Source organism: Arsenophonus nasoniae, assembly GCF_004768525.1.
In the GTDB taxonomy this organism is placed as follows: Bacteria; Pseudomonadota; Gammaproteobacteria; order Enterobacterales; family Enterobacteriaceae; genus Arsenophonus; species Arsenophonus nasoniae.
In genome coordinates this window covers 1,323,099-1,438,441 of sequence record NZ_CP038613.1, presented here as the reverse complement: position 1 = coordinate 1,438,441, position 115,343 = coordinate 1,323,099, and the positions used below count along the sequence as shown (strand labels likewise).

Below are 115,343 nucleotides of genomic sequence, written 5' to 3'. Positions count from 1 at the left end.
ATAACTATAAGTTTTGTTATCAGTTGGATTAAACACAGTCGCACCTGTCGCTGCAATGGCTGCCTGACCCGAATCTAAATTAGCCGTCATCCGAATATCATCGGTCGCTCTGGCGTTCATCATATCCGTTTGGATAGTGATTGGAGTTGGCAATGCACCTTTCTGAATGGTCGGCACACCATTTAACATCGCCACCGGATAACCAGTGACCACCATCCCTTGCGGGTTAACTAATTGGCCTTTAGCATCTTTGCCAAACTGACCGTTACGGCTGTAGAAAATATCACCATTGGTATCTTGTAGACGAAAAAAGCCACCACCAGAAATCGCCAAATCCGTTGCCCGATTAGTTTTGGTGATCGAACCATCATTAAAATTTTGTTGGATACCCGCCAGTTTTACCCCTAAGCCAATACCTGAACCAGCGTAGACATCAGCAAAGGAAGCTGAAGCACTTTTAAAACCAAAAGTCGCCGAATTGGCAATATTGTTACCGATGACATCCAGGTGGCTGGATGCCACATTTAATCCACTAATTGCTTGTGAAAAGGCCATATGCCCTCCATATTCATTTTTATCTATTCAATTACAGAACCTGACGGATTTCGTCCAATGAAACACTGTTACCTAAACCAACATCCAGTAATACACCCTCCGCGCCATTAGTAACGCCATTGACCAAAGCGTAATTTAATGATTTGACATGCACCTGGCCTTGAGCAGTAGTTGCCGTGACAGTAAACTGATAACTACCAACCGGTAATGGATTGCCATCATTATCTTTGCCATCCCAACTAGCGTGATAAACATCCGGTTTAAACCCTTGTTCATGCTCCATTGTTTTGACAATTCGACCCGTTTTATCGCTAATGGTGACTATGACTTTGTCTGCTGGACGGATTAATTCAAAACCAAATGGGGTAAAAAAGGTTTCATTGGTGCCAGACGCAGTTGCCTGAGCATTTTTTTTTCATATAGGGTGATTTTATTACCTGCTATCATCACGCCCTGGCCAACTAATTTGGTCGCATTTAACGCCTGGCTGGCATGCAGTTGACCAGTTAAACCACTCACCGTTTCATTCAGTTTTTCCACGCCCTGCACGGTACTGATTTGGGCTAACTGGGTGGTCAGTTCATTGTTTTGCATCGGGTTGGTCGGATCTTGATTTTTCATCTGGGTCAGTAATAGCGTCAGAAAATTATTCTGAATATCGTCACTGCCTTTTTTCTTAATATTTTGCTGTGAAGCCGGAGCACCGACTCTGGAGTTGTCCAGTGATTCATTAATTGAATTTACAACGCCCATTTATCTTCCTTTCTATTGGCCTAAGGTTAATGTTTTTTGCATTAACGATTTAGTTGTATTCATCACTTCGATATTGGCTTGGTAACTGCGCGAAGCAGAAATGGGATTGATCATCTCGGCAGTGACATCGACATTAGGTTTACGAATATAGCCGCGTTGATCTGCTAATGGATGAGCAGGCTGATACTCAAGGCGAAAAGGCGACGGATCGTCGACTACCTGAGCAACACTAACGCCACCAATACCATTAGCTGAAAGCTCAGAAACAGAAAAGACCACTTGTTTAGCACGGTAAGGTTCACCATTAGGACCAGTAACACTATCAGCGTTAGCCATATTGCTGGCGCTGACATTTAAACGTTGAGATTGGGCAGAGAGCGCAGAGCTGCTAATTTCAAAAATTGAAAATAGTGACATCATCTATTCCTTATATTTATTGCATAACCGCCATCATGCTTTTTATCTGTCCATTTAAAATCGACAGATCAGTTTGATATTTAACGCTGTTATCAGCGAAATGACTGCGCTCCATATCCATATCGACGGTATTTCCATCCATAGCCACTTGATGTGGAACACGATAAAGTAGATCGGCGGTCAGTGAATTTGCTGGCTGCACCGCAATGTGGTTGACGGATGTAACCGTCATGGACAACTGTTTATCGGTGACTGAATTTGCCATAAGATTTTTTTCTAATTGGGCACTAAAATCGATATCACGTGCCTGGTAGCCCGGGGTATCAGCATGGGCAATATTGGCCGATAAAATAGCCTGGCGCTGATGCCTTAGTGACAGTGCCTGTTGCTGAAAACTCAGCGTTGCATCAAGTTTATCGAGCATAACTTTCCTCAGTTAACGATCTAGGAACCTATTTTTTGCTCCCATTTTTAGGGCAGTAGCTTATACGCAGAAAAAAAAGTCAAAGGCGGGAAAAAACGATTATTAATGGTTTATTTATGCCATTATGGCCGAAATAATGCTCTACACTGCGGGTGATGAAAATAATGGCCAGCGAAATAATAGTTATGAAATAAAATGAAGAGGAAATTTGTGGTTAATCGAATAATTGTATCATTATTACTCTTTGTACCTGTTATCACTAATGCATCAGCTACATTGCAGACCGCACTTCAGGACTATTTTAACCAACAGTATCTGAAGCAAGATAAAGTGAATATTAAAATTCTTACCCCCTCAGAACATTTATCTGTCTGTAATCAATTACAAATTAAACCTGCCCCTTCCCAACAGCACTGGGGAAAATTAACCCTACCGCTGATTTGTGACGATAAAACCTATTATCTGCGCTTAGCCGTTAGCGTTGAAGGGAATTATTGGGTAGCTAATCAGCCAATAAAACGTCATTCGGTCATTAATCAGCACAATGTCGTGGCTAAACGTGGTCTGCTAGAAAAATTACCACGTGGTATTATTCGTGATATTCATGCCTACATAAATAGTGTTAGTTTACGTGATATTGCTGCCGGACAACCAATTAGCCAAAATATGTTGCGCCGTGCTTGGGTTATTCAGGCCGGTAAGCATGTCACTGTTTATGCCCAAGGTCGCCATTTTCAAGTGAAATATGAGGGCAAAGCGATTAATAATGCCGCCGAAAATGAGTCTGTCCGGCTCAAAATGCCAACAGGACAAATTATCACCGCTATTGCACAAAAAGAGGGTTATGCGAAAATTACGCTAAAAAATTAAAGTTTTTGGTCGCTAAGCCGTTATATCACCTATAGAACAGGATAGTGAACATGAATAATGGCTATCACACTTAACCCGATTAAATAACAGGATGTAACTGATGAGCATTGAAAAAACGACACCGCTCAGTGGTATAACGGCGCTTTCGCACCATGAAGAGCCACAGCCACAACAAAAAAAAGTAAAACAATCAGCCACTAGCGAGCAAAAAGATCCCATCTTTACATTAAGTCTGAGTGGGGCAGCAGAAAAACTATTACAAGCAAACAACAAAGATATTCGTGAGCAAAAAGTTGAGCAGATTCGGCAAAAAATTGAACACGGCGAGTTAACCACTGATGCAGAAAAAATTGCGGATGTGCTGATTAAATTAAATACCAGCCAATGTGATTAAATTGATGACGCAAGAAACACTACAGGAGATCCTCATTGAGCAACTTTCCCAGGTAGAAACGCTCAATGAGTTACTCCACATTGAATATCAACTGCTTAATGCTGGCAAAGTTGATTTACTGCGCTTAAATGAAGTGACAGAAAAAAAACAGTATTGGTTGACTGCATTACGCCATAGTGAACAAAAACGCATCACGAGTAGCGAACAGTGCGGTTCTGCCCCGCCCTATCAACAAGATACAACGCTAGCAACCATCTGGCAGAAAATTGAACCCCAAATTAAGCAGCTTTATCAGCGTAATCGTCAAAATGGGCTGATCCTCAAGCAACATATGCCGCTCAATCAGGAGCAATTGGGCTTCCTTAAAAAACGTCATAGCCCTGCCCTGTATGGTGAGCATGGTCAGACAGAAAATATCGTCGCCAGCGGTTACCAGGTCAAAATATAATCCTCAGGCATTGCATGCCAATGCCTTATTCACTCCCAATAAATAAATTAAGATAAATAGCTCTGCTTGACCGTTGAGGATCACTGCAATAGATCGATTCCTTTTTTGCTAACCAATGCTAACCGCATAGGGAGGCAATAAACCCCGTTACCTTTTGCTTTATTTAGTCGGTTAATATTTTATGCAAGAGAATTTTATCGCTGGCAATGAACGCTTTTGCCACACAAAAGTGACTAAAGCGTTCATCGTTAATGTTAACTGGCCGGTTGGCCAATAAAAGAGGTTAAACGAATTTTTCGCTCATCGCTGATTTCAAGACTGGAAACTACAGCAAGCTGCGGTAAGGCTCGGCGTAAAAAGCGTGACATTAAAGGGCGTAAGCTATGATTGACAATTAACACCTGTGGTGCACCCATTAAACTTTGATTATTGAGCGCTTCAATTGCCTGTTGCTCAATATTACCCGCCAGGCCCGGCTCTAATCCACCACCCGATTGCAGTGCCTGGAGCAAAACCCGTTCAAGGCTAATATCAAGACCAATAGCCTGGATCTCTTCTTTATCACCAAACCAGTGCTGGGTAATCGCTCTGGCTAACGCAATGCGTACCAAACTGGTCAGTTCCGTCACCTCTTTTTGTTCAGCGGCATGCTCAGCTAACGTTTCGATAATGGTGTGCATATCACGGATCGGCACCTGCTCACTTAATAAGTTTTGTAATACTTTATGAAATAGGGTCAAATTGATCACATCAGGCATCAGATCCTGAGTCAGTTTCGGTAACTCTTTACTGATCCGTTCATAAAGCTGCTGAGCTTCCTGCCGACCAAATAACTCATGAGCAAATCGACTTAACAAATGGTTAAAATGGGTCGCAATCACCGTACTGGCTGCCACCACCGTATAACCTTGCACTTGAGCCTGTTCGCGTAATGCTTCATCGATCCAAATCGCTGGTAAACCAAAAGCGGGCTCTTGGGTAACATCACCGGTTAATTCTCCTATCGCACCACCTGGATTGATCGCTAACCAACGCCCTGGATAGCCTCTCCTCGACCAATTTTTCTACCCCTTTCATTAAAATACGATAAGCTTCTGGTTTAAGCGCCATATTATCGCGAATATGTAACACCGGCGGTAAATAACCCATCTCTTTAGCAAATTTTTTGCGGATACCGCCGATCCGATTAAGTAGTTCACCGTTTTGTCCCTGATCAACCATCGGGATCAGACGGTAACCAATCTCCATCCCTAATGGATCTTCCGGTTGAACATCATCCCAACTAACCTCTACCGCTTGATAACGTTGCTCAATATTTTGTTGTTGTTCTGCATCTATTACCGGCTTAGCTGATTATGTAAAATAAATTATATTAATATCAATTATTTATAAAAATATAGCTCATTTAATATACACATTTATACGCGAAAACAAGCGATTTCACTCACTATAAATCAATTACTTACGGCTTATAGTGAGTGTATTTTTTGCGGAAATGTCGCTATCCCAACACCAGGGAAAACCAACCAGCCAAAGAGCTGGTTTTTTTATTATCTAAGATTTACTGTGATTATTTACAGTAAATTATCGCCTTACTTATATGGTAAACTTTATAATAAAATTTAAGCATAGATAAATATTGTGACACATTTCACTAAATACTTTTCAATTGGAATTATCAATACGCTTATCCATTGGATTATATTTGCTATTATTATTTCTATAACAGATATTCCACAGGCTTATGCTAATTTGATGGCTTTCTTAGTATCTGTGACGTTCTCTTTTTTTGCTAACGCAAAATTTACATTTAAGAAAGAAGCAACAAGTGGTAAGTACACTGTTTTCACTAGTTTTATGGGAATGATGAGTTACCTGATAGGATGTTTCTCGGATAAATTAAATATTCATCCTGTTATCACAATACTCACATTTTCAGCCATTAGTCTTATTTTAGGTTTCTTATATTCAAAATTTGTTGTATTTAAAGGTATTGAATAATGAAAATTTCATTAATTGTCCCTGTATTTAATGAAGAAGAGGCTATCCCCATTTTCTACAAAAAAGTTCGGGAATGCGAGGGATTAAAAAAATACGATGTTGAAATAATTTTTATTAATGACGGGAGTAATGATGCAACAGAAGTTATTATCAACGGATTAGCAAATAATGACAACTTGGTTGTACCTTTGAGCTTTACCCGTAATTTTGGAAAAGAACCCGCGCTTTTTGCTGGCTTAGATCATGCTACAGGTAAGGCAATAATTCCTATTGATGTTGACCTTCAAGATCCAATAGAAGTTATCCCTCAATTAATAGAAAAATGGAAAAAAGGTGCTGATGTCGTTTTAGCAAAAAGAACAGACCGTCTTACGGATGGATGGTTGAAGCGTAAAACAGCGGAATGGTTTTACACATTACACAACAAAATCAGCAATCCAAAAATTGAAGAAAATGTGGGGGATTTCCGTTTGATGTCAAGAGAAATCGTCGACAATATTAAACAGCTTCCTGAACGCAATCTATTTATGAAAGGCATACTTTCATGGGTTGGTGGTAATATTGATATAATCGAATATACTCGCTCTGAACGAGTGGCGGGTGAATCAAAATTTAATGGCTGGAAGCTATGGAATCTGGCACTTGAAGGCATTACTAGTTTTTCTACCTTTCCTCTCCGTGTATGGACGTATATTGGCTTTTTTGTCGCTACACTGTCATTTATTTACGGTGGATGGATGATAATAGATAAGCTGATATGGGATAATCCCGTGCCAGGCTATCCGTCACTATTAGTATCAATACTATTTCTTGGTGGTGTTCAGCTTATAGGAATTGGCGTTTTAGGTGAGTATATAGGCCGTATATATACCGAAAGCAAACAAAGACCAAAATACTTACTTAAAGGGAGAAAAGATGATTTATGATAGAAAGTGCTTTCTGGTCAGCTTAGGCATAATCGGACTCACAGTATTCCCACTGCTTATTTCAAATATCTATTATCTGGATGATTTATATCGGGTAGTATGGGAGTTTACTGGTTGGGATGGTGATGGGCGACCGTTTTCTCAGTTTTTTTATCGCATATTAATTTTACGTAGCCATATGCTTCCTGATCTGTTTCCTGCTCCCCTAATACTATCGATTGTATTTTTATGCTTTGTATTCTCTTTACTATCAGAAAAATTCGGGAATAGGAAAAGCATTCTGTTTGCACTCTGTATATGCTCTTTGATACTAAACCCACTCTTCAATGCTAATCTGCATTTCAGATATGATTCATCATTCATGGTGTTATCTATAGCATTTGCATTATTGCCTTTCTGTGTTTTATCAAAGAATAAAATAATTTCATTTTTCCTTTCATGTTTATTTATTACTTTATCCTTGACAAGCTATCAAGTATCAATAAATATTTTTATTACATTTTCACTTATTGAGTTATTGCATGGCGCTACTCGAGGAGATATCAAGGGTTCGGTAGTGATGACAGTCAATAGAATGGGAGGCCTTATTGTTGGGTATATTTTCTATTCGAAGATAATTATTGGTCTCACATCTGTTAATGCATACTTTTCCGAATATAGCAGAATCATTAGCTTTGATAAGGACGGTGGATCAAAATTAGCTGAAAACTTATCATCTTCATTTTCATTATTATATGAAAATCAAAACTTCGGTTTCAAAATATTCATTTTGTCAATCATTCTTGTTTATGTATTATCACTGATCGATATAATTTTCAGAAATCACAAAATTATTAATGTGCCATTTTTACTGCTTTCATGGGTAATCACACTATTGTTGTCTATTTTTTTTATTCCCGGCGTCACGGTATTTAGTGAAAACCCACTGTTTATGGCACGCGGTTATGTTGGATTTGGCGGATTTATCGCAGCTATGTTAATCCCTGTCTGCTGGGTTTCATTTAAATACATACGTTATCTAATATTAATTAGTTATATCTATATGATTGGTTTTTCATACGCCGCAAACAATGCCATGAAATTAGAAAACGCCCACATAGAAAATGTTGCAATTCGTATAATCAATGATATTGAAAACAATAGTAATGGAAATGAAATTAAATATATAAATGTTGATGGTGAGCTTCAGCACAACGAAAGCGCCAAAGTAGCAGTAGTAACATATCCATTGATAAATAGCATGTTACCACGAGCTTTTTACTATAAGTATGACGTTGGTCAGTTTGTGCTTAACAGACTTGGATTGCCAGATATAAGGTACACAAATTCAGATTCACGTGATGGTTTTAAAGAATGCTCATCCAAAAAATCAAGATACTACTACGACATTTGTTTTGGAGGCAATAATACAGCTTACATCACATTCAAATAGCGCCATTACGGCGCTATTCGTCTATCAAAGCTTTCCGATAGACAACCATTTTCCTGGGTTGCCACTCTCAACGCAAATCCAACCAATGTCACCACCAGCTACGGGGCTTAGTGTTATAACTCTATCTCCCGCTCTCCAATCAAGGCCATTATTAGGACGGCCTCCTTTAGGGACTCTGCCGAAAGCCCAATCCCCATTAATGCTCACATCATAGCTTGATGGCTTAATGTTTAAGCGAGGAACAGTGCCGCATATTCTTAGCGTTTCACCAGAAAAATCAACTCCGCCATTCATGTCATTATTTAATAATTTCAATACACCTCTTGGCACATTTTCCACATTATTACCATCAGCAGAGATGCTTCCTATGAAACTGCATTCTGATATTTCTATTGATGAATAACGCTTAATCCAAGGTGCAATCAATACTATATTGTTAAAACTTACTTTATTAATGTCAACGATCACCGAAAACTGATCCACTTTTTATCTAAATCCGATCAATCAAAATTGATCCACTGTTTTACTCAGTTATTGCTCCTGAGCGCCGCTTATCTTTCAATCGGTAGCTTTCACCGCTTAATTGCAGTACATGCGAATGATGAAGTAAACGATCAAGCATAGCGGCAGTTAATGTTGCGTCATCAGCAAAAGCACTTGGCCATTGCCCAAATGATAGGTTACTCGTCAATATGACACTGCCATGCTCATAGCGCTTGGCAATCACATTGAAAAACAGGTTTGCTTCTTCTCGCCCAAACGGCAGGTATCCAATCTCATCGATAATCAACAACTTCGGGGCCATCACCGAACGTGATAGATATTGTTTGAGCTTATTTTGTCGTTTGGCAGTTGAGAGTTGCAACATCAGTTCAGCTGCCGTGGTAAAGCGGGTTTTCTTCTTGGCCTGTACTGCTTTTAATCCTAACCCAATAGCTAAATGCGTTTTGCCTACACCGCTTGGGCCAAGCAACACGACATTTTCATTACGTTCAATAAACGTTAATGCGCTTAATTCCTGTATGTGTTGTTTGGGGATCCCCGTTGCAAACTTAAAATCGAACGTATTAAGTTCTTTATGTGCTGGGAATCCTGCCATCCGACTCAAAAGATTACGAGTTCGTTCATCTCGTTGTTGTTGCTCACATTTTAACAGGGACAGTAAAAACTCTCCGTAGCTTTTGTCTTGGGCAATGCATTTTTCGGCAAGTGATGACCAATGAGTCGGAATAGAATTTAATTTCAATGACTCACACAGGTGTTCAATTTGTTCATGCAATAACATGTTCACCTCCCAGTAATGCTTCGTATACGCTGATTGAGTGTTGCAAACTGACAGATTCAAGGGGCGGTACGATAGGGATATTAAGCGTATTAGTCTGTGGGATAGATTGGCAAACCCTTGCTGGTAAGGGTAGAAGAGACTTCACTTCCTTAGCTAATCTATCTGCTGGCTTCTCTAACGTTGTTCCATGAATTCGCTGATGGGCAACGCGTTGTAACCATGGACCCACTTTTGCATTAGCTATTTCAATATCCAGTTCAAGATTATGAGCACGAAGGTCGGTGTTTAATGGCACGATAAAGCTGTTTTTTAAATAGTGGTTAAAGCGCTCTACTTTCCCTTTCGTTTTTGCCCTGTAGGGCTTGCAAGCCTTCAATTTAAACCCGTAATCTTTCGACATTTGAAGCATTTCGACATGTAATTTATGATCACCTTCTGCATAAGCATCCCGTTCGATGATGAGGGATTTTGCGTTATCACACAATACTTCCTGTGGTACACCACCAAAGTAGTCGAAAGCTTCTCTTAAACCTTGCTGCCACGATTCTGCTCGTTCATTATCAAAGAACTTTACATAACTCGCACGCGAATAGCCTAGCGTTGCAACAAACGCTTTCAGCGATTTTTTACCTCGCCGGATGCTGGTGAAGTCGATTTGCATTTGTTGACCTGGCTGTGTTTCAAAACGGACGACTACTTCGGGAACAATGCTTGGTTTAAATTGACAAACAAATCGGCGTAATTGAGCAATACCACCTTGATAGCCGTTTTCAACTACCTCATCAAATAAGACTGTTGCAGGGATCCAATCAGGTTTAGCCAGTTCAATTCGCTGAAGCAAATAAGGTTTAAAGGGGATAATTTAGTCGGTTGTTGACTTCTTTTAGCATAAGTTGGCATTGTCTGTTGTTGTAAATGATGTTTTACGGTGTTACGGGATATACCCAACTCACTGGCAATTTTTCGAAGGCTTTGTCCTTGTGCAAAGCGAACATGAATATCCACAAATATCTCCTTGGTTAACATAAATTATCCGTACAAAAATGTGCGAATAATACCAAGTGGATCAGTTTTAGATGATCGTTAGTGGATCAGTTTTGCATGATCGGTGACACTACATGAAGCCGACCTCCGTCGAGCCAATCTATGGGGAGCCGACCTAAGTGGAGCTTATTTACCAGATGACACATTTGTAATTATGGGTGAAACCTATCCAATAATGATTACAAATGGAGAATATCTTCGTGCAGGATGTCAACATCATTCGGTAGAAAAGTGGCGACAATTTAGCAAAGAAGAAATCGTGAACATGGATGGCAGAAAAGCGCTTGAGTTCTACCCTCGCTTACTTGATATGCTGGATTTTTACCTGGGAAAAGGTGAGCGCCCTGACTGGTTAAACCAAACGGCACAATAACAAGGAGTATACATAATGAGATTGGACAATCCACGCATTGTAACAGCAAAACATCCCAATATGGGTAATCTGGTTGGCGTAACTAATGGCAGTCGTGATTTGAGCGATTCAATATACTTAAGCAGTATTGATATTCGTGATGATGATGACAGAGAAGTACGCACTTTTAAGACAATCATACAGTGCTTAACGAATGAAAATGATCGTCTTAAGAAAGAGAATCACAGACTGATGAAGATATACCGTGAAATTGGCGGGCTGTGCAGGATTTGAACCTGCAACTGAAGAATTAGAAGAATTTGAGTATTGCCGTTGCAGCACTAATAGTCACAACGATTACACCACCAAGTTTTAAAAGTAGTCCAGTAGCAATATGTTCAACATCCTTACGAATTAAGGCTATCTGAGCGTCAGTTTTTTCAAAACGTGCTTGTATCTGGGCTTCGTTCTTCTCAAAACGAGCAGACATATCTTTGCGGACATCAGCTATTTCAGCAGATAAGTCTTTACGAACATCAGCAATTTGAGCTTCGGTTTTTTCAAAGCGAGCAACCATATCTTTACGTACGTCTTCTAAATCGCGTTTAGTCGCTACATCAGCAACCTCATGCGATCTACGTACAACAAGTGAAATAGCCTTAGCTTGCTGACTAGTAAGTCCAGCCGTTTGAAGCTCTTCCGATGCTTGTAGTGTATCAAATGCAACCTGACCCATAGGAAATCCTCCTTTTTGGTAAGTATAACGGGTTTAGGGGTCAATCTGCAAAATCTTTCATCAATTAACTTTGAGGAATATCCTTATGTCAATTTTAATCAACATCGAAACAAAAAACATCAATGACGCATTAATCCAAACGGTTAATGCCCGTGATTTACATGCGTTTTTGGAAAGTAAGCAAGACTTTTCCACATGGATAAAAAAGCGAATTTCAGATTATGGATTTGTTGAAAATAAAGACTTTATTCGCTTCCACAAAAAAATGGAAGCCAACAACGCTACTATAATCGACTACTACATTTCCCTCGATATGGCGAAAGAGTTATCAATGGTTGAGCGCAACGAAAAAGGCAAACAGGCCAGACAGTATTTTATTGAATGTGAGAGACAGGCAAAAACGGCTACACATGTTATTCCACAAACGCTTCCTGATGCACTACGGCTTGCTGCTGAAATGGCAGAGAAAGTTCAACATTTGTCATTAGTTAACAAAGAGCAAAAAACAGAAATTGATTGCTTAAAAAATCTATTCCAGGTTGGGATGACACCCGTTCAGTTTTGCAAGCAGCTTAATGGCGTAAACATTAACCAGGTTAATTTATTTCTCGAATCGCGTCATTTTCTCTACGATGCAGAAAAGGATATCAGCAAGGCTCATGTCTGGCGTGTGCATTCCTATGCGAGAGACACGTATCTAACCGAATCCCCCTTCATCATGACAAACGATTACGGGCAACGTCAGTGTTACAAAATCGTTCTGCTAAAAAAGGGGGCTACATGGCTATATAACCAATACTTTAAAGGTAAGCTACCGATGAAGAAAGACTGGAATGGTGAATTCACCCACGACAAATATAGTCAGGTGGCCTAAGATGACGATGAATCAGGACGTTATTATTGCTCGTATCATTGCGGCATCCAAAGATATTTTTGCTTGCGAAAAAGCCATCGTGACGCTGAAAGATATTTATCATTCTGCCATACGCCAATATTTACTCAAAAATGGTGACCCTAGAGCGCATTGTGGTTCACTTAGCCCAGAAAAACCAGAATACGAAGGCGTCATCGAGCATACAAAGCCCCACTATAGGGCGTTAATGAAGAAAAAGCGTGAACTCTATAACGCACATCGTCGACACCGCAGAGCAACACAGGCACTACTTAAATATCAATCAAAGAAATCGGACGAATAAAGACCGTATTCTACAAATTAATCACATCTGAATATCAATTAAGAGCCAAAAACATGAACCAGCTTAAGCAGCAGGAGCTTCGCTACGTCTTAAATAGTGACAGCTTCGCCAGAAAAGACACCATAAAAATTATCCCCACCGTGCTAATCATCGCGTTGGCAAGCCTCGTTTTACTGTTAGCAAGATAGGAATAACTCATGACTTTATTTGAATTAACTCAGTTGCTCAAGGTGCAAAGAAAAAGCAATGAGCTTAAGGAGCATAACAAATATGAACATCAACGTGAAGTACTTGGACACCTAAACGTCCCTGTTAGCTGGCAGGATTTTCGAGGAGATTTTACATGAAAATGCCGAGGCTAACGGATAAAAGGAGATGCCTATCAAAAGAAGACGCGATTGCCTATGCAATACAACAGATGGACGCAATCAGGCAAGGAAAAGAACCTTTATCGCCATCGATGAAAGAAAAACGTCAAGCAATGGAAATGTACGATAAAGAAGCAAAAGCGCTAGAAAAATTAATAAGTCAGTTATCGATAAATACTCACCAAACGATAGATACTAAAAATAAAGAATACAATCCTTTTATTGGTCAGGAACTAAGAGATGGACCATTAGGCGGAAAAATAAGGGGTGATTAAAATGGGAACAGCAACTTTAATCCTAGGTGAATCAGGAACAGGTAAAAGCACTAGTTTAAGAAATCTTGATGCAAGTAAAACGTTAATCGTTCAATGCATAAATAAACGCCTGCCATTTCCCACAAAACAATGGAAATTAAGAAATAGCGACAATCCTGATGGCAATATATATCGCACTGACCAAACCGATAATATCGTAGCCGTTCTTAAAAAAGCTCCACATGAAATTATTGTTATTGATGACTATCAGGCTGTGATGGTTAATGAACTCATGGCTAAATGTAATGAACGAGGATACGACAAATTCACTTCTATTGGTAAGAATGCCTGGGATGTGTTTAGAGCTGCTGGTGAGGGTTCTGAGCATCGGCGGGTTTACATCCTGTCTCACACTCAAACCGATGACTTCGGCAGCGTTCGGATGAAAACGGTCGGTAAATTAGTTGATTCAACGCTTGTACCCGAAGGATATTTTACTATCGTTTTACGAACACATGTATCAAACGGCTCTTACTCTTTTTCAACTCAATCAAATGGCAGTGATTGCTGCAAAAGCCCTATGGGAATGTTTGATTCTCAACTCATTGAAAATGACTTAAATAAAATAGATAAAGTCATCTGCAACTATTATGGCATTACATCACAACAAGAGGAAAATAAAGTATGAATCACAACATTATTTTTACTTATACAGAAGAATCTGCCCTTGCTGCTTATCAAGGGGGGTTCATTAATGAATCAGGCGCGTATGTGATCACAATTGCAGAGGCAAAATTAAGCAAAAGTGATAAAGGCGCTGAGTTTATTGAATTCTCTGGTGAATCGGAGGATGGCAGAAAAGTTAACTATCTAAGTATTTGTTGTAAGAAAAATGACGGCACGGTAAACCCTTTCGGTCAAAATATGGTCAATGCCATGATGGGATGTATTGGAATTCAGCGAGTAACCTCGGTTGTCCACAACAATAACCTGGTTGCGCCAGAATTCCATGGCAAAAAAGTAGGACTTGTTTTGCAAAAAGTTCTAAGAACGAAGAAAAATGGCGATGAAAGTTACAGCTTTGATATCCGTATGCCATTTGTAGCAAACACTGGACAAACGCTTTTAGAAAAAGTTGAAAACAAACCCGCTCAAGCAGTTAAAAACCTGTTGCGTACTCTAAAAGATAGAGACGAGCGTAGACCAACCCATACGCCAGTAAATAATGAGTTTAATCCTTTTTAGACAAGGAGTTCCTACCATGTGGATTTTAATCTTGGCCATGTACGCCAGCCCTTACGCATCAAGTAACTTTGCAAGTGTTAATACTCAGGAATTTGACACTGAGAACATGTGTCAATTTGCCGCTAAACAGTTTGAGCGTGAGTTTGAAACGTTCAAGGATATCAACGCCAAAGCGATTTGCGTTAAGAAATAAGCCAATTTTAAAAGGTTCAACCATGAAACTTAACATCATCAAACTATTAATCACGACATTATTGTTTATCAGCGCCGCCTTTGCTTTCGAACTGATAGTTGGTCACATTGCGCACGCCGATACCGTCATTGACCCACAAATCAGGTTTAAACGTGGCGAATTAGGCAATATTCAATTAGGCGGACAAGAGCTACTGGTTATTGGCATCATGCTAGTGCCAGCTCTTATGGTTTATTTGGGGGTATTCCTCGACACATTGAAGAAATAGTTACAGAACAAGAAGTCCATTACCCACCCTAATCTATTCCACTTAATTAATACCCATTCATCAATTTTAATATTGAAGGATAACTATATGCGAAATTTAACAAATGAACATTACCCTATCATTGCTGGCGTAGAAATCACGACAGACTCAGATGGTCGTTTCAACCTGAATGCGTTACATAAAGCCAGTGGCGGCAAAGATGCTAAACGCCCTAAAACATGGCTTGAGACAAAACAAGCCAAAGAGTTAATTGAAGAGCTAAGGCAGAATTCCGCCTTAGGTCAAGAAGTAATCAAAGTTCAAAAAGGCGGCATAAATCCAGGCACTTTTGCTCATGAGCTGTTAGCCATTGAGTATGCTGGCTGGATTTCGCCAAGATTCAGATTGATGGTTAATCAAACCTTCCTGGATTACAAAACAGGAAAATTAGCTCCTGTCACCCCAACAACAGACTGGTTAGATAATCCTGCACAATTACGAAAAGTGCTGATTAGCTATACCGAGCAAGTGGAAAAAATAAGCAGTGAGCGTGATGAAGCTATTAGAACAAAATCACAAATCAGCCGCACTCGTGAAGCTTCTGCAATGGGTAAACTCAGCGTTGCTACCCGTAAAAATCGGGAACTGACAGAACGACTAGGAGAAAGTGTTAAACATGCCACTATCACAGCAGTAAAGAATGCCACAGGAAAAGAGTATAAATTTGCCCCACTTCGCAGATGGTGCCGTGAGAACCAGATGGAGGCAACCGAAGTACCCGATATTCGTTATGGTCAGGTTAAGTCATGGCCTGCTGAATCATGGCTACAGGTATACGGTATCAATCTGAAATCGTTATTTGCTAATAGCCAACGTATTCACTAGAGATTGACCACTATTTGGTATTTCTGAATCACTCAAAAAAAGACCAGCGCAAGGCTGGCAATATTAGGGAAATATTAGGGAAATGTTGTGGTTACGAACACACAACGGCATGAATATATCATAATTAACTGAAGTTGATCAAATTTTGATCAGAATGGTAATCATTTGATTGGTAATGGGAGTAACTGTATGAATAACATCCATGAATACCGAACAACGTTACACCATGTCAAAGTAGGGATGCAGGTTATTTATCATGGTGAAAGGATGAAAATAATTAGATTGAAGGAGAAAAAATTAACAAACAAAGGATTGATATATCAATTTGATACCGATGGAGAAAACGGAACATTAACCGGAAATGGCGGTAATAAAATCACTGTGTTAGAAAAAATAGACGACTTGCATAAAAGTAAAAGCGGGTATGTTTAGGAGATGACGTGAAGTATGACCTGATACTCGCAGACCCACCCTGGCAATACCAAAACAAAGCATCAAACGGCGCAGCACACAATCACTACAACACCACTGACTTTTACTCCCTTACTCGACTACCTATAGAAACCATCGTTAATGATAACTCCGTACTCTGCATGTGGTATACGGGTAACTTTGCGCTGGAAGCTATCCGGTTGGCGGAAGCATGGGGATTTAAAGTCAAAACCATGAAGGGATTTACCTGGGTCAAGCTCAATAAGTTAGCCAAAGAGCGGATCTCCAAAGCTATCAAAAAAGCTGAGCTATCTGATGCTGATGACTTTCTGACATTACTCAATGCTGAAACACGCATGAATGGCGGTAACTACACCCGCAGTAATTCAGAAGATTGTTTAATTGCCATCAAGGGAAAAGGACTAGAACGCAAGGACGCTTCCATCAAACAAGTTATCTACGCCTGTCTCGGTGAACATAGCCAAAAACCAAAAGAAGTCCATTACCGATTAGAGAAACTTTACGGTGAGGTGAAACGTATCGAACTTTTTGCTCGTGACAAAGTGCAGGGCTGGGATCTATGGGGCAATGAAGCGCCTGAGAATAGTGTGAGTTTTTGAATGAGGATAAATAAACATGATTACTTTAGCGGAATGGAATGCAAGGAGGGATAGGCCAAGAAGAATGGACACTGTCAGGGGATGGGTTAGAAATGGGTTAATCCAGCCTCCACCCATCAAAGATGGCAGGGAATATTTAGTTGAAGAGTATGCAATCAAAGTTAACGGCGTTAACCAGGTTAGTCATAAAAGTATGTTGCTGCAAAGGATAGGTCATGACCAGAATCAGAAAAATAAAAAATCGGGATTTGCCCCCTAACCTATACAAAAGAAACGGGTATTATTCCTATAGAGACCCACGTACACGGAAGGAATACGGTTTGGGTAGAAACAAAGCCTATGCAATTAACGAGGCTATTAGTGCAAATCAGTTATTGCTCAATGCAGAGAAAGTTAAGCCACTGACAGAAAGAATAGAGGGACACGGATCGGTCTCTTTTCATGAGTTTTTGGATAGGTATGAGGAAATTCTGCGTGCAAGAGGTTTGAAAGAGAAAACAATGAAAGATTATAAACATAGGATTAGTGTTATAAGAAAAGAAATGATTGATGTACCAATTGAAAGCGTAACAACTAAAAATATTGCTGATTTACTTCATCCATTTATTAACAAAGGAAAGATAACAACAGCAAAATTAATGCGTGTATTTTTAAATGACTATTTTAAAGAGGCTATATCATTAGGTATATTAAAAATAAATCCAGTTACCCCAACAAAAATACCGAAAATAAAAATACAAAGAGCAAGACTATCTTTTAATGATTTTACAGCTATATTAAATTTAATTAATGATGAAAATCATTGGCTGACAAAATCAATGAAAATAGCTCTAGTAACAGGACAACGAATATCTGATATTTCTAAATTAAAATGGAAAAATATTTATGATAATAAATTATGGATTATTCAACAAAAAACAGAGTCAAAAATAGCAATCCCTTTAAATATTGAAATAGTAAATATTAAGTTATCAAAATTATTAGAAATAAAAAACGAAAGATCAGAATATATTATTACAAATGGAGATAAAAAATTGTCAACAGATAAAATATCTAAGACATTTGCTAAGTTTAGAGATAAATCTGAGTTGAAATGGGAGGTAAATCCACCTTCTTTTCATGAGATTAGGAGTTTATCAGCTAGATTATATACCGAGACTATGGGAACAGATTTTGCCAAAAAACTACTTGGTCATAAGTCAATTGAAATGACAGAAAAATATCAGGATGAAAGGAATAACGGTTGGGTTGAGTTATAATTTATAGTGAATGAATAGTGAATTATAGTGATAATGCATTTCTATTATATTGATAATTAACGATTAATTACAATGTCAACTAATACCGGCTTAGCTGAACGCTTCATCAACTTCCAACCAATGAAACCTAATAGCAAAGTAAACAACAGAAAACAATATTTGGCATACCTGGAACTAAACCAAGCAAACCTAATACACCGGCAGTTAACATCAATACTCGTGGATTATCGAACAGTTGACCTAACATCTGCTCACCGACGTCTTCATCAGTTGCTACGCGGGTAACAATCACGCCGGCGGCGGTAGAAATAATCAATGCCGGAATTTGCGCGACTAGGCCATCACCAATGGTTAATAGTGTGTAGATACTGGCTGATTCACCCAGCGTTAAGCCATGTTGCGCGACACCAACCACTAAACCACCAATGATATTGATAGCCATAATCATCAATCCGGCAATGGCATCGCCGCGTACAAATTTACTGGCGCCATCCATTGAACCATAGAAATCAGACTCTTGGGTTACTTCTTTACGTCGCGCTTTAGCTTCCGCTTCATCAATCAAACCGGCATTCAGATCAGCATCAATCGCCATCTGCTTACCTGGCATACCATCTAAAACAAAGCGTGCTCCGACTTCGGCTATACGACCAGCACCTTTAGTGATCACCATAAAGTTAATTAGGATCAGAATAATAAAGACCACTATGCCAATAGCAAAATTACCCCCCACCAGAAAATGGCCGAAGGATTCGACAACCTTGCCTGCCGCCGCTGATCCCGTGTGTCCTTCTAATAGAATAACTCTAGTTGAAGCCACATTGAGTGACAGCCGTAATAGCGTTGAAAATAGCAAAATGGTCGGAAATGCCGCAAATTCAAGGGTGCGCTTGGTAAACATGGCCACTAATAACACCATAATCGAGAGGGCAATATTAAAAGTGAACAACATATCTAGTAAAAAAGGCGGCAATGGCAAAACCATCATTGACAAAATTAATAGGATCAATATCGGTCCAGCTAAAATTTGCCATTGGGTATTTTTTAAGTCTTTAGGTAGACGCAATCGTGAGGCTAAGTTAGCCATGAGTATTATTATCTCCTGCAAAATCCAGTCCCTGAGGTACTGATACATTGGTTGGTTTCTTTGGTTTCAATCCGCCTTCTCGCTGCCAATGTCTGAGCTGATATACCCAGGCCAACACCTCTGCTACTGCGGCATAAAGTGTTGCCGGAATATGACCACCGACTTTGCTATGGCGATAGAGCGCTCTTGCCAGAGGGGGTGCCTCCAGCACTGGAATACGATTTTCTTCACCCAGTTGCTTAATATTTAATGCAATTAATCCCGCTCCTTTTACCAATACTTTTGGCGCTTGCATGGCTTGATTGTCATACTGTAATGCCACCGCATAGTGGGTCGGGTTGGTAATAATAACATCGGCTTTCGGCACATCAGCCATCATTCTGCGACGGGAAATCTCTCGCTGCTGCTGACGAATACGCGCTTTAATATGTGGATCACCTTCCTGCTGTTTGAACTCATCTTTAATTTCTTGGCGTGTCATTCTGAGTTTTTTCAAATGGCTGCGCAGCTGATAAATAAGATCAAAGCCCACTAAGGGAATAAGCATAAAAATGGCAATATAAGCGGCAAATATCATTAATTGCGTAGCTTGACTTAATGCCAAATGTCGTGGTTCAGTGACTAAGTGAAAAAAATGAGGAAGATTGACCCATAAAAAAAGAGTGATACCAATAGAAACTAACATTACTTTCAATAATGCTTTAAACAGCTCAGCCAATGCATTAATTGAAAATAGGCGTTTTAATCCAGTGATTGGATTTAATTTTTTCCAGTCAAATTTAATCGACTTAAAATTAATATGTATCCCACCAAAAAAACTAGGGGCAGCAAAGGCGATTAATACCAGTCCAGCTATAATCGGTAATAATGCGTTCAGGCCTATTTTAACCGACTCAAACACTAAATTAGGCAATAGCTGACTGTTATATAAAATATATTTATCAAAATAAAAAGTCTGTGAAAAAAGTGCATGCAGCTTTTGATAACAAGAATGGCCACAAATCCAAAATAGCGAAACACCAGCAATTAACATGAAAAAAGAACTTAATTCACGTGAACGAACAACCTGTCCCTCTTCCTTTGCTTTTTCCTTTTTTCTAGCGGTGGGTTCTTCGTTTTTTTCTAAATCACTCTCTTCTGCCACTCCCTTTTACCTCGTTGATATTCTTTTGACAAAGGAAAGGCGCTAAGCTTGCCATAATAAAATCAACTCAAAAGGGAAATAACAAAGAAAAAATAGTTATTATTTATGCTATTAAATAAAATGAAAAAATATAATAACCGAAATAGCGCTCATTTTGTCGCTATTATAACATGCTTAAATTACGGCTAATTAGCTATTGCTATTAATTTGCCACAATAGCGATGAACGATCGTGTTATCTATTTGCCCTGGTTTTTTCTTGATTTAAAAAATACGCTTTTCATGCCAATGTATAATTCATAGCTGAATAAAATCATTAATATTTCACATCTGAATAAAATGAATCTATACTTTTTAAACTACATAAATATTATTTGGTTAGGGATTATTATGAGAAAATTACTAGTAATTTGTAGCATAGGTTTATTCGCATTTATTATCACTGCTTGTTCAGAAGAAGAGAAAAAAATTGACTATATCGGGGCAACTGATACTTGTAAAACTTATTTCTCTGAAGTAGATTCCTTAGTTACTAAGGCATCTGAAAATCCACAAACTAAGGCTCAACTTGATTCAATCAAAAATCAGCTTGAAGATGGTAAAAAACAGATCGTTGCCCTGCCTAGAGATCAGCAAGATAAAGCTTGTCAGCAAGGCATTGAAGCGATGCGGCAGATAAAACAGTCGTTAAATATGAAGTAAACAATATTCTATCATCGCTTTATAAGAGATACATTGCTTATTTTACTTTGAATAATCTTGTATCTCTTTTATTTTCGCTGTCTATTTCATATTATCAATCAATTACCGTAAATGCCGCTGACTAGCTATTTTATCGCATTCATAATCCCAGGCTGGTCAATAATTCATCTACTTGAGTTTGCTGACTGTAATTTTCTTTCCGATCTGTCGTCAGTTGTGTTCCATTTAGTAATTCATTTGAACGATTTATCGACGATAAGGAATTGGCAATATCTGGCGTCATATTCTCTAATAAAACAGAGACAAGTTGCTGTTCGATTTCCTGGATTATTAAAGAGAGTTTTTTAATCACTTGTCCGGTTAAATCTTGAAAATCTTGGGCCATCATGATATCCAATAATTGCGCATTGATTTGACTATTGACTTGCGGTGACTGAGCCAGATACTGTCGCGTATCCGCCACCAACGATTTAGTCTCCGTTAATTCAATCGATAATTGCGCCCATTGATCCCAGCGTTGGGTTAACTGTTCTGCTTGTTGAATTAACCACTCTTGCTTAGGTTTGATTTGATCGAGACTATTAAGGGTTTTTTCTGCCGCTTGAAAAGTCATCTGGGCAATATAATCTAGGCGCTGTTGGGTATCCGGTATCACTTCTACCGCTCTGGATATATTTTTGTCTAAACCTAACTCACGTAATCCTTCATGAATAATGCGAGTCAACCGCCCAAGACGGTTAATGATTTCTAATTTATCGTTATGAGACTCTGGTTCTTCATCTTGCCTGTTGACCATATTACCTCCTTGTTTTATGCCATTTTTTGAATAATTTGTTCAATTTTCTGCTCAAGAATAGCAGCGGTAAAAGGTTTCACCACATAACCACTGGCACCGGCTTTTGAGGCAGCAATAATGTTTTCTTTTTTGGCTTCCGCAGTCACCATTAAAACCGGTAGCTTTGCCCACTTTTCCTGTTGGCGGATCGTTTCAAGTAATAATAAGCCATCCATATTTGGCATATTCCAGTCTGTAATAATAAAATCAAAATTATGCTTATTCATTTTAGCTAAAGCATCTTCACCATCTTCAGCCTCTTCGACATTATGAAATCCTGATTCTTTCAACAAATTACGTAATATTCTTCTCATCGTTGAGAAATCATCTACGATCAGAAACATTAATTCTTTATTTGTCATGGTTTAAAGAGCCCTATCTCACTTTCTATTTGTTGCAATTACCCTGCATAACGTTGCTCTAATTTATCGAGTAACAATCGACCAAGATCATTAATATCACCCACTTCATCTACCGCATTTAACTGCAATGCGACTTTTGGCATACCATAAACAACACAGCTTTTTTCATTCTGTGCGAAGGTATAAGCACCTGCTTGCCGCATTGCTAATAATCCCATAGCTCCATCATTTCCCATTCCAGTAAGAATCATGCCAATTGCCCGCTTTCCGGCGATTTGAGCAACGGAAAAAAATAAATTATCAACTGAAGGGCGATGATGGTTAACCATCTCTTGTTGATGCAAGACTATTTGGTAATATCGGCCGGTTTTAGTTAAAGCTAAATGAAAATTACCCGGCGCAATATAAACATGTCCAGCTAATAACTTTTCTCCCTGTTCTGCTTCTTTAACTTGCAGAAAACAGCAACGATTAAGACGTTCAGCAAAAGAGCGGCTGAAACCTGCTGGCATATGTTGCGCAACGACAATTGCCGGCATATTTTGCGGTAAACTTTGTAATAGGTGTCGAATGGCCTCAGTGCCACCCGTTGAGACACCAATCGCGATAATATCATTGGTAACTTGCGGTAAGGGCAGATTAAGTTTTGGATATTTCGCTGGTTGACGCATTTTTATAATATTTGCTTTTGCTGCCACCCTAATTTTGTCACTTAATAAGTTGGCATAAGCCGATACGCCTTGTTTGAAATTCAATGTTTGTTTGGTGACAAAATCTACCGCACCTAACTCCAAAGCACGTAATGTTGCCTGAGAACCATTGGTGGTTAAGGTTGAAACCATAATCACTGGCATCGGACGTAATCGCATGATTTTCTCTAAAAAAGAGAGTCCATCCATGCGTGGCATCTCAATATCCAATGTCAATACGTCTGGGTGTCGCTGTTTTATCATTTCTCGCGCAATATAGGGATCTGCCGCACAACCAACAACTTCCATGTCCGGTTGCTGATCCAGGATTTCTCGCATAATTTTGCGCATTAAAGCTGAATCATCAACACAAAGTACCTTTATTTTTTCCATCGCTGTATCTTCTGATTTTTCAATTGATAAATACTGCGCTCAACTAATTGATAATGGCTATTTTGTTGGCAAATATTTTCCGCGTGGCCGATCATCAATAGACCCTCTTTTTTTAATAGCGGTAAAAAGCGATCTAATAATTCCTGTTGCATTTTGCTTTCAAAATAGATCATCACATTACGACAAAAAATGACATCAAACTGGCCTTCTATTGGCCAATATTTGTCCTTAAGATTAATCTGCTGAAACTGTATTTGTTTACGTAATTCCTCATGGATACGTACATAGCCTTGATTGTCACCTTGACCTTTTAATAAAAAGGATTTTCTTAACTGAGCAGGAATAGCAGTTATCACTTCCTCAGCATAAATACCCTGTTGAGCAATCTGCAAAACTTGGTTATTAATATCACTCGCCACAATTTCCTTACGAAAAATGTGATCAGTTTTAATACTATTTAATACCATAGCAACAGAGTAAGCTTCTTCTCCAGTAGAAACCGCTGTACACCAAACCCGATAGACATCCTGTTTTTTGGCTTTAGCATGGTGCGCTTCACGAAAAAAGGCGGTTAAATTGGTGGTTAATGCATTGATAAAGTATTGCCATTCAGTACCTTGCTTATGCTGCATCAGTAAAGCGACATATTGTTCAAAGCTGGTTAATTGCAAGATTTTTAATCTTTTAAGCAATCTATTGTAAACCATCATTTTTTTTTGCTTTAGCAAAACAATACCAGTTTTTTGGTAAATAAGGTCACAAATCTGTTTAAACGCTTTATCACTTAATTGCCATTGCTGATGATGGCAATTGGCGGGCATCAATTTCATTTATTATCTGCCTGTAATAATTTCATTTTTACGGTTAAATGATTAAAGCAACGTTGTGGCAACTTAAATTTTGATACGATATTTATCAAGGTTTCAGTTTGTATCTCTAATGTCTCAACAACATGGCATGATTGCTCTACTAAGGTGGCATTTTGTTGGGTCATCTGTTCCATCTGCTCTATGCTGATAGCAACCTGCTTGATCTCCTGATTTTGCTCTTTGGTAGCTGCGGCAATTTCTTGCATAAGCTTGGTAACCTGTTTAACAGAAATGACTAATTCGTTAATGGTACTACCCGCATGATTGACCAATTCAGCCCCCATCGTGACACACTCAACAGATTCATCTATCAGGCTTTTTATCTCTTTCGCCGCCTCAGCACTACGTTGCGCTAATTCCCTGACCTCGGTAGCGACCACAGAAAAACCTCGCCCTTGTTCACCCGCTCTAGCTGCCTCTACCGCTGCATTTAACGCTAATATATTAGTTTGAAAAGCAATTCCATCAATTACGCTAATAATCGCCGCAATTTTTTGCGAACTTTGGGTAATACTGGTCATCGTATCCACCACTTTGCCCGTCAAACGTCCACTTTTAGTGGCCGTTTTTTCGGCTGAAATTGCCAGTTCATTAGCTTGTTGGGCATAATGGGCGTTTTGTTGAACAATGATGGTAAACTGCTCTACACCAGCAGCGGTCTGTTTTAAGTTAACCCCTTGCTGTTGAGTATGTTTTGCTAGGGCTATATTACCCGTTTTCACCGCTTGCATACCTGTTTGCATTTCACGGGTGTTAAATCTTACTGCCGCAACTGAGGTAATAATTGCTTCTCGCATTTCTGCAAACTTGGTAAAAATTTTACCCAATTCATCTTGCTCATTTTCGACTAGCGGCTTGTCTAAATAGCCATTAGCAATATCGATAAAACAATTTTTCATCATTTTAAAACGAGCTATTAATTTTTTTTGCAAATTAAAATGGGTTAATAGACAAGCGATAAAGACCGTAATCAGAGTAATAACCGACATAATCAAGGAAAATTGACTTGAATCTCGACTATACTTCGCTGCCTCACCAACTTCGCTGTTTATATGCTTAATATAAGTAAAATAACTATCTTCAAACCTTAATAAATGCCCTTCACTTGGCACTTGTAACGCCTGTTTAATATCTCGTTTATCTAGTAGTTTCTTTATCATATGAAGTGCATGATTCAGAGCCTGATAATCGCGTTCAATATCGGCGGTAATTTTTCCGCTTTTTTCTTGATAATATTGCTGTGACAACTGACTGAACTGGTGAAAATATTTTTCTGTGTCGGCTAATTGGTTATCAATTCTACTACTTAATATCGCCAATTTATCGGCTGGATAATTTGTTTGCATCCGCAACGTCAGTCGATTAAGGGTACTGCGTGCTTTAAGTAAATGATTCCAACTTAAGGTCAAAGCCTCTAATTTATCTATCTTGATATCTAAATGTTCAAAGTGAGATTGCTGCTGATGAAAGATATTAACCGCAGTTCCCCCAGTCACAAATTGCATAGTACAAAAAAAAAGCAGTAATAAGTGAAGACGGGTTGATACCCTTAGTGTTAATTTCATCCTTGTAGCCTTAATCCTTAATTCACTTTTCTTTGACAAATAACCCGTGTTTAAAACGCTGTCCAATTATCATCATGGGTTACTTTTTTCTTATCATCGATCGCTTCTGCTTCCGTCACGCCCTTAGCGAGATTTTCGATTGATTGATGATATGGTTCATCAGCATCTTCTTGGGGCAATTTAAATACCGAAACCAAGTCGGTTAAGATTTTAGTCTGGATCTCTAATTCCGCCGTGGCCGCACCAGACTGTTCAACCAATGAAGCATTATGTTGTAGTACATGATCCATTTCGTTGATAGCAATACTGACCTGATTAATACCTTTGCTCTGCTCATCGGAGGCGGAGGCAATTTCACCCATGATTTCTGTCACACTAACTACGGACTCAACAATTTTGCCCATTGTTTCACCCGCTTCTTCAGCCAATTTTGCGCCGCTTAGCGTACGACTAACTGAATTTTCAATTAAACCTTTAATCTCTTTCGCTGCATTTGCACTACGTTGGGCAAGATTACGAACCTCTTCGGCCACGACCGCAAAACCACGGCCATGTTCGCCAGCACGCGCAGCTTCCACCGCCGCATTAAGGGCTAATATATTGGTTTGAAAAGCAATCCCATCAATTACACTGGTAATATCAGCGATTTTTTGCGCACTTTCAGAAATACTTTTCATGGTGTCAACGACATTAGCCACAACTTGCCCCCCTTCCCAGGCAATTTCTGAGGCTGAATCAGCCAATTTATTGGCCTGAGTAGCATGTTCAGCATTCTGCTTAACGGTAATCGTTAACTCCTCCATACTGGCGGCTGTCTCTTCTAGAGCGGCAACCTGCTGCTCTGAACGAGTGGAAAGATCACTATTACCAGTTGCAATTTCACTTGTGCGAGCATAAATTTTGTCGGCAGAGCCAGAAACACTTTTGACTATTTGGATCAATTCATATTGCATATGTTTTAGTCCTGCCGCTAATCTCCCCATTTCATTGTTGCCATTAATTGCAATATGCGATGAGAGATCCCCTGCCGAAAAAGCTTTAATATTCATGAGTAATGAATTTAATGGATTAATCAATAAGCGATGGATCCCAAACCAACAGAGGATCAGCAATAGAATTAACGCTGACAGGACAACAAATAGGGTATAAACAGAATAACGATATGATACTTCTGAGTGACCAATAATTTCATCATACACCACTAAACTTTCGTTAAGATAGTGATCCAGTGCTTGTGAAAATTCTTGTTGATAAATCGATGTGGGTTGATCTGAAAAATCTTTTATTTGATCATTTTCTAATAAAAAAATCAGTGAATGTAATGACTCCATATAGCGGGTATAATTTTTTGATAAATCAGCCAGGATCTTCGGATCATGCAAAGATAATTTAGCGGTACGTTGATATTTATCGAAATACTCTCTTGCTTTGACTAAATTCAAACGAGCAGCTTCAATAATTTGTCCAACTGGTTCATCTATGGGTACCTTTTTCTTGGTTAATAAATAACTAACACCGGCTCGATTGAGTTGGATCCGGGCTTTTAGCAGATGAACCCAGCCCTCATTAAGTAATATTCGCTGATTACGCATTTGGGCTAATAAGGCTATTTCCTCTTTTTGATCTTTTAAATCAAAGAAAAAAAATGCCCCCGATGCCAATTGTAATATGCCAAACAGAAGTAATGTGATGATTAAACCTGTAATAATTTTCATTCTATTTAGCATATAAAAATTTCCATTTCATTAAGATAGATAAAATATCGTCCCTAGCAATAGAAACTTTATAGCAATAATTGATGGTTTTTTATTATTCTTTTTTAAAATGGTTAATTACTTTTTTTTACTGATATCACTAGAACATCATTAGATAAGTAAAATATTTTATTTTGTCAGTCGTTAACAAGTTATTTATTTTAACTTGAATAAATTTACTGCGCTATTTGCGCCTAGATTAATCAACAAAACAATTTATTTAATCATCGATATTTTGAATTAATGCCATTTCTTGACTATTAAGTAATTTTTCAATATTCACCAAAATCAACATCCGCTCATCTAACATTCCTAAGCCCATAAGATATTCAGCCGATAAGATGGTTGATATTTCAGGTGGTGGACAAATTTGTTCTGGCATTAGCGTTAATACGTCAGAAACCGCATCAACAACAATACCAATAATTCTTTGTGATAACATGACAATAATAACAACCGTACTATTATCATATATTACTTCAGACTGGGAAAACTTAATTCTTAAATCAATTATTGGAATAATGACGCCACGCAAGTGGTTGATTCCTTTGATAAAATCAGGCATATTAGCAATGCGAGTAACATGATGGTAACCACAAATTTCCTGTACTTTTAGAATATCAATACCATATTCCTCTTCACCTAAGGTGAAAATTAAATAACCTGTTCCTTGACGTTCAGTTTTGATATTGCTAAACCCACTTTGCTTAATCATCGTTAAATTCCTTGTTACCAATTATATTAATAATTTTGCCATTTAATCTATCTATTGTTGTCTTTTTATATAAGCCAATTGATAGAGTTCTTTAATATCAAGAATTAATGCTACACTACCATCGCCCATAATTGTGGCAGACGTGATCCCTTTAATCGGTTTAAAATTTGTTTCTATATTTTTTACCACTACCTGCTGCTGTCCTAATAAACTATCAACAAATAAAGCGTATTTTTTACCTGCATATTGAACTATGACAACAATGCCTTCATTAATCGCTTTTTTCCCTTGCGGAATATCCAGCACTTGATAGAGTTCAATTAGCGGAATATATTCATCCCAAACTAACAGTAATTTTTCATTATTACCTAACATAAAAATTTGTTCGGCTTTGGGTTGTAAAACACTGACTACTGCGTTAAGCGGTAAAATAAAAATTTCATCGCTAACCTGAACAGACATGGCCTCTAAAATAGCCAAGGTTAATGGCAAAAAAATATGGGTGGTAGTCCCTTTTCCTGCCTCAAAAGTTAATGTAATTTGGCCGCCCATTTCGTGAATATTCTGTTTTACAATATCCATGCCAACGCCACGACCAGAAACGTCAGTCACGCTTTCCGCCGTACTGAATCCCGGTGCAAAAATTAGCATGGCAATATCTTGATCGCTCATTTGATCGGATATTTCTAAACCAATACTTCGGGCTTTTTGTAAAATTTTTTCTCTATTTAAACCATTGTCATCATCACTAACGGTAATGCAGATATTGCCACCTTGGTGCTCAGCAGAAATCATTAATTGCCCCTCTTCTGCTTTTCCCCTTTGCCGTCTAACTTCGGGTAATTCAATCCCATGATCAAGGCTATTACGTACCAAATGGGTAAGTGGATCAATAATCTTCTCAATTAACCCTTTGTCTAATTCAGTGGTTTTGCCTTTAAGGGTTAAGGAAACTTTTTTATTGAGTTTTATTGCTAAATCATGAACCAAACGTGGAAAACGGTTAAAGACATAATCCATTGGCATCATACGAATTGACATCACTGAAAGCTGTAAATCACGCGAATTTCTAGCTAATTGATTAAGACAATCATGTAATGGATTATGACGATCATCTAATTGCTGGCTATGTTGCATCAACATAGATTGGGTAATAATCAATTCACCAACTAGATTAATAAGTTGATCAACTTTCTCCACCGCAACTCGAATGGTTGATGCCTCTGAGGGAGTAAAAGATCGATTTGACTCTATAGCAGCGATAGTTTTCGTGGCTGTTTTATCTACTGTAGTAAGTTGCTTATTTTCATCGATTAGCTGATTATGCTGACTTACCTCTTCTGCAATTGGATTTGCAATGGAAAAATGGATCTGTTGCTCATCAAGTAGAAAACACAGTACAGCAGTAATATCCTGTTGAGATTCAGCGGTTTGAAGTAAAACGGTTAATGTTGTTTGCTCAATTTGATGCTCAATCACCGTACCTAAGATATTTAATTCATCGAGAAGTAATGTGATCTCATGGGGCTTAAGATCAACCAATTTGATACTAAAATAAGTTTCCGCAGCTGTTTTAGCCGTCACCGCTTCTACTACAGATTTATCACTGGTCGGTATCAGCGTATAAAACAGGGCTTCAACTTGACTAAATAAATATTCATCAGGCAATTGTTCATTGCGATAAGCATTAAGCTGCGCTAATAAAATATCTTTAGCATTTAATAAGGCCTGAAGAATGTCGGCTGTTAACAATATCGTTTGGCTTCGTAACCCATCTAACACATTTTCCAAAATATGAGTGGTTTTTTGTAATTGACTAAAGCCAAATGTCGCAGCACCCCCTTTAACAGAATGCGCACAACGAAAAATAGCATTAAGCGCCTCACTATCAGCAGTATCAATATTAAGATGGAGCAATTTTTGCTCCATCTCATCTAATAGCTCTTCTGTCTCATCGAAAAATACTTGATAAAACGCACCTAGCTCCATGGCTATTTATCCTTTGGTTGAGCCAATATCACTTCGCTATGGTCAGTAGATAATACTGCTGTTGGTACTAAAGAAGGTGTTAACGAACTCTCTACCTGTTCGCTATTTTGTTCGCCAATCTCTTTTGTCGGCTGAGGTCGCTGATTTTCGTGAATAATGGCGGCTTCACTCTCTTTGTTTAACACCAAAATACTAATTCGTCGATTAGCTGCGGCTGCGGGATTATTTTCTAACGGCACCGTTGAAGCCATACCAACAACACGCATGATTTTATGTTCATCCAGACCACCACTAATTAATGTCCGGCGCGAAGAGTTTGCCCTGTCTGCCGACAATTCCCAGTTACTGTAACCATAGCCGCCTTTGGCATAAGCTGTACTATCGGTATGGCCAGCCAGACTAATCTTATTGGGATAATCATTTAATACCGGTGCCAACACATGCAGGATTTTTTGCATATTTTTATCAATTACCGCACTGCCGCTAGCAAACATAGGCCGATTTTCGCCATCAATTATTTGTATCTGCAATCCTTCATCCATTAAATCAATTAACAAATTAGGTTTTAGATCCTGTAAGCGCGGATCATTCATAATTAATAATTCAAGATCCTGTTGTAATTTTTTAAAGCGATCCTGTTCAGTCTCTGGCAGTTGGTTGGGCTCTTTGGGTAATGTATCACCCTCGCGATAAGTAATGTCTTTTCCGCCACCCGGTATAATATTTGTGACATCCCCACTCTTAGGACCATTATTTAATGAAACCTTAAGCGGTGTACGAAAATAATCAGCAATACGAATTAACTCTTGCGGGCTGGAAATGGATAAAATCCACATAACTAAAAAGAAAGCCATCATGGCAGTCATAAAATCCGCATAAGCGATTTTCCAGGAGCCGCCATGGTAATGACTGGATTTCTTACGTCGTTTTTTCTTGATAATGATGGTCGATTTTGCTGTTTTCATAATCAATCATCTTCAACATCAGCAGAATTAGTATGAGTCGGATTTTTCATGCTACGCACATGATCCTCTAATTCATTAAAAAAGGGTCTATCATCTAAAAATAGCGTTTTACGGCCAAATTCTACTGCAATTTGAGGTGCGTAACCGCTAATCGATGACAGTAAAGTGACTTTAATACATTCCATCATCTTAATTTGTTGATGGCTCTTTTGTCGCACCAAATTAGCTAACGGTGAAATAAAACCGTATGCAAGTAGAATACCCAGAAAAGTTCCTACCATCGCATTACCAATTAATATTCCCATCTCGCCTGCGGGTCTATCGGCAGAAGCAAGTGCATGCACGACCCCCATCACCGCAGCAACAATACCAAAAGCCGGCAATGAGTCTCCTAACATACTCAAACTCACTGCTGGGACTTCAGCCTCGTGCTCAAAAGTGGCAATTTCTTCATCCATTAATGCTTCAATTTCATGCGCATTCATATTACCAGTGATCATTAATCGCATATAGTCAGTTAAAAAACTCATTAAATGTGGATCACTTAATAACTTTGGATATTGAGAAAAAATGTCACTCTGTTCGGGATCTTCAATATCCCGCTCTAACGATAATACCCCCGCTTGACGCGACTTTGTTAACAAGCGAAATTGTAGTGCCATGAGATCCATATAAATTGATTTATTATAACGGGAGCTGGTAAGTAACCTTGGCAACACTCTTAATGTTGATTTAATCGCTTTACCATTATTAGCGACAATAAAACCGCCCAAACCAGCACCAAATATAATTAAAAACTCTGCGGGTTGATATAAAGCAGATAAGTGCCCCCCGACAAGTAAATAACCACCTAATACTGCTCCAATAACCACAAGATAGCCTAAGAATACAAGCACTTGATATTCCCTTTATTGATGATAATGAACTAGAGATCTGTATTCAAAGCAAGCATACTGACCTATTAAGAGCTATGGTAAACCTAAACCATAACTCTCTATTTTATTAATACAGTAGGTATGCTACTGAATTTGTCCCAATACTTGAGGATGAATATCGGCAAATTGACAAGAATGTTTACGTTTTTTAATCGCCCTTGAAGGGGGTTGGCATAAACTACAGGCAAAACTGTTCACCGGTTGATGGGCATGGGTAATAAAAGTTCCACCACAGCAGCGACAAGTTGATGGTTGCAACATGCCACTATCAACAAACCGAACTAACGTCCAGGCTCTGGTCAAAGCCAGTATGGGCGGGTTAGTTGACTCAGTGCCACATTGTTCCAGATACAAACGATAAGCCCGTACGATGGCATTTATTCCTCTATAATGACCACTGGTTAATAAGAAGCGATAAGCATTATAAAACATAGAAGAGTGAATATTTTGCTCCCAAGTCATAAACCAGTCGGTTGAGAATGGCAACATACCTTTAGGTGGGGGATTGCCTCGTAATTCCTTATATAACTTAATTAATCGCCCTCGGCTGAGTTGAGTTTCACTTTCCAACATTTGAAGACGTGCACCTAAATTAATTAAATCTATAGCTAAATGAATATCTTTTGCTTCTTGAACATAAGCACGCCTTTGGCGTGAGCATCGCGGCAAAGGCGCTCTATTTCTAGGCAATTCCCTTCTCGTCTTTTATACTCTGCTCTATGTACATCCCCAGACCTGCAAAACTGCTATTTCAATACGATGACGGATGGAACCTTTTCATCGAAAATAATCACGTAGATGAATGGCAACTACTCTCTGTCGAAAAGATGCTCGCCTGCAGCACCTGCGCTATGGGCGTTCGCCGTTATTGCTGTTCTTCACCTGAATGCTCTCATTCACGCTTCTTTTGTCAAACCTGTAAATCCAAAGCCTGCAGTGCGTGTGGCCTCAAAGGCACCGAACAGTGGATTGCCCAGCAGCGCCATATTTTGCCGGATTGCGAATGGCAACATATTACCCTCACTATGCCTCACCTACTTTGGCCTTTTTTTAACAATAACTGGTACTTGCTCAACCAACTCTTTCGCTGTGCAACCCGCGCCATGCTCAAACACGCCAAGCGCCAAGGCCTCGAAATTGGCATTTTTTGTGCGCTGCATACTTACGGTCGCCAACTCAATCAACATCCGCATATTCATTTATCCGTCACGCGTGGGGGACTCACTCAATATGACACCTGGAAACCGATTTTCTTTAAAAAGAAAGACGTTGAAAAGGTCTGGCGCAGTGCGGTCATTCGACTCCTTAGGGATAACTATTTTCAGTTACAACCCAATAAATTGCCTGGCTTCGGGCACATTCGCAATTATCAGACCTGGTGCCGTTACCTCAATGCCCAGTTTCAACGTTATTGGAAAGTACATTTTGCCAAAAAGACACGCGGGGCCTGGCATAATGTGAAATATCTGGGCCGTTATCTTAAACGTCCCCCTATCTCCGCTTCTCAATTGAAACACTACAGCGGCGGCACCGTGGTTCATCATTACTATGACCACCACAGCCAACAATACAGACGACAGACCTTATCCCAAGAAGAAATGATACGGCGTTATGTCAGTCATATCCCTGCGCGACATTTTAAGATGATCCGTTATTACGGTTTTTTAGCCAATCGCAAACGCGGGTGCTTATTACCGAAGGTGTATGAGGCGTTAGACATGATATCTCCTAATGTGCCTGAAAAACCTGGGTTTGGGGCCCTTATCAAAGGTTTTTTAAATACTGACCCGTACCAATGTATTTTATGTGGAAACCGATTGCGGTTTATGAGTGCGGAAAAAGGAATACACGCCGTCACTTTACTGTCAGAAAGGCGGGATAAAATGGTCAAAAAACGATGGTTACAAACCGCAGCCTAGGAGCAGTGTGCCTATTATTAGGCTTTTAGATGATAATTTAACCGAATTACTGTTCTCATGGTTAATCAACGAGAAAACTGTCAGAATTTAATAGAAATATTGAGTTCAAAACACCTCCATTAATGCCTTACTGTATTGATTGAGATTCCTAACCATGAACAATACTTTTACTCGCCATAATTATGCCCTTCTTTTTATCGATTTATCATTTTCCGATAATTGTTGGAACAAATGAGTAGATAACAAAATTCCAGTATGAATTTGTTGGAGATCATCAACACGAGACTCTTTAGTTAATTGTTCAATCGTTTCGCTATTCTTAAATCTAAAATTACAGATTAATTGGTTAGTCTCTGCTAATTTAACTAACTGTGGTAATGTCAAACTGAGCAATGAATCTGCTGTTTCCTCGGTAATACCTAATCGAAACATAGCGGAAGCTTTTTCTTCCTTAATAAGACGTTGTGCAAGTAATAAATAAGAAAGATTAATATCGTAAATTTGCTTCAATAAATCTGCTGTGTTCATATTTTTATACTCACTTATTTTATTTAATTAAATTCGCTGGTGTTAGGCTATAAAAGTACTTACCATTAATGGATAAAATCTCTTTTATTGGGGCACTAAAAATTGCTCTATAGATTTATTTCAAAACCAAAGTATTACAGTCATAACCTACTTCGATATTTTCAATTTGAATAAAAATTCACACTCAATAACCAGAATAACTTGCATGTTTATAGCTGATTCTTACGATTATTCAGTTGTGCTTAGGCTATTTAAATTTAAGGTTATGTTATATCAAAAATAGTCGGCTTTTATTATTAAACTCAATATTAATCTTTTATTTACTCAGAAAAATAGAATAATAACCAAGGTTATTTTATTAATTTAGTCAATTAATAAACATTAAAATAACCATTAATTAGCAATATTTCAAAATTAAAAACTAACATAAATTACAAATATAGATTATAAAACTATAAAAATAATCAAAAACCAAATAATGCATAAACAAACAACCAAAAAACAACATTTATCATTGTAAAATTTTTTTTTAAAAATTTGGTTTACGTTAAAGGCGATTAAAAATTATTTTATCTATACATATGAGCCATTCATAACGAAAATATCACTATTATTCAATATGTTATAAAATTAAAAATTCTAATTTAATAAATTTTTAGACAAAAAAATCACATTAGCGATCTTTCATATAAAAAATTACTTATTTTATGATAAAAAAATAGCTTATTTTTTTATTAAAAATATTTAATAAAATAAAAAACATATTTTTATATAGATATTCTTATTTATAATTTAGAATGTATAATATAAATAATAAAATGCATATTTTAAAAATTTAAAATATAATATTAAAATAATAATTTTTTTAGTAAACAATTTCCTACTAGATTGAGTTATAAATTATTTATTAAAATAATCATCAAGTTACTCAGTTTTAAAAATTCTTTAACTATAACAAGGATACTCAGTACAGAAATAATCCCTCGCTAAGAGTTATGAAGATTTTAATTTATATTTATTCACATTTTGGCATCACATAAGTCCCTGCGCCTGCCGTGCTCTCATTAAAAAACCAAATACCGGTAGGATATTCGGGTAACTCAATTAAATACATTATTCCCTCATTAAAAGGTTCAATTAAGCGAATAATACCTTCCCGCATCTGCTCACCATCAGTTTTTACTAAAACGCTATCATTGATCTTCATAAGCTATACCAAAAAAATTTACTACAAAAATAAAGAAGCCTGCCGCTTGCACGACAGGCTTCAAGAAATCCATTTATTTAACTAATCTTAAAGAGCAGTTACATTCGCTGCAGCTGGGCCTTTCGAACCATCTTCAATGGTAAATTCTACATTTTGCCCTTCAGCCAGGGTTTTGAATCCATTTCCTTGAATGGCAGAGAAGTGAACGAATACATCTTTGCTACCATCAGAAGGAGTGATGAAACCAAAGCCTTTAGATTCGTTAAACCACTTCACTTGACCCTTCATTTTGTCAGACATGTGCCTTTTCCTATATAACAAATAAACATTGCCGTTTTCGGCAGGTATACAAAAGCCTACATCACTATTTAATTCATGGAAGCACTCAGCAAGAAACGGTCGAAAGGCTATCAGGGATAACACTACTCATAACACATTAACTTAAATGTCGTAAATAAAATAGATCTGTTTATTAGGCTTCCTCCCATTAACGCACGAGTAGTTAATAATATCAATAGTTTTATGCTTTTGTTTAAGAAAAAAATTGAATTTTTTCAAGAATATTCTTCGTTAACCCAGTAAATTAATAAAAAAATCAAAATGATCTAAATAAATTCATAAATATAAATTTTTTTTCTGTTTAGGACAATTCCTAATCAATAAAGATTTTGCTTAAATAAAGAGAAAAACGGCGATGTCGATAACTCAAGCAATTTTATATGCTAGTCTCAAAGCTCAGATTCATCTATAAATCTAATCAATTAAGGTAAATATCATGGATATGATAAAAGTAATCCTGAATGAAAATCTCTGCCAAATAAATAAACAGCAAAACCGTAATAATAGACCTTATTTAAATTGGCAGTTCATCACTAGTCATCCCTATCTTTGTATAGGAATGATCATCGCTTACTTGCTGACAGCTATTCTAATCTATTATACACCCTACTTTGGGTTATACTGGACAATCGGCTTCACACTATTTTTCCTGCTATTGGCCGCAGCATTGCTGTTTGATATCAAACCAACATATCGTTTTAAGGATATTGGAATACTGGATTTACGGGTATGTTACAATGGTGAATGGTTTGTTACTGAAGAAGTATCAGATGCAGCTATTAACAAAATACTTACTGAACCAACTATCAATGATGCCATCAAAACCGAACTAAAACGTCTTATCAAACAAAAAAGCAAAATAACATTTTATGATATATATCTACTTGCCTACTCGCCTAATTCAATAAAGAACCACTCATAATTCATATATAAATCATATAATATCAGATAAATAGCTCATTTTTAATTCAATATGATTACAGTACAAACAAACAGTAAAAATATTATATTTTTAACATTGACAGTGGTCGAGGACATCGTTAGTATGCAGCCAGCTTTTTAGCTTGCTCAATTCCTCCATAGTTCAGTTGGTAGAACGGCGGACTGTTAATCCGTATGTCACTGGTTCGAGCCCAGTTGGAGGAGCCAAATACTAAAAGCCCGCAATTATGCGGGCTTTTGCTTTTAGTTTAATATGCGCATCAATTATGCCGCCATAACAAAATTTGCTTTTTTGTCCACTTCTTTGTAACCAATACAAAATGAGCTTCTCTTTGGGTCAATTTTAGAACTTTTACAATATAGGATTTGAATTTTTAAATTAGTAACCCTCTTTCTTGATTACCTTATAACCAAACAGTGATTATTTTCATTTTTATACTTTACAACTAAGATAAGCACCGCTATTATTCCGCTCGTTGTGAAGCACATGACCAATTCCTCCATAGTTCAGTTGGTAGAACGGCGGACTGTTAATCCGTATGTCACTGGTTCGAGCCCAGTTGGAGGAGCCAAATTTTAGCAAACCTGTCTAATAGACCGTTTTTTTGCCTTCAGTAGTAAATTAAATATATTAAAAATCCAACCTCTATGCTGACTATCAAGCAACATCTCGCTAGCAATCATATTGCTACATGCAAAGATTTAAATAACTCTTTTTGGTCTTTGACAAATTGACTTTCTGTCGATAACATTCACTGCACATCTCATGTTATTCCTCCATAGTTCAGTTGGTAGAACGGCGGACTGTTAATCCGTATGTCACTGGTTCGAGCCCAGTTGGAGGAGCCAAACCCTCTTAACTATACTTCTGTCATCAATTTTATAACTTCTTCCTTTGATAGCGGATTAATCTGCTTTTTAGTATAGCTATTTTGTTTTTTTCACTTTATCATTCCTATCTGACATGCTCACAACTCATCTTTATTCATTATCTACCTTTAAGATGGAGTCAATTTCATGACCCAAATTACGACAACTATTAAAATTCGCCGCCCAGACGACTGGCATGTTCATTTTAGAGATGATGATATATTAAAACTTGTTGTGCCTTATACTAGCCGATTTTTTGGCCGAGCAATAGTTATGCCAAACTTGGTACCTCCAATTACTGAAATTAATCAAGCAAAATCTTATCGAGAAAGGATCCTGAATGCGACTCCTGTAGAACATCCATTTACACCATTAATGACCTGCTATCTAACGGATACCACTGATGCAAAAATAGTTGAAGAAGGCTTTAAGCAAGAGGTATTTACTGCCTGTAAACTTTACCCAGCCTACGCAACAACTAACTCTAAATATGGGATATCAAAGATAGAAAATATCTATTCCGTTTTTGCCATAATGGAAAAAGTAGGTATGCCACTATTAGTGCACGGCGAAGTCACAAGCAGTGACATTGATATTTTTGATCGTGAAGCCTATTTTATTGATCAAACATTAGAGCCTATTAGAAAAGATTTTCCTAGTCTAAAAATTGTGTTTGAACACATTACCACTAAAGAGGCCGTTCAATATGTACTGGCTGGAAACGACAAGCTGGCTGCTACCATCACACCACAACATTTAATGTTTAATAGAAATCATATGTTAGTTGGTGGCATCAAACCTCACTTATATTGTTTACCTGTTCTGAAGCGCGACATCCATCAAAAAGCATTACGTGAGGCAATAACAACGGACTGTCAACGCTTTTTCCTTGGCACAGATAGTGCCCCCCATACCCAAAATAGAAAAGAGTCTGCTTGTGGCTGCGCTGGTGTTTTTAATGCACCTACTGCCCTTGCAGCCTATGCTAGCGTTTTTGATGAAATGAATGCTCTGGAAAAATTTGAAGCATTTTGTTCATTAAATGGCGCCAAATTTTATGGCTTACCCGTTAATGAAGGCTTTATTGAGCTTAAACGTAAAAAAAATATTATTGCTGACAAAATTTCCCAAGGTGAAAATCATTTAATTCCTTTTTTAGCAAATGAAGACGCTAATTGGGAAATCAATGTTCTATAATTATCTACTATAAAGTTATCATGGCTGTGGTCTATTATTAATCAATCAACCACAGCCATCTTATGATTTGTACGTAAAAAACCATTATTTCATTTAAAATAACACTGTTATCTAGGTTTATTTTGCTAATAATCTATTATTTATGAACAATATGACATCATGCATTCGTTAATCTTTTAGCCAAAATTTCTATAAAAAATAAACAATAAAACCAATAAAAATCCAGAAAGACAATGAATATACTTTCTGAAAAGTGTTATTAATAAAACTAAATTATATAAATAAACCAAATCAATTAATAAAGAATATTAAGCTAATATGGGTATTCAATTAAATACTTACTATGATATTTTAATTATATAACAGTAAGATATTTACAAATTTTTATCGCTATTTTTTATTGCACTTATGGTAAGTAACCCATAAGAAATTTATTGTTTATCTATTATTTAGACAAGGATGTTTTGTAATGAAAGTTTTAATTATTGACGAATGTTATTATACAAGATTAGGCATCAGTGAATATTTATCAAAAATCAATAAACTTCAGTTTATTAGTCAAGATAGTATTAAATCTGCCATAAATCATATTAATAATTTTTCTCCTGATGTTGTTTTAGCCAATTTAACACATTATTGTCACCATGCAGAATATTGTAATCAACTACAAACATTTATTGAAAAACTACATAATGTACGTTTCTATATTTATCTTGATTCTCCTTACCCCTTCACAAATCGGCCTATATTGCTAAAAAACCAATGTTTTATTATGTCAAAAAAAATATTAAATTACGTATTAGAGCGATTAATAGAAACTAATAGCATATTAAAAAACATCACTTATTTATCAAATGACAATGCATCAATTTTTAGTTATCAAGAGCAAAAAATTATCAAAAATTGGATGAATGCAGTGCCTAATCATGTCATTGCCAGAAAGCTTGGGATTAGTAATAGTACGGTTTATTCCCATAAAAGACACATTACTGAAAAAATTTTTGTTAATAATCGAATTGAACTTTTTTTTGTTTATAATATTTTTAAATATATTTATTCAAATGATTAAAATATTTCCTATTTACAAAAAGAATTTAATTTAATTATATTATTTATAATAGAATTAATTTTATTCATAACTCATATCAATTTTTTTGCTTTGTATTGATTTAAAATGAGTACGACCAATCATTCTCGTGCTCACTACCTTTTTATTTCATTTACACCAGATATCACTGATAGCATACCTCGATATATGATCTTCAATAAGTTACCACCAACTGTTAACAAGCAAGACCATATAAAATAGCAATACTTCACCTTCCTCAGCAAAAAATGTATAACAAACCACGCTAGAGCAAGCCAGTGATAAGTATTGAAGGGTAATTAAATATCCAGTTAAAGTTTTAGCTTTGCTAAAAAAAGTGTCACAATAGATAATATTGATATTAATACTGACTAAACATAACACAGATGATAAAAGAATCGCCTTTTAAAATTTCATATTTACATCCCCAATATTGGTTAACATGGCTAGGAATTGGTCTGCTTTATTTACTGGTTCTACTACCTTATCCTGTTATCTATTGGCTAGGAACTCGCCTTGGACGCTTATCAAAATACTTTCTAAAAAAACGCCTACTGATTGCAAAACGTAATTTGGAACTCTGCTTCCTTACCATGAGTGCACAGCAACGCCAACAAATAATCAATAAAAATTTTGAATCAGTGGGTATGGGTATATTTGAAACGGGTATGGCGTGGTTCTGGTCTGATAAAAGAGTACAACGCTGGTTTACAATTAAGGGTCAGCATAATATTGAAAAAGTTCAGTTGACAGGGCAAGGGATCATCGTAATAGGCATTCATTTTCTAACCCTCGAATTAGGCGCGCGTATCTTTGGTATCTTAAATCCTGGTATTGGTGTTTATCGACCTAACGACAATCCGGTAATGGATTGGTTGCAAATTCGGGGACGATTGCGTTCTAATAAATTCATGCTTGATCGCAAAGATATAAAAGGCATGATACGCAATCTTAAACAAGGAGAAATTTTATGGTATGCACCAGATCACGATTATGGCCCAAGAAAGAGTGTTTTTGTGCCTTTTTTTACTGTTAAACATGCCGCTACCACCATAGGCACCCATATTCTAGCAAAGCTTGCTAATCCAGCTATGATACCTTTTACTCCCAGACGATTAGCAAACGCTAAAGGTTATGAATTAATCATTCAGCCAGCAATAACCCATTTTCCACAGCAAGATGAAATTTCTACCGCAACTTTTATGAATAAACTAATTGAAAAAGAGATTATGCAAGCACCTGAGCAATATATGTGGTTGCATCGTCGATTTAAAACAAGACCCGCAGGTATGCCATCGCTTTATGGCGATCTCGATAACATACACGATTAATAACTACCAGTGACTGTATTGTCAAACCAGTCACTAGAGTTATGAGACAATCTTTTTCACTAATCAGCTATTATTATATTAACTATCAATTAAATGCTAAAAAATCAACTAAACATGTAATTAAATGATAATTTTCTTAATTTTTAATCTCAAATTATATTTATTAGCCAAAATATGATAACAATCAGAAAATAAGTTTTTATCTTATTGATTTGAATAGTTTTTATATTTAACAATAATTTAATTTATAAAATTATTTTAATTACATCTTCTGGTTTTTAGTCGATATAAGGTAGGAAAAAGAATATTTTTGTCGACTTTTGTATAAAAAATGGTTTAAATACAAGTAATCATAATTTTCTAATAATATGATAAAAAATAATATTGCACGATATTAGATTAGCAGCGATATTTGAACTGAAAAAGATAATATTTATAACCGAAAACTATTTTTTAACTTTTAAAATTTTACTGGTAGATTTATTGATGGGGAATATTTAGATGCAACGCACTGTAATAAAAACTAAAACTTTCTTTGGACATCCCTATCCACTGAGTTCTCTCTTCTTAACTGAGATGTGGGAGCGTTTTTCATTTTACGGCGTGCGGCCACTATTGATCCTATTTATGAGCGCAACCTTATTACAAGGAGGAATGGGATTAACAATCGAGCAAGCATCAGCTATTGTCGGTATTTTTGCCGGTGGTGTTTATATCACTTCACTTCCTGGCGGATGGTTAGCTGATAACTGGCTTGGGCAACGTAAAGCGGTTTGGTATGGATCACTGATTATTGCATTAGGCCATCTATCCATCGCGTTTTCTGCAATCTGGGGTAATAGTCTATTTTTTATCGGATTATTATTCATTGTACTGGGAACCGGTTTATTTAAAACTTGTATTACTGTTATGGTTGGCACTTTGTATAGAAAAGATGATACGCGGCGTGACGGCGGATTTTCACTGTTCTATATGGGAATTAACATGGGCTCATTTATTGCACCGTTAATTATTGGACCACTATATGAAAAATACGGTTGGCATATCGGCTTTGGCCTCGGTGGAATTGGTATGCTGATAGCCCTACTTATCTTCCGATTTTATGCCGTTCCACAAATGCGTCGCTACAATAAAGAAACAGGTATTGCGGCGAGTTGGGAACAACCAACCGTTAAGCGTAAAAACGTCGGTAAATGGATCACATTAATAATGGTATTATTGGCTGCTATCGTGATACTTATTGCGACAGATATCGTGCCATTTAATGCTACCATTGTGGCCAAAAGTTTTGCTTATATCATTGCCACCTTTGTTAGCCTCTATTTTATTTATATGTTTTTCCTAACGGGATTAAATAAAAATGAGCGTATGCGTTTATTAGTCTGCCTTATTTTACTTATTTCAGCGACATTTTTCTGGTCAGCTTTTGAGCAAAAACCGACCTCATTCAACATTTTTGCTCGTGATTATACTGATCGCTATCTTACTAATGGCTTTGAAATTCCAACCATATGGTTTCAAGCAATTAATCCGCTGTTCATCATCATTCTTGCCCCTCTATTCAGTTGGTTATGGCCAACTATGGCTAAGCGCAATATAAATCCGACTAGTACCACTAAATTTGTTATTGGTATCTTATTTGCTGCTGCTGGATTTGCCATTATGATGGTAGCCGCAAACATAGTTATTACGCATAATATCAATGTTTCTCCCATTTGGTTGATTAGCAGTATGTTACTATTAACTTTAGGTGAATTATGTTTAAGTCCGATTGGGTTAGCAACAATGACATTACTGGCACCTAAAAAAATGCGCGGACAAGTGATGGGTCTTTGGTTTTGTGCTAGTGCGTTAGGTAATCTGGTTGCAGGAATTATGGCCGGAAATATCAATAAAGAACAATTACAGTCTATGCCAGCCCTCTTTTCCCAGGTTGCTATTGCATTAATGATTTGCGCTGCAGTATTGGCAATCTTAATTATTCCAATCAAGAAAATGCTCCAGAACGCCAATCAACAAACAAGTTAACTTAAATAATTATTTTCTTCCCCTTAGTAAAAATTAAGGGCATCTATTAGTAAAATATTCTTACAAAAGTAACTTATTCAATACAATGCTATTAATATCAAACAAGAAGCAAAATTTAACCTATTTTTCAGCATCAAAATAATAAACTAATCATTTGATAGCTAACAATATCAAGTTATATTACAGTATAAATAAGCCTCAAACGGCTTATATAACATGATAAAACAGCTATCATCTTTTTTAAATAAATCGTATTTATTGATGCTGACGCTATTTACAAGTTTAAAAGGCAATCACGATGACAATTGAATATGCAGTGATCAGTGGTGGATGTTTTTGGTGTACCGAAGCAATATTTAAAGAAGTAATTGGTGTCAAATCGGTTGAAAGCGGTTATACCGGTGGAACTGTAGAAAATCCTACTTATGCACAGGTTTGTTCCGGTAAAACAGGGCATGCAGAAGCGATTCGCGTCACTTTTGATCCACAACAAGTAAGCTATGATGAATTGCTGGCTATCCATTTCGCTACCCATGATCCAACTCAGTTAAACCGACAAGGCAATGATATTGGTAGCCAATATCGTTCCGCTATTTTCTTCACCTCTGAGCAACAAAGGCAGACTGCCAAAATAGCGATAACAGATGCTCAAAAAAACCATGCCGCACCAATAGTAACGACAGTGGAGCTTTTTGAAAAATGGTATCCAGCAGAAAAATATCATCAAAATTATTGGCAGAATGAAGGTCAACAAAACAGTTATTGTTTAGCCATAATCCCAGCCAAATTACAAAAACTACGCTCTCTGTTTGCCAAGCAGAGTCGATGACCATCATAAACAAACAGTTAACTTTTTACAAAAAAATAATTAATTTAGCGTAAGAGACTTTGCTACTATTTCTTTAGCCGCATTGACTCACTTTTTATAAACGCTTATTCATTTATTCGCTATTTATTATTAGATAAAAAATATCACTAACATTAGCTAATTATTATTTTTTATCTTTTAAAAAAACCATTTTATGGTCTGCTATCTTAGTTTTAACCCCTTAAGCGATCATGCAGTTTTTTTAAATCACCTCTAGGCTGTGTCCCTTAATTGCTTGAGCTATAGTATCCATCTGTTTCTACGATACTTTGAATTATGGCTCGCTACGATCTTTCTGATGAAGCATGGGCAATCATTGAGCCCTTGTTGCCAACCGTTTTGACATCTTCGCGGGTCGGTCGGCCGTGGGCAGAACATCGCAAAATCGTCAACGGCATGTTCTGGATACTGTGTTCAGGCGCCCCATGGCGTGATTTACCTGAACGTTACGGCCCATGGAAAACCGTTTATAACCGTTTCAACAGATGGTCAAAGGATGGAACTATTAACATTATTTTCAATAAGTTGCTTTCATTTCTTGATGCTCATGAACTGGTTGACTGGTCAGCCATTGCGCTGGATGGCAGTAATATTCGTGCTCTCAAATGTGCGGCTGGTGCTCAAAAAAACATCCCGATATTACCGACGATAACAGCTTGGGTCGCTCACGAGGTGGTTATGGCACCAAAATCCACATGGCGACTGACGGAAGCGGCATCCCGCTAAACATCGTACTGAGTGCTGGGCAGGCTCACGAAAGCCTGTTCGCGCTACGACTCCTGGACGGCATTGGCGTGCAACGCCAGAACGGCAGCATGAAGCGTCGTGGTCATACGGTACTGGCTGACAAAGCCTACTCTGGGAATGCGCTACGTAACGAGTTGAAAAGAAAAGGGATGAAAACGGTTATTCCCCGAAAATCAAATGAAAAACTGGCTTCAGATGGACGCTCGCAACTTGATCGTGATGCTTATCGCCATCGCAACGTTGTGGAAAGGTGTTTTGGCCGTTTAAAGGAATATCGCCGGATCGCTACACGTTATGAAAAAACGGCAAGAAACTATCTAGCAATGGTGAAACTGGGCTGCATTCGCTTGTTTTACCGCCGATTACGCAATTAAGGGACACAGCCTAGTTTTAACCTCTTTTTTTATAATATAATAGTTAATCTCATTATTCTTCATTTTATCAATTAGATTATCTAAATTTTTATCAACAATTTTCGTTTTAGGAGAATCATTGACCTCTTTTAAAAGTCTACTTATCGACATTCTTACTACATCCCTACCATTATCTGTATTACTACGCCCATTATGCGTCAAGTCATAATCATCTGGTTCATAGTTACTAGCAACACTATTTTTCACACTAACCAAATTATCAGGTAATACCGAAGTTTGACTAATATTACTAGGCTGTGTCCCTTAATTGCGTAATCGGCGGTAAAACAAGCGAATGCAGCCCAGTTTCACCATTGCTAGATAGTTTCTTGCCGTTTTTTCATAACGTGTAGCGATCCGGCGATATTCCTTTAAACGGCCAAAACACCTTTCCACAACGTTGCGATGGCGATAAGCATCACGATCAAGTTGCGAGCGTCCATCTGAAGCCAGTTTTTCATTTGATTTTCGGGGAATAACCGTTTTCATCCCTTTTCTTTTCAACTCGTTACGTAGCGCATTCCCAGAGTAGGCTTTGTCAGCCAGTACCGTATGACCACGACGCTTCATGCTGCCGTTCTGGCGTTGCACGCCAATGCCGTCCAGGAGTCGTAGCGCGAACAGGCTTTCGTGAGCCTGCCCAGCACTCAGTACGATGTTTAGCGGGATGCCGCTTCCGTCAGTCGCCATGTGGATTTTGGTGCCATAACCACCTCGTGAGCGACCCAAGCTGTTATCGTCGGTAATATCGGGATGTTTTTTTGAGCACCAGCCGCACATTTGAGAGCACGAATATTACTGCCATCCAGCGCAATGGCTGACCAGTCAACCAGTTCATGAGCATCAAGAAATGAAAGCAACTTATTGAAAATAATGTTAATAGTTCCATCCTTTGACCATCTGTTGAAACGGTTATAAACGGTTTTCCATGGGGCCGTAACGTTCAGGTAAATCACGCCATGGGGCGCCTGAACACAGTATCCAGAACATGCCGTTGACGATTTTGCGATGTTCTGCCCACGGCCGACCGACCCGCGAAGATGTCAAAATGGTTGGCAACAAGGGCTCAATGATTGCCCATGCTTCATCAGAAAGATCGTAGCGAGCCATAATTCAAAGTATCGTAGAAACAGATGGATACTATAGCTCAAGCAATTAAGGGACACAGCCTAGTTGTCGTATCTATAGAACGTAGCACGCTACGCGTGAGCGGCGCAGCGGTGCTGCTTCGGGGATGTTAATGAGTTGAGTACTGTTTTATACTCTGCAGTAGGTTAATTTTTTCAGGGATTCATCTCGATGGCTCGCAATAAATCTCCCAGAAAGCGTAAACCGGTTAAATCAGGCAGGCTGCCCGTCACTTCACGTGCCACAGCGCCTGTTTATCCGAAACGTTTTATGATCTCTCCCACCCGAAAATGATGATGACAGACCGCCTGAATTTTTTTATGACACCCTAAAGAAGCCATACGCCACTGCGTCCGACTCGGCCCCAATTTTTCTCGACACGCAGTATTACCCGCCGCTAGTCACGATTATCAGGGTTTTGAACAACGCCAAGACCAAGCCGATGACGCTGGATACGACTACACTGAGGGGTGAATAACTGAAAGTCTGCCTGCCGATGAATTCATCACCTATACGGAGCTAGGAATAATCCCTGTTTCCTTTGAACCCTGGGATAAACACACCGATAACTGGGCTGACGAATCTGACAATTTCTGTTTCTTTGGCAAGATGCCCATAAGGTAATTAAGTCAGATGTATATCCCTCGTCCTGCTAAACTACTTTTCACCATTGATGACGGTTGGAATAAATTCCTCGAAAAATACGGCGATAGCGTTAGTTCGTGGACGAGTTTATCTGTGGAGCGCATGCTTGCCTGCGGCACTTGTGCCATGGGTGTCCGGCGCTATTGTTGCGCTTCGTCTGATTGTTCTCACAGCCGTTTTTTCTGCCAAAGCTGTAAGTCAAAAGCCTGCAGTTCATGTGGCTTTAAAGCCACCGAGCAGTGGTTAGCACAGCAGGTTCATATTTTACCCGACTGCGACTGGCAACACATTACTTTCACCATGCCACATCTCCTTTGGCCTTTTTTTAACAATAACTGGCTGCTACTTAATGCTCTGTTTCGGGCAGCCACTGAGCTATGCTGCAGTTGGCTCGCAAACAGGGTATCGAAATTGGTATTTTCTGTGCCTTGCATACTTATGGCCGGCAACTCAATCAACATCCGCATGTTCATGTTTCCGTCACTCGAGGGGTTTGGATAGTAAACATAGTGTATGGCGAAAGCTGTTTTTCAAAAAAAGGATGTCGAAGAAATCTGGCGAGGGGCTGTTATCCGACTACTGCGTCACAGTTATGATTTAATTAACCCTGGCCTTCTTCCCGGTCTTGGCCATATCCGTGACAAAAAACATTGGCGGCGTTACTTGAGGGCGCAGTACGGACGTTATTGAAAGTGCACTTTGCTAAAACGAAAGGGCATGGCATAGTGTTAAGTACCTCGGTCGCTACCTTAAACGCCCACCGGTATCTGCGTCAAAACTGCGGCATTACCGAGGGGGTGCCGTTGTTCATCACTACCATGACCACCGAACTGGCCAGCATCGGCAGCAGACTCTGCCGCAGGAAGAGATGATTAGACGCTATATAAGCCATATTCCGGCCAGGCATTTTAAAATGGTGCGTTACTCTGGTTTTGTCGAATCGTAAACGGGAAAACTATTGCCGAAAGTGTATAAGGCACTTGAGATGACGGCACGTAAAACCGGAGAACCCAGGTTTTCTGTGCTGATGAAAGGATTTCTGCGTACCGATCCGTACAAATGTATTCTGTGTGGCGACAGGCTGCTTTTCACCGGGGCGCAAATGGGTAAAAAAGCAACGGAATTGTTGTCAGAAAGACTGTATAACCTGGAGAAAAAGCGATGGTTACGCAGCTAAACGCAGGATCAATGTGTCTAAAATAAGGAAATCAGGTTAGAAATTACACTCTCTGAGGAAATGTTAACTGGCACTAAACACAATAAATCGATCCCCATCTCCTTTTTGCAATAAGGGATGGCTTTTGCTACTCACTTTAAAAGCGATTCAATTTCCTAACCATGAACTATCGCTTGATAATCGAGTATAACTATGTTTAGAGCCAATACCGAAATTATTCATACTTCACCTAATAGAAATTAATGATTAATAAATATAATGAAAGCAAAAAATCTATCCTACTTCTTATTAAGCTAAAACAAAAATTCGCTTAATAAAACCTATAGCCTTTATAAACCAGCTTCTTCTTTTAACAACATAGAAGCTTTAAGCTAAGATAAAAATAAAGGTTCTGTCGCATTAAAATAGATACCAAATAAAAGTATTAGCTGCTTACTATACTTTAGTATCAGTTGCTTGAAAAAATTGAAGCAATTTTTTAATGGAACAGAACCAAACAAAAATTATTTTTTAAATGATATTTTATTGACGAATCGTAAACTTACAATTCTCTGGCGCGGTTTTTTCACATACTTTATAAATAAGTCCAAAAGGTCCAGCTTCTTCTTTCCATAAATTACCGACAGTTTGGATAGTAAACTCTTTTTCATTCTTTGGTGTGAAACGCATATCAAGAGTTTTATCAACACCAACACGATAAGTACAATACTGAAATTTTATAGGCGCTGACTGACTTTCGGCAATTGCAAGTCCACCCTCAAAAGATTGTACCGTAGTTTTTTCTGCAATAATGCCTTGCAGCACACCAAGCCAATTTCCATCTACTCCATTTGCATGGAAAATACCATTACTACTTTCAATTTTATTTAATGCCGGACAATTTTCAGTGGCCTGAGATGTTAGACTGAAGCCAATCAATGATGCTGCTATTATGAGAGTTATTAATTTTTTCATGTCAAACGCTCCTTATTTATACATTAGTACAAACTACTATTTATATATTTACGTAGATCATGATTTGCATATTTATATAAATTATTATTTATATACTTACACAAGACATTATTTGTATAACAAAAATTACATTAATACAAAATTATATTAAGTAAGATATAACCTTATTAATTTACACTTACCACCATTTATAAAATATTCTATAGCATTAAGATAATTTAGCGTTATTAAATTATTTTTATTCCGTAATTTGTTGATAAAATAGTTGTCTGTATTATTTTTTAATTTTTTTAATATATATATTATCGCGTAAAATAATATTATTTTTTTATGCTAATCACTTATTAACTCTTTAAGTTGAATAAATCCAATAACAAATGCTACCCGAAGTAGCAGCGAGAGTTAAGTACTCAATTATTAATTATTAGAGAAAATACTTAACGTCAAAACTAGTTAGTAAAAAATAAATGAATCGAGTAATTTCTGGTTAAATACCTATTAAGCTAACAATAAAGTAATATTATCTTTAAGTTATAACAAATACTAATAACAAAATAAGAGACTTTATAATTAGCTAAAAAGAAAATAAAATTCGAATTTTATAAAAAATAACTAGCAAAACATACTCTTTCGTGATGAATATTAATAAAAGTAGTGTTAATCCCGCTGCCTCTAATCTTACCTAATCAACAAAAAGTTTATTTTTTAATGCTTGCTGCATGCTCTTTTCAAAGTCATCCCAATGACATAAGCCATTTCCATCAATCGGGCAATTTTTAAGCGCTAGAGTTACCTGTTTTGGCGGGTTACTCCATGTCAAAGCCGTCCCATTGCGCAATTGATTTATTGATTGATAAATATATTCAACTTTTAGGTAATCTTTATTCATTTTCTTACTATGCCAACGTTGAAACACTAATTTCCCACCAATTGGGTTTTTTCATATTGTTCAGATAATTGATAAGGGGCGAAATCCAGAGCAGACATTACTGACGCGATATTTGAATCATGACCAAACATAATAAGTAATTTTGAACCTGCAATTTTGCGTGGTTGAACAAAATACAAATCAATATATTCTAATAAAGGTTTAGCTATGTTACTAGCAACTATTTTAGTTTTATATGCAACTGCATGATAGCCATTTCTAATTTTATTAAGTGTTTTCCATTGCTCTGGTGTACTAATTGTTCCCCAAGCAACATCTTTGGTAGCAAATCCTTCGTAATACTGAAGATCAAATACATCTACAACGTTCGCTGCTAATCCTAATGGACCAAACACAAAGGGTTCTTTACCTGCACTAATATTCATTGTGTTTGGATAGCTAACAAGATCACACAATTTATCTTTTTTACATAGCGTTGAATTCTTAAAATCCAATATTGTTGACACTTGTTTATAAGCTTCAGCTAAATCCAAATATGCTAATTTTTCTGCCATAGCGCTTTCGGCTTGTCGCTTAAATTCTGCACTATCATCAGTGATAACTGTAGCAAAAATAGTATCAAACTCTCCGTCATTCATATCTGAACGATAAAAAGTTTTAACCAAGCAATCAGGAAAAGCGCCTGTAATAAAAGATTCTGCTGTAGCAATAGTACGTTGTTGATTGTTTGCATATACATAGACATTATTTGAATCTGGACATTTATCTTGACGCAATAGCCCCATTCTATCAAACCATGATCTAAAGTAGTTTCCTAAATAAATCTCTAATTGGCGACCTTTAGTCGTAAGATTTCCATTGTTTGTATGCCAAATAGGCCAAGCTTTATTCGTTGCACGAGTTAATATATTTTCATATATGATTGGTGCTCTCACATTATGTCTACTTAAAATTAATACCTGAGTCAATTCATAATCTTATGATTGTTCTAAAGAATAAGTTACTGGTGGCATTAAAATAAAAAGAAAGCATAACGTTAATATTTTTTTCATTTTTTAACGCTCCTTTAAAGTTCATTATAATTTATTTTATTAATAAAATTTTATTTAAGCGAAGTCAATTAAAAAAATTCATTTATAATAAAATTCAAATTTCTATTGTATTGAGGAATATTTGTTAACCATCACATGAAATAAGACGACATTTGACAATATATTTTCTAATAATTAATTTTTCTTATCTTATCAATACGAAATTTATTAGCACACTTAATATTTATTTAGTATTCGATAACTCTTTACATACCTCTGGCAAACGTATATTGCAATAATAATCAGAATAATATACTAATTAAATAAATATATTAGTAAAAAAAACCAAAATAGTTATCTAATTATTATAATTTAATTATAGAAATTTATATTGCCAAAATAAAATTCTTTAAAATAGCTAGCGTTATATAAAATAAACATTTGCAATTATTAAATTAATAAAATCTCACTTTTGAATAATAACAAAAAAAAAGCCAGCATCGCCAAAATGACTGGCTCTAAACACACAAGGAAAAATAATATTTTTAAAAATATTAGTATTTTTAAATAGTATTTATTTTAATAAGCTTATAATCATATAATTCATTATTAAGAGATAAAAATTGGATATTTACAAATAAATAATAAAAAACATTACTAATAAACACATTAAAATAATAAAAATATTTATTTTTAACTTAAATGAAAATTAATTAGAAAACCCAAACAATAATTCTGTTTTATTAAGCTTAATAGATTATACTCAGCATGAATAGATATCCTTCTTAAACCAACAATTCTTACTATAAAATGATCTAATAAAATTCTCAACTAGCCATTTTATCAAGTAATTAGTGGCTTTAATTATTTTTATCTCTATGTGCTAACTATTATTAAATTTTTACTAAAAAACGCTCATATTACTCAAATCTAAAATATAATAAAACTGATAAAATAGTAATAATCCCTAAAGTGTTGGCGCAAATTATGACATAACAAATAATAATTATTCATATTAAAGCGATTTTTTATTGTTTAAACGCTTTGGTAAAAAATTATTTTAATAAAATATCTGCCGATAAATTTTCTAATTAGAGTAAACATAAAAATACCGATAAACAGAAAAATCATAGCTTAGAAAAGCTGACAATTTAACACTACTAACAATGTTGGTACAATATTGCCTAAGCGTGTTAGCCTTACATTTTTCATTGTCCTCAAGTTCAGTAAAATTAAATACATCAAACAATAGATATAAAAAGAAAATATAACTCTTAGTTAAAGTAATCATTATAAATTAAACCAAAACAAAATTCATAGAATAAATCATACCTAAAATAGACACATAAAAAAAATTGATATAAACGATCAATACTTGCATATATGATAGACTTAAACTATTGTAATGCAGTTATCGATCGTTTATATCAATAATTTACGTAGTATTTATATTTAAATAAGAATTTCTATGATAAGATTTCTCGTTTTTAATATTAATGCTTCTATTTTACAACTCAATAATCATAAAAATATCACAACTCACTTTAAAAGAGTAAGTGATTTTTAAACAATAAAATGCCAAAATAAATAAGTAAATTTTGAGATTAAATATCGTTTCTAGCGTGATAGTAAAAAGTTATTTTTAATTTATAAAAAAATACACTCATGAGTCACTTTTGCCGATATTTAATTACTAAATAATTTTTCTGTGTACTGCTGACACACTTTGCTTCGTTGTCCTTTCTCATTAAAATATCTATCAATATAGCATTTCCTCTCTTTTATGTCGCAAAATACCCCGTTATCAAATGTAAAGGCCGTTTTATCAAATAAACCTTGAGACAATAAGCGATTAGCTTGTTTTTTACCTAAATATTTTTCTGTTAAACTGACTGAAACTCCTGTAATACTATCAACACATATGTATCTATCACATAGTACACTAGGTTCTGGTGAAATGAGCAATTTGGATGAGATAGCTAAAGTAAAAGCTGAATAGAAAAACAAAATGACACTTAATAACAATAATATAAATTTATTCATAAAAATATTCATCATTTAACCTTTACCTAAAAAATAAAAAGTATCCAACACAAAACTGATAAAACGAAACATAAATCTTTATTCTACATTTGCCGAGTAAAAATAGACATTTTAAGCAACATAAATAATTATTTAGCTTAAATATAATAAAACATTGTTACAATTAACCTATTGAGTTAAGGTAATTTAATTATGTGTTAAGTATAAAATACTCTACAAATGATAAAATTATCGCTTTAACAATTTTGTATAGATTATCAATTAATTACCTGATAGTCATAATAAAATTATTATTCATTATAATACTTGTCAAAATTAACGCTATAGGCATCATTTTCGCACCAAGATAGTGTTAATATCATCTCATCGTAATCTTTTACCTTTGCTATTTTTATAATCGTAAACCAATAATTATAAAATATAGAAAATGATGCTATAAAATCTAACTCATGAAAAATAAGAGGAAAAATTACTATAAAAAAATACTACAATTAGTTAAAGTAAGCATAGTTAACACATTCTGATTAAATACCTCTATATAACAAAGTTATAACATTAGATACAGAACGGTTTTGTTGCAGATTACTAAACTTTTGTCGCTAAATCTTTTAGCGAAAATAATAAAGAAATTAGAATATTATGTTATTTTTGTGTTAATTGAATGGTAAATCAATTAACAAGCGGGCTAACTATCAGGGTATATTATGAATACATCCATTATCTATACCGAATCTTCGATGAATTTTGGTGGCCAAGAAGCTCAGGCTTTATTACAAATGAAAGGGTTAATTCATCGAGGCTTCAACGTAACTTTAGCTTGCCATATAGACAGTCAAATTGCACATGAAGCAAAAAAAAATAACATTCCAATCTATCATGTTGCATTTATTAATAGTGCTCACCCTGCTTCAATCATGCGCCTACGCAAACTACTACGTCAACAACAAACAATTTTAGCCATTTGCCACAGTGGACATGATGCGAATAACCTTGCCATCGCTGTAAAAACACTAGCTAAGAAACAGCGGCCATGTGTATTGAGACAAAAAACCTATCTGTCAGGTAAAATAAAAGCCTTCAGTATGAATTACTTATTTGATTACGTCATTGTCCCCAGCGAACCAATGCGAGAAACATTATTGCAAAGTGGTTGTATGCCACAAAAGGTGAAGGTTGTTCATCCTGGTTTTGATTTTTCTAAAATGGTTGCCGAAAAACAAACCCCTATCGCTGATAATATTTTAACTTGGATAAAAGAGGGAACAGCCCCAATCATAATTCAAGTTGGTATGCTAAGAGAAGAGAAAGGACATGATATTGTTTTAGCGGCACTCGCCCAATTAAAACGGCAAGGCCGTTCATTTCGCTATTTAATTATTGGCGATGGCGCTTGTAAAGCTAAATTAAGGAAAAAAATTATCGACTATAATTTAGAGCCTGAAACATTGCTCGCCGGTATAGTTTTTCCTTCTTCCTCAATATATTCATATGCATCTTTAACAGTGATTCCTTCTAATAAGGAAGCATTTGGTATGGTAGCAGTTGAATCACTTTTCTTTGCTGTGCCGGTGTTTGCTAGTAATGTGGGTGGGCTACCTGATATTATCCAGGATAAAAGTAATGGACTATTATTGCCACCATCTGATATCAACAATTGGATAGCAGCTATTGATGATTTTCTACAGCAACCTAAAAAATATCAAGAAATGGCCCTACGCGGACAACTTCAAGTAACTAAGAAATTTTCAATCGAGTCATGCTTATTGCGTTTATTACAAATTGGCAAAGTGTATGATATTAATTTACATAATAAAACTAATCAGGAACGATCAAATAATTAGCTAAAGTCATGTGTTGATAGACTAAAAAATTCTGTTACTGATAGATAATTTATTAAGTGATGCTGATAACTAACAGTATCTGTCTTCTAACCACACGAATTATTAGTGTTCATTCTTTTTTATATAACTATTTGTTTGATTAATAAAATTACCATTTATGCAGTATATTAAATACTTGCTATTATGCTAATAATTGAGTAAAAATAATTTACTACCTATTAATCTATGATTTTATTAATATAATGAATGCGATAACTATTCCTATTCTTATGTACCATCATGTTAGCCCGTCTCCTGGGTTAGTTACTTTATCCCCAAAAACTTTCACACAACAGATGACATGGCTAGCTAATAGTGGCTGGAAAACCCTTTCTACAAAAGAATTAGAGCAATTTTATCAGGGTAAACCTTTTCCACGTAAGAGTGTCATGATCACTTTTGATGATGGTTATTTGGACAATTGGGTTTACGCTTTTCCTGTATTAGAACAATTGCAGCTTAAAGCCAGTATTTTTCTCATTACCAAAGATATTGGTAATGGTAAGGTTAGAAAATTATCTAATATCGGATATTCACACCGTGAATGTGAAATAAAGATCGGTAACGGCCAAGCCGATGATGTTATGCTGAGATGGTCAGAAATTGAACACATGCAAGCGAGTGAATTAATCGAATTTCATAATCACACATATTCACATTTACGTTGGGATCAATTAGAAACTAATATTGAAAGACGTCATGCAGCATTAATTGCAGATATTGAACAATGCCGTAATATACTTATCAAACAACTTGGTTATTGCAGTCAGCACTTATGTTGGCCACAAGGATTTTATACTCGAGACTACGCAAAAATTGCAAAAGAACTGGGATTTAATTATCTCTATACGACAGAGCGTCGTATGAATAGGGCTTGCCAACCAGAAACTTGGCGATTAGGACGAATTAGTACCAAAGAAAGAGAAGATACACAGTGGCTAAAACGTCGTCTTTTCTATTACACTACGCCAGTTGTCTCTTCACTTTATGCTTTACATAAAGGAGTTAGATATACTTAACTGGATAAACACAATTTACCTTAAGCAAATAGCCTGTGTTAGATAAAAGTATTGTTTGCCATTATTCTAAATAATTTTTATTTGCGAGTACGGCTTTCTAATTGAATAGTTAAGTTTTCAATGCGCTCGGCCATTTCTTTAGTTAATTTGGTTAATTCTGTATTTTGTTGAAGTAATGCAAATAACTGTTCAGTATTATATTCCGCAATAGCTTGCCTTTGCGCCATTGCTTCAGCTAAATCTTCTCGATGTTGAGCATCAGCAATCGCATGTGCTTGATCACGTTCAGATTGCCGAGTTTGAGCAAGTAATATTAACGGGGCCGCATAGGCTGCTTGCAGACTAAAAGTTAAATTAAGTAAAATAAACGGATAGGGATCAAATTTAGTTATCCCAGTTATATTAATGTAGATCCATGCAGTAACAACAATAGTTTGCCCAATTAAAAAACCTGGGGTGCCAAAAAAACGCGCAAACGATTCTGCCTTAAGAGCAAACCATTCATCACCAAATGTATGACTTAGGCCTTTTAGCGGCTGATAAAAGCGAAATTTTTTATGTTCCGACATAACTACCTACTCCCCTATGATAAAAACCATTCTAATTATCGGTTTGCAAATCGAGTTTAAAATTAAAAACAATAAAATTAACAACTACAATATAGAAAGAAAGTATAAACCAATTTTATCTCAATGTAGAAACAGTGCTAACTACTCTGATTATTCTTTTATTAAGCTAATCTAATTTATTATCAATCTGGTATTTAAAATCCATTTCCGTTATTTGATAAACATTAATTTAATTGTTGCTAACTCAGAAATGCTATTCACAATCGACATGATATTACCCGTCCTGGGGGAAATAAAAATACCAATGTTAATTAAATAAAAAAACACAAAAATTTATGTCAAAAAAATAAATTTATTGACAATATAATTTCACTTCATTGTTAATCTTTGGTGACCGCATGAAAATAAAATATAAATATTTAATTAATATATTAAAGTGTAAAGAATGATATTCGTTATAACATAACTTTTTTTTAATAAAAATTAATTCGTTTATTAAAAAATAAAAGAATATCATTCATTTTGAATACACATAAAGTAAAAGTACTTTATTTTTTACAAAACAATGGAGCAATTTATATGAATCAACAAAATGATATATGTTTAAATACCGCAGAATGGATCAAAGATGCTGCCTATCAAATTGGTATGCGCGTAAGATGGAATAATGCTATTTGGCAAGCAAAATGGTGGATAAAAGGCACTGAACCAGGATATCCTGAGCCAGGCAGCGGTGAATTACCTTGGGAAAAAATAAAAAATTGTGATGCTGATTTATGTTATACAGCTGCAACATGGATAAAAGAGGCCGCTTACCAAATCGGATCTCAAGTCAAATGGAATAAAGCTGTTTGGGAAGCAAAATGGTGGAGCAAAGGTATTGAACGTAGCACGCTACGCGTGAGCGGCGCAGCGGTGCTGCTTCGGGGATGTTAATGAGTTGAGTACTGTTTTATACTCTGCAGTAGGTTAATTTTTTTCAGGGATTCATCTCGATGGCTCGCAATAAATCTCCCAGAAAGCGTAAACCGGTTAAATCAGGCAGGCTGCCCGTCACTTCACGTGCCACAGCGCCTGTTTATCCGAAACGTTTTATGATCTCTCTCCCACCCGAAAATGATGATGACAGACCGCCTGAATTTTTTTATGACACCCTAAAAGAAGCCATACGCCACTGCGTCCGACTCGGCCCCCAATTTTTTCTCGACACGCAGTATTACCCGCCGCTAGTCACGATTATCAGGGGTTTTGAACAACGCCAAGACCAAGCCGATGACGCTGGATACGACTACACTGAGGGGGGAATAACTGAAAGTCTGCCTGCCGATGAATTCATCACCTATACGGAGCTAGGAATAATCCCTGTTTCCTTTGAACCCTGGGATAAACACACCGATAACTGGGCTGACGAATCTGACAATTTCTGTTTCTTTGGCAAGATGCCCATAAGGTAATTGAGTCAGATGTATATCCCTCGTCCTGCTAAACTACTTTTCACCATTGATGACGGTTGGAATAAATTCCTCGAAAAATACGGCGATAGCGTTAGTTCGTGGACGAGTTTATCTGTGGAGCGCATGCTTGCCTGCGGCACTTGTGCCATGGGTGTCCGGCGCTATTGTTGCGCTTCGTCTGATTGTTCTCACAGCCGTTTTTTCTGCCAAAGCTGTAAGTCAAAAGCCTGCAGTTCATGTGGCTTTAAAGCCACCGAGCAGTGGTTAGCACAGCAGGTTCATATTTTACCCGACTGCGACTGGCAACACATTACTTTCACCATGCCACATCTCCTTTGGCCTTTTTTTAACAATAACTGGCCGCTACTTAATGCTCTGTTTCGGGCAGCCACTCGAGCTATGCTGCAGTTGGCTGTCAACGATCACCGAAAACTGATCCACTTTTTATCTAAATCCGATCAATCAAAATTGATCCACTGTTTTACTCAGTTATTGCTCCTGAGCGCCGCTTATCTTTCAATCGGTAGCTTTCACCGCTTAATTGCAGTACATGCGAATGATGAAGTAAACGATCAAGCATAGCGGCAGTTAATGTTGCGTCATCAGCAAAAGCACTTGGCCATTGCCCAAATGATAGGTTACTCGTCAATATGACACTGCCATGCTCATAACGCTTGGCAATCACATTGAAAAACAGGTTTGCTTCTTCTCGCCCAAACGGCAGGTATCCAATCTCATCGATAATCAACAACTTCGGGGCCATCACCGAACGTGATAGATATTGTTTGAGCTTATTTTGTCGTTTGGCAGTTGAGAGTTGCAACATCAGTTCAGCTGCCGTGGTAAAGCGGGTTTTCTTCTTGGCCTGTACTGCTTTTAATCCTAACCCAATAGCTAAATGCGTTTTGCCTACACCGCTTGGGCCAAGCAACACGACATTTTCATTACGTTCAATAAACGTTAATGCGCTTAATTCCTGTATGTGTTGTTTGGGGATCCCCGTTGCAAACTTAAAATCGAACGTATTAAGTTCTTTATGTGCTGGGAATCCTGCCATCCGACTCAAAAGATTACGAGTTCGTTCATCTCGTTGTTGTTGCTCACATTTTAACAGGGACAGTAAAAACTCTCCGTAGCTTTTGTCTTGGGCAATGCATTTTTCGGCAAGTGATGACCAATGAGTCGGAATAGAATTTAATTTCAATGACTCACACAGGTGTTCAATTTGTTCATGCAATAACATGTTCACCTCCCAGTAATGCTTCGTATACGCTGATTGAGTGTTGCAAACTGACAGATTCAAGGGGCGGTACGATAGGGATATTAAGCGTATTAGTCTGTGGGATAGATTGGCAAACCCTTGCTGGTAAGGGTAGAAGAGACTTCACTTCCTTAGCTAATCTATCTGCTGGCTTCTCTAACGTTGTTCCATGAATTCGCTGATGGGCAACGCGTTGTAACCATGGACCCACTTTTGCATTAGCTATTTCAATATCCAGTTCAAGATTATGAGCACGAAGGTCGGTGTTTAATGGCACGATAAAGCTGTTTTAAATAGTGGTTAAAGCGCTCTACTTTCCCTTTCGTTTTGCCCTGTAGGGCTTGCAAGCCTTCAATTTAAACCCGTAATCTTTCGACATTTGAAGCATTTCGACATGTAATTTATGATCACCTTCTGCATAAGCATCCCGTTCGATGATGAGGGATTTTGCGTTATCACACAATACTTCCTGTGGTACACCACCAAAGTAGTCGAAAGCTTCTCTTAAACCTTGCTGCCACGATTCTGCTCGTTCATTATCAAAGAACTTTACATAACTCGCACGCGAATAGCCTAGCGTTGCAACAAACGCTTTCAGCGATTTTTTTACCTCGCCGGATGCTGGTGAAGTCGATTTGCATTTGTTGACCTGGCTGTGTTTCAAAACGGACGACTACTTCGGGAACAATGCTTGGTTTAAATTGACAAACAAATCGGCGTAATTGAGCAATACCACCTTGATAGCCGTTTTCAACTACCTCATCAAATAAGACTGTTGCAGGGATCCAATCAGGTTTAGCCAGTTCAATTCGCTGAAGCAAATAAGGTTTAAAGGGGATAATTTAGTCGGTTGTTGACTTCTTTTAGCATAAGTTGGCATTGTCTGTTGTTGTAAATGATGTTTTACGGTGTTACGGGATATACCCAACTCACTGGCAATTTTCGAAGGCTTTGTCCTTGTGCAAAGCGAACATGAATATCCACAAATATCTCCTTGGTTAACATAAATTATCCGTACAAAAATGTGCGAATAATACCAAGTGGATCAGTTTTAGATGATCGTTAGTGGATCAGTTTTGCATGATCGGTGACAGTTGGCTCGCAAACAGGGTATCGAAATTGGTATTTTCTGTGCCTTGCATACTTATGGCCGGCAACTCAATCAACATCCGCATGTTCATGTTTCCGTCACTCGAGGGGGTTTGGATAGTAAACATAGTGTATGGCGAAAGCTGTTTTTTCAAAAAAAAGGATGTCGAAGAAATCTGGCGAGGGGCTGTTATCCGACTACTGCGTCACAGTTATGATTTAATTAACCCTGGCCTTCTTCCCGGTCTTGGCCATATCCGTGACAAAAAAACATTGGCGGCGTTACTTGAGGGCGCAGTACGGACGTTATTGGAAAGTGCACTTTGCTAAAAAAACGAAAGGGGCATGGCATAGTGTTAAGTACCTCGGTCGCTACCTTAAACGCCCACCGGTATCTGCGTCAAAACTGCGGCATTACCGAGGGGGTGCCGTTGTTCATCACTACCATGACCACCGAACTGGCCAGCATCGGCAGCAGACTCTGCCGCAGGAAGAGATGATTAGACGCTATATAAGCCATATTCCGGCCAGGCATTTTAAAATGGTGCGTTACTCTGGTTTTTTGTCGAATCGTAAACGGGGAAAACTATTGCCGAAAGTGTATAAGGCACTTGAGATGACGGCACGTAAAAAACCGGAGAACCCAGGTTTTTCTGTGCTGATGAAAGGATTTCTGCGTACCGATCCGTACAAATGTATTCTGTGTGGCGACAGGCTGCTTTTCACCGGGGCGCAAATGGGTAAAAAAGCAACGGAATTGTTGTCAGAAAGACTGCATAACCTGGAGAAAAAGCGATGGTTACGCAGCTAAACGCAGGATCAATGTGTCTAAAATAAGGAAATCAGGTTAGAAATTACACTCTCTGAGGAAATGTTAACTGGCACTAAACACAATAAATCGATCCCCATCTCCTTTTTGCAATAAGGGATGGCTTTTGCTACTCACTTTAAAAGCGATTCAATTTCCTAACCATGAACCAGGCTACCCAGAGCCCGATAGTGGCGAATTTCCCTGGAGAAAAATAAAAGATTGTTAATAAAGAATTGTAAAATAAATTCCAATCACCGTCTGTTTTTTTATTCTCTAAAATAGGCGATTTTAATCTGATCTAACAGACGTTAAATTATTACAAAACAGCTGTTAGATCAATGGTAATTTATTTTTTACTATATTTTATCTGTACTATGTTAATTAACTAATTGCATCATAATTAAAGATAGTATTTTATAAATTAATTATGAGGATTTTATTCTATAACACAGCAAATAACTTTTTTATTTGGGCAATTTTGGCCATTCGATATTAGGTGCAATTGATATATCTATACGACTTAATAGCACGCGATAGGTTTTCCATTCCATTAAATTTTTACATTCTTCATCGGTTGCCATATTCAAATCAATGGCATCCTGTAAGGGTGTGATAATTGCTGCTGCATTTTGCATTAATTCAATTTTTGTATTTTCTGCCTCTTTGATTAATTCATTTTTAGTTTTAGGTGGAATATCAATCCAAATCGGTGCGCCATTTTTATCTGCACCTAACATTTTTCCCTCCAGCGGCGCACAAAGTGCATACTCTTTATATATATTAAAAGAAACTTTAGTCGCTTCATCATCCCAAGTACCTGCACTGATATAACTCTCTTTCAACGATTCAGATAACCAACATAACTTTGTTGCACTAAAATAATAAACATCATCTTTTTTCATCCTTACCATCCTATTGCAATCCATCTCATATCAACTAATGGAGAAGCATTACTACCATTAGTTACCTTAGTTTGGCGCATTGTAAATCCACTATTATTAGCATCTTGTATATTAGGTGAATACAATTCTGTTAGATTTGAATTAGAATTGAAATTAGCAACTCCCATGCTGGCTAAGGTATCAGGAAAAGCAATAGGAAAGAAATTTCTGGAAGTATTTTTTCTAGGGACACGTCCCCATTGAATAATTATGCCGGTATAAGGCTCTTTCATCCAGCCATTTACCGCTTTTTTAGCGCTCCAATGAGTAGCAACTAATTTAGCATCAATCTGCTGTCTATTATAATTATCCTCTTGAACAGCAAATGTTCCTTGTTTCTCTGGCAAATAAATAATTTGATTCGTGTTATTGTTTCGGATAAAAAATTTATGGTTATTTCTTGCACAAACTAAGTCATAGTCTCCTTTGTCAGTACCTAATTTAATAACAGTGTCGCTGCTAGGATGGATAGCATTAAATCCATAAGCAGTTATATAATCTAAAGTATTGGTCGTAGCTAATGTACTTGAATGAGTGGGAAATGATATTGCATACTTTATGGTGTTATCACTATTTCGAGCTACTACGGTATAAGCACTATTACCAGAAACATATAATGCTACATGCTGGACATTATTCTTCATTGACATCCCAGCATAATTATCTGTTCTCACTAAATCTAATGTAGAAAATTGCACAGCCCTGCTATCTTTAATTTTAACAAATTGGTTATCAATTTCCTTTTTTGTGTATGAGTTGACCGTGGTTTGTATCCAGGCATCAGCTTTTATTCCACCTGTCAACTCAGGTGTAGAATTTTCAAAAACTTGTTTTGGTAATTTACCTGCCCAGCGGTAATAACGATTTTCTTTCTCATAATGCAATGCGTGATAACGGCTGGTTATTTCGAACCCTTTTTCAAATGAATCAACTAAAATGTAATCAAACACGCCCAATTCATTAAGATCAAACAAGGTCGGTTGACCATCGTTATCAAAACCAAGCTGCTTATTTTTACGGCTTTCGGCATCAGGTAATGTAGCTATATCAATGTCATTAACTCGTATCGATCTGATATCCAAATCTCTTATAGCGGATTGCATCACCGCTAAGTTAACCGCATCATTATCATTTTTGGGTTGACTAATATTAGATATACGATAATTCTTAGCATCAAAATAATTTCCTAGCCTACTGGGCTGCTGCAATAATAACGATGCATTTCCTAACACTTGTTGCACTAACATCGTGAGATAATCAAATGCATTTTCATGTTGTTTGGCATGAAACTGTTTACATTTTTCAAATGCGATCTCTTGTTTTGCTGGTAAATGTCTCTCAATCAATAAATGATTTCCATTAAATAAAGGTGATGATAAGATGATTTTCCCTCCTTCGTCACAATTAACACCTGTTACTGTATAATCCTTATTTAATGTCAATCTTTGCGCATGATCACCATTGCCATCAGTCATAATGACAACTAAATGATGCTCATTAAATATTTTAAATTCATAATCAAATTCAGTTGTAGCGCAATCGCCAATATATTGGTTGGCACTAACCTCAGTAACTACCGTCATTATTGCTATCCTCCCTGTAACCAATAATGCAAAAGCGATAATAAATCACATACAGTAATAACCCTATGCACCCTACAATTATCACCAATCTACTTCTTTAGTTAACCACAGTGCTTAGGATCTTTGTTACTATCTTTGTTCTAGTCAATATAGATGATAACCACAATAAATCTTTTAGGAAATAATCAAACCCAGGTGTAATACCGTTATTAATATCTTTATGCTAAATTCATTGATGAGTTCATTATGACCATTTGCTTTTAATAGATATCAATGAGATAGCAATAATATATTATTAGAAATGTTATATTTGATAGTAATATTAAAGAGAAATAAAATGTTATTAGCAGTCATTAATTTAATAAGGGATAGTGACTAGTATTGCTAAATTTTATGATTTTGATTGGTCGCTTTAGGAAAATTTTGCCATTATGTATTATTTTATCAATAGTGAAAAACCTCTCTTCAGACTTGTTTAGCTGGCTAATAAATATTAGCTTTAATATATCAATGTTCACTCGTTCTTTTACTATAATGTTTCGTCACTCTCCGATAACGATAGAAAATTATTGACGCTTTGTTTTTCTAGTCCAATTTCTTTTATTTCTTTACCCAAAGGAGAAACCAGAACATAGATATCATAAGAACCACCACCAGCTCTATATTTATGTTTATTAGCAATTATATAACCCTGATATTTACCGCTTTGAATAATATAAAATGAATTACCGTTTGTTACAAACTTTATATCATCAATAGTTATAGGTATATTATTAACCGCATTGATTATCTTATTCCAAGTTATTTTATGTATTGCTCCCGACGTAGCCCAGGCACTGGATAAGAAATAAATATCTTTTTTTATTAAAAAGACATCAACTTGTCTGATACTTTCAATATTTTTTTTGACATCTTTATTGGGTATTTCCGCTAAAATCTTGACGATCCTATTGGGCGTTGCCAACATTAAAAATGAACCTGCCTTAGCGTTAGCAGCAAAGATAACTGTTTTATTATCTAATATACGAAAACTGTTAATATTCAATTGTTTTTGTGATGCTATACTATCAATATAGTTTAACGTTGAGAGACATAAATTATTTCCATAAAGGTGAAAACCTTTTTTATTCGACATGGTGCAACTCGCTGCTAATCCAACAGTAGGAAATAATAACATTAATATAAAAACATAAAACTTTTCTTTATGCATACATCCTCTATCTATGCCTTTTTCAACTTGTTTTACGGTAATAAATAAACTAAATTAATAAAAACAAGTGATATAAAACATATTTGGTAAGTATATTTTAATAATATAGGCTGTATAATTGATTAAACAACTGTTAAAGATGTCTACTCATCATAGTCTATCAGTAATTAACAGCAAAAAATAATCAACTTATGCCATTAAAAGTTCCAAGCAATGCCTGCCATAAACATATCTTGATCTTTATCATTAAATGAAACAACACGATTAAAGCGAAAATTAGTACTTAAATGCTTAACTAATTGATAATTTATTTGTAAGCTAATGACACCGGCAAAATCATTCTTGTTCTTTGGCTCATGCCTATCATAGTTATAATAAGGACCAATCCCTGCACTAAGCTCCCAGTCAGTTGATATCGGCATCAGATACCAAATTTGCCCAACAACTCCTTGCCTATTAACGAGACCATTATCCCCTTCATAAAGATAACTCACTGAATAAGCAGCAGCATCATTGATAAAATGCTTAAACTCTAGTTGGTGACCCATTTTTAATGGTAATTTTGAGCGATTAGTTTGCGAAGTTCCTAACCAATAACTTATCTGCATGTCTTTAGCAGAAAACGAAGATGGCAACTCATTTTGAAAGTTTGCACCAATACCAACCATGACTGAATCTGTTGTAAAAGAATTAAGCATTTGCACATGATTATATTGGGCTTTTAGAAAGAATCCATCTGGAATAAGGTAATAAATAAACGCGACTGAACCGTAAATGCCAACCCGTTTATCATTATATATTTGTTTATTACGGTGAGTTGTATTCATACTAAAATAGGGGCCAAGGGAAAAATCTAACTTTACTCGTTGATTGAAATCAACTACGCCAGTACCAATGACGGCAAAGCCATCGCGGTGATTATTATTTGGATGTCCTTCATTTAAATAAACCACTGAGGCGAAAAAGTTATCTGCTATCTTTTCACCAAAGCTTACCTGATAACTTCCCCAATTCATTTCGCCACCTTGACTAGCCCAACCATTACCATAAGCCAAATTGACAATAAATTCCCGTGACTTTATGTCATTGTTTTCATTAGAAATAGCAGAGGAAATAAAAAGAAACAGATGACTAATTAAAGCAACGAAAAAAAACCATAGCTGTTTTTTCTTTATCATTTTTCCTATCTTATACTTCAAGCTGTTAATTATTATTATAGACAAAATATACCTGCTAACATTTTTCGCCGCACAAAGTGGCAGAATGCTAGCTTTTATATTTACACTGATAAGTTGCCAATTTAGGTATTAATAATATCCGCCATTACTCATTTTGACTTGCACGTTACATCTCAATGGTAATAACAAACGACAATGTAAGGAATTGATTGTTAATAGTAAAATTATAAAACAATGACTTAAAGTCGATAATTTAAAATATAAAAAAACATCTAACTCTTTCGGACTTTATTAAAAAGTACAACAGATAAAAATGCAAATATTTTAAATATTAATTTTTCATATATTTAGCATAATTATATATTATTTTACATATTATTAATCTTTGACTAATTTTTATTACTGAGAATTAACCGATATGAAAATAGATAAACAAACAATTTAGCTGAGTATATTATGAAAATATTATCTAAATTTCTATTTATGACTGTACTATTCTCTTTCGTTACTTTTAATAGTTCAGCAAAAGTTGATAATTATGTGCAAAATTATCGTGGGGGTCATGGCGGTGGTCATGGCAGTCATGGTGAGCATACTGGTACACATGGTGAGTATAGTCATCACGAAGGCCACGGCGAACAACAGGAACATGCAAATCTTAGTAGCCCAGACCCCTCTTTTTATTCGCAATTTACTAACTCTATAACCCCTTGCCATGATGCTCAATACGAGATTAATCTTTGTGATTCTGAAAATAATTATCAATAGAAGGCTCTCTAACTCATTTGCTGCCTAAACGGCAGCAAATGCTAGATTTTGCTAAAAAATAACCATCCAGCAAAAAATTGGCGCCAAAATAATACAACGCAATATCGCTGAAAATAAAATTATTATCGAATATAGTTTTAACCATTTAAAGAGAACAAATTATGAAACAAGCCGTTAAAATATTTACTATTACATCTGTTTTAGCTATCAGCTTTCTGACTTTGGCTGATAAAAATAATTTATCAGATGCTGATAAAGATAATTCTTCAGATGAAAAAACAGCAACCGAAATGGCATGCGACACTCAGTTTGGATATGGTGAACCACTAGGTTCTACAACTGAAAATGGTCAAAAAATAAATATTTGTCCTAGACTTTAATACCAAATTATTATCCTTGTTGTTAAATATTAACCACTCCATCATCGTCGTTACAGCAAAAAGTTTATATTGAGCATAATAAAAAAGGAACAATATCCAAATGGAATAACGATGAAAATAATACTAATCAGCTAGTCTTATTCTTAGCTGATTAATATTAAGTTTAGCTACCGAACAACGACTTAGGTTCAAGGATCAGATTCAGATAAAGTAATTTATCAATAATTAAATCAGATCCCTACAGTTAGATATCTAAATTTCTGCCCAAAAGTGTGATGAACCTGGAGCACCTGGCTCCCATCCCTGGTTTGCGGAACTTATCAGTTGCCAATTTTTGTTTTTCCAGCTTACTCTATCACCATAATGATATAATTTATTTGCCTGCCAAAGTGGATAGTCAGTAGTCTTTTCAGCGGCATATGTCACGACAAAATTATCCAATTCAAAACTTTCGGTTTCTTCAGTGAATTTTAATGTCAAAAGATCTATTTTTTCATCTTTATTCGCTTCAAGATAGATCACTGCATTTCCTTGTGAAACGATAACAGGATCAGCAACTAACTTATTCTTCTTCTCGTCTTCCTTGTCCCGTTGATAAGCGGTAATTTTTAACGTTGCGTCGTTGCTGTTAGACTTCATACTCAATCCAAATCGGATACGTTCTGCCGGTATTTTTTCTAACAAAATTCGCAGAATCTGCACCCTATGCTCAACCTCACCATCCTCGCCAGGGACAGGCCTTCCCTCTTCATTAATGTACTGAATAACCATGCCATCAACAACCCCAGCCACGTCCTGTTGTGCTTTAGTAATCCAAACACTGTGCATCATATCACGAGCGCTAATGGTTAGAGGGCCATAAGTGTAATAAAAGCCGGGTCGAATTTCATATTCTCCGAAGCTTTGAAAGTCTTCTATGACATCACCAACTGTTCCTGATGGCCATGGCACTTCAAGGCTGGGATTATAAGGAGGCACCGGCGCACTTGATGGCCGTGGCTCAGTTGGCTCGCCAATCGTCTGACCATTGACATTTCGCCGGACTTGAGCTGATGATCGGTACACCACTTTTCGCGCCTCAGCGATACTACCTACCGGCGCCATCTCGGGCAATGTCCGCCAAATATTATAAGACAAAGACTCGCCATAATCAGCCTGTCCACGTGCCATGATATTCTGCTGCGGAATAATCAACGTTGCCACCTTAACCGGAACAGCCTCTTCTTCCTCCCACAGACTACGAGCGCTAGTAATAGACTGTTTGTGAGGGTTATTGCGTAGTTGAACATAGAAATCCAGTCTGGCTTCTTGCTGTATCAGACGCTCTTGCATATCTCTACCTAAATAACCTGGAGCGTTGATATCTACCGTTCGAATAGGGTCTGCAACTGTCTGGACTGCCAGTTTGTATTTACAATAATCATAGTCACCAAACTTAAATGGCACGCAACTCCAGAGTGGCTCCGTTAAAACACTCTTAACAGTACGACTACCCATCTCAGCTAAAATGCGAGCCGTCTCCGGATGTGTTTTAAGCCATTCGTCTAAAGTGCCATTCAATGCTGCTGCCTTAAACTCACACATTTCAATCGCATCTGCGGCAAAGAACACTTGCGTATTTTGCAGAATAAAATCTAGGGTCGTCGCATTAACATCCTCTTCAAGCGCTTTATGACCCGCTACACCGAACAGTTTAATACCGATACCGACCGTAGTATTTTTATCTGGAAGTGTGTGAGGTGTATCACTTGAATAACGCAGCCACGCTTTATAACTAGCACCTGGTTTAAATATGCCTACTTGATATTGAGCTGGAAGATTATTATTTACCTGAAAAATTCCGTAAGCACTACCATGCTGTTTAATAAAGGCTACGCGGCGTGCTGGCGTCTGTCTGTTATTAACGATGTGATCATGCTGTACTTTATCGACAAACATCTTACGGATCCCTTCTATTGCCGCTTCCATCTCTTGACATTCTGGTGTCGGAGGAGCATGCATTGCGGAAGAATCTTTCATATTATCTTTACTCATATTACTACCCGCCTCCATAACATAAGATCATAATCGTTAACTTTTTTTAAAGAATATAAATAAAGTCAACTCGTAAAATTTTTAATTCAAATCCAACAAATTTGCCGATAACAAACTATCGAAAACTTGTTACTGTCTTTCATTTTGATGTGCTATCCAGAACGGTTGTTTTGCCCATCTCGGTTCTTGCTGGTAATAGCCACTTGCTCCGCTACAGTAGGCAGCACGTATAGACTTAATCCGTTCACCATACTGGATAAGCAAAGAACGATCATTAGCTATCAAAGCGGCTTTAGCGGCTTTAACCGCTTCAGCACCACGTAAACCAGTATAAATTGCGTTGTAAATTCCTTGGGAAGATAACGGGTCAAGTGACAGAGCTGCATTACCAACAGCTAACCAACGTGAGCCAAAAACTTTATCCAGGTAGCTACCTGTCGCATCAGTAACTTGTAACGAACTTGAGGAGATACTTTCAGGACAACACCAGTGACCTATATGTATCGTTTCTTTCAATGCAGATATAAAATGATCCTTATCACGAAGAATTTTGATTTGATCGGGTAGGGAAAAAAATGCCAGTACTCGTTGTTTGTCAGGCAACCCAGCTGTATACCACCATCCTGTTGGAACAGCCTCAACCACACTGCGTGTATCAACGGTGTTATTACTGCACCAAGCGTAAAGCGCAAACAAAGGCGCATCTCTGTGTCTTGAAACACCAAACACACTAGCAACAACGCGTGAATTGCCACTTGCATCAATTACCCAATCCGCGTTAATACTTTGTTCACCAACTTTTGCCTGTATACCATCATTAGTTTCAGCGATAGAAGATATACGCCCCTTAACCATTAAAGCACCCGCATCTTCAGCAGCATCTCTCAGATTCTGGTCGAACTGTTGTCGATCAAGATGCCATCCACAACCATATGGGTCACGAATAAAATCTGTGGCTACTAACTGTGTCCCGCCCCAACAAGATAAGTTACCCATATTTGTGATTGAAGAACTTTTTTCAACCCAAGGAAGTAGCCCTAGCCTATCAAGCATAGGCCGGGCTGCTCCCGGCAAGCTTTCACCTATTTTTTGTTGTTCAATATTGACACTATCCACTAATACGACCTGTATTCCAGCAAGCGCCAGCAAACGAGCCGCTACAGCACCGGCTGGGCCGGCGCCTGCAATAAGGACATCACATGTCAAAGGCGTTAACGAGTACGACGAAATTTGTCCCATTTTTCTTCAGTCCATCCTGCTTGTTTTAATAAATCCGCTTGGTTATCAATTGGCTTGCCATCAACACGTCCACTAAAAGCAGAAGCCGCTTCAGGCAAAGGGGGTTGACCGGGCTTAAGTTGTTCAACAAATACGCTTTCAATACACGACGAATAATCCTCTGGGGCAGGCATACGTTGTACAATACCTAATTCATCGAAACGGGATACAACTGCTTGCATTACGGTCTCATTGTCATGACCTTCTAACAAAAATGCCCGTAGCCAACTGTCACGCTGTTGAAACGCATTGTCGCGCTCTTCGGCACTCAGCTCACTATCAATAAATATTTTATAATTTTTCTCACTCAAAATTTCATTCGGTACTCTTGCCGGCCAATAAGATGGCATATAAAGATGGAATTCTTTGTCATAACCTGAGCGGCAGCGAGCGGTGTCACCTTGCCATGGCATCGCCATCCAACGTGTTAGATCACCAGGACCTTGAGCATGAAGAGGACCATCAACCGCCAGAGCTTGCTCGGGTGTTAATACATCACCATAATCCTGTTCCAAAACACCATCCTTACGGCGCTTGATACGTAAAAAGTCACTATCACTATATAATGTGGTATGGCGCATCGGCCATGTCAGTTCACAACCCGGATGAAATGCATCTGCGAGGCAATAGGATAATGGCCCCTTATCCAAAATGGCCGGCTGTTCTGCAATCGGCATTTCATCTACAGGTTTGTCATAACACGGATCGGGGAAGGAAATACCATTAACATATCTATTGCACGTCATATCGGCGTTAAATTTCGCTGATACGAAATTTTCCAAATGCTTATAATTTTGTCGATCAACAGCCAGAAGATCACCTTTACCAGAAGGATATTCAGCAGCATATCCATCGCCATACAGCTGAGGCCATTTCATCTTATCTCCTCCCTCAACACTTTCATCATCTGGGGAACGGAATCGCTCATAAACGTTAAAACGTTTAGTATCATTTCCTGGTTTAGATAATTCATTAATGAGATTTGCATCTAGCTGAAATGTGCCACCCGGGCCAAATGTTTGTGCAAAGCCTAGATTAGCCCACTGCAGATTGGAGAGACGTTGTAGCAGCGGCAAAATATCCTTAGCATAAGACGTTTTTTCTTCAGGTGGAATTTTGCCCGCATCCATGGCTGAATGCTTGATCATATCGTACATTGAACGAAATGGAATTAGCCCTGGGGCATAGTCTGGAGGCCCCATAATAACCCAAGCTTCGGTAACAGGAATTTCTTTACCTTCAATTTTTACCTTTGCTGAAACAGGACCATCAGAAATATCATCATACCAGTCAACTGAATTATTGAAATTATGTTCTGTTCCGTCTTCATCAATGACTAACAGTGGAGCGCCACTCGGTGATGCTGATTTACCATGCCCACCAAGTACCAGCAAGCGTCCTTTATCATCAGTGCGTAGTTCCCCAAGATTAACAGTTACATCTTTAAATTTGCCATCATCAAATTGCACACCACTGCTGTTCTTACCCGTTATTGTTTTAGCTGAGGGTCTAATTTCCAGCTGTTTGCGTTGCTCACCAGTAATTAATGGATTTCTACGTTTAACTGGCTTAGTCTTTGGTTGATCCATAGCGGCATAAAATTCATACCAAGATGATTTTTTGTTCGCAAGTTCAACCTTCCATTCGATATCGGCCATATCTGGCGTCAGTTCCGCAACTACAACACCTTGCTTGTTGTAGCCGTAAATTCTGAACCGAGCAGCTTGCCGTTTAATTGCACCAGTCTTATCTCGGGTTGCTCCAAATGCTAGCGGTGCTGCATTCGGATATTCTGGACCAATATAAAATTCATTTTTACTGTTTCCGACTCGCCCGACTCCAATGCCTGGATGAATTTTAGCGTAAGCTATTCTTTTATCTATGGCTAGAGAACTTGGAATTATCAAAGTTAAAATATCGGAGATCTGTGTCTGAATAGAGCCGGCCTGCTGAACTGAATACCAAATTTTAGCTGAGGTACTATTAATTTTCTTAATTTCCTCTGCAGAAATGATATACGAATAGCTTTTTCCTGCCTTTTCTTTAGTAATAGGGAGTGGATAGCTTTTACCTATGCTTTCCTCCGAAAGACTTGCCCAGTGTATCGTTAATAGATCATAATTTTTAAGGTTTGCAGATTCCGGAATAATTACCGTTATCTGGCTGGTGCCATCGGTAAGCATACCATCCAAAGCTCCTGCGACTTCGGGTGCGGGCTTATTCTTATTTATTTTAATATCTTTATTCATAAAACTTTCCCATATTGATATTGTTATTCATGTTGATCTTCATAGCCATAATTAAATATCTACATTTTATTACCTTAAATAAATATTTATTAATTTTATTAAGTAGTTATAAAAATTTGTGGTGGCCATTATTAGATCGTTTAGCTATAAATTTTTACTCAATAAATACTCTTATGACTCTGCCTAGCACTTTTAAATAAATCAGCGCGAACAAATAGTCATATTTATTTTATAACATTGTTTAGCTATATATTTTTATGTTATAAAACAAAATTAAAAACTGTTATTAATGCTCGAACAGCAAATATAAATTTGTTATATACTCAGTTTAGTAAATTAAACTAAGTTAATTGTTACCTATTTACCGGAAACAATATTAACATTCATATCAAATCTATAATCCTCTCCAAAAACCTACCCACTATTCACATGTATTAAATAAATCTTTCACTTTCTATTCCCTTTTAATACTTCTATCAACAAACTAGTGCTTTCTCTGGTTATACTATTATAAAAATATTACTTGATTAACATGATGATATATATAATTAATTGAATGTTATTAATCAAGAGTAATTTTTTAATTATATCTTTTTTTATTGCATTTTTATTTTAGTCATAATTTTATTGTTTTTTTTAATGAAACTTATTTATTTTTTACTGTTTTACTGTTTTACTGTTTTACTGTTTTACTGTTTTACTGTTTTACTGTTTTACTGTTTTACTGTTTTACTGTTTTACTAAAAAATTAAATTTGAAATTTTTATTTTTCATAGTTTATTTTATATTTCAAATAGTTCTTTTGAATTAAGAATGATGAATTTTTATTACAGCCAAAATATAAAATACATTTGTCTGTTCAAACTATTTAACCATGTAAAAAAATTTGCTATTGACTTAATATTGAAAGAATTTTTATTTCCTGCAGTAACATTTTGCCATGGTTATATTTTTTAACTTAGCTCAAGCTAATATCATTTTTTGGTAATGCTATAAACCAGCCTTGTGTTTACTGTTATTTTTTCCATATTCCCATTATGAGGCAGATTTTTTGATAGCTACTGGCTTAAAAAATAATCCTAATTTTTATATTGTTTTCGATTAAGTATAAAAATTTTTATTTAATTGTCAGCTTCTTCTTATAAAAAAAGAATTTGATCAATCACAAAAATATTTCAATTCAGAGTTATTTTTATAATAGGGTGAAATTATTACATAAAAATAAAATATTTTTATCTAACTTAAATAAATATGTGCTTATTTTATTTTTATCCTGAATATTAATTTTCACAAAAAATATTAAATTAATCTTATTAATAAGTGATTCATAATTTTTATTTCAAATTAAATAGAAAAAAACCAAAAACTATGCAAACATAAAAATATCTCATAAAAGTAAGTAGAAAATATTATTTTTTTAATTTAAATACTATTTGATTATTTTATATATTTTATTTTTAGCCAGATTTATATCATCGAAAACTAATTCTTTGAATGTTCTTATCGGTCAATAAGAACAATAAAACATGGTAATTAAAGCAAATATTTCCAACTATTAACTATAGGAATTTAACTATGAGCACAAATACAATGGGTGATGGTTTTTTTGTTTTTTTCCGACTCACTGATCACATCTTTAAAACAAATAATAGATTTAGAGTAAATATTACCAGTTCCACTGGCAAACTAATAAAAATTGATTCAGTGAGTCCTGTTGATCCCGATGATAAATATGCGACAATTGAAATTAGTGATTCGGCGGCACCAATAATATTAACTTACGTTATTCAGCGCAATGATAACGCTATGGTTGTATCCCAAGGAGAGGCAAAAATTAAATACGATGATATCACCAGAAAACTACATGTTTTAGACTTCCAACAAAAAAACATGGAAGGCATTGCTTTAAAATTAGATGATTCAAAAAATCCTTATTTTAATCTGCAACTTATTCGTGCTACTGGCTCTCTTTGCTCAAAATTAAATCGTTAACATTTTAATCACAATTTAAACAAGTTGAAATTGCTAACTGAACTTAATCAACCTGACAGTTTTCCGTTATTTATATGGTATCTGTCAGGTTAAACTTTATGCAAAAATTTTCTCCCCAAAAAGATAATTGAGCTTTCTATCAAATAAAATTGGACTGATCAAATTTTTACTAATACCTTAGCGGTTTATCCTCATCTATTTAGTTCGGGCTGGCGCAAAAATCACATCGACTTGATAAGCTTACTAGCTATAACAAACCGTTTTATAGATCTATTGGATAAAAATGGCAGGATTACAACACTCGTGTATTACAATAAAATTTATTAATTTGCTGAATATAAAGATTTGTCTGCGTATAAAAAACTTGACTAGAACAAAAATGGCGGAGGAGGAGAGATTCGAACTCTCGGATGGTTTCCCATCGGCGGTTTTCAAGACCGCTGCCTTCAGCCGCTCGGCCACCCCTCCGCAATGTTCAAAACTATAAACACAGCTTGAGAGGTTGTAAAGCCTTATATAATTTAATCGCTTTATATTTATGCTAATAAGTAATTATTTGCTTAATTTATCGACATTTTACGAATATACTTGGGTAAAATGTTCCATTTTGCTAAATTAGCCATACATTTTATTTGAGCTTAGAAATATCATATGTTTATATTTGAAGGTCGTGAAATTAAAACAGATGCTGATGGTTACCTTAAAAATAGCCACGAATGGTGTGAATCCATGGTATCTCTATTAGCTAAACAAGAGAATATTATATTAACAGAACAACATTGGGAAATAATTCGCTTCATTCGTGAATTTTATCTCGAATTCAACACTTCGCCGTCTATTCGTATGTTAGTAAAGGCCATTGCTAGAAAATATGGTGAGGATATTGGTAATAGCCGCTATCTTTATCGCCTTTTTCCAAAAGGCCCGGCGAAGCAAGCAACAAAACTTGCCGGTTTACCTAAGCCAGTAAAATGTATTTAACTATTACAATGAGTGTCGAATATGAAAATCGACTACCTCTTTTTCAACATGACACTCTTCACTTTTATAATATTCAATTTTAGCGCCTGCTGGCCCACCTGCTTTTAACCAATCCTCTAATTGCTGCATTTGCTCTAACGTACCGAAAGCTTTTATATTGACACTACCATCATAGCGATTATAAACATAACCATATAGCCCATGTTTTTTCCCCCAATCTAAGGTATGATAGCGAAACCCTACACCTTGAACTCGCCCATATATATAGTAATTTCTACCTATCTTTCGCATTTTAGTGCTCTCTTATAATAAATAATAACTTCAACATATTGTTTTTTGTGTAAACAACAGATACTCTCATAGTATAGAGTTTTTAATCTACATAGATTAGAGCGATTAAGAAACTAGCGTAACAGAGTGACCTGCTTGAAATTTATATTATTACCCACATATCATTACCTATAGAATATGCAAGGCTTCTAGGAGGTAGCTATGATGACTACCAGTAAATTTAGTATTGGGCAACAAGTAAGGCACAAACTCCTCGGTTATCTCGGAGTAATAGTCGACGTTGACGCCGAATACTCACTGGATAAACCACAGGATGACGATATTGCAGCTAATGCAGCTCTACGCTCAGCTCCCTGGTACCATGTCGTTATGGAAGATGATAATGGTGAACCTATTCACACGTATCTTGCTGAAGCACAGATTACTTATGAAACTTCCGATGAACACCCAGAACAGTCGTCTTTAGATGAGTTGTCGGAATCGATCAAAATTCAACTTAGAGCACCACAATTACGTAATTAACTAATTTTAAATATAATCAATGGGGATGATTAGTTTATCATCTTCCTTGATCTATTTTTCTAAACCTAAGCGAGGTATCTCTATTTTGGGGCAAGCGTTCATCACAACCGCTAATCCAGCTTGCTCTGCCATTTCTTTAGCTTCTTCATTAATAACACCTAATTGTAACCATAGTACTTTTGCATTAATTGCGATTGCCTGTTGGCTAACCTCTAACGCTGCCGCGGAATTCCTAAAAACTTGAACCATATCAATTGGATATGGAATATCAGCTAATTGGGCATAAACTTTTTGTCCAAGTAATTCTTTTCCGGCTAGTTTTGGACTAACAGGAGTCACATTATATCCTTGATTTATAAGATATTTCATAACTTTATAACTTGGGCGCTCAACTTTATCACTGGCGCCAACTAATGCTATATATTTTACGTTTGTTAAAATATTTGTCAGTTTTTTCTCAAGCATTTTATGACAACTCCATAATTTAAAAATAATCACCTAAACTATGATATAAATGGCAACAAAGTGCTACTAAACTTGTGGAATCTGTTGAGTTAACTCAATGAATATTAGCATAGTGATTTAGTTGCTATGTTAGCAAAAATCTATCAATGTAAGGAACTTTATGGAATCTGTTATTCGTCGATTAAAAAAAAATAAAAATATTGCGCTTGTTGCCCATGATCACCGTAAATTATCACTATTAACCTGGGTTCAAAAACATATTTCTGTGCTAAAAGCACACAAATTATTTGCCACTGGTACCACCGGTAATTTGATCCACCAGCATACCGGATTAAAGATTATTAGTATGCTCAGCGGCCCGATGGGAGGAGATCAACAACTTGGTGCGATGATTGCCGAACAAAAAATCGATATTTTGATCTTTTTTTGGGATCCATTAAATGCAGTTCCACATGATCCAGACGTAAAAGCACTTCTTCGTCTCGCTACTGTATGGAACATTCCTGTTGCCACTAATATAGCAAGTGCTGATTTTATTATCACCTCACCTGCTTTTGATCATGAAACTGAAATTGAGATGCCTAATTATCAACAATACCTTGAAACTCGCATTAACTAATAAATTTAACTTATTATTAATAATACATTTTTAGTAAAGATGGCATAAATTTAGTTAAGACAGTAAAAAAACTATAATAAATAAGAATTATGGTCTTTTCAGTTGCGATACACCTAATTTTTTCAATTGCTCAACAAAAATAGACGGTGTTAATTTGTCATACAATAAATAAACTCGCTTTTTAGCTCGAGTCAAAGCAACATACAATAAGCGGCTATCTCGTTGATCGGGAAAAATATCAAACTTTGTTAATAATACTTTTTCTATTGCAGACTGAGGCTCACAAACAGGAAAACCATCTATTCCCTGTTGTAAACCTAAAATGACAACATAATCGGCCTGACACCCTTTCGCAGCTTGGATAGGCATAAAATTAATCTTCAATTTTGGCCAACGAATATTAGCTTTTTTAATTACCGCTGGTTGCAAATAAAAATAACGCGATAAAACGAGAATTGTTTCTTCCTCAGTAACATAACCACTCATTTTATTAAGTAAATTTTCCAGTTGTTCATCGGGTAATAAAACTATCGATTTTTTATTTGCTTTAACAACGCTTTTTAATGGCCTAATCTGCTGATCACGATCCTTTTGTATAAATTGGTTAGCAATTTTAGCAATGTAATCGTTAAAACGGTAAGTTGTTTCAAGTGTATAGTAAGCTCCGCTAGCAAAATAATATTCAAAAGAAGCCATTAAATTTAATTTTGCTGCCGGAAAACGATAAATTGCTTGCTCATCATCACCAACAGCAAACAAATGAGTTTGTCTATTCTGTGCTCGTAATAACTGTAGTAACTGCATTTCTAATGGCGATAGATCTTGAAATTCATCAATCAAAATGTATTTCCATGGGCTTATAAATTTTCCTTTATGTAATAAATTAATTGCTTGATGTATAAGCCCTAAGCTATCTACTGCCCCTTCAGCTTTTAGCGTCGATTTCCATATTTTAATGATAGGTGCGACTAATCGTAGCTCCATTTGCAGTTGCTTATTTTCTACTGGCGTTGCTAATTCACTTATTGTTTTCTGACTTCCGCCATGTCTACGTAGCAAATTAAGCCAATTATCTAAACGAACCACTACTCTTTCTGCTAATTGTTTGTCATGCCAAAACTCACCGTTAGCAATATCCCAAGCTAATTCTCGTGTTAAAAATTCACGCCACCCTTTTGCCTGCGATTTTTTTTCATGACACTGCTTTTGCCATTCATTAATCAGCAACTTATATCTTTTCTGTTCATTTACTTCTAATTCACTAATCGTGACATTTTTATTACTGCTAGTTTGAATAATATGCAATACCAAGCTATGAAAGGTTTTTGTGTAAAATGCTTGCTGTCCTAAATTAGTTTGAACAAGTCCATCCATTTTTTTGGCAGTTTTATCATCAAAAGCAAGTAATAAAATCTGTTCAGTAATAGCCAGCTGCCTGAGTAAAAGCCAACCCATTTTTGCTATTAAAATAGAGGTTTTACCACTTCCTGGCCCGCCCAATACTAAAATATTTTCTTCGCTGTTAACTACACAATTAACTTGAGATAGGTTTAACTGAGTAATAGTAAATTGCTGAAAAAATTTAGAGTACTGCTTAAGCAAACGAGCAACCCAATATTGATTAATATCGTCCAATGACTGATGGTTCAAATTAAGCCAATGCTGGCAAACAGCAAAATTTTGGCGACAGTTTACAAATTCATATAAACGGACAAGTGGCATAGGAAGTGTATTTAATCTGCTGTTAATTTGGTTTTGCAACTGATTAAGTTGTGCTTGGGTAAACCAACTATCCTGGATTAAGTATTTTTCTATTTCTTGTACTTGTTCAGATAAAATATCTGCACAAATCAAACTCATTTCTTGACTCCATTTTTTCCAAATATCCATAAGATAATGAAAAAAATATTGGGTTTCCTTCCATTCAGTACCGTGTAAACGAACCACTTGGTTGTTTGGTAATTCAAATTCAAGCTCTCCCCAAACAATACCTCGCTTGCAACGTATATCAACAAGTTGATTAAAAGGAATGAGATACTGATGTTTTTCACCACTCACTTCAACACCCGCATTTAATAGACGAACTCGATTATAAGGATGTTGAGCTAAACGCTGACCTACATGTGTCGATTTCAATTCCATTACACACTACCTTAGCTAAAATATGTTAGGTCATGGCAAGAAAAAGTTTTTTCTCTTTACTAAACCTTATAGGTTATTATGGATACTTTTATAATATTAATTAGTGCACTGACAAATTAGAGGTTATTGTGCTTACTATGTTCTCTGGCTTTCGTCATGTATTTTATAATAGCAACATCCTTTATTATATCCGAATACTAATTGCGCTCTCAGGAACAGCATTAATTCCTTGGATTTTAGGTGAGCAACTTAAAATAACTATTCCTTTAACTCTGGGTGTTGTTGCCGCTGCATTAACTGATCTTGATGATCGATTTATTGGTAAGCTGCGTAATATTGCCATCACGTTATTATCATTCCTGATTGCCTCTGTCTCAGTTGAGTTACTATTTCCCTATCCCTGGTTATTTTTTATTGGATTAGCGTTATCGTCTTTCAGTTTCACATTTCTTAGTGTTTTGGGCCTCCCCTATGGCACAATTGCCTTTGGCGCACTTCTGGTAGCAATCTACACTATGCTTGGAACAGCTATTTTTTCAATTTGGTATCAACAACCGATACTGTTACTTATAGGGGCTATTTGGTACTATTTGTTAACACTTATCAGCCATATTTTTCTTCCTATTCAGCCTTTGCATAATAAATTAGCCCAATGTTACCAACAGCTTGCTATCTACCTGGCTAATAAAGCCAATCTATTTAACCCTGAGATTGAAGAAAATTATCAACAATCAATCTTCGACCTTGCTATGGCCAATAGCAAGTTGGTCAATACGATGAACCAAATGAAAGTAATATTACTAAGCCGCTTAAAAAATAATAAAAGCCAATCAGGCACTAACAATAGTCTAAATTACTATTTTATTGTGCAAGATATACATGAACGAGCAAGTTCATCACATATTAAATATCAAAACTTAAGTCAAGATTTTCCACATAGTGATATTCTTTTCCGATTCCAGAAATTACTATCGATGCAAGCTGAAGCATGCCAATTGGTTGCTCACTCCATTTTATCGCACACCAGGTATCAGCATAATGCAAAATTTAAAGACGCATTTATCAAGCTGGAAAAGTCGTTACAATACCTTACACAACAATATTCCAATAACAAACAAATAAGCACCCTTTATAATCTATTAATTAATCTCAAAGAGATAGATACGCAACTCAATAGTATTGCCGTCGAGCAAATAGAAATTCCATATGGCCAAGCATTGGCTGAAACACAACTTTCTGACAATTCATTATCTAACATTAACGATTTTTGGCTCACAATTACTAGTAACTTAACACTTAATTCAACCCTATTTCGACATGCGATTAGAATGTCAGTAGTATTGTGTACAGGTTATATTATTGTTCAATGCTTTTTACCTCAGGGTTATTGGATATTACTCACCAGTTTATTTGTATGCCAACCAAATTATATTGCAACTAAGAATTGCTTAATATTGCGTATTCTTGGAACCATTGCCGCTATTCTAATTGGCTTACCCTTACTCTATTTCGTACCCTCGATAGAGGGGCAACTCTTACTCATTATTATTAGTGGCGTTTTTTTCTTTGCTTGCCGTAATAGTCAATATGCCCAAGCTACCTTATTTATTACTTTGTTGGTTTTGCTTAGTTTTAATTTATTAGGCGAAGGTTTCAACGTTATGCTTCCCCGAATAATGAATACAATCATTGGCTGTGGCATTGCCTGGATTGCAGTAAATTATATTTGGCCCGATTGGAAATTTCGACAACTACCTAAAGTTCTACAACAAACATTACACAGTAATTGCCGTTATCTTGCCGCTATTTTATTTCAATATCATCAAGGTAGAAATAACAGTGTTGATTATCGCATTGCTCGTCGCGACGCCCATATAAATGACGCAGAACTGGTTTCTGTATTATCCGATATGCTTGCCAGAACGAAAACTAATAGTATTTCCCCTGAAAAAATTTTTAGATTACTCTGTCTTAATCACAGTATGTTAAGTTATATTTCAGCCCTGGGAGCACATAGGGAACAACTTAATAATCAAACTATTTTATCTATTCTTGATAATACAATCGCCTATATTGAATCGGCGTTGAACTTTGCCTTATTGAATAATCAAATAGTCAAAGAGTTAAATAACCCATTAATTCAACGCTTCCAAACAATACAATTAGGAAAAAATAACAAAGAACAACTTATTGTTGAGCAATTATTATTATTAATTAACCTATTGCCAGAAATCACCTCTCTAATTGTTTTTATTAACCAACAAGAGCCAGATTAAAATAGTTTTAATTAGCAAATTTTTTTAACCGTAAAACTGGCCATAAAATCATTTCCTTGGTGTATTTCTTTACGTTAGGCTATTGAACCAAGTAATTAATTCAATTTTTATTGACTCAGGAAGTACTGCTATATGATAACCTTCGATAGCACCAGCTAATTCAAATAATAACTTAATACTCAAATTCACTTTCTTCTGTCTTAATTTTAAATAGCAAGCTTTAGCACCTAACATTTTCAAATAGCCTACATCGGTAATTCCTACTTTTCCTAATGCTCTTTCTATCGACATATTCATATTAGGTAAGTCTTTGATCCTGATATGTAAAAGCTGTTTTTGAGATAATTCTTCTACTGCTGCTTTATAAGCGAGATCAATGTAATAACATAAAAGTAAATTATCATTCCAAAGCATCTCATTGATAAAAAAATATTTTAATATAAGAGGAACACCTTTCTTGGTATAAACTAATTTTTGCAATCCAGATACTTCAAATTGAAGTTCAGCAAATAGACAACCTCGTAGATAAAACTTGCCGTCCAATACCTGACCAATAATGACATGATTGACTAGAATACGATAACCACCAAAATGCGGTTTTTGTTTTATATGGCCATAATTTTCCATTAGCCCTTGCAAACAAGAAAAACAAGAATCAAATAAAAGCATAATTGCCACTCTCCATGTGAACGCACACAAATTTAATATTTTTATACTTCTCCATATTTTAATCAGTTAAAATAGCAAGAAAATTTATTAAGTTATTTCACCCCCTTTAAAAACCTCTATGTTATTGCAAAGTCTCATACACAAAAGGCGACGAACAAAGCCTTAAGCATCGTTTAATATTAAATTAATATAGCCAAAAAAGTATATTACCAATTACAAAACATAACTTAGCTACTACCGTTTATATTTAATATTTATAATAAATAAATCGTATCCTATAACCACTTAAATCATTAATAGTTAATAAAAATATTCTACTTAACAGGTAAAATAGAAAAATACGCCATCTTATCCAAACTGCAACAATTAAGTGTTCAATTAAACGAAAAAGTTAATTTTTTGCGAAGCGCTTTGTAAAAATTGGCTTGATATTATATGAACACACGATTACTGTATACATATACAGCATCAAGCTGAGGTCAATATGAATAACGACTCATGTAATTACCCAATAAAAATAGAAAATCAACGTAATAATGTTCAAAATATACTATTACCAAATTATAGAAATAGATCAATTTATCCAAACGGCGCAGTTAATGAATGGATATATAATGAAAATAATCCTATGGTTGAAGTACTTCTAACATCACTTTTACAACGATTTAGCGATGAATCTCGTTGGTTATTATGGTTAAATCCTAACCGAAAATTAAGCCGTAATTGGTTGATTAATTCAGCGCTACCATTAAATAAAACAATACAAATAAATTCACTAAGCCCAGAAATGAGCGCTGCTGCCATGATAAAAGCATTATCTAGCGGCAACTGTAGTATTGTCTTAGGATGGTTACCCATTTTATCACAATCATGTTTACAGCATTTAGAGCACGCAGCACAGATAGGAAACAGTATTGGTTTTGTTATGCGGCCTGAAAAAACCAATTGCCCCGGCAGACATCCTAATCAACTAAAAATTCATTCTAATTATTATCACTAGTCTAGATTAGGATTATTCCTAATCTGTTTAATGGATTGTAAACCACAATAGACAAAAACAAAAAAAAATAATATAAATCATTTGGTTAATTGATTAATCATGGCAATCTAGTTATAAATTATATCTATAATTAACCGATTGCCTTTTAAAAAGTTAACGAGATTAATGTTTCCTCTACTTGTAACTTTCGAAGTTCGTTGTAGACTTTACAACGTTAAGGTAGTGCTTTGATTCTACTTTTTATTTGAATAACTCCTTAACAGATAAAGTAGAGACGAAGATAGTAGAGCGTAATAACTTAACAAGTATTTTAAACCATACGGCTTATAAAAAAGCTCAAGAAGCTGATGCCTATATTGGATGATAACGAGGCGTAAAATGAAAAAGATAGCTATCGCAGTAGCAGTGGCAGCTTTCGCAACTGCAGCCCAGGCAGCACCCAAAGATAATACCTGGTATACCGGTGCTAAATTAGGTTGGTCACACTTTGAAGATACCGGCTTTCACCCTTACGGTGATAATGTTGGAAGTGGTAAAACTAAGCGCGATCAACTCGGCGCTGGTGCCTATCTTGGTTACCAACATAATCAATATCTCGGTTTCGAATTAGGTTATGACTGGTTTGGCAGAATGAGATATTCTGGTCAACCAAATAACGGTAGCCTGAAATCGATGGGTGTTCAATTAACCGCTCGTCTAAGCTATCCACTGACAGACGAATTAGATGTCTATACTCGTCTCGGTGGTATGGTATGGCGTACTGACGCAAAAGCAAACGTAGAAAATCAACCCTCTTTTAAAGAGCATGACACTGGTGTTTCTCCAGTTTATGCCCTAGGATTTGAATATGCTATTACCCCAGAATGGGCAACTCGTTTAGATTATCAATGGGTTAGCCATATTGGCGATAAAGATTCACTGTCTGTTCGTCCAGATAATGGAATGTTGAGCGTTGGTGTTGCATATCGATTCAATCAAGAGCCTGCTCCTGTAATTGTACCAGCACCAGCACCAATCGAAAACAAACGTTTTACTTTACGTTCTGATGTTTTGTTTGAATTCAATAAGCATACATTGAAACCAGCAGGTAAAGTTGAACTAGATAAGTTGTATAGTGAACTAACTAATCTTGATCCAACTCAAGGTCGTGTTATGGTTCTTGGCTATACCGACCGTATTGGTTCACCATCCTACAACAAACCTTTATCTCAAAAACGCGCACATGAAGTTATGAGCTATTTGATTTCTAAAGGTATCCCAGCAAATGCAATTAGTTCACAAGGCCGTGGAGAAGAAAATCCAGTAACCGGTAGTACTTGTAATAACGTAAAACCACGCGCGGCGCTAATTAATTGCTTAGCACCAGATCGCCGAGTTGAGATCGAGATCCAAGGTACTACAGAGGTAACTCCACAACCTTAGTATTGCTTTAAAAGATTATTTATTTCCAAATAAAATAACCCTTACTTTTAGGGTTATTTTTTTGCTTAAAATTTATTACCAGGGTAACTAAAAATTCGCATTTAAAATTATACCTTTTGTACTAGTCACCCAGTATATTCTGTAAATCCTGTTTAAATGTTGACATTTGGTTAGCATACTGGTCTTTTCTTTCTGCATCTTCAATTAAATGCACAATAGTTTCAGACAATGTACAGCCTTGTTTTCTTGCTAGAATAGAGAGTCTTTGCCACACGAGGAAATCTAAATCGATAGATTTTTTGCACGAGTGTTGATGCTCGGCATTAAAATGTCGCTTTCTGCGAGCTCTAATGGTTTGCTTCATTCGATTAGATAAATCTGGCGACATATGATTTTTTATCCAGTTTATCACTTTTGTTGGCGTATTTTCTAATTTCAACAGTTGTTCAATCGCATCCTGAGCAGCGCTTTTTTCAATATGCTTAGTGATATTTTCACCTTCCCGATACCTTTTAACCAGGTAATCCCATTTCCAACCACATTCAAGATTCTCAAGCTGTTGATATTTCATAATCATCTCTGTGACAACGTAACTTATGTAATTATAACAACATATAAATATAAAAACGTTTGGTTTATTTAATCAATTTAGTAAAATCTTAGTAAGAAATCACACTTATATTGAAATGTTAGCAAAAAATATAATTTTTCCTATTTATGCAAGTCAATTAACAAAAAATCATAATTAATGCGATAGAATATAATTTTTCACATTTATAGCCTGTAATTTCCACTGTATTCTGAATTGAAATGATAGATTGTATCTACTCTATTAGGGGTTTTTGAGCATTAGTCATTAGCTTACTACTTGAAAATAAAATTATATTAAAAATATACAAAATTAATAGTGGCATAAATTTAAACAAACGTTAATATAATGATTCACCATAAAAATTTTATAATGTTGGAAACAGATATCTTATTTTCAGAATAAAATGTACCCTGTTTCTCTAACAACAATAGTGTTGCTAAAATATCTTCTATCTTGACTCTATATAATCAGGACATTGAGGATAATTTATAAACTTTTTATCTAAATTATAAGTTGAAAAATAGCGTGATTAGTAACGAATTAATATGGCAAAATTTAGCACCTGACTATGAACCTTATCTTAATCTTTTTGCTTCTGCCGATAAACTAGATAATGCCACTCTGGCCAGCATTCAACCGAGATTATATAATAGTCTCGAAAGGTTTTTATCAACATCAACCTATTCCCCTTTTGCTGTCATTAGAGCAGTAGAATGCCATAGCTACTTATCTGAATTGGCAAAATGCATTAAAAATATTACGCCATCCTCAGTACCTATAAATGGCGATTATCAACAATCAAATGGAAGATTTCATTGGCAAGAAAGCACTAAAGGCGTATTTACACCTTGCCACTCAGTCTATTTCTGTAATTGGATAGAAATGCCTCAATTATTTGGTAGTGTCCACCAGCAGCAAAATAGTGTGCACATTGAGCCTGGGCTATTACATAAAATTAATGGCGGAGTATTATTACTTTCCGTTGGTGCATTATTGGCACAGCCATTGATGTGGCAGCGTTTAAAACAGATGATAATGCAAAAACGGTTTGAGTGGCTGCCAGCTAATGATAATCAATTTTTACCCTATCCAATTGATTCAATGCCACTGGATATTAAACTTATTTTGGTCGGCGATGATTTTAGTCTTGAGCAACTTCAAGCAAAAGAGCCTGAACTTTTTGCTCAAGCTACTTATGGCGAATATGAATTTGAATTGAATTTTGAACATAGTGGTCAATTATCGCTATGGATGCAATTTGTGAAACAAATTATTACTGATTACCAACTGCCTGCTTTAACAGCTGATGCATGGCCAATCTTCATTACTCAAGCAATTCGATATACTGAAGATAAATCTACCCTACCATTAGATATAATATGGCTCACTCGTTGTTTAACTGAAGCAAACCAATTTCAACAAGATAATCAGCTAACTGCAAAGTCGTTCCAAACAGCAATCAGGCAACGCCAATGGCAACACAGTTACCGAGCTATACGTAATCTAGATGATATTCTGCAAAAACAAGTTTTTATAAAAACTGAAGGTGAAATGATTGGCCAAATTAATGGATTATCTGTTATGCAGTATCCCGGGCATCCAGAACTAATCGGTGAACCATCACGAATTACCTGTGTTGCTCACTTCGGCGATGGTGAATTTACGGATGTAGAACGTAAAGCTGAGCTAGGCGGTAATATTCACGCTAAAGGCATGATGATTATGCAAGCCTATCTTAATTACGAATTAAAACTTGAACAGCCACAACCCTTTTCTGTCTCAATTGTATTTGAGCAGTCTTACAATGAAGTTGATGGTGATAGTGCATCCTTAGCTGAACTTTGTGCATTAATTAGTGCACTTTCTCTTCAGCCTATCGATCAGCAAATTGCTGTTACTGGTGCAGTAGATCAGTTCGGCTATGTACAACCTATTGGTGGGATCAACCAAAAAATCGAAAGTTTTTTTGATGTCTGTTTCCAACGCGAATTAACTGGTCAGCAAGGTGTTATCATTCCTATGGCTAATATTCGTCATTTATGTTTAAAAGCCGATCTTATTGAAGCAGTCAAATCTGGCGTATTTCATATCTGGCCAGTTGAACACGTTTCTGAAGCAATTTCAATTTTAACAAAGCATGCTTATTACAAGCAACAGTATGATACAAATAATTTACATCTGTTAGCTTTAATACAAGAACGAATTACTCAAGTTAATAATCAAGAAAGACCGAAATTTATGGGACTTCTAAAGTGGTTAAATTAAATAAAAAAATTAGCTGATCGGACTTGTTCGGCTTACAAGTGTACGCTATTCTTTAGCCTTATTATTTATAATAAGGCTATTTAGTATTATGGTTGATAAACATAGCTCCTATAGTAAAGAAGATTTGGATGCTTCCGGTAGAGGCGAACTTTTTGGCGAAAATGGGCCGCCATTACCTAGCGGTAATATGCTGATGATGGATCGCATCATAAAAATGAGCGAAACCGGCGGCAAGTTTGATAAAGGTTTTATTGAAGCCGAATTTGATATCAAACCTGATTTGTGGTTTTTTAGCTGCCACTTTACTAATGATCCTGTTATGCCAGGTTGTTTAGGCCTCGATGCAATGTGGCAACTGGTCGGTTTCTATCTGGGATGGCTTGGTGGTAAAGGTAAAGGCCGAGCATTGGGTGTAGGTGAGGTCAAATTTACTGGGCAAGTTTTACCAACCGCCAAAAAAGTAACCTACCGTATCCATTTAAAACGGGTTATTAATCGGAAGTTAATTATGGGTGTAGCTGATGGTGAAGTCTTGGTTGATGATAAGTGTATTTACACAGCAAAAGATTTGAAAGTCGGTTTATTTCAAGATACTAGCAACTTCTAAAGCCAAACTTCTTTATCATAACCCCTTCTGTTATCTAGCTGAAGGGGTAAATCTATTATTGTTATCTTTTATACAGTTAAGATTTTGGTAATTGGTTGGCTATTGATTGCCCAACCTGCGTCCAACCTCTTGCTAATGTTCTAACTAATGCTGGATAACCATTTTCATCTTGATCAAGTAGCAAACTAAAATCTCGCTTGATAATGCCTTTATCACTTTTATAAATCCAGTTTCCTTGGATAATCACTTTACCATCATAGCGGCCATGAAAAGCGGTTAAGATAACATTAAGACTATCAAGTCTATTTTCCAATGGTTGAGCCGATACTAATCGATTGGGTAACGCCATCGATAATTCATTGACTAAATTCTGCATCAACTGTTGTTCCAACGGACTTGCCCATAGATGATTGGCTGCATTAACGTAATTAACGTCACTAGTTTGATAAGTAATACCGTTAGCCGCCAATATTCCAGACAACTGTACTGTCTGTATCCATAGCTGTTTTTGCGTTAGTAAATTACTTTTTTTAGTCATTAAGCTCGCTGTCGTTGGTAATTGATAATAAGATTTTTCAATCCCACTACTGCAACCAATAAGTAAAAAACAAAAAATCCATGCCAAATATCTCATTATTTCGTCACCTTCTTCGGTTCTGGATCCTTCATCGGTTTTGCTTCAAAAATAAGGGCATTACTCTTATTGTTTAATGTCTTGATCACGGGTTGAATATCTCTTAATACCTGATCAAGACGCTGCATATTATCGAGCATTCTATTATAGGCTGGAGAACCAGGTTGCAAACCTTGCATGACTCGATTCAATTCAAATAGCGTCTGTTGCAGATCAGCAGGAATATTCTGAAAGTCCTTGCTAGTCATCAGTTTATTCAATTCAGATAAGGTTCGTTGTGCTTCACGGATAGTTTTCTGACTTTCTGCTAGTGTATTTGTGGCTTGACTTATCATAGGCTCAATCGGCATACGATTAATTTTATCCAATGCTTCAACCACTTTTTGCTGGATTTGTGATAATCCTGCACTAACCGTTGGGATAATATCGTAATCAGCAACTTTTAATGGTCCTTTCCATTGGCCTTTTTCGGGATAGAAATCTAAATCGATATATAGGGCTCCGGTGATTAGGTTAGCCGATTTTAAAGCCGCTCTTAATCCTTGTCTCAATGCCACAGCAAACTCTTTTTCTAGATCAATATCGGCACTGACACGACCTGGTTCAATATGAATTAAAACTGGAATACGAAATTCATTATCCAATTTTTGCCGCAATTTTTCAGAATCAAAGGGCACCTCCATCACTGTTCCTAAACGAATTCCTCTGAATTCGACTGGCGCTCCAGGTTGTAATCTACGAACTGAGTCAGTGAAAAACAAGACAAAATCTTTATGCACCGTATATAAAGAATTCTGAATACTTTTTTGATCTTCATAAAGTCTGAATAGGCTTTTATCTTCTACTCGCTTACCAGGTTGCCAGCCTTCCACAACATCAAAACTAACACCACCGCTAAATAGTGTGGTTAAAGAGCCCATCTCCAAACGAACACCTTGCGCTGACAAATCCAAAGCAATACCGCTATCTCGCCAAAAGCGAACATTTTCCGTTACCAGTCCATCGTAAGGCGCATTAATAAAAAGCTGATAATGCATATTGCGGCTTTTAATATCAAACGAACTCGCTTCTACCGAACCAACACGATAACCATGAAACAGTACTGGTGCTCCCATATTTAGCCTACCAGCCTGATCACTGGTTAAAATCACTCGAATGCCTTTAGCATCAGGTGAAGCTAATGGCGGCGAACCCAATAAGTCAAATTTATCGGCATGCTCTTCACTATTGCCAGGTTGTACTTCAATAAAAACACCAGAAAATAGCGTGCCTAATCCGGTTATTCCCTCTTTGCCAATAGCGGGTTTAACAATCCAAAATGCGGTATCTTTCTTTAATAAATCACTCATGCCGTCATTTAAGCGTGCTTTAATAATTACACGCTTGAAGTTCTTATCAAGGGAAACATTCTCCACCAATCCTATATCCACGCTACGACTTTTAAGTTTGGTTTTTCCTGCTTCTACGCCTTCTGCATTGTAAGTGATCAATGTAACTTGAGGGCCTAAATGGCTAAAATGATAAATTAATATCCAGGCACCAATAAATATGGTGATAATGGGAATAATCCAAATCGGTGACCAGCTTTTTAGTTTACTGATCTTTGCTTGCACATCAGTGTTATCTTTATTAGCCACCTTGCAACCCCTTTTCTAACCGAATTCTACTCTGCGATACAACATTACAACGATCCCAAGTTAAACGCGGATCAAAAGTCATGGCTGCAAACATGGTTAAAATTACAACAGCAGCAAACAAAATCGCCCCAATTGCTGGTGAAACGCTCATTAATCGACCCATTTGCACCAGTGACGATAATACAGCAATCACAAAAACATCAATCATTGACCAACGCCCAACCCATTCAACAAGTTCATAAATAAAGTGCATCCTCGCCGGGTCCCGATTGCCATAACCTTTAGCATCAAGACATAACCAGCCTACAGCTAGTATTTTTAAGCTTGGTACCATAATGCTAGCAATGAAAATAATAATGGCGACCGGATAAGAACCATCACCCCATAATAAAATAACACCGGACATAATAGTAGAGTCTAGTCGACTGCCTAATGTATTGGTGACCATAACAGGTAAAACGTTTGCGGGAACATAGAGAATTAAAGAAGAGATTAATAACGCCACCGTATTTTGTAGACTATTAGGGCGCCTCACATAGCCTTTGGCATGACAACGAGGACAGTATTTGCGTTCGGCTGGTAAAATGGCCATACAGATATGACAGGATCTGACGCCTTGACTAATACCACTTTTGCCTTCTTGTAGCGGGGTCTCTAGCTTTGGTATTTCACCTATCTGCTGCCATAACCAATAACGATCTAAACATTGAAATGCCCTTACTTGCAACAAACAAAAAAAACAATAAGGAACAAAACTGATACCCAAAGTAATATCACCATAGGCCATTAGTTTGACAAAGCTAACCAACACACCGGCTAGAAAAATTTCTACCATGCACCAGGTTTTCATCTGAAATAACGTCCTGGCAAGATTTATTTTTAACCAAAGCGGGAGATTAACTTTTTGACATAATAAAATAATGGCAACCATGCAAAAAGCGGGTACCGCAACAACAAAAAGGATAAAAAACCAGCCAAGACTAGCATAATTTACGTCAAACATGGCATGGGCAATATTCAACAATGAAATTTGACTTTCAATACCCATGACACTCATTTTTACGTAAGGAAATAAACCAGCAATAACTAACATTACTAAGGCGCTAATCGCAATTGCTGTTGGTTGATTAGCTGGATACTTCCACTTGGCAGATAAAACCGTATGACAACGTGGGCAACTAGCTTTAGTGCCTTGCTCTAAAACCGGTAATGCCACCAATAAATCACATTGCGGGCAGAGTATCTTATTATGACAACTTTCATTAAGATGATTATGAGAGCACAACTTTTCTCTCCTCTATACAGTCATAATGCAAAATTATTGGCTATCCTTCAGTGATTCTAATTCTTGCCAACGCTCAAAGGTCATTTCCATTTCTGCTTCTTTCTCGGCTAACGCTTTTAATACTGATTCTGTGACAACATGGGGCTGATTAAAAAATTCAGGAGCACTAACTTGAGATTGCAATATGGCAATTTCAGCTTCTAAGGCTTCTAGCCGTACCGGTAATTCTTCTAGTTCCCGCAATAAATGATAACTAATTTTATTACTTTTTCGTTTTGGCTGTTCTTTAGTTGTTTCTATGTCCTTAATATTGGTTTTATTCGTAGTCGAATGCGATAAAGAAACTTTTTGTTCACGCTGCAAAGAGGCGTCATAAAAACCACCTACATAGCGCTCAACTTTACCATGATCTTCAAACATCCAGCATTCGGTTACGGTATTATCAACAAATTGACGATCATGGCTAACCAATAAGACTGTCCCTTTATAACTATCAACGAGCTCTTCCAATAGTTCAAGTGTTTCAATATCCAAATCGTTGGTTGGTTCATCAAGAATTAATAAGTTACTAGGTTTTAAAAATAAACGTGCCAATAATAATCGATTTTTCTCTCCACCGGAAAGGGCTCGTACCGGTGTCATTGCCCGTTTAGGATGAAATAAGAAATCTTGTAAATAGCCAAGGACATGACGCGACCGTCCATTAACTATCACTTCCTGTTTACCTTCAGCTAAATTATCCATCACTGTTTTATAGGGATCTAACGTTAATCTATGTTGATCAAAATAAGCAATCTCAAGTTTGGTACCGCGATAAATATTGCCACTATCCGCCTCAAGTTGGCCTAACATTAATTTGAGCAATGTCGTCTTGCCACAGCCATTAGGGCCAATTAACGCAATTTTATCACCCCGTTGTACTTGTACACTAAAATTATCAATTAACACTTTCTTACCTATGCAATAATTGACATTTTCAAGCTCAAACACAAGCTTGCCAGAACGACTGGCATCAGAAACCTGCATCTTGGCTGTGCCAAGTACCTCACGCCGTTGCGAACGTTCTTGTCGTAAGGATTTCAATGCTCTTACTCTGCCTTCATTACGGGTACGGCGTGCTTTTATTCCCTGGCGGATCCAAACTTCTTCCTGCGCCAATTTGCGATCAAATTCAGCATTCTGTTGCTCTTCTACCCGCAATGTTTCTTCCTTGCTGGTCAGATAATCGTCATAATCACCGGGCCAGGAAGCTAATTTACCCCGATCAAGATCAATGATGCGCGTTGCCATATGGCGAATAAAAGAGCGATCATGAGAGACAAACACGATACTACCTTGGAAATCTTTAAGAAAATTTTCTAACCACAAAATAGTGGTAATATCCAGATGATTGGTTGGTTCATCAAGAAAAAGAACGCGTGGCCCACAAACTAAGGCACGCGCCAACGCAGCTTTGCGTAACCAACCGCCGGACAAAGCAGATAACAGACTATCAGCTGGTAGCTGCAATTGCTTAATCACATCATTAATTTGTGTATCAAGTAACCACAAATTATCGCGATCTAATACCTCTTGCAATTCCGCTAACTTATTAAGATTCTTTTCACTGGGATCTTGCTCGACCATTTTGGCAATTTTATGAAAGGACTTAATATAATTTGCCTGCTCCTTAGCACCTTCAGCGACAAAATCAAAAACCGTACCACCGATATCACGCGGTGGATCTTGTTGCAAACGGGCAACTTGTAAGTCCTGTTGATAAATTACCTGTCCATCATCAAGTGGTTGTTCTTTGGTCAATACGCGCATTAAAGTTGATTTGCCAGCACCATTACGACCAACCAAGCAGACCCTTTCACCATCTTCAATATGCAACTCTGTATTATCCAATAATGGTACATCACTAAAAGCCAGATAGGCAGCTGACATATTAATTAATGACATAAATTACTTTTCCTCATCTGCATGACCAATCAGCCAGCAGTTATGGATCTGGCGATTACGTGTAAAATCAAGTGAAATCGTTTGCTGAGTGATTTCCTTAGCGGTTAATCCTAATTGAGTAATGCCTGCCATATCCATTTTAAATCCACGCTTATTATTAGAAAATACAACTGTACCATCAGGACGCAACAAACGCTTAATCTGCATCATTAAGTTGATATGATCGCGTTGCACATCAAAGGTAGTATTCATGCGTTTTGAATTGGAGAAAGTGGGTGGATCAATGAAAATCAAATCAAATTTATCTGACGTCTGTGCTAACCAAGCTAAACAATCGGCCTGAATAAGCCGATGTTGCTGTCCGGTTAATTGATTAGTCTGTAAATTTTTTTCTGCCCATTCTAAATAGGTGCGCGACATATCAACACTGGTGGTTGAACGAGCACCACCGAGACCGGCGTGTACTGATGCCGATGCCGTGTAAGCAAACAAATTTAAGAAATCTTTTCCTTTACTCATGTTGGCTAACATTTTACGCACCAAACGATGGTCTAAAAACAAACCTGTATCTAAATAATCGGTCAAGTTTAGCCATAATTGAGCATTATATTCATGGACTAATAAAAACTTACCCTGTTGGGATAATTTCTCATATTGTTGCTTACCTGATTGGCGCTGGCGTGTTTTTAACACTAATTGTGTGGAAGTTAACGCCAAAACCTGCATAGTTGCACTGATCACATCATACAAACGTTGTTGAGCCTTATGGCTATCTATACTCTTTGGTGGAGCATACTCTTGAATAACAATATGTTCGCCATAACGATCAACGGCAACATTATATTCAGGTAAATCAGCATCATAAATTCGATAACAATCAATCCCCTGTTGCTTCGCCCATTTATTAAGTTTTTTCTCATTTTTTTTCAGCCTATTAGCAAAATCTTCGCCAACCATGGCCTGAACATCAACCGATTTAGCGGATAAAAGATAATTTTTCTGCAGGCAATTTAACGCTCCATTTTTGGCTTTAAACTCACGTTCAGCTCGCAGTCCTAAACAGGCTAATAGTTCTGGCGAACCACTAAATAGTGACAAGCGCCAACCAGGAAACTGACTTTTTACTACCCTGCCTAATAGACTATAAAGTGCGATTAATGCCGGTTCACTTTCCAAACGCTCACCATAGGGTGGATTGCTGATGATAAAACCCTGTTGGGCTAAGGTAAATGGATTTTCTAACTTAGCCGCATCACCATGTTGGAAGTTTATTAAGGATTGAACACCCGCTTGTTTAGCATTTTTTTTGGCGAGTTCTAAAATGTGGCGATCAATATCTAAGCCATAGAAAAGCGCAGGAGCTTGCTGGATACCCGTTTGAAAACGTTTTTCCGCTTCAGCAATTACCCTAGCCCAAAGCGTTGGATTATAAGCTGACCAACGCTGAAATCCCCAAACTTGACGCGCTAAACCAGGTGCACGATCACAAGCCATCATTGCTGCTTCAATTAATAGTGTGCCGGAACCACACATTGGATCAATCATTGGCGAGCCAGGCTGCCAACCTGAGCGTAAAACAATGGCCGCGGCTAAATTCTCTTTGATAGGCGCTTGCCCAGCCAAACTCCGATATCCACGAATATGGAGCGGATCCCCGCTTAGATCTAATGATATTGTGGCATTATCTTTATATAAATGGACATGAATGCGTATATCGGGTTGCTGTTTAGCAATATTAGGCCGCTTGTTCATTTTACGCTGAAAGCTATCAACTATAGCGTCTTTCACTCGTAGAGCGCCATACTGGCTATTGCGGATAACTTGGTTAGTGCCATTAAAATAAACGGCAAAAGTATCATTAACGGTAAATAAATCCGGCCAATCGATGGTTTGTGCGTCAAGGTAGAGATCAAGATCACTCAAAATCGGGCAGCGAGTTAAGGGTAATAAAATTCTCGAGGCTAAACGACTCCATAACAAACTCAAATACATGCCAAGTTCGTCAATTTGAAAATGCACGCCACCGGGTGCAATATGACACTGCTTTGCGCCTAATACTTCCAGTTCACTTTTAAGTAATTCTTCCAGTCCAAATGCTGTAGTAGCAAACAGAGCTTTCATATCGCTGTCACCTAAATAAAAAATTGCTGCACATTATAGCTAACCCTGCGCACATATCATAAAGTTACTAGCAAAATTATTGCGCTTAAACAGGAGTTAAGAATGATCCGGTTATCTCGTCTTTATATCTATCCCGTTAAATCAATGAAAGGCATTCGTTTGTCACAGGCTTATGCAGAAAATAGTGGCCTGGTTTTCGATCGCAATTTTATGCTAACCAATGATCAAGGTGGGTTCATTACGGCGCGGCAATATCCACAAATGCTGTTATTTAAGCCAATAATACTTGATAATGGTATCCAAATACAGGCACCTGATAATCAAACAGCAACTATTTTATATAAAGATTTTATTAATGATCCGTTGCCAACAGAAGTGTGGGGAAATCATTTTACCGCCTTAGCCGCTCCAACAAAGATTAATCAATGGCTGTCGCAATATTTTAATTTTGCCGTTCAATTAAGATGGTTAGGTAACATACCCAGCCGCCGAATAAAAAGATTTCCAACCATTCCACTCTCATTTGCTGATGGCTATCCTTATCTTCTTATTAATCAAGCGTCATTTAAAGCAGTTCAACAATTATGCCCTGCTAAAATCAACATAGAACAATTTAGAGGCAATTTGATCATCACAGGTGCAGAGGCTTTCTCTGAAGATAGCTGGCAAAGGATACAAATTGGTGAGGTTATTTTCGAACTGGTCAAACCTTGTAGCCGCTGCATTTTGACGACCGTTGATATTGATAATGGCGCACAACATCCAACTGGGGAGCCATTGACCACACTACAAAATTTCCGCACTGACGAGAATGGAGAAATTGATTTTGGCCAAAATGCCATTGCCAAAAATAGCGGTCTTATGCGGATTGGTGATGCGGTAAAAATCTTAACTAAAAAACAGCCAAAACAGTATAAGACCGTAAAAAATAGCAAGGCGCTAGTAGTTAATCCAGAACAGGAAACAACATTATTAATCAATGTTAATGGCACAGAATTTTTAGCTAATAACCAAATGGTTATTTTGGAACAATTGGAAAAACATGGCTTAAAAATTCCTTATTCATGTCGAGCGGGAATTTGTGGTTGTTGTAAAATGGAACTAATAGAGGGAGAGGTGATCCCATTGACAAAAACAGCAATCAAAGAAGATGGAATTATCTTAAGTTGTAGCTGCATTCCGAAAACAAATATTAAATTATTATTAAACTAATCCTTATCCATCATTCGTCATCAATGAATGATGGATATTACTGTTGGTTAAAAGATGCTTTGCAATTTAGTTATTATATAAACCTTGAATATTGATTAATTCAGGTTATGTTTTATGAAACAGCCCTTTCATAGAGTAAACTACTAGCTGGTGGTTGATAAATCATTAAACGATTATTCATAATCTTAATCGGGTCACAAAACCGCATTACCCGATCTTTCAATACTAATTTAGGCTCAATTAATAAACATAAGCTGGCATATTTTCCTGCTTCTGCCACTAAAAATAACGCTTGCTGTTCGCTATCTTCAATATGAACCTGAACAACATCCCCTAACACCAAATCATCGTGGCAATGTACTGGTAAAAAGTACCAACTCCTAGGCATCTGCGGCTTTAAAAAACGAAAAGCAACCAATGCATTTAAAATCAATTCCGCACTATGCTCATTAGAAAGTGATAATTTTTGCACCTGTTCTTCAATACAATGATATAACCCCGCATCATCAATATTGAAAATCATTTCGCCATAAGCAGATGCAACCAACATTTTTGCTGGAAAACAAGAACGGAATAACATTCCATTAGCTAAATCTAACATCATCCTTTCATGTTCATCATCGTAATACCAGCGCCACTGATTATTGGGTTTTATTTTCATTTATTACCCCTCAATCTGATCACTCTATTTATTAACTTAAAATCCATACTAATTAAAATTAAGATAAAAAAGTATTGCTATATATAAATAATAGAAATAATAAAAAAAATTTCGAGTTTTTATGTAAAGATATTCAAAGAAGATCCTGAATTTAATAAATTATTAGATTACAAAATAAATATTAATGAATAAAAAAAGCTGCCTACTTTTTTATGATCTAAATTAAGATTAAATATAATTAACAATATTTTTAATTAATTTAGGTCCATGATAAATAAATCCTGAATAAACTTGTAATAATGATGCTCCTGCTACCAATTTTTCTCTAGCTGCAATCAAAGAATCAATTCCGCCCGCGCCAATGATTGGCAATTGCCCTTTTAATTCTTTTGCCAATAAACGAACGATTTCAGTACTTTTCAATTGCACAGGACGGCCGCTTAAACCACCCGCTTCCTCTGAATATCTTAATCCTTTGACTAAATTCCGATCTAAAGTGGTATTTGTCGCCACAACACCATCAATCTGGTGACGAATTAAACTATCGCTAATTTGGATAATCTCTTCTTCCGTTAAATCAGGCGCAATTTTTACTACCACAGGAACATACTTTTGCTGTTGTTCTGCTAATAAGTGTTGTTTATTTTTAATTGACTGCAATAAATCATCCAATGCCTCGCCATATTGTAATAACCTTAAATCTGGCGTATTAGGTGAAGAAATATTGACCGCAATATAACCTGCATAGGAATAAATTTTTTCCATGCAAATTAAATAATCCTCTTTACCCTGTTCAATCGGCGTATCTTTATTTTTACCAATGTTAATACCAATAATGCCGTCGTATTTTGCTTTTTTAACATTCTCAACTAAATTATCCACACCTAGATTATTAAAACCCATGCGATTGATTAGGCCCTCAGCTTCAACCAAGCGAAATAGCCGAGGTTTCTCATTACCTGGCTGTGGGCGAGGTGTGACCGTTCCTATCTCGACGAAACCAAATCCCATCGCACCAAAAGCATCTATACATTCACCATCTTTATCAAGACCGGCCGCTAATCCCAATGGATTCTTAAATGTTAGTCCCATGCAAGTCGTTGGTTTAAAATTGACCGACTGCCGGATCATAAACTGGAGCGGTGAGTGCATGATGTATTTAAGCTGCCGGAAGGTAATTTCATGGGCTTGTTCTGGATTTAAACGAAATAACGCCTTGCGGATAAGGGAATAAAACATTAGCTGTACCTTATTTTGATAGATAATGTAAATTATTTAGTCGTAGAAACCATTTGCCGCTTTTTACTCTATAAAACAGTCTACTGCTAAATTTATCAGTAAACTCAAATGGTATGTACAGATGATCATGATAATTTAAATATGCCTAATATGACACTGCTTTTTGTCATTTAAGTTTTTAAAAATAATAGGTAAAAGCAAATTAATAGATATCCCCCCAGATACTCTTGCAAAAGAAGGGATATCTTATTTGACTAATCGTTTTGTTTAAGGAAAAGACTAGCAATTTAGTAAAAATAAAATGCTATTGGTTTTCCAACGCCTTAGTAATTTTTTCAAATAGATCCGCGCTAAGATCGCTTAATCCTTGTAACTGTTTTAACGCTAGATACATCTGATTTTGCCGTGTTTCATCATAGCGCTTTAGACGAATCAATGGTTCGATTAAACGCGAAGCAACTTGCGGATTACTACTATTTAAAATAGTTAACATTTCCACTAAAAATTGATAGCCAGTACCCTCTGCTGCATGAAACGCCGAGGGGTTTTGGGCAACAAAAGCCCCTATCAGTGCACGTACTCGATTAGGATTTTCCATGCTAAATGTTGGATGAGTAAGCAAAGAACGTACCGTTGTCAGAACATTTTTAGCCGGACTGCTAGCTTGCAGCATAAACCATTTATCCATTGTCAAACCATCATGGCGCCAGCGTTGTTCAAACGCTGCCATCAGCTGTTGACTACTCGGTAATTGTGCCGCCACAGCAGCAGTTAATGCCGCCATTGTATCCGTCATGTTATTAGCCTGATAATACTGCTCGGATACATATTTATCAGCCTGTTGCTTATCATGACCAAAAGCCAGATAAAATAAGCATTTATTCCGCAAGGAACGTTTGGCAATATCCCCATGATCGATCCGATACTTGGTGACTTTATTGGCATGATAAACGGCAATAAATTCATCCGCCATTTCAGTGGCAAATTTTTGGCAAATAAAGTTAATAACAACATGGATCGCTATTGGATCGATGATCTCAAACCACTCGGCAACTTCATTTTCTGATGGCAAAGTAAATAGTTGCGCTTTTAAAGCCGGATCACAGGCTTCATCAAGTAAAACCGCTCGGAATGCATCAATAATAGGCAACGGTAGGATTAAATCTTCCCTTTGCTGTAAGCGTACCACATTGTCTTTAATATAAATTGCTAGTAGTGATTGCACCGCATCCCAACGAGCAAACTCATTACTAGCATATTGCATCAAGAATGCTAATTGCTCATCGGTATATAAATAATCCAATTTCACCGGTGCGGAAAACTCACGCAATAATGAAGGTATTGGCCGCGAATTAACTTGATCAAAAACAAAAGTCTGGTGTGCTTTAACCACGTTAAGCACTGAGTGCACAGCGTGACCATTATGCTGTAAGGGAATAACATGACCTTTTGTATCATACAGCTCGATATCTAATGGTATATGCAAAGGTAATTTTTCTGCTTGATCTGCCGTTGGCGCGGTGGTTTGGCTAATATGCAGTAAATATTGCTGCTTATCCGCTAAATATTCATCTCTGACCGTCACTAAAGGTGTACCCGATTGGCTATACCAACGACGAAATAGCGTCAAATCGATATTAGAGGCATCTTGCATAGCTTGGACAAAATCATCACAGGTTGCTGCACTACCATCATGACGAGCAGTATAAAGTTTCATACCCGCCTGAAATAGCTCCTCACCTAACAGAGTATGCAGCATTCGAATAACTTCCGCCCCTTTTTCATAAACGGTTAAAGTATAGAAGTTATTCATTTCAATCACTTTTTCCGGACGAATAGGATGTGCCATTGGACTGGCATCTTCAGCAAATTGTTGCGCGCGCATCAGCCGGACATTTTCAATCCGATTTACTGAACGAGAACCCAAATCCGAACTAAACTCTTGATCACGAAAAACCGTTAATCCTTCCTTAAGGCTTAATTGAAACCAGTCACGGCAAGTAATACGATTACCCGTCCAATTATGAAAATATTCATGACCGATTACCGCTTCGATATTTAGATAGTCCTTATCCGTTGCCGTTTCTGTTTTTGCTAACACATATTTGGCATTAAAAATATTGAGTCCTTTATTTTCCATCGCCCCCATATTAAAGAAATCAACAGCAACAATCATGTAAATATCTAAATCATATTCGTAACCAAAACGTGTCTCATCCCACCGCATGGCATTTTTCAACGACACCATTGCCCAGTCGGCACGATCTAGATTACCCTTATCGACAAAAAGGGCTAACGTTACATTACGACCACTTTGGCTAACAAAATTATCATATAGAACATCAAAATCACCGGCTACCAGGGCGAAAAGATAGCTTGGCTTAGGGAACGGATCTTGCCATTTTACCCAATGACGGCCATCTTCCTTTTCTCCTTTATCAATTTGATTGCCATTAGAAAGCAAATAAGGATAACGAGTTTTATCGGCAGTAATAGAGGTTGTAAAACGCGCTAAGACATCTGGCCGATCTAAATAATAGGTAATATGGCGGAAACCTTCTGCCTCACACTGAGTGCAAAGCACATCAGCTGACACATAAAGCCCCTCTAGCGCGGTATTTTTTAATGGGTTTATTTCATTAACGATCTTAAGAACAAAAGTATCAGGCACTGACTCAATAATCAGTTTTCCGGCCTCTTCACGATAGGCGCTCCACGGTTCATCATCAATATGGATCGTACGCAAAATCAAGTTTTCACCATCGAGTATCAACCGATTAGCCTGCGAATTTAATCGTTTTACTTGGCTAATAGCGGTAACGATGGTTGTTGCTGGATCAAGCTCAAAATCCAATTCAATATCTGTAATAGTGTAATCGGGCGCCTGATAATCCTGACGATATTTCTCTTGTCGCTGTTGCGTCATAATAAATTTTTACCTGTATTAATTATTGTTATTTCTCAATGTGGTCAATTATTTGGCAATAATGATATCTTAAAACTTGTTTCTTTTGATCATAAATCATTTACCTGTAATTAATATTCAAGCTTGCTAGTCCTGATTAATAGGTTATTTATTGCGGCAAAAAACACTGCCAATATAAAAATAAGTTGATAATATCAAATAGATGATTAGAATTTTTATAACTACGCCAGAAATATATACAACAGCCTTCACTCTTACTAGCATCAACAGGTATACTCTGGCATATTTTATCTTTAAGTCGAGAGTAATGCTTCCGCGAGGATAGCTAACGCATTATGAATTTAGATGCACCACCTATCATTACATCACTACTAGATACTGATGCTTATAAACTGCATATGCAACAAGCCGTTTTTCATCACTATAACCATGTATCGGTAGTGGCAGAATTTCGTTGCCGTAGTGATGAACGACTTGGTAACTATGCCCAAGCTGTACGCCAACAAATAGATTTAATGGCGCACGTTGCATTAACGCCAACTGAATACCACTATCTGCGTGGTCTGCCTTTTTTTAAAACTGATTATCTTGATTGGTTAAAGGCGTTTCGCTTCAATCCCAGGCAGGTTAACGTTTATACCACGCCAGAAAATCAATTAGCACTCAGAATTAGTGGTCCATGGCGTGAAGTCATTCTTTGGGAAGTCCCTCTATTAGCCTTAATCAGCGAACTGGTTCACCGCTCCCGTTCGCCCACTGTAACAGCCAAAGATGCCATTGAACAGTTACACAAATTGATTAAGCATTTTTACCAAGACGCAAAAATGCAAAATATCGATTTAGCAAACTTTAAATTAATGGATTTTGGCACTCGTCGGCGTTTTTCTCGTACGGTGCAATTCGCTATTGTTAATGAGCTCAAAAACCATTTCCCTTATTTTACGGGTACAAGTAATTATAAGTTGGCTGAACAACTACAACTTAGACCGGTGGGTACTCAAGCTCATGAGTGGTTTCAAGCTCATCAGCAAATTAGTGAGGATTTGGCTAATAGCCAACGCGTTGCGCTGCAAAGTTGGCTGGATGAATATCCCGATCAATTAGGTATTGCGCTAACAGATTGCATTACAATGGATGCTTTCCTGCGTGACTTCGATATTACCTTTGCTAATCGTTATCAAGGATTGCGGCATGACTCAGGCGATCCATTAGAATGGGGTGAAAAGGCAATTCGTCATTATAAAAAACTGGCCATCGATCCGATGAGTAAAACACTGGTTTTTTCAGATAACCTTGACCTACAAAAAGCGTTGATCCTTTATAAACATTTTTATAAACGTATTAACCTTATTTTTGGTATTGGAACCCGTTTAACCTGCAACATTCCTCAGGTAAAACCGCTTAATATTGTGATTAAATTAGTGGAATGTAATGGTAAGCCAGTTGCTAAGTTGTCTGATAGTCCAGGAAAAACGATCTGTGATGACGATGAATTTATTGATCGCTTGAAAAAAGCCTTTGATATTCCCAATATAACTAAGCGGGTTGATAACAAACCTAACTGATTATTATGGCAAGCTATTTTGTTGATTGGCGCGTCAAGGTAAATTAAATTCTTATTACAAAGGTCTTTTCATCTGGTTATTCCCATTTTAAAATTGCTATTTTTACTTGTTTCCTACGTGTGGACAAGTAACATAAAGCCTTTCCCAAACGGGATCAAACAACTTTAAACAACTAAATTGCAAAAGAGAGTATTTTATGAACATAGCGCCTGTAGTCGAAGTACTACAAGGCCGTGTAGCGGTAGGCGAAGAAGTCACCGTTCGTGGCTGGGTACGTACAAGGAGAGATTCAAAAGCCGGTTTCTCATTCCTCGCTATCTATGACGGTTCCTGCTTTAATCCATTACAGGCTATTGTAAATAAAGAACTAGATAATTATGAAAACGACGTTTTACACCTGACCACCGGCTGTTCGGTTGAAGTAACCGGCATTGTCAAGCCATCGGAAGGTCAAGGACAACAATTTGAATTATCTGCTACTCAGGTTGTCGTCGTCGGTATAGTAGAAAACCCGGATAGTTATCCGATGGCTGCCAAGCGTCATAGCGTTGAATATTTACGCGAAGTGGCACATTTACGTCCGCGCACCAATCTTATCGGCGCCATTGCCCGTGTTCGCAATACGCTAGCCCAAGCGATTCACCGTTTCTTTCATGAAGAAGGCTACCTTTGGGTCTCAACCCCCATTATCACCGCCTCCGATACCGAAGGTGCCGGTGAGATGTTTCGGGTCTCAACGTTAGATTTACAGAATATTCCTCGAACTGAAAAAGGTGATATTAATTTTGATAAAGACTTTTTTGGCCGAGAAGCATTTCTAACCGTATCCGGTCAGCTAAATGGCGAAGCTTATGCTTGTGCCTTAAGCAAAATTTATACCTTTGGCCCAACGTTTCGGGCAGAAAACTCAAATACCAGCCGCCATTTAGCCGAATTCTGGATGGTTGAACCAGAAGTGGCTTTTGCCGATTTGAACGATATCGCGTCGCTGGCCGAGAAAATGTTAAAGTATGTCTTCAAATCGGTTTTGCAAGAACGCCATGATGATTTAACCTTTTTTGCCGAACGGATTGATAAAGAGGTGATCAGCCGGTTGGAAAAATTTATTGTCTCTGATTTTGCCCAAATCGACTATACCGATGCCATTAAAGTGCTAGAGCAATCGGGCAAAACCTTTGAAAACCCAGTGGCTTGGGGTATTGATCTCTCTTCGGAACATGAACGTTATTTAGCAGAACAACACTTCAAAGCCCCCGTGGTGGTTAAAAATTACCCAAAAGATATCAAAGCTTTTTATATGCGTCTGAATGATGATAATAAAACCGTTGCTGCTATGGATGTATTAGCGCCAAGTATTGGCGAAATTATTGGTGGCTCTCAGCGTGAAGAGCGATTGCATAAACTGGATGCTCGCATGGACGAAATGGGGCTTAACCAACAAGATTATAGTTGGTATCGCGATCTGCGTCGCTATGGTACCGTACCCCATGCTGGATTTGGTCTTGGATTTGAACGCCTAGTTGCTTATGTCACTGGGGTACAAAATATCCGTGAAACCATCGCCTTCCCGCGCACTCCACGTAACGCGAGCTTTTAAATATTTAATCTTATAAAACGAATAAATATTTTAATCATAACTGGCCAGTATACCGCTGGTCTTTTTATTTCTATTTATGATAAATATCAAAAAGTTCCCCTTTATTTACATTTTGAAACATATAATTTCTTTTTGTTACAAATATTGTATTTTTGTATCATTTTCAGGGTAGATAAAAATATTTACCAATGGAACACTGGACGCAGAAACGAGACGACACTAAACTCTTAGAGATAGTTCCCAATGGTTGGGAATTTATTTTTGGCAGTGGCAGGTCTCCGAATAACACCAATGAGGGTAATAATAATGATGAAGCGCAATATTCTTGCAATAGTTATCCCGGCGTTGATAGCTGGAGCTGGTACAGCAAACGCAGCTGAAATCTATAACAAAGACGGCAACAAACTGGATCTATACGGTAAAGTTGACGTTCGTCACTTCTTTGGCAAAAGCAGTGGTGGCGATGAAGGCGATGATTCGCGTGTTCGTCTTGGTATTAAAGGTGATACTCAAATCTCTGATCAGCTGACTGGTTTTGGTCGTTTCGAATGGGAAACTAAAACCAACAAAAGTGAAGCTGAGAACGAAAACACAAACCGTCTAGCTTATGCCGGTTTGAAAATTGCTGACTTTGGTTCAATAGACTATGGTCGCAACTACGGTGTTCTGTATGATGTCAACGCTTGGACTGACGTGCTGCCTCTTTATGGTGCAGACTCTATGTCTCAGGCTGACAGCTATCTGACTGGCCGTAACCGTAACCTGTTAACTTACCGTAGCACTGATTTCTTTGGTCTGGTCGATGGCTTGAACTTCGCCCTACAATACCAAGGCAAAAATACGGAAAGCAATAAATCAGATAGCAAAGAGGTTCTGAAAAATAACGGTGATGGCTTCGGTTTGGCTGCTAACTATGATATCGGCTGGGGCGTGGCGCTGGGTGCGGGTTATGCTAAATCCAATCGTGGCCTGACTGATCAGCAAAAAACTGACAGTGGGGCTGGCGGTAACAGTGCGGAAGGTTGGAACGCCGGTATCAAATATGATGCCAACAACCTGTATCTGGCAGCTATGTACGGTGAAACCCGTAATATGACCCGTTTTGGTAGAGGTGTAGATCCTGTTACTGATCTTAGTCTAACTCGCGTCGCTAACAAAACTGAGAACTTTGAATTGGTTGGTCAGTATCTGTTTGACGAAATTGGTCTGAAACCATCTATTGCCTATGTGCAGTCTAAAGGTAAAGATTTAACTGATCCTGCCTACTCGCAGAAGCAAGACTTAGTGAAATACGTTTCTTTAGGTGCTTTCTACTATTTCAACAAAAACCTGACCGCAGTTGTTGATTACAAAATTAACCTAATCAATGGCAGCAATGGCTTTGCTGATAAATATGGTATTGGCAGAGACAACCTGGTTGGTTTAGGCTTAGTTTACCAGTTCTAATTATCGCTTAGCGGTGATTTAACAGTAAAAGTGAAAACGTAAATCTAAAAAGCAGCGCATAAGCGCTGCTTTTTTTAGTAGTTCATGTTAACTGTTAAAATATTGTTACCTATCAGACAATACCAACCTAAACTAATATCACAAGTTTGCCTTATTTTTATCGCAGAGTGTTGGCAAATCATTTTCATCGCGTTAACCTGAGATCCCTCGATTACCAAATAACAATTGAGTTACTGGAATTATAAATATGTTGGAAAATATTATTGCGGCTCCTGCGGATCCTATCTTAGGTTTAGCAGAGAGTTTTAATGCTGATCCGCGTAAACAAAAAATCAATTTAGGTATTGGTGTTTACAAGGATGAGTCAGGGAAAACCCCCATTCTTACTTCCGTCAAAAAAGCAGAAAAATATCTGTTAGAGCAGGAAGTGACTAAAAATTATCTTGCTATTAGTGGGATAGCGGAATTTGCCACCGTTACGCAAGCATTGCTTTTCGGCAACAACCATCCGGTTATTGCCGAAAACCGTGCCCGCACGTCACAGGCACCAGGCGGAACCGGAGCATTGCGGATCGCGGCTGAATTTATTGCTAAACAGACCACTGCCCAACGCGTCTGGATCAGCCAACCAACGTGGCCAAATCACGAGAATATATTTAAAGCGGCCGGCCTGACAAGCTGTTATTACCATTACTATGACGCTGAAAAGCACAATCTGGATTTTGCCGGCATGTTAACCAGCTTGGAAGATGCAAAACCAGGTGATGTTCTATTACTGCATGGTTGCTGCCATAACCCTACCGGTATCGACCCAACGCCAGAACAGTGGGAAATACTCTCTACGCTGGCAGCAGAGAAAAGCTTACTGCCGGTTTTTGATTTTGCCTATCAAGGCTTTGCTAAAGGCTTGGACGAAGATGCGCAAGGTTTACGTATTTTTACCAACAAAAATCCTGAAATTATCATTGCCAGTTCCTACTCGAAAAATTTTGGTTTATATAATGAACGGGTTGGTGCCTGTACAATTATTGCCAATAATAGTGAGCAAGCAGAACGAGCATTTAGTCAAATAAAATCGATTATTCGCGCCAACTACTCTAATCCCCCCGCCCACGGTGCAGCTATTGTTACTACGATTTTATCTGATGAATTACTAAAAAAAGAATGGATCGAAGAGCTAACAACTATGCGGCAACGTATCCAACGGATGCGGCAATTATTTGTCAATACATTACAAGAAAAAGGCGCTAAGCAAGATTTTAGTTTTATTAGCAAACAAAACGGCATGTTCTCTTTTAGTGGACTTAATGAAGAACAGGTAGCTCAGTTACGTGAAAAGCATGCAATTTATGCAATTAGTTCAGGTCGAATTAATGTTGCTGGCTTAACGTTAGAGAATATGGTTCCTTTATGCAAAGCTATCATTGACGTATTGTAAAGAAACATCTTTTAATTCAGATAGATACCGATTAGGCCAATGCCCTAATCGGTTTTTTATTATTCACAGCCAACATCAAATTTATCGGATCTGGATAAAACTAGTCTTGCAAGAAGGGATTAAATTGTCGCTCAGCAGCCAAATTAGACATTGCTCCATGGCCAGGAATAAATTGATAATCATCACCGAGGGGCAAAATTTTTGTTTTAATTGAATGGATTAATGTTGCATGATCACCTTGTGGAAAATCAGTGCGCCCAACGCTGCCCTGGAAAAGTACATCTCCCATCGAAATTAGCTTATCCGCATGATTAACAAAGATAATATGTCCAGGCGTATGCCCTGGGCAATGTAAGACCGACAGTTTGATATCAGCAAAACGAATTTCATCTCCTTCCTGCAAGTAGCGATCAGGCGTAAAGTCAGGGCATTGTGCAACGCCAAACATTTGACTTTGCACTGCCAATCCTTTGATCAAAAATTCATCTTCTTTTTGCGGGCCATAAATGGGCACCGAAAAATGTGCTGCTATCTCGGCACAAGCACCTACGTGATCAAAATGACCATGAGTTAACAAGATATAGTGTAAATTTAATGAACGCTTTTCAATTTCAGCAATTAGTTTTGCTGCTTCACCACCAGGATCAACAATAACGGCATCTAAGCTGTTTTCATCCCAAATTAGCGTACAATTCTGCCTAAAATCGGTTACAGGAATAATTTTGAATTTCATATAGTTGTAAATCCATTATTTAAATAAAAATTTATTTAATATCTAATAGATTACCATTTTCTGACCGGTCCTGTATCAATATGGACAAAATTACTATTAGGATAATAGCCTACTCCACCCGCGCGCATCTTTAATGCTGCTTTACGGATATGACTAAGTTCGATCCCTTTAATATGAAAATCCATTGCACGACCATGGGTATGATAGCTATTTTTAGCAACTCCACTACTTTTACGTCGCAGTGCATTATTGGTTTCGACAGAACGATAACCAGAAACGAGTTGAACAGGTTTATTGGTTCCCATTAACATTTGCAACAAATAAATCTGATCAAATAATTTCGGATCAATAGTTTTAATTTTATTATTACGATGATCACGGAATAAGTGATTCAATCGGGTCAATTCAGCGTTATTATAACGGCGACCATCAAAAAACTCAGTCTTAAGAAATTCACCAGTATGAAGATTTTCAAAGCGCAAAATTTTGGGTCGCGGGGTGGTTAATGCCGCAAAGGCATGGCTAGGTAATAAGCTAAAACCTAGTGTTATCGCGCCATAACCTAGCCATTTTCGTCGATTCTGATCAATATTGTCCATAGCCACTTAACTCAAATAAAAAGAAAAAATAATAATCAATATGTACGATAATTATACCGAATTTATTTCACTAATTTTGTATAATTATGTAAAAAATATTCATGTAACGCTATAGAATATCACAATTAATACATATTAATTATAAATACAAATAACATTATTATAATCTATTATTGCGATAAGCACATCAAATTGTTCAATATTTATACAAATCATACTTATATTAGGCTGATTATCAATCAATTTTGTTAGCGACCTACGTTTAGTCTGTTATCTTGAAAAAAGCATAATTTACCATTAACAGCGATATTTATGCATCTATACTTAATGGGTAAAAAATAATCTGTGATTATCATTTAATATAAAAGAAGTTTTTGCCTCTTTTATATTATTTTTATTCATTGGTTAAGAGAGGTTCTTATTTCATTTAAATAATTCATCGCCCCATAAATAACATTGTCATAGCCATAGATGTCATCGCGAAAATTAGCGATATTTTTGTTATCAACCCAGGCAGTTTGATAATAAAGATAAATAGGTATTCGACCCGGAATATTAATATAACGTGTCTCACCTAATTGAAGTGCACCGTCAATACGCTTTTGATCCCAACTGGCACGCGCAAGTAAAATTGATGCTAAAACTGATGCCTTATTCACTCTAACGCAACCCGAGCTAATTGAACGATTTTGCCGATTAAATAAACTATGGTTAGGGGTATCATGTAAGTAAATTGCGTCAGAACTTGGCATGTTGAATTTATAGCGGCCTAGGGCATTGGATGGACCGGGTGCCTGGCGTACACGATAGGGAAAGGAGGAAGATGAGATGGCATTCCAATTAATCGAGTAAGGATCAATAGGATAGGCATTACGCTCCCATCCGGATAAAACCGTAAAACCTCGGCGAGCAAAATAGCCCGGATCCCTTCTAGCTTGAGGCAAAATATCTTTACGCACCATGCTGGTAGGGACATTCCAAGGTGGATTAATAACAACACTATTAAGTTCACTGCTCATTATCGGGGTTTTACGATCAGGGCGACCCACAATGACTTTAGAATCTATAATCAATTGATTATTTAAGTAAAAATGTAAAGTATAAGCTGGAATATTAACTAAGATGCCAGAGCCACCTTCATTAGGAATAATTCTTAAGCGCTGGATATTAATCGCCAGTAAACCAGCACGATCGGTAGGAGAAGTATTTAGCCATTTTAATGTTGCGTTACCAATAATACCATCCGGCTCTAATCCATACATTCGCTGAAATTGTTTAACCGCATCAACTAATAAGCCACCATAATGACGAGTATTATCTGTATCGGCATCCTGCGTTAATAACCCATTGCGGGTTAAAATTTCACTTAAAGAAACAAGATCATTGCTTGTTTGCCCTGGTTTTAATAGACTCACCGTATTTATTTTTGGCCATATTTGTTGATCTGCTAAATAAGCCAACATTTTCGTTCTCATCGGTAGATATGAGGCGTGTTGTGGCGCTAATGTTTTGATCCAACTGGCTAATTGTTTAGAATTAATTGCCGTTTGCCACTGAGAAACACCGCCAATCGTTGGCTCGCGGAGTTGAAAAGGTGTTTTTTGATATAACCAATCTTTGCCATTATATTTTACATTACATATAAAATATAAATAACCTAACATCGCATCTGACAAAATAACATCTCGTTCAATCTGATTGAGTTGTTTATTTTTTACTAATAACGATAGCCATTTACCAAACTGAGGCTGAAAACCAGCCAGTGCTAATTCTGCTAATTGCTGTTTAAATTCTAATACCGCAGGTTCATCATCCCATAAAGGTTGCATATTATTTTCAGCATAGAGCTTCGCTAACCTGTCTATGTAGACTAAATTAGTACCAGGTGATAACCAGCCTTGCAGTTGCTGACGGCTTTTTTGTATCTCTGGCGCAGTGATATTTTTCTGCTCAGAAACCAAATTTGTTAAAGGGACTTGGGTATTTGTGATCGTGTCTATTTGCGCCAACTCAGCAGATGCTGGTGTTATTGCTAATATTACACAGCATATTAGTGAAGCACGCAAAGTGTTCACTCTTTTATTCGCCATAATATCACCTTTTTATTTCATTTTTATTGTTTTAATAGCAGAGTAAAAAATTTATCTTTAGCAGGTTAAAATTAACTAATTTGTTGTCTTTTATTTGATACAAAAATAAATCTTTGTTTAAAAATAATATTAATAATCAATGAACTAATTAATATTATGGTAATTAAAGTTATTTTTATATACACAGTTATGTACAAATTAATTTTTCACCCCCGTGTGCTATCTTTACCATTATGCTTAGAGCAAAACCGCTATCTCACACAAAGCCACTTACACGCAACTAACAGTTAATGGTTAACAACTTCCACCAATGCTGCTAATAGGATGCCCCTGTGATGGGGCTATTTGGTTTGCGCGTGTTGCTGATTCCAGATTGAATCAACCGGCATCTCTACCCTCACATCTAGCCATGTCGATGGCGGAATATCACACGGCTCACCATCGATATAATAAGTTGGTTTTCCATCAATAATTTCTTTAATCCGCCAGTTCTGAAAATCTTCTGGTAAATGCGAGTGTTGGCGATGAAATGTTTGAATCTCGATGTTACCATTAGATAAAATTTTGTCTCTGACGTAGATAAGTTCTAAGCCATTAATATCTTTAGGTACTGAAACACCTCCATTCACACCCCATGCGCCGTCTGAGTTATAGCCCAATACTCTGGAAATCAAATATTTTCCTGTATCGAGTCGTTGAACAATCGCGCCTTCTGACTCCTCATTCGTTCCAAAATTCCCATTAGGATAAATTTTAATAATCGGTGAGGCTTTTTTGATAAAACCATTACCATCAACCGTTGTGTTATTTTCACTCCATTGCTTTTTTAACTTAAAAGACTGTTTATCCGCCAAATGGATAGCTGTCCATGTGTTCCCATAACCATCTAGAAAGAGAAAATAAAAACTATTCTTATCATACTGGAGTCTAATTCCTGAACCCCATTTACCATCAAAGCGGTCATCATCATAACCAAGATTACTAAAAAAACCACAGCCTCCTGTTATCGATTCATTTCCTCTTTCATAAATAGTTGTACCGCCTAATCCAAAATCACCCATCTGTATCAAGGTACCATCCTTATCCTGAAAGGTATGGGACACAACCTTATCCCCGTGCTTTGAATTTATTTTCCCGCATTTAATTGCACATTACCGTTAATTTCACCGCCCGTTTTATCAAATTTTTTATCTAACTTTTCGCTTATTTCTACAACATCTTTAGCATCTGCTTTGCCTTTTACTGTTTCCTTGATTTCATCGATAGCACTTGAGTCTGCTTTTCCTTCGACTAATTCTTGCAGTGCCTTGATTGACTCTAACTTAACCGTTTTGCCACTGGGTAGCGTAAGTTCAACGACACCGTTTTCCCCCATCCAGGTATCCATGTTTTGCAGAAAGTAGAGGATGTATGTGTTAGCAGCAACAAGTGCTCTTGCCGCATCAGAATTATTATTGGGTTCAGTGAGATTAATGCTGTAAGTGGTATCTGTTGCGCTAAAAGTCGGCTTATCTGCTAACGTTAATTCAGTATCACTGTTGACTGACAATATCATGTAAGGATAGTTAATATTACCATTTTTAATCAGCATTAACATGCCAGGTGATACCAACGGATTATTACTGTTCCATTTTGTGCCTGTGCCTTTGACAATAGAAGAGCCTGACACGACAGTTACGGTGCCATCTTTATAAATCATGTTTTTTCCTGAAATTTTGATATAGAAAATCGCAATTAAACGATCTCTATGAATTGGTTACTTCCATCTTGGATAAGCGTCAGGCGCATAAGCCATCACCGCACCAAAGTTATTATTGTACCCCCAACCTTTACAGCCAAAACTAGGACCGGTCCATTCTGTGATTGCGATAATGCCATCTTTTGAAACACTATAACCATTAACGAATGCCAATGCTTGATTATCAGGCTCATAAACGGCAGTAATATAGACTAAAGTCATTTGACCGAAATAGCCTGGTTTTGGAAATGGGCCGAAAACGATATCATCTATTTTTAAGGGTAGATGACTGGACGAATAAAATAATTCCTTTTTTTCGTTGTGAATTTTCAAAAAACCTTTGTCATTGCTGTCATTAGGTAGTTGGGGTCTATAAATATAAACATTTGTCGTATTGTGCGCGCGGATAGCAAATACATTTCCTTGCTTGATTGCCTCCGTATAGGTTGAATTTTCACCCTCCCTCCTCGCATTACGATGAAATACCAAATAGCTATTCAAAATGTTTGGATGATTTACGCTATATCTTAAGTTTTTGAACCCTTGCACATTTTGATCTGGCGTACCTTCCCTGGAAAAATCGATTAATCTTTCCAAGACATAAGTGACGGAAGTGAAAATCCCAAGTTCTGCACCATTTACTTTTATTACCGGTTTCATAAATTAACGTTAAATCAGTTTAAAAACATGAATGATAGGTATCGTTGCACATCCAATACAAAAATTCGTATAATTCCAGCTAACGATATTTCCATATATATGGACGTTCTCAATTGCTGGATATTTATTACCGGTATGGGCAATATCAATGCGAGGAACCGCAACTATTTTTCTGCCACCTTTAAGAAAACGCTGATCGAATTGAAAGCTGTTTTTTTTAAAATCAACTTCTTCTGAATGGATAACAAAGCCGAATGATTGAAGAATATTATCTATTTCTCCGCCATCATGATAAATATTAAATTTGGGGATTAGCATCTTATCACTCCAACGCAATTTCTATTCTAACCTGCCCCTTTTCGTCATAAAGACGTAATCCGGTGCCATCAAAGGTAAATCGACTATCTTTACTATTCGAGTTCATCTCAAAGCGATTGTTTTTAGCATCAAGGATGAATCCAGATTTTTCAGGTAGGTAGTTTTGGGATTGTATTTTGTCGATAACGACAACGCTATTGAGCCAGCTTCATTAATGAACGCTTCATTAATAAAAACCTGTCCATCTTGCAGATACATAAATAAATCCATT

General features: G+C 36.8%; 106 protein-coding genes, 4 tRNA genes and 10 pseudogenes (2 of these 120 cut by a window edge). 57 read left to right on the top strand and 63 right to left on the bottom strand.

Annotated elements, in window-relative coordinates; translation table 11 throughout:
- The 4 genes and pseudogenes from flgE to flgB all read right to left on the bottom strand — a co-directional run.
- Window positions 1–555: pseudogene (gene flgE / locus ArsFIN_RS07055) on the bottom strand (flagellar hook protein FlgE); it reaches 681 nt to the left of the window's first position.
- A 31-nt stretch (window positions 556–586) separates the two neighbouring features.
- A pseudogene (locus ArsFIN_RS28550) lies at window positions 587–1,308 on the bottom strand (flagellar hook assembly protein FlgD).
- 12 nt (window positions 1,309–1,320) lie between these two features.
- A complete protein-coding gene (gene flgC / locus ArsFIN_RS07045) occupies window positions 1,321–1,725 on the bottom strand; it encodes a flagellar basal body rod protein FlgC (RefSeq protein WP_026823260.1) in 405 nt (134 codons plus the stop codon).
- Between the two features lie 16 nt (window positions 1,726–1,741).
- A complete protein-coding gene (gene flgB / locus ArsFIN_RS07040) occupies window positions 1,742–2,149 on the bottom strand; it encodes a flagellar basal body rod protein FlgB (RefSeq protein WP_026823259.1) in 408 nt (135 codons plus the stop codon).
- A gap of 210 nt (window positions 2,150–2,359) precedes the next feature.
- Between flgB and flgA the strand changes: the two genes are divergently transcribed.
- From flgA to ArsFIN_RS07025, 3 genes are all read left to right on the top strand, one after another.
- The gene (gene flgA, locus ArsFIN_RS07035; protein ID WP_051297064.1) at window positions 2,360–3,019 is read left to right on the top strand and encodes a flagellar basal body P-ring formation chaperone FlgA; all 660 of its coding nucleotides are present in this window, start codon (window positions 2,360–2,362) and stop codon (window positions 3,017–3,019) included.
- A 100-nt stretch (window positions 3,020–3,119) separates the two neighbouring features.
- Window positions 3,120–3,413, top strand: a complete 294-nt coding sequence (gene flgM / locus ArsFIN_RS07030; protein ID WP_026823257.1) for a flagellar biosynthesis anti-sigma factor FlgM — start codon at window positions 3,120–3,122, stop codon at window positions 3,411–3,413.
- 4 nt (window positions 3,414–3,417) lie between these two features.
- A complete protein-coding gene (locus ArsFIN_RS07025; RefSeq protein WP_034249838.1) occupies window positions 3,418–3,861 on the top strand; it encodes a flagella synthesis protein FlgN in 444 nt (147 codons plus the stop codon).
- Between the two features lie 254 nt (window positions 3,862–4,115).
- On the opposite strand, the pseudogene ArsFIN_RS07020 reads toward ArsFIN_RS07025, so the two are convergent.
- Window positions 4,116–5,160: pseudogene (locus ArsFIN_RS07020) on the bottom strand (FHIPEP family type III secretion protein); the annotation flags it as partial.
- 339 nt (window positions 5,161–5,499) lie between these two features.
- On the opposite strand from ArsFIN_RS07020, the gene ArsFIN_RS07015 reads away from it, so the two are divergent.
- The 3 genes from ArsFIN_RS07015 to ArsFIN_RS07005 are packed head-to-tail and all read left to right on the top strand — an operon-like array spanning window position 5,500 to window position 8,220.
- On the top strand, window positions 5,500–5,862 hold the full coding sequence (locus ArsFIN_RS07015) for a GtrA family protein (protein WP_026823253.1): 363 nt from the start codon (window positions 5,500–5,502) through the stop codon (window positions 5,860–5,862).
- On the top strand, window positions 5,862–6,788 hold the full coding sequence (locus ArsFIN_RS07010) for a glycosyltransferase family 2 protein (protein ID WP_135677606.1): 927 nt from the start codon (window positions 5,862–5,864) through the stop codon (window positions 6,786–6,788). The genes ArsFIN_RS07015 and ArsFIN_RS07010 overlap by 1 nt, the downstream gene beginning before the upstream one ends.
- Window positions 6,778–8,220 (top strand): glucosyltransferase domain-containing protein, encoded by a 1,443-nt coding sequence (locus ArsFIN_RS07005; protein WP_135677605.1) that lies wholly within the window; start codon window positions 6,778–6,780, stop codon window positions 8,218–8,220. Before ArsFIN_RS07010 ends, ArsFIN_RS07005 begins: the two co-directional genes overlap by 11 nt.
- Before the next feature lie 24 nt (window positions 8,221–8,244).
- Here the strand turns inward: ArsFIN_RS07005 and ArsFIN_RS07000 are convergent, their stop codons facing one another.
- The 3 genes and pseudogenes from ArsFIN_RS07000 to istA (ArsFIN_RS06990) all read right to left on the bottom strand — a co-directional run bounded on the left by ArsFIN_RS07000 (window position 8,245) and on the right by istA (ArsFIN_RS06990) (window position 10,531).
- Window positions 8,245–8,688, bottom strand: coding sequence for a hypothetical protein (locus ArsFIN_RS07000; RefSeq protein ID WP_135677604.1), 444 nt, complete (start codon window positions 8,686–8,688; stop codon window positions 8,245–8,247).
- A gap of 55 nt (window positions 8,689–8,743) precedes the next feature.
- A complete protein-coding gene (istB, locus tag ArsFIN_RS06995; protein ID WP_135677409.1) occupies window positions 8,744–9,505 on the bottom strand; it encodes an IS21-like element helper ATPase IstB in 762 nt (253 codons plus the stop codon).
- Window positions 9,492–10,531 (bottom strand): annotated as a pseudogene (gene istA / locus ArsFIN_RS06990) (IS21 family transposase). The gene istB (ArsFIN_RS06995) and the pseudogene istA (ArsFIN_RS06990) overlap by 14 nt, the downstream one beginning before the upstream one ends.
- Window positions 10,532–10,613: 82 nt before the next feature.
- On the opposite strand from istA (ArsFIN_RS06990), the gene ArsFIN_RS06985 reads away from it, so the two are divergent.
- A complete protein-coding gene (locus ArsFIN_RS06985; RefSeq protein ID WP_135677603.1) occupies window positions 10,614–10,922 on the top strand; it encodes a pentapeptide repeat-containing protein in 309 nt (102 codons plus the stop codon).
- A gap of 15 nt (window positions 10,923–10,937) precedes the next feature.
- Entirely contained in the window at window positions 10,938–11,195 is a 258-nt protein-coding gene (locus ArsFIN_RS06980; protein ID WP_135677439.1) for a hypothetical protein, read from the top strand.
- 16 nt (window positions 11,196–11,211) lie between these two features.
- Here ArsFIN_RS06980 and ArsFIN_RS06975 read toward each other — a convergent pair whose 3' ends face one another.
- Window positions 11,212–11,637, bottom strand: a complete 426-nt coding sequence (locus ArsFIN_RS06975; RefSeq protein ID WP_135677602.1) for a CCDC90 family protein — start codon at window positions 11,635–11,637, stop codon at window positions 11,212–11,214.
- An 85-nt stretch (window positions 11,638–11,722) separates the two neighbouring features.
- On the opposite strand from ArsFIN_RS06975, the gene ArsFIN_RS26965 reads away from it, so the two are divergent.
- The 13 genes from ArsFIN_RS26965 to ArsFIN_RS06910 all read left to right on the top strand — a co-directional run bounded on the left by ArsFIN_RS26965 (window position 11,723) and on the right by ArsFIN_RS06910 (window position 18,336).
- The gene (locus ArsFIN_RS26965; protein ID WP_210409095.1) at window positions 11,723–12,511 is read left to right on the top strand and encodes an antA/AntB antirepressor family protein; all 789 of its coding nucleotides are present in this window, start codon (window positions 11,723–11,725) and stop codon (window positions 12,509–12,511) included.
- A gap of 1 nt (window position 12,512) precedes the next feature.
- Complete coding sequence (locus tag ArsFIN_RS06960; RefSeq protein ID WP_135677441.1) at window positions 12,513–12,833, top strand: hypothetical protein; 321 nt, start codon at window positions 12,513–12,515, stop codon at window positions 12,831–12,833.
- 197 nt (window positions 12,834–13,030) lie between these two features.
- The gene (locus tag ArsFIN_RS26260; protein WP_167876649.1) at window positions 13,031–13,180 is read left to right on the top strand and encodes a hypothetical protein; all 150 of its coding nucleotides are present in this window, start codon (window positions 13,031–13,033) and stop codon (window positions 13,178–13,180) included.
- Window positions 13,177–13,476, top strand: a complete 300-nt coding sequence (locus ArsFIN_RS06955) for a hypothetical protein (RefSeq protein WP_135677442.1) — start codon at window positions 13,177–13,179, stop codon at window positions 13,474–13,476. Before ArsFIN_RS26260 ends, ArsFIN_RS06955 begins: the two co-directional genes overlap by 4 nt.
- A gap of 1 nt (window position 13,477) precedes the next feature.
- Window positions 13,478–14,143: an ATP-binding protein gene (locus tag ArsFIN_RS06950; protein ID WP_135677443.1), complete on the top strand. Its 666-nt coding sequence runs from the start codon at window positions 13,478–13,480 to the stop codon at window positions 14,141–14,143.
- Window positions 14,140–14,700 (top strand): DUF669 domain-containing protein, encoded by a 561-nt coding sequence (locus tag ArsFIN_RS06945; protein ID WP_135677444.1) that lies wholly within the window; start codon window positions 14,140–14,142, stop codon window positions 14,698–14,700. The genes ArsFIN_RS06950 and ArsFIN_RS06945 overlap by 4 nt, the downstream gene beginning before the upstream one ends.
- 16 nt (window positions 14,701–14,716) lie before the next feature.
- Window positions 14,717–14,893 carry a hypothetical protein gene (locus ArsFIN_RS26255; RefSeq protein WP_167876670.1) on the top strand — a complete coding sequence of 59 codons (177 nt, stop codon included), beginning with the start codon at window positions 14,717–14,719 and terminating at the stop codon, window positions 14,891–14,893.
- Window positions 14,894–14,915: 22 nt separating this feature from the next.
- Window positions 14,916–15,161, top strand: a complete 246-nt coding sequence (locus ArsFIN_RS06940) for a hypothetical protein (protein WP_034250100.1) — start codon at window positions 14,916–14,918, stop codon at window positions 15,159–15,161.
- A gap of 87 nt (window positions 15,162–15,248) precedes the next feature.
- The gene (locus ArsFIN_RS27295; RefSeq protein ID WP_246067207.1) at window positions 15,249–16,025 is read left to right on the top strand and encodes a KilA-N domain-containing protein; all 777 of its coding nucleotides are present in this window, start codon (window positions 15,249–15,251) and stop codon (window positions 16,023–16,025) included.
- A 189-nt stretch (window positions 16,026–16,214) separates the two neighbouring features.
- The gene (locus ArsFIN_RS06925; RefSeq protein WP_135677445.1) at window positions 16,215–16,457 is read left to right on the top strand and encodes a hypothetical protein; all 243 of its coding nucleotides are present in this window, start codon (window positions 16,215–16,217) and stop codon (window positions 16,455–16,457) included.
- An 8-nt stretch (window positions 16,458–16,465) separates the two neighbouring features.
- A complete protein-coding gene (locus ArsFIN_RS06920) occupies window positions 16,466–17,077 on the top strand; it encodes an MT-A70 family methyltransferase (RefSeq protein WP_135677601.1) in 612 nt (203 codons plus the stop codon).
- A 16-nt stretch (window positions 17,078–17,093) separates the two neighbouring features.
- Window positions 17,094–17,336, top strand: a complete 243-nt coding sequence (locus ArsFIN_RS06915; protein WP_026823455.1) for an excisionase — start codon at window positions 17,094–17,096, stop codon at window positions 17,334–17,336.
- Complete coding sequence (locus ArsFIN_RS06910) at window positions 17,293–18,336, top strand: tyrosine-type recombinase/integrase (RefSeq protein WP_026823456.1); 1,044 nt, start codon at window positions 17,293–17,295, stop codon at window positions 18,334–18,336. The genes ArsFIN_RS06915 and ArsFIN_RS06910 overlap by 44 nt, the downstream gene beginning before the upstream one ends.
- Window positions 18,337–18,422: 86 nt before the next feature.
- Here ArsFIN_RS06910 and ArsFIN_RS06905 read toward each other — a convergent pair.
- Window positions 18,423–19,423 (bottom strand): annotated as a pseudogene (locus ArsFIN_RS06905) (FHIPEP family type III secretion protein); the annotation flags it as partial.
- Window positions 19,416–20,567 (bottom strand): flagellar biosynthesis protein FlhB, encoded by a 1,152-nt coding sequence (flhB, locus tag ArsFIN_RS06900; RefSeq protein ID WP_026823457.1) that lies wholly within the window; start codon window positions 20,565–20,567, stop codon window positions 19,416–19,418. The pseudogene ArsFIN_RS06905 and the gene flhB, both read right to left, overlap by 8 nt.
- A 389-nt stretch (window positions 20,568–20,956) precedes the next feature.
- Here flhB and ArsFIN_RS06895 point away from each other — a divergent pair, with 389 nt between their 5' ends.
- Window positions 20,957–21,268: a DUF5339 domain-containing protein gene (locus ArsFIN_RS06895; RefSeq protein WP_026823458.1), complete on the top strand. Its 312-nt coding sequence runs from the start codon at window positions 20,957–20,959 to the stop codon at window positions 21,266–21,268.
- A 139-nt stretch (window positions 21,269–21,407) separates the two neighbouring features.
- Here the strand turns inward: ArsFIN_RS06895 and ArsFIN_RS06890 are convergent, their stop codons facing one another.
- The 11 genes from ArsFIN_RS06890 to flhC all read right to left on the bottom strand — a co-directional run bounded on the left by ArsFIN_RS06890 (window position 21,408) and on the right by flhC (window position 33,008).
- Window positions 21,408–22,064 carry a protein phosphatase CheZ gene (locus ArsFIN_RS06890; RefSeq protein ID WP_026823459.1) on the bottom strand — a complete coding sequence of 219 codons (657 nt, stop codon included), beginning with the start codon at window positions 22,062–22,064 and terminating at the stop codon, window positions 21,408–21,410.
- 14 nt (window positions 22,065–22,078) lie between these two features.
- A complete protein-coding gene (gene cheY / locus ArsFIN_RS06885; RefSeq protein ID WP_026823460.1) occupies window positions 22,079–22,465 on the bottom strand; it encodes a chemotaxis response regulator CheY in 387 nt (128 codons plus the stop codon).
- Window positions 22,466–22,503: 38 nt separating this feature from the next.
- Window positions 22,504–23,547: a protein-glutamate methylesterase/protein-glutamine glutaminase gene (locus ArsFIN_RS06880; protein ID WP_026823461.1), complete on the bottom strand. Its 1,044-nt coding sequence runs from the start codon at window positions 23,545–23,547 to the stop codon at window positions 22,504–22,506.
- Window positions 23,535–24,377, bottom strand: a complete 843-nt coding sequence (locus ArsFIN_RS06875; RefSeq protein WP_026823462.1) for a CheR family methyltransferase — start codon at window positions 24,375–24,377, stop codon at window positions 23,535–23,537. The genes ArsFIN_RS06880 and ArsFIN_RS06875 overlap by 13 nt, the downstream gene beginning before the upstream one ends.
- Window positions 24,374–25,981 carry a methyl-accepting chemotaxis protein gene (locus ArsFIN_RS06870; protein ID WP_026823463.1) on the bottom strand — a complete coding sequence of 536 codons (1,608 nt, stop codon included), beginning with the start codon at window positions 25,979–25,981 and terminating at the stop codon, window positions 24,374–24,376. Before ArsFIN_RS06870 ends, ArsFIN_RS06875 begins: the two co-directional genes overlap by 4 nt.
- A 50-nt stretch (window positions 25,982–26,031) precedes the next feature.
- Complete coding sequence (locus ArsFIN_RS28165; protein WP_026823464.1) at window positions 26,032–27,708, bottom strand: methyl-accepting chemotaxis protein; 1,677 nt, start codon at window positions 27,706–27,708, stop codon at window positions 26,032–26,034.
- A 247-nt stretch (window positions 27,709–27,955) separates the two neighbouring features.
- Complete coding sequence (locus ArsFIN_RS06860; protein WP_034249953.1) at window positions 27,956–28,450, bottom strand: chemotaxis protein CheW; 495 nt, start codon at window positions 28,448–28,450, stop codon at window positions 27,956–27,958.
- Between the two features lie 51 nt (window positions 28,451–28,501).
- On the bottom strand, window positions 28,502–30,439 hold the full coding sequence (gene cheA / locus ArsFIN_RS06855; RefSeq protein ID WP_026823466.1) for a chemotaxis protein CheA: 1,938 nt from the start codon (window positions 30,437–30,439) through the stop codon (window positions 28,502–28,504).
- Window positions 30,440–30,441: 2 nt separating this feature from the next.
- Window positions 30,442–31,404: a flagellar motor protein MotB gene (gene motB, locus ArsFIN_RS06850; protein ID WP_071846885.1), complete on the bottom strand. Its 963-nt coding sequence runs from the start codon at window positions 31,402–31,404 to the stop codon at window positions 30,442–30,444.
- A gap of 2 nt (window positions 31,405–31,406) precedes the next feature.
- Window positions 31,407–32,300: a flagellar motor stator protein MotA gene (motA, locus tag ArsFIN_RS06845; RefSeq protein WP_026823467.1), complete on the bottom strand. Its 894-nt coding sequence runs from the start codon at window positions 32,298–32,300 to the stop codon at window positions 31,407–31,409.
- Window positions 32,301–32,423: 123 nt separating this feature from the next.
- Window positions 32,424–33,008 carry a flagellar transcriptional regulator FlhC gene (gene flhC, locus ArsFIN_RS06840; RefSeq protein ID WP_026823468.1) on the bottom strand — a complete coding sequence of 195 codons (585 nt, stop codon included), beginning with the start codon at window positions 33,006–33,008 and terminating at the stop codon, window positions 32,424–32,426.
- Window positions 33,009–33,058: 50 nt separating this feature from the next.
- On the opposite strand from flhC, the gene ArsFIN_RS06835 reads away from it, so the two are divergent.
- Window positions 33,059–34,258: an IS91 family transposase gene (locus ArsFIN_RS06835; protein ID WP_135677400.1), complete on the top strand. Its 1,200-nt coding sequence runs from the start codon at window positions 33,059–33,061 to the stop codon at window positions 34,256–34,258.
- Between the two features lie 180 nt (window positions 34,259–34,438).
- Here the strand turns inward: ArsFIN_RS06835 and flhD are convergent, their stop codons facing one another.
- The 3 genes from flhD to cspE all read right to left on the bottom strand — a co-directional run bounded on the left by flhD (window position 34,439) and on the right by cspE (window position 36,293).
- The gene (gene flhD, locus ArsFIN_RS06830) at window positions 34,439–34,786 is read right to left on the bottom strand and encodes a flagellar transcriptional regulator FlhD (RefSeq protein WP_026823673.1); all 348 of its coding nucleotides are present in this window, start codon (window positions 34,784–34,786) and stop codon (window positions 34,439–34,441) included.
- Between the two features lie 1,015 nt (window positions 34,787–35,801).
- Entirely contained in the window at window positions 35,802–35,993 is a 192-nt protein-coding gene (dsrB, locus tag ArsFIN_RS06825) for a protein DsrB (RefSeq protein ID WP_026823672.1), read from the bottom strand.
- An 87-nt stretch (window positions 35,994–36,080) separates the two neighbouring features.
- Complete coding sequence (gene cspE, locus ArsFIN_RS06820; RefSeq protein ID WP_026823671.1) at window positions 36,081–36,293, bottom strand: transcription antiterminator/RNA stability regulator CspE; 213 nt, start codon at window positions 36,291–36,293, stop codon at window positions 36,081–36,083.
- A gap of 475 nt (window positions 36,294–36,768) precedes the next feature.
- Between cspE and ArsFIN_RS06815 the strand changes: the two genes are divergently transcribed.
- The 10 genes from ArsFIN_RS06815 (at window position 36,769) to ArsFIN_RS06770 (ending at window position 45,776) form a co-directional block, all read left to right on the top strand.
- Complete coding sequence (locus ArsFIN_RS06815; protein ID WP_026823670.1) at window positions 36,769–37,254, top strand: YlaC family protein; 486 nt, start codon at window positions 36,769–36,771, stop codon at window positions 37,252–37,254.
- Between the two features lie 151 nt (window positions 37,255–37,405).
- Window positions 37,406–37,481: transfer RNA gene (locus ArsFIN_RS06810), tRNA-Asn, on the top strand.
- 289 nt (window positions 37,482–37,770) lie between these two features.
- Window positions 37,771–37,846, top strand: a tRNA-Asn gene (locus ArsFIN_RS06805).
- Window positions 37,847–38,047: 201 nt separating this feature from the next.
- A tRNA-Asn gene (locus ArsFIN_RS06800) sits at window positions 38,048–38,123 on the top strand.
- A 168-nt stretch (window positions 38,124–38,291) separates the two neighbouring features.
- Window positions 38,292–39,341: a dihydroorotase gene (gene pyrC / locus ArsFIN_RS06795; protein WP_026823669.1), complete on the top strand. Its 1,050-nt coding sequence runs from the start codon at window positions 38,292–38,294 to the stop codon at window positions 39,339–39,341.
- Between the two features lie 469 nt (window positions 39,342–39,810).
- On the top strand, window positions 39,811–40,410 hold the full coding sequence (locus ArsFIN_RS06790) for a LuxR C-terminal-related transcriptional regulator (RefSeq protein ID WP_026823668.1): 600 nt from the start codon (window positions 39,811–39,813) through the stop codon (window positions 40,408–40,410).
- A gap of 404 nt (window positions 40,411–40,814) precedes the next feature.
- Window positions 40,815–41,759 carry a Kdo(2)-lipid IV(A) acyltransferase gene (locus ArsFIN_RS06785; protein WP_026823667.1) on the top strand — a complete coding sequence of 315 codons (945 nt, stop codon included), beginning with the start codon at window positions 40,815–40,817 and terminating at the stop codon, window positions 41,757–41,759.
- Between the two features lie 501 nt (window positions 41,760–42,260).
- Window positions 42,261–43,787 carry a peptide MFS transporter gene (locus tag ArsFIN_RS06780; protein WP_026823666.1) on the top strand — a complete coding sequence of 509 codons (1,527 nt, stop codon included), beginning with the start codon at window positions 42,261–42,263 and terminating at the stop codon, window positions 43,785–43,787.
- Between the two features lie 298 nt (window positions 43,788–44,085).
- Window positions 44,086–44,616, top strand: a complete 531-nt coding sequence (msrA, locus tag ArsFIN_RS06775; protein ID WP_026823665.1) for a peptide-methionine (S)-S-oxide reductase MsrA — start codon at window positions 44,086–44,088, stop codon at window positions 44,614–44,616.
- 315 nt (window positions 44,617–44,931) lie between these two features.
- Window positions 44,932–45,776 (top strand): IS5 family transposase gene (locus ArsFIN_RS06770; RefSeq protein ID WP_135677415.1). Its coding sequence is split into 2 segments (ribosomal slippage): window positions 44,932–45,277 and window positions 45,277–45,776, totalling 846 coding nucleotides; the frame shifts between segments, so codons are not numbered across the junction.
- Here ArsFIN_RS06770 and ArsFIN_RS06765 read toward each other — a convergent pair.
- On the bottom strand, window positions 45,765–46,022 hold the full coding sequence (locus ArsFIN_RS06765; protein WP_135677600.1) for a hypothetical protein: 258 nt from the start codon (window positions 46,020–46,022) through the stop codon (window positions 45,765–45,767). The genes ArsFIN_RS06770 and ArsFIN_RS06765 overlap by 12 nt on opposite strands.
- A gap of 57 nt (window positions 46,023–46,079) precedes the next feature.
- Window positions 46,080–46,925 (bottom strand): annotated as a pseudogene (locus ArsFIN_RS06760) (IS5 family transposase).
- 189 nt (window positions 46,926–47,114) lie between these two features.
- Here ArsFIN_RS06760 and ArsFIN_RS28160 point away from each other — a divergent pair.
- Window positions 47,115–47,237 carry a hypothetical protein gene (locus ArsFIN_RS28160; RefSeq protein WP_276489417.1) on the top strand — a complete coding sequence of 41 codons (123 nt, stop codon included), beginning with the start codon at window positions 47,115–47,117 and terminating at the stop codon, window positions 47,235–47,237.
- Window positions 47,238–47,576: 339 nt separating this feature from the next.
- Window positions 47,577–48,765: pseudogene (locus ArsFIN_RS28780) on the top strand (IS91 family transposase).
- Window positions 48,766–49,287: 522 nt separating this feature from the next.
- Here ArsFIN_RS28780 and ArsFIN_RS06750 read toward each other — a convergent pair.
- The 4 genes from ArsFIN_RS06750 to ArsFIN_RS06740 form a co-directional block, all read right to left on the bottom strand.
- The gene (locus tag ArsFIN_RS06750; RefSeq protein ID WP_026823718.1) at window positions 49,288–49,719 is read right to left on the bottom strand and encodes a DUF3757 domain-containing protein; all 432 of its coding nucleotides are present in this window, start codon (window positions 49,717–49,719) and stop codon (window positions 49,288–49,290) included.
- 682 nt (window positions 49,720–50,401) lie between these two features.
- The gene (locus tag ArsFIN_RS28545) at window positions 50,402–50,608 is read right to left on the bottom strand and encodes a hypothetical protein (RefSeq protein ID WP_338023332.1); all 207 of its coding nucleotides are present in this window, start codon (window positions 50,606–50,608) and stop codon (window positions 50,402–50,404) included.
- Window positions 50,609–50,634: 26 nt separating this feature from the next.
- Entirely contained in the window at window positions 50,635–51,543 is a 909-nt protein-coding gene (locus ArsFIN_RS06745; RefSeq protein ID WP_338023331.1) for a histidine-type phosphatase, read from the bottom strand.
- A 1,782-nt stretch (window positions 51,544–53,325) separates the two neighbouring features.
- Entirely contained in the window at window positions 53,326–53,697 is a 372-nt protein-coding gene (locus ArsFIN_RS06740) for a YcgJ family protein (RefSeq protein ID WP_246067364.1), read from the bottom strand.
- A gap of 689 nt (window positions 53,698–54,386) precedes the next feature.
- Between ArsFIN_RS06740 and ArsFIN_RS06735 the strand changes: the two genes are divergently transcribed.
- A complete protein-coding gene (locus ArsFIN_RS06735; protein ID WP_051297133.1) occupies window positions 54,387–55,523 on the top strand; it encodes a glycosyltransferase family 4 protein in 1,137 nt (378 codons plus the stop codon).
- Between the two features lie 239 nt (window positions 55,524–55,762).
- Window positions 55,763–56,581, top strand: coding sequence for a polysaccharide deacetylase family protein (locus ArsFIN_RS06730; RefSeq protein ID WP_026823720.1), 819 nt, complete (start codon window positions 55,763–55,765; stop codon window positions 56,579–56,581).
- Window positions 56,582–56,658: 77 nt separating this feature from the next.
- Here ArsFIN_RS06730 and ArsFIN_RS06725 read toward each other — a convergent pair whose 3' ends face one another.
- Window positions 56,659–57,150 (bottom strand): DUF1003 domain-containing protein, encoded by a 492-nt coding sequence (locus ArsFIN_RS06725; RefSeq protein ID WP_026823721.1) that lies wholly within the window; start codon window positions 57,148–57,150, stop codon window positions 56,659–56,661.
- A gap of 579 nt (window positions 57,151–57,729) precedes the next feature.
- On the opposite strand from ArsFIN_RS06725, the gene ArsFIN_RS06720 reads away from it, so the two are divergent.
- The 3 genes and pseudogenes from ArsFIN_RS06720 to ArsFIN_RS06710 form a co-directional block, all read left to right on the top strand.
- A complete protein-coding gene (locus ArsFIN_RS06720) occupies window positions 57,730–58,086 on the top strand; it encodes a hypothetical protein (RefSeq protein WP_026823722.1) in 357 nt (118 codons plus the stop codon).
- A gap of 59 nt (window positions 58,087–58,145) precedes the next feature.
- Window positions 58,146–58,604, top strand: coding sequence for a hypothetical protein (locus tag ArsFIN_RS06715; protein WP_210409078.1), 459 nt, complete (start codon window positions 58,146–58,148; stop codon window positions 58,602–58,604).
- A gap of 9 nt (window positions 58,605–58,613) precedes the next feature.
- A pseudogene (locus tag ArsFIN_RS06710) lies at window positions 58,614–59,018 on the top strand (transposase zinc-binding domain-containing protein); the annotation flags it as partial.
- A 67-nt stretch (window positions 59,019–59,085) separates the two neighbouring features.
- Here ArsFIN_RS06710 and istB (ArsFIN_RS06705) read toward each other — a convergent pair.
- Together istB (ArsFIN_RS06705) and istA (ArsFIN_RS06700) are read right to left on the bottom strand one after the other, a co-directional pair.
- The gene (gene istB / locus ArsFIN_RS06705; protein ID WP_135677409.1) at window positions 59,086–59,847 is read right to left on the bottom strand and encodes an IS21-like element helper ATPase IstB; all 762 of its coding nucleotides are present in this window, start codon (window positions 59,845–59,847) and stop codon (window positions 59,086–59,088) included.
- Window positions 59,834–60,870 (bottom strand): annotated as a pseudogene (istA, locus tag ArsFIN_RS06700) (IS21 family transposase). Before istA (ArsFIN_RS06700) ends, istB (ArsFIN_RS06705) begins: the two are co-directional and overlap by 14 nt.
- A gap of 92 nt (window positions 60,871–60,962) precedes the next feature.
- Between istA (ArsFIN_RS06700) and ArsFIN_RS28765 the strand changes: the two are divergent.
- Window positions 60,963–61,765: pseudogene (locus ArsFIN_RS28765) on the top strand (IS91 family transposase); the annotation flags it as partial.
- A gap of 464 nt (window positions 61,766–62,229) precedes the next feature.
- Here ArsFIN_RS28765 and ArsFIN_RS06690 read toward each other — a convergent pair.
- The 4 genes from ArsFIN_RS06690 to ArsFIN_RS06675 all read right to left on the bottom strand — a co-directional run bounded on the left by ArsFIN_RS06690 (window position 62,230) and on the right by ArsFIN_RS06675 (window position 66,677).
- On the bottom strand, window positions 62,230–62,667 hold the full coding sequence (locus ArsFIN_RS06690) for a tail fiber assembly protein (protein WP_246067362.1): 438 nt from the start codon (window positions 62,665–62,667) through the stop codon (window positions 62,230–62,232).
- 2 nt (window positions 62,668–62,669) lie between these two features.
- The gene (locus ArsFIN_RS06685) at window positions 62,670–64,289 is read right to left on the bottom strand and encodes a gp53-like domain-containing protein (RefSeq protein WP_051296954.1); all 1,620 of its coding nucleotides are present in this window, start codon (window positions 64,287–64,289) and stop codon (window positions 62,670–62,672) included.
- A 529-nt stretch (window positions 64,290–64,818) separates the two neighbouring features.
- A complete protein-coding gene (locus tag ArsFIN_RS06680; RefSeq protein WP_026822248.1) occupies window positions 64,819–65,499 on the bottom strand; it encodes a hypothetical protein in 681 nt (226 codons plus the stop codon).
- 197 nt (window positions 65,500–65,696) lie between these two features.
- The gene (locus ArsFIN_RS06675; RefSeq protein WP_026822249.1) at window positions 65,697–66,677 is read right to left on the bottom strand and encodes a hypothetical protein; all 981 of its coding nucleotides are present in this window, start codon (window positions 66,675–66,677) and stop codon (window positions 65,697–65,699) included.
- 483 nt (window positions 66,678–67,160) lie between these two features.
- Here ArsFIN_RS06675 and ArsFIN_RS06670 point away from each other — a divergent pair, with 483 nt between their 5' ends.
- Window positions 67,161–67,445: a hypothetical protein gene (locus tag ArsFIN_RS06670; protein ID WP_135677599.1), complete on the top strand. Its 285-nt coding sequence runs from the start codon at window positions 67,161–67,163 to the stop codon at window positions 67,443–67,445.
- Window positions 67,446–67,606: 161 nt separating this feature from the next.
- On the top strand, window positions 67,607–67,825 hold the full coding sequence (locus tag ArsFIN_RS06665; protein WP_026822251.1) for a hypothetical protein: 219 nt from the start codon (window positions 67,607–67,609) through the stop codon (window positions 67,823–67,825).
- Between the two features lie 252 nt (window positions 67,826–68,077).
- On the opposite strand, the gene ArsFIN_RS06660 is transcribed toward ArsFIN_RS06665, so the two are convergent.
- The 3 genes from ArsFIN_RS06660 to ArsFIN_RS06650 form a co-directional block, all read right to left on the bottom strand.
- Window positions 68,078–69,859 (bottom strand): hypothetical protein, encoded by a 1,782-nt coding sequence (locus tag ArsFIN_RS06660; protein WP_051296955.1) that lies wholly within the window; start codon window positions 69,857–69,859, stop codon window positions 68,078–68,080.
- A gap of 129 nt (window positions 69,860–69,988) precedes the next feature.
- Window positions 69,989–71,065 (bottom strand): NAD(P)/FAD-dependent oxidoreductase, encoded by a 1,077-nt coding sequence (locus ArsFIN_RS06655; RefSeq protein ID WP_167876669.1) that lies wholly within the window; start codon window positions 71,063–71,065, stop codon window positions 69,989–69,991.
- Window positions 71,066–71,070: 5 nt separating this feature from the next.
- Window positions 71,071–73,386 carry a LodA/GoxA family CTQ-dependent oxidase gene (locus ArsFIN_RS06650; RefSeq protein WP_081700626.1) on the bottom strand — a complete coding sequence of 772 codons (2,316 nt, stop codon included), beginning with the start codon at window positions 73,384–73,386 and terminating at the stop codon, window positions 71,071–71,073.
- Window positions 73,387–74,961: 1,575 nt separating this feature from the next.
- On the opposite strand from ArsFIN_RS06650, the gene ArsFIN_RS06645 reads away from it, so the two are divergent.
- Complete coding sequence (locus ArsFIN_RS06645) at window positions 74,962–75,378, top strand: hypothetical protein (RefSeq protein ID WP_026822253.1); 417 nt, start codon at window positions 74,962–74,964, stop codon at window positions 75,376–75,378.
- A gap of 380 nt (window positions 75,379–75,758) precedes the next feature.
- Here ArsFIN_RS06645 and ArsFIN_RS06640 read toward each other — a convergent pair.
- Window positions 75,759–75,846 (bottom strand) — tRNA-Ser (locus ArsFIN_RS06640).
- A gap of 183 nt (window positions 75,847–76,029) precedes the next feature.
- Between ArsFIN_RS06640 and tusE the strand changes: the two genes are divergently transcribed.
- Window positions 76,030–76,359: a sulfurtransferase TusE gene (gene tusE, locus ArsFIN_RS06635; protein ID WP_026822254.1), complete on the top strand. Its 330-nt coding sequence runs from the start codon at window positions 76,030–76,032 to the stop codon at window positions 76,357–76,359.
- Between the two features lie 3 nt (window positions 76,360–76,362).
- Here tusE and yccX read toward each other — a convergent pair whose 3' ends face one another.
- A complete protein-coding gene (gene yccX, locus ArsFIN_RS06630) occupies window positions 76,363–76,650 on the bottom strand; it encodes an acylphosphatase (protein ID WP_026822255.1) in 288 nt (95 codons plus the stop codon).
- Window positions 76,651–76,851: 201 nt separating this feature from the next.
- On the opposite strand from yccX, the gene hspQ reads away from it, so the two are divergent.
- Window positions 76,852–77,172: a heat shock protein HspQ gene (gene hspQ / locus ArsFIN_RS06625; RefSeq protein ID WP_026822256.1), complete on the top strand. Its 321-nt coding sequence runs from the start codon at window positions 76,852–76,854 to the stop codon at window positions 77,170–77,172.
- Window positions 77,173–77,223: 51 nt separating this feature from the next.
- Here the strand turns inward: hspQ and ArsFIN_RS06620 are convergent, their stop codons facing one another.
- The gene (locus ArsFIN_RS06620; RefSeq protein WP_026822257.1) at window positions 77,224–77,637 is read right to left on the bottom strand and encodes a CoA-binding protein; all 414 of its coding nucleotides are present in this window, start codon (window positions 77,635–77,637) and stop codon (window positions 77,224–77,226) included.
- A gap of 160 nt (window positions 77,638–77,797) precedes the next feature.
- Here ArsFIN_RS06620 and ArsFIN_RS06615 point away from each other — a divergent pair, with 160 nt between their 5' ends.
- On the top strand, window positions 77,798–78,256 hold the full coding sequence (locus tag ArsFIN_RS06615; protein ID WP_026822258.1) for a methylglyoxal synthase: 459 nt from the start codon (window positions 77,798–77,800) through the stop codon (window positions 78,254–78,256).
- A gap of 87 nt (window positions 78,257–78,343) precedes the next feature.
- Here ArsFIN_RS06615 and helD read toward each other — a convergent pair whose 3' ends face one another.
- Window positions 78,344–80,398: a DNA helicase IV gene (gene helD / locus ArsFIN_RS06610; protein WP_026822259.1), complete on the bottom strand. Its 2,055-nt coding sequence runs from the start codon at window positions 80,396–80,398 to the stop codon at window positions 78,344–78,346.
- Window positions 80,399–80,526: 128 nt separating this feature from the next.
- Here helD and yccS point away from each other — a divergent pair, with 128 nt between their 5' ends.
- Window positions 80,527–82,674 (top strand): YccS family putative transporter, encoded by a 2,148-nt coding sequence (gene yccS, locus ArsFIN_RS06605; RefSeq protein WP_026822260.1) that lies wholly within the window; start codon window positions 80,527–80,529, stop codon window positions 82,672–82,674.
- Between the two features lie 69 nt (window positions 82,675–82,743).
- Here the strand turns inward: yccS and ArsFIN_RS06600 are convergent, their stop codons facing one another.
- Window positions 82,744–83,343: a TfoX/Sxy family DNA transformation protein gene (locus ArsFIN_RS06600; protein WP_026822261.1), complete on the bottom strand. Its 600-nt coding sequence runs from the start codon at window positions 83,341–83,343 to the stop codon at window positions 82,744–82,746.
- Between the two features lie 484 nt (window positions 83,344–83,827).
- Between ArsFIN_RS06600 and sulA the strand changes: the two genes are divergently transcribed.
- Both sulA and ompA read left to right on the top strand, forming a co-directional pair.
- Window positions 83,828–84,343: an SOS-induced cell division inhibitor SulA gene (sulA, locus tag ArsFIN_RS06595; protein ID WP_051296957.1), complete on the top strand. Its 516-nt coding sequence runs from the start codon at window positions 83,828–83,830 to the stop codon at window positions 84,341–84,343.
- Window positions 84,344–84,721: 378 nt separating this feature from the next.
- Window positions 84,722–85,765: a porin OmpA gene (gene ompA / locus ArsFIN_RS06590; RefSeq protein ID WP_026822263.1), complete on the top strand. Its 1,044-nt coding sequence runs from the start codon at window positions 84,722–84,724 to the stop codon at window positions 85,763–85,765.
- A 121-nt stretch (window positions 85,766–85,886) separates the two neighbouring features.
- Here ompA and matP read toward each other — a convergent pair whose 3' ends face one another.
- Window positions 85,887–86,336, bottom strand: coding sequence for a macrodomain Ter protein MatP (matP, locus tag ArsFIN_RS06585; protein ID WP_026822264.1), 450 nt, complete (start codon window positions 86,334–86,336; stop codon window positions 85,887–85,889).
- Between the two features lie 546 nt (window positions 86,337–86,882).
- Here matP and ArsFIN_RS06580 point away from each other — a divergent pair.
- A complete protein-coding gene (locus ArsFIN_RS06580) occupies window positions 86,883–88,622 on the top strand; it encodes an AAA family ATPase (RefSeq protein WP_026822265.1) in 1,740 nt (579 codons plus the stop codon).
- Between the two features lie 88 nt (window positions 88,623–88,710).
- Window positions 88,711–89,229, top strand: a complete 519-nt coding sequence (gene fabA, locus ArsFIN_RS06575; RefSeq protein WP_026822266.1) for a bifunctional 3-hydroxydecanoyl-ACP dehydratase/trans-2-decenoyl-ACP isomerase — start codon at window positions 88,711–88,713, stop codon at window positions 89,227–89,229.
- A 76-nt stretch (window positions 89,230–89,305) separates the two neighbouring features.
- Here fabA and pqiC read toward each other — a convergent pair whose 3' ends face one another.
- Genes pqiC through rlmKL form a run of 5 tightly spaced genes read right to left on the bottom strand, consistent with a single transcriptional unit; the run spans window position 89,306 to window position 96,850 of the window.
- Entirely contained in the window at window positions 89,306–89,863 is a 558-nt protein-coding gene (pqiC, locus tag ArsFIN_RS06570) for a membrane integrity-associated transporter subunit PqiC (protein WP_026822267.1), read from the bottom strand.
- Window positions 89,863–91,500, bottom strand: a complete 1,638-nt coding sequence (gene pqiB / locus ArsFIN_RS06565; protein WP_026822268.1) for an intermembrane transport protein PqiB — start codon at window positions 91,498–91,500, stop codon at window positions 89,863–89,865. Before pqiB ends, pqiC begins: the two co-directional genes overlap by 1 nt.
- A complete protein-coding gene (pqiA, locus tag ArsFIN_RS06560) occupies window positions 91,493–92,785 on the bottom strand; it encodes a membrane integrity-associated transporter subunit PqiA (protein ID WP_051296958.1) in 1,293 nt (430 codons plus the stop codon). The genes pqiB and pqiA overlap by 8 nt, the downstream gene beginning before the upstream one ends.
- A 33-nt stretch (window positions 92,786–92,818) precedes the next feature.
- Window positions 92,819–94,729 (bottom strand): ABC transporter ATP-binding protein, encoded by a 1,911-nt coding sequence (locus ArsFIN_RS06555; RefSeq protein WP_026822270.1) that lies wholly within the window; start codon window positions 94,727–94,729, stop codon window positions 92,819–92,821.
- A gap of 3 nt (window positions 94,730–94,732) precedes the next feature.
- Entirely contained in the window at window positions 94,733–96,850 is a 2,118-nt protein-coding gene (gene rlmKL / locus ArsFIN_RS06550) for a bifunctional 23S rRNA (guanine(2069)-N(7))-methyltransferase RlmK/23S rRNA (guanine(2445)-N(2))-methyltransferase RlmL (protein WP_026822271.1), read from the bottom strand.
- A 102-nt stretch (window positions 96,851–96,952) separates the two neighbouring features.
- On the opposite strand from rlmKL, the gene ArsFIN_RS06545 reads away from it, so the two are divergent.
- A complete protein-coding gene (locus tag ArsFIN_RS06545; RefSeq protein ID WP_026822272.1) occupies window positions 96,953–98,062 on the top strand; it encodes a YcbX family protein in 1,110 nt (369 codons plus the stop codon).
- Between the two features lie 112 nt (window positions 98,063–98,174).
- Here the strand turns inward: ArsFIN_RS06545 and ArsFIN_RS06540 are convergent, their stop codons facing one another.
- The 3 genes from ArsFIN_RS06540 to pepN form a co-directional block, all read right to left on the bottom strand.
- Window positions 98,175–98,723: a cell division protein ZapC gene (locus ArsFIN_RS06540; RefSeq protein ID WP_026822273.1), complete on the bottom strand. Its 549-nt coding sequence runs from the start codon at window positions 98,721–98,723 to the stop codon at window positions 98,175–98,177.
- A 228-nt stretch (window positions 98,724–98,951) separates the two neighbouring features.
- Window positions 98,952–99,962: a quinone-dependent dihydroorotate dehydrogenase gene (gene pyrD, locus ArsFIN_RS06535; RefSeq protein WP_026822274.1), complete on the bottom strand. Its 1,011-nt coding sequence runs from the start codon at window positions 99,960–99,962 to the stop codon at window positions 98,952–98,954.
- 304 nt (window positions 99,963–100,266) lie between these two features.
- Window positions 100,267–102,888: an aminopeptidase N gene (gene pepN, locus ArsFIN_RS06530; RefSeq protein WP_026822275.1), complete on the bottom strand. Its 2,622-nt coding sequence runs from the start codon at window positions 102,886–102,888 to the stop codon at window positions 100,267–100,269.
- A 335-nt stretch (window positions 102,889–103,223) separates the two neighbouring features.
- On the opposite strand from pepN, the gene pncB reads away from it, so the two are divergent.
- From pncB to ArsFIN_RS06510, 4 genes are all read left to right on the top strand, one after another.
- Complete coding sequence (pncB, locus tag ArsFIN_RS06525; protein WP_026822276.1) at window positions 103,224–104,453, top strand: nicotinate phosphoribosyltransferase; 1,230 nt, start codon at window positions 103,224–103,226, stop codon at window positions 104,451–104,453.
- Between the two features lie 196 nt (window positions 104,454–104,649).
- Window positions 104,650–106,050, top strand: coding sequence for an asparagine--tRNA ligase (gene asnS / locus ArsFIN_RS06520; RefSeq protein WP_026822277.1), 1,401 nt, complete (start codon window positions 104,650–104,652; stop codon window positions 106,048–106,050).
- Window positions 106,051–106,356: 306 nt separating this feature from the next.
- Window positions 106,357–107,496: a porin gene (locus ArsFIN_RS06515; protein ID WP_276324658.1), complete on the top strand. Its 1,140-nt coding sequence runs from the start codon at window positions 106,357–106,359 to the stop codon at window positions 107,494–107,496.
- Between the two features lie 247 nt (window positions 107,497–107,743).
- The gene (locus ArsFIN_RS06510; protein ID WP_026822279.1) at window positions 107,744–108,934 is read left to right on the top strand and encodes an amino acid aminotransferase; all 1,191 of its coding nucleotides are present in this window, start codon (window positions 107,744–107,746) and stop codon (window positions 108,932–108,934) included.
- 100 nt (window positions 108,935–109,034) lie between these two features.
- On the opposite strand, the gene ArsFIN_RS06505 is transcribed toward ArsFIN_RS06510, so the two are convergent.
- The 8 genes from ArsFIN_RS06505 to ArsFIN_RS26960 all read right to left on the bottom strand — a co-directional run.
- Window positions 109,035–109,667 (bottom strand): MBL fold metallo-hydrolase, encoded by a 633-nt coding sequence (locus ArsFIN_RS06505; RefSeq protein WP_026822280.1) that lies wholly within the window; start codon window positions 109,665–109,667, stop codon window positions 109,035–109,037.
- Window positions 109,668–109,717: 50 nt separating this feature from the next.
- Entirely contained in the window at window positions 109,718–110,266 is a 549-nt protein-coding gene (locus ArsFIN_RS06500; protein WP_135677598.1) for a YcbK family protein, read from the bottom strand.
- Between the two features lie 398 nt (window positions 110,267–110,664).
- On the bottom strand, window positions 110,665–112,356 hold the full coding sequence (ldtD, locus tag ArsFIN_RS06495; protein ID WP_026822282.1) for a L,D-transpeptidase: 1,692 nt from the start codon (window positions 112,354–112,356) through the stop codon (window positions 110,665–110,667).
- A gap of 341 nt (window positions 112,357–112,697) precedes the next feature.
- The gene (locus tag ArsFIN_RS06490; protein WP_135677597.1) at window positions 112,698–113,459 is read right to left on the bottom strand and encodes a phage tail fiber protein; all 762 of its coding nucleotides are present in this window, start codon (window positions 113,457–113,459) and stop codon (window positions 112,698–112,700) included.
- Between the two features lie 23 nt (window positions 113,460–113,482).
- On the bottom strand, window positions 113,483–114,055 hold the full coding sequence (locus ArsFIN_RS27260) for a hypothetical protein (protein ID WP_246067360.1): 573 nt from the start codon (window positions 114,053–114,055) through the stop codon (window positions 113,483–113,485).
- A gap of 57 nt (window positions 114,056–114,112) precedes the next feature.
- A complete protein-coding gene (locus ArsFIN_RS06480) occupies window positions 114,113–114,754 on the bottom strand; it encodes a hypothetical protein (RefSeq protein WP_135677596.1) in 642 nt (213 codons plus the stop codon).
- A gap of 9 nt (window positions 114,755–114,763) precedes the next feature.
- A complete protein-coding gene (locus ArsFIN_RS06475) occupies window positions 114,764–115,072 on the bottom strand; it encodes a hypothetical protein (RefSeq protein ID WP_135677595.1) in 309 nt (102 codons plus the stop codon).
- A gap of 102 nt (window positions 115,073–115,174) precedes the next feature.
- Window positions 115,175–115,343: the 3' portion of a phage tail tip fiber protein gene (locus ArsFIN_RS26960; protein ID WP_210409101.1), read on the bottom strand. The gene runs 137 nt beyond the window's last position; 169 of the gene's 306 nt are visible here — the last part of the coding sequence; its start codon lies off the right edge, out of view — the gene reads right to left on this strand; it ends in the stop codon at window positions 115,175–115,177.

Coding starts and splice junctions, on each gene's coding strand:
- flgC (WP_026823260.1), bottom strand. CDS start 1,725: ATGTCACTATTTTCAATTTTTGAAATTAGCAGCTCTGCGCTCTCTGCC.
- flgB (WP_026823259.1), bottom strand. CDS start 2,149: ATGCTCGATAAACTTGATGCAACGCTGAGTTTTCAGCAACAGGCACTG.
- flgM (WP_026823257.1), top strand. CDS start 3,120: ATGAGCATTGAAAAAACGACACCGCTCAGTGGTATAACGGCGCTTTCG.
- ArsFIN_RS07025 (WP_034249838.1), top strand. CDS start 3,418: ATGACGCAAGAAACACTACAGGAGATCCTCATTGAGCAACTTTCCCAG.
- ArsFIN_RS07010 (WP_135677606.1), top strand. CDS start 5,862: ATGAAAATTTCATTAATTGTCCCTGTATTTAATGAAGAAGAGGCTATC.
- ArsFIN_RS07005 (WP_135677605.1), top strand. CDS start 6,778: ATGATTTATGATAGAAAGTGCTTTCTGGTCAGCTTAGGCATAATCGGA.
- istB (WP_135677409.1), bottom strand. CDS start 9,505: ATGTTATTGCATGAACAAATTGAACACCTGTGTGAGTCATTGAAATTA.
- ArsFIN_RS06980 (WP_135677439.1), top strand. CDS start 10,938: ATGAGATTGGACAATCCACGCATTGTAACAGCAAAACATCCCAATATG.
- ArsFIN_RS06975 (WP_135677602.1), bottom strand. CDS start 11,637: ATGGGTCAGGTTGCATTTGATACACTACAAGCATCGGAAGAGCTTCAA.
- ArsFIN_RS26965 (WP_210409095.1), top strand. CDS start 11,723: ATGTCAATTTTAATCAACATCGAAACAAAAAACATCAATGACGCATTA.
- ArsFIN_RS06960 (WP_135677441.1), top strand. CDS start 12,513: ATGACGATGAATCAGGACGTTATTATTGCTCGTATCATTGCGGCATCC.
- ArsFIN_RS26260 (WP_167876649.1), top strand. CDS start 13,031: ATGACTTTATTTGAATTAACTCAGTTGCTCAAGGTGCAAAGAAAAAGC.
- ArsFIN_RS06955 (WP_135677442.1), top strand. CDS start 13,177: ATGAAAATGCCGAGGCTAACGGATAAAAGGAGATGCCTATCAAAAGAA.
- ArsFIN_RS06950 (WP_135677443.1), top strand. CDS start 13,478: ATGGGAACAGCAACTTTAATCCTAGGTGAATCAGGAACAGGTAAAAGC.
- ArsFIN_RS06945 (WP_135677444.1), top strand. CDS start 14,140: ATGAATCACAACATTATTTTTACTTATACAGAAGAATCTGCCCTTGCT.
- ArsFIN_RS26255 (WP_167876670.1), top strand. CDS start 14,717: ATGTGGATTTTAATCTTGGCCATGTACGCCAGCCCTTACGCATCAAGT.
- ArsFIN_RS06940 (WP_034250100.1), top strand. CDS start 14,916: ATGAAACTTAACATCATCAAACTATTAATCACGACATTATTGTTTATC.
- ArsFIN_RS27295 (WP_246067207.1), top strand. CDS start 15,249: ATGCGAAATTTAACAAATGAACATTACCCTATCATTGCTGGCGTAGAA.
- ArsFIN_RS06925 (WP_135677445.1), top strand. CDS start 16,215: ATGAATAACATCCATGAATACCGAACAACGTTACACCATGTCAAAGTA.
- ArsFIN_RS06915 (WP_026823455.1), top strand. CDS start 17,094: ATGATTACTTTAGCGGAATGGAATGCAAGGAGGGATAGGCCAAGAAGA.
- ArsFIN_RS06910 (WP_026823456.1), top strand. CDS start 17,293: ATGACCAGAATCAGAAAAATAAAAAATCGGGATTTGCCCCCTAACCTA.
- ArsFIN_RS06895 (WP_026823458.1), top strand. CDS start 20,957: ATGAGAAAATTACTAGTAATTTGTAGCATAGGTTTATTCGCATTTATT.
- ArsFIN_RS06890 (WP_026823459.1), bottom strand. CDS start 22,064: ATGGTCAACAGGCAAGATGAAGAACCAGAGTCTCATAACGATAAATTA.
- cheY (WP_026823460.1), bottom strand. CDS start 22,465: ATGACAAATAAAGAATTAATGTTTCTGATCGTAGATGATTTCTCAACG.
- ArsFIN_RS06880 (WP_026823461.1), bottom strand. CDS start 23,547: ATGGAAAAAATAAAGGTACTTTGTGTTGATGATTCAGCTTTAATGCGC.
- ArsFIN_RS06875 (WP_026823462.1), bottom strand. CDS start 24,377: ATGAAATTGATGCCCGCCAATTGCCATCATCAGCAATGGCAATTAAGT.
- ArsFIN_RS06870 (WP_026823463.1), bottom strand. CDS start 25,981: ATGAAATTAACACTAAGGGTATCAACCCGTCTTCACTTATTACTGCTT.
- ArsFIN_RS28165 (WP_026823464.1), bottom strand. CDS start 27,708: ATGCTAAATAGAATGAAAATTATTACAGGTTTAATCATCACATTACTT.
- ArsFIN_RS06860 (WP_034249953.1), bottom strand. CDS start 28,450: ATGATTAAGCAAAGTGGGTTTAGCAATATCAAAACTGAACGTCAAGGA.
- cheA (WP_026823466.1), bottom strand. CDS start 30,439: ATGGAGCTAGGTGCGTTTTATCAAGTATTTTTCGATGAGACAGAAGAG.
- motB (WP_071846885.1), bottom strand. CDS start 31,404: ATGAAAACAGCAAAATCGACCATCATTATCAAGAAAAAACGACGTAAG.
- ArsFIN_RS06835 (WP_135677400.1), top strand. CDS start 33,059: ATGTACATCCCCAGACCTGCAAAACTGCTATTTCAATACGATGACGGA.
- flhD (WP_026823673.1), bottom strand. CDS start 34,786: ATGAACACAGCAGATTTATTGAAGCAAATTTACGATATTAATCTTTCT.
- dsrB (WP_026823672.1), bottom strand. CDS start 35,993: ATGAAGATCAATGATAGCGTTTTAGTAAAAACTGATGGTGAGCAGATG.
- cspE (WP_026823671.1), bottom strand. CDS start 36,293: ATGTCTGACAAAATGAAGGGTCAAGTGAAGTGGTTTAACGAATCTAAA.
- ArsFIN_RS06815 (WP_026823670.1), top strand. CDS start 36,769: ATGGATATGATAAAAGTAATCCTGAATGAAAATCTCTGCCAAATAAAT.
- pyrC (WP_026823669.1), top strand. CDS start 38,292: ATGACCCAAATTACGACAACTATTAAAATTCGCCGCCCAGACGACTGG.
- ArsFIN_RS06790 (WP_026823668.1), top strand. CDS start 39,811: ATGAAAGTTTTAATTATTGACGAATGTTATTATACAAGATTAGGCATC.
- ArsFIN_RS06785 (WP_026823667.1), top strand. CDS start 40,815: ATGATAAAAGAATCGCCTTTTAAAATTTCATATTTACATCCCCAATAT.
- ArsFIN_RS06780 (WP_026823666.1), top strand. CDS start 42,261: ATGCAACGCACTGTAATAAAAACTAAAACTTTCTTTGGACATCCCTAT.
- msrA (WP_026823665.1), top strand. CDS start 44,086: ATGACAATTGAATATGCAGTGATCAGTGGTGGATGTTTTTGGTGTACC.
- ArsFIN_RS28160 (WP_276489417.1), top strand. CDS start 47,115: ATGGCTCGCAATAAATCTCCCAGAAAGCGTAAACCGGTTAAATCAGGC.
- ArsFIN_RS06750 (WP_026823718.1), bottom strand. CDS start 49,719: ATGAAAAAATTAATAACTCTCATAATAGCAGCATCATTGATTGGCTTC.
- ArsFIN_RS28545 (WP_338023332.1), bottom strand. CDS start 50,608: ATGAATAAAGATTACCTAAAAGTTGAATATATTTATCAATCAATAAAT.
- ArsFIN_RS06740 (WP_246067364.1), bottom strand. CDS start 53,697: ATGATGAATATTTTTATGAATAAATTTATATTATTGTTATTAAGTGTC.
- ArsFIN_RS06735 (WP_051297133.1), top strand. CDS start 54,387: ATGAATACATCCATTATCTATACCGAATCTTCGATGAATTTTGGTGGC.
- ArsFIN_RS06725 (WP_026823721.1), bottom strand. CDS start 57,150: ATGTCGGAACATAAAAAATTTCGCTTTTATCAGCCGCTAAAAGGCCTA.
- ArsFIN_RS06720 (WP_026823722.1), top strand. CDS start 57,730: ATGAATCAACAAAATGATATATGTTTAAATACCGCAGAATGGATCAAA.
- ArsFIN_RS06715 (WP_210409078.1), top strand. CDS start 58,146: ATGGCTCGCAATAAATCTCCCAGAAAGCGTAAACCGGTTAAATCAGGC.
- istB (WP_135677409.1), bottom strand. CDS start 59,847: ATGTTATTGCATGAACAAATTGAACACCTGTGTGAGTCATTGAAATTA.
- ArsFIN_RS06690 (WP_246067362.1), bottom strand. CDS start 62,667: ATGAAAAAAGATGATGTTTATTATTTTAGTGCAACAAAGTTATGTTGG.
- ArsFIN_RS06685 (WP_051296954.1), bottom strand. CDS start 64,289: ATGACGGTAGTTACTGAGGTTAGTGCCAACCAATATATTGGCGATTGC.
- ArsFIN_RS06680 (WP_026822248.1), bottom strand. CDS start 65,499: ATGCATAAAGAAAAGTTTTATGTTTTTATATTAATGTTATTATTTCCT.
- ArsFIN_RS06675 (WP_026822249.1), bottom strand. CDS start 66,677: ATGATAAAGAAAAAACAGCTATGGTTTTTTTTCGTTGCTTTAATTAGT.
- ArsFIN_RS06670 (WP_135677599.1), top strand. CDS start 67,161: ATGACTGTACTATTCTCTTTCGTTACTTTTAATAGTTCAGCAAAAGTT.
- ArsFIN_RS06665 (WP_026822251.1), top strand. CDS start 67,607: ATGAAACAAGCCGTTAAAATATTTACTATTACATCTGTTTTAGCTATC.
- ArsFIN_RS06660 (WP_051296955.1), bottom strand. CDS start 69,859: ATGAGTAAAGATAATATGAAAGATTCTTCCGCAATGCATGCTCCTCCG.
- ArsFIN_RS06650 (WP_081700626.1), bottom strand. CDS start 73,386: ATGAATAAAGATATTAAAATAAATAAGAATAAGCCCGCACCCGAAGTC.
- ArsFIN_RS06645 (WP_026822253.1), top strand. CDS start 74,962: ATGAGCACAAATACAATGGGTGATGGTTTTTTTGTTTTTTTCCGACTC.
- tusE (WP_026822254.1), top strand. CDS start 76,030: ATGTTTATATTTGAAGGTCGTGAAATTAAAACAGATGCTGATGGTTAC.
- yccX (WP_026822255.1), bottom strand. CDS start 76,650: ATGCGAAAGATAGGTAGAAATTACTATATATATGGGCGAGTTCAAGGT.
- hspQ (WP_026822256.1), top strand. CDS start 76,852: ATGATGACTACCAGTAAATTTAGTATTGGGCAACAAGTAAGGCACAAA.
- ArsFIN_RS06620 (WP_026822257.1), bottom strand. CDS start 77,637: ATGCTTGAGAAAAAACTGACAAATATTTTAACAAACGTAAAATATATA.
- ArsFIN_RS06615 (WP_026822258.1), top strand. CDS start 77,798: ATGGAATCTGTTATTCGTCGATTAAAAAAAAATAAAAATATTGCGCTT.
- helD (WP_026822259.1), bottom strand. CDS start 80,398: ATGGAATTGAAATCGACACATGTAGGTCAGCGTTTAGCTCAACATCCT.
- ArsFIN_RS06600 (WP_026822261.1), bottom strand. CDS start 83,343: ATGCTTTTATTTGATTCTTGTTTTTCTTGTTTGCAAGGGCTAATGGAA.
- sulA (WP_051296957.1), top strand. CDS start 83,828: ATGAATAACGACTCATGTAATTACCCAATAAAAATAGAAAATCAACGT.
- ompA (WP_026822263.1), top strand. CDS start 84,722: ATGAAAAAGATAGCTATCGCAGTAGCAGTGGCAGCTTTCGCAACTGCA.
- matP (WP_026822264.1), bottom strand. CDS start 86,336: ATGAAATATCAACAGCTTGAGAATCTTGAATGTGGTTGGAAATGGGAT.
- fabA (WP_026822266.1), top strand. CDS start 88,711: ATGGTTGATAAACATAGCTCCTATAGTAAAGAAGATTTGGATGCTTCC.
- pqiC (WP_026822267.1), bottom strand. CDS start 89,863: ATGAGATATTTGGCATGGATTTTTTGTTTTTTACTTATTGGTTGCAGT.
- ArsFIN_RS06555 (WP_026822270.1), bottom strand. CDS start 94,729: ATGTCATTAATTAATATGTCAGCTGCCTATCTGGCTTTTAGTGATGTA.
- rlmKL (WP_026822271.1), bottom strand. CDS start 96,850: ATGAAAGCTCTGTTTGCTACTACAGCATTTGGACTGGAAGAATTACTT.
- ArsFIN_RS06545 (WP_026822272.1), top strand. CDS start 96,953: ATGATCCGGTTATCTCGTCTTTATATCTATCCCGTTAAATCAATGAAA.
- ArsFIN_RS06540 (WP_026822273.1), bottom strand. CDS start 98,723: ATGAAAATAAAACCCAATAATCAGTGGCGCTGGTATTACGATGATGAA.
- pyrD (WP_026822274.1), bottom strand. CDS start 99,962: ATGTTTTATTCCCTTATCCGCAAGGCGTTATTTCGTTTAAATCCAGAA.
- pepN (WP_026822275.1), bottom strand. CDS start 102,888: ATGACGCAACAGCGACAAGAGAAATATCGTCAGGATTATCAGGCGCCC.
- pncB (WP_026822276.1), top strand. CDS start 103,224: ATGAATTTAGATGCACCACCTATCATTACATCACTACTAGATACTGAT.
- asnS (WP_026822277.1), top strand. CDS start 104,650: ATGAACATAGCGCCTGTAGTCGAAGTACTACAAGGCCGTGTAGCGGTA.
- ArsFIN_RS06515 (WP_276324658.1), top strand. CDS start 106,357: ATGATGAAGCGCAATATTCTTGCAATAGTTATCCCGGCGTTGATAGCT.
- ArsFIN_RS06510 (WP_026822279.1), top strand. CDS start 107,744: ATGTTGGAAAATATTATTGCGGCTCCTGCGGATCCTATCTTAGGTTTA.
- ArsFIN_RS06505 (WP_026822280.1), bottom strand. CDS start 109,667: ATGAAATTCAAAATTATTCCTGTAACCGATTTTAGGCAGAATTGTACG.
- ArsFIN_RS06500 (WP_135677598.1), bottom strand. CDS start 110,266: ATGGACAATATTGATCAGAATCGACGAAAATGGCTAGGTTATGGCGCG.
- ldtD (WP_026822282.1), bottom strand. CDS start 112,356: ATGGCGAATAAAAGAGTGAACACTTTGCGTGCTTCACTAATATGCTGT.
- ArsFIN_RS27260 (WP_246067360.1), bottom strand. CDS start 114,055: ATGATTTATAAAGATGGCACCGTAACTGTCGTGTCAGGCTCTTCTATT.
- ArsFIN_RS06480 (WP_135677596.1), bottom strand. CDS start 114,754: ATGAAACCGGTAATAAAAGTAAATGGTGCAGAACTTGGGATTTTCACT.
- ArsFIN_RS06475 (WP_135677595.1), bottom strand. CDS start 115,072: ATGCTAATCCCCAAATTTAATATTTATCATGATGGCGGAGAAATAGAT.